The following is a 111,287-nucleotide window of genomic DNA, read 5'->3' as shown; positions in this document are numbered from 1 at the left end:
GCAAGAGAAGAAGCGTCAGAAGAGCGCCCGATCAGGACAATGCGAACTCGATCGCTGCCTCGGCATGGATGCGCGTGGTGTCGAACACCGGCATGTCGAAATCGCCCTGGCCGATCAGCATGGTGATCTCGGTGCAGCCCATGATGAGGCCGTCGATCTTTTCGTCGCGCCGCAGACGGCCGACTTCCTCGACATAAGCGGACTTCGAGTCGGCTTTGACGATACCCTGGCAGAGCTCATCATAGATAATCCGGTGCACCATGTCGCGGCCGGCCTGGCGGGGCACGACCGGCTGCAGGCCGTATTTGTCGGCGAGCCGTCCTTTGTAGAAATCCTGCTCCATGGTGAAGCGTGTCGCTAGCAGCGCCGGCCGCTTCACGCCTGCGGCGACAACAGCGTGTCCAGTTGCGTCGGCGATATGGATGAGCGGAATCGAGATGGCCGCCTGCACCGTGTCGGCGAGTTTGTGCATGGTGTTGGTGCAGATCACCAGGCCCTCGGCGCCGCCGGCCTCCAGCTTTCGCGCGGCTTTCACCAGAAGGACGCCGGCGCCGTCCCAGTCGCCGGCATGCTGGCGTTCGGCGATCTCGGCGAAGTCGAACGACCACAGGAGCAGCTTCGCCGAATGCAGCCCGCACAGCCGCTCGCGCACGATCTCGTTGAGCAGTCGGTAGTAGATCGCCGTCGATTCCCAGCTCATGCCGCCGATAAGGCCGAGGGTTTTCATAAAGCGAGCACTCCGTTGGGGCAGTCTTTCTCGCTTATAGGAAGCTCTGCGGGTCGATGTCGACCTGCACCCTGACGGAGCCGCGCAGCTTCGGCCCCTCCGCCAGCATGGCTCGAATAAACCCTTGCATGTCCGCGCGCCGCCCGCCCTGGACAAGCAAGCGGAAGCGGTGGCGGCCGCCGATCAGCGACAGCGGCGCCTCGGCCGGTCCGAGCACGAAGAGATCGGAGGCTGTAGGTGCCGCGCGCCGCAAGCCCCGCGCATGGGTTTCGGCCTCGGCGCGTGTCGCGGCACTGACGATGATGCCGGCGAGCCGGCCGAACGGTGGCAGCGCGGCGCGCTCCCGCTCCGCGATTTCGCGCTCGTAAAAGGCTTCCGAATCGCCGGAGACGATCGCCCGCATCACCGGATGGTCGGGCTGGTAGGTCTGCAGCAGGCCGAGGCTCTTCTTGCCGGTGCGGCCCGCGCGCCCGGTCACCTGGCTGAGCAGCTGGAAGGTGCGCTCGGCGGCGCGCGGATCGCCATTGGCGAGGCCGAGATCGGCGTCGACCACGCCGACCAGCGTCATGCCGGGGAAGTTGTGACCCTTGGCGACGAGCTGCGTGCCGATGACGATATCGGCCTCGCCATTGGCGACGGCCTCGAGCTCGAGCCGCAGCCGGCGCACGCCGCCCAAGAGATCGGACGACAATACGATCGTGCGGGCTTCCGGGAAATGCGCCACCACTTCCTCGGCGATGCGCTCGACGCCCGGCCCGCAGGCGACCAGATGATCGAGCGTGCCGCATTCCGGGCAGGCTTCCGGCCGCCGCTCATTGTGGCCGCAATGATGGCAGACGAGCTGGCCGCGAAAGCGATGCTCGACCAGCCAGGCCGAGCAGACCGGGCAGCCGAAGCGATGGCCGCAGACGCGGCAGAGCGTCAGCGGCGCATAGCCGCGCCGGTTGAGAAAGAGCAGCGACTGCTCTTGTCTCTCCAGCGTGCGCTCCATCTGCTCCAGAAGGAGAGGCGACAGGAAACCGCCGCGCGCCGGTGGCGCGCGCCGCATGTCGATCGATTTCAGGTCGGGGAGCGCCGCCTCGGCAAAACGCGCCGACAGCACCGCGCGCTGGTAGCGGCCCTGGCTGGCGTTGACGCGGCTCTCGACCGACGGCGTCGCCGAGGCGAGCACGACCGGGAAAGCGCCGATATGGCCGCGCACCACCGCCATGTCGCGCGCATTATAGAAGACGCGGTCTTCCTGTTTGTAGGCCGGGTCATGCTCCTCGTCGACGACGATCAGGCCTAGCTCCTTGAACGGCAAGAACAGCGCCGAGCGCGCCCCGGCGACGACGCGCACGCCACCCTCCGCCACCTGCCGCCAGACGCGTTCGCGCATCCGGGGCGGCAGGTCCGAATGCCACTCCGCCGGTTTGGCTCCGAAGCGGTCCTGGAAGCGCTCGAGGAAAGCGTGCGTCAGCGCGATCTCCGGCAGTAGGATCAGCACCTGCTTGCCCTTGTCGAGCGCCGCCGCCACCGCCTCGAAATAGACTTCCGTCTTGCCCGATCCGGTGACGCCGTCGAGCAGGGTGACGTTGAAGGCGCCGGCGGCGATCGCCGCGCGCAGCTTCTCGGCCGCCGCCTTCTGGTCCGGCATCAATTCCGGCACGGCATGGCCGGGATCGGGTGCGGCGACCACCGGCCTTGGCGGGATCATCACCGTCTCGAACACGCCTTGTGCCCTCAAGCCATCGATGACGGTCGAGGAGACACCCGCCGCATGGGCGAGACCGGAGCGCGTCCAGGCAAGCCCGCCTTCGGCCGTTTCCAAAACGCGGCGTCGCGCGTCGGTCAATCGGTCGGGCTCGGCAAGCGTGCGCTGCAGGCCTTCGATCCACGGCTCCGGGTCGAAAGCTTCCGGCGCCCTCAACAACATCCGCGCCACCATGCCGGGCGCCGACAGCGTGTATTGGGCGATCCAGTCGACGAAACGGCGCATGGCCTTGTCGATCGGCGGGCAGTCGAAGACCTCCTCGATCGGCCGCAGCTTTTTCGGATCGACGGATTCGACGACGGCGTCCCAGACGATGCCGGCGACCTGCCGCGGCCCTAGCGGCACGCGCACGATCGAGCCCGGCACCACGCGCATGCCTGGCGGCACGGCATAAGTGTAGGGCCGTTCGGCCGGCATCGGCACCAGCACCGGCGCGGCCGCGACAAAGGGCGAATCTTCGATCATCGGGCGTGACCTTGCCCCGACTTTGCTCTAGATCAAAGGGGACCCCCGCATCTGCCTGGCCGGCGTCAGGCAATCCCCAAGGAGACAGCCATGAAGTTTTTTGTCGATACCGCTGACATCAAGGAAATTAAGGAGCTGCACGATCTGGGGCTGCTCGATGGCGTCACCACCAACCCGTCGCTGATCCTGAAATCGGGCGGCAAGATCGCCGAGGTCACCAGGCAGATCTGCGACATTGTCGAAGGCCCGGTCTCGGCCGAGGTCGTGGCGACCGAGTACAAGGACATGATGGCCGAGGCCGAGGTGCTGGCCAAGATCGCGCCGAACGTGGCCATCAAGGTGCCGCTGACGCTGGATGGTCTGAAGGCCTGCAAGACGATCCGCACCGAGATGAACCGCATGGTCAACGTCACGCTCTGCTTCTCGGCCAACCAGGCGCTGCTTGCCGCCAAGGCCGGCGCCTCCTTCATCTCGCCCTTCGTCGGCCGCATCGACGACACCGGCTCGGACGGCATGGAGCTGATCTCGGAAATCCGCACCATCTACGACAATTACGATTTCAAGACCGAGATCCTGACCGCTTCCGTGCGTACGGTGAACCACGTCAAGCAGGCGGCTTTGATCGGCGCCGATATCGTGACCGCGCCGCCGGCGACGTTGAAGGCGCTGGTCAACCATCCGCTCACCGACAAGGGCCTCGCCGCCTTCCTCGCCGACTGGGCCAAGACCGGCCAGAAGATTGGCTGAGGCCCGAGATCAGACAACAAAAAGGCCGGGATAACCTGGCCTTTTTGTTGCATCGAATAGGGGAATAGCGCGGCGGCGCTCAGAGACCAGCTCAGGCCTTCTTGCCATTCTTGGCCAGGTCCTGGGCGATCGCCAGCCTGAGCAGATCGGCGAGCTCGCGGGCGGCGCGGTTCTCGGCGTCGATCTGCGCCCGGTAGGCCGCAAACTCCTGGCGCGGCCGGTCGAAGGAGGAAGGAATCGAGCGCTTGCCGAGCGCGACCACAGTGCCGGTCGCGGCGTCTCTGAGCACATAATTGGCGGTGAGGGTCACGGTGCCCGCCGTCGGCTCGTCCTCTTCGGTTTGCACCTGAACGATGGCCGCCGACTCGACAAGCTCGGTGACGCCGAGGTCGAGCGTATAGGCAGGCGATGCCGGCTCGCCCGAGCCCTGGCCGAAAGCGAAGATCAGGTTGTTGCGCACCTGCTGTGCAGGGCGGGTGCTGACCGGCTTGATCGAGATCGAGGCCAACTCGGCGGCGGCCCCGACCTGCGAGCCGGCGGTGAGCGGCGCGCTGGAATAGAGCGGCCGCACCGTGCAGGCGGATACCAGTGCCAGCGAGGCGACCAGGCCGCTGAGAGCAGCGCGGCGCAGAAGACGCGCCGCCTGTGACTTTTCCGGATCAGGCAACGACATTGACGATCCTCTGCGGGACGATGATCACCTTGCGCGGGGCTTTACCATCGAGCGCTTTCTGCACGAAGTCGAGAGCCAGCACCGCTTTTTCGACGGCACCTTGATCCGCGTCGCGGGCAATTGTCAAATCCCCGCGCTTCTTGCCGTTGACCTGCACCGGCAGCATGATCTCGTTGTCGACGACCAGGGCCGGATCGTAGGCAGGCCACGGCCGTTCGGCGACCATCTCGGTGCCGCCCAACGCCTCCCAGCATTCCTCGGCCAGATGCGGCATCACCGGCGCGATCACATGCACCAGGATCTCGACGGCCTCGCGGCAGGCGCCCTTCAGCGCCGCGTCAGCCTTGCCTTCGGCGACGTCGTTGAGCGGCACGGCCAGCGCATTGGCAAGCTCGTAGATGCGGGCGATAGCCCGGTTGAAGCCGAGCTTCTCGATGTCCTCGCCGATCGCCTTCAGGATCTTGTGCGCGGCCTTGGAAACGGCACCTGCCTCGCCTTCGCTCGCCGCGGCCGGCTTCACGTCGGCAAGCTGTTCGGCCGCGATCTGCACCAGGCGCCAGACGCGCTGCACGAAGCGATGCGCGCCGGCGGCACCTTCGTCGGTCCATTCGACGTCGCGCTCCGGCGGCGAGTCCGACAGCATGAACCAGCGCGCGGTATCGGCCCCGTAGCCGTCGGTGATCTCCTCCGGACTCACCGTGTTCTTCTTCGATTTCGACATCTTCTCGAGCGCGCCGATCGTCGCTTCCTCGCCGGTCGCGATCTCGATGGCGCGGCGCTTGCTGCCGGCATCCTCGATCCTGACCTCGCTCGGCGACAGCCAGCGCCCATTTGTCGACGGACCGCCGACGCGGTAGGTCTCGTGCACCACCATGCCTTGCGTGAACAGGCCCTTGAACGGCTCGGCGAGGTTCAAATGGCCGGTCTCGCGCATGGCACGCGTGAAGAAGCGCGAATAGAGCAGATGCAGGATCGCGTGCTCGATGCCGCCGATATACTGGTCCACCGCCAGCCACTCGTCCGCCGCCTTCGGCTCGGTCGGCTCGTTTGCCCAGGGGGCGGTGAAGCGCGCGAAATACCACGACGAATCGACGAACGTATCCATCGTGTCGGTCTCGCGCCGCGCGTCGCGCCCGCATTGCGGGCATTTCACGTGACGCCATGTCGGATGCCGATCGAGCGGATTGCCCGGACGGTCGAACTCGATGTCGTCAGGCAGTTTCACCGGCAGATCGGCCTTCGGCACCGGCACCACGCCGCAGGCCTCGCAGTGGATCATCGGGATCGGGCAGCCCCAGTAGCGCTGGCGCGAGATGCCCCAATCGCGCAGGCGGAAATTCACCTTGCGCTCTGCCATCGGCCGGCCGCCGATCGTCCTCTGTTCGAGCAGCTTCGCCACCTCGTCGAACGCGCGCTGCGGCTTCATGCCGTCGAGGAAGCGCGAATTGATCATCACGCCGTCGTCGACATAGGCCTCCTCGATGATCTGGAAGGTCTTGGCGTCGCCGTCTTCCGGCATCACTACCGGGACTACGGGCAGGCCGTATTTGTTGGCGAAGTCGAGGTCGCGCTGATCGCCCGACGGGCAGCCGAAGATGGCGCCCGTGCCATACTCCATCAGCACGAAATTCGCGACATAGACAGGCAGCGTCCAGCTGTCGTCGAAAGGATGGACGACGCGGATGCCGGTATCGAAACCCTTCTTTTCGGCCGTCTCAAGCGCCGCCACCGAGGTGCCCATATGGCGGACCTCGTCGATGAACTTGGCCAGCGCCGGATTGTTCTCGGCGGCTTGTTTGGCCAGCGGGTGATCCGCCGCGACCGCCATGAAGGAGGCGCCGAAGATGGTGTCCGGCCTGGTTGTGTAGACTTCCAGCTCGTGCATGTCGCCGCCGATCTTGGCAGAGCTTGCAGCCGCCAGCGGCCAGCGGATCAGCAGCCCTTCCGAGCGGCCGATCCAGTTATGCTGCATCAGCTTGACCTTTTCAGGCCATTCCTCCAGCAGGTTGAGCGACTCCAAGAGGTCCTGCGCGAAATCGGTGATCTTGAAGAACCACTGCGTCAACTCGCGCTGCTCGACCAGCGCGCCCGAGCGCCAGCCGCGGCCGTCGATGACCTGCTCGTTGGCGAGCACCGTCATGTCTGCCGGGTCCCAATTGACCTTGGAGGATTTGCGCGTCACCAGCCCCTTCTCGACGAAGTCGAGGAACAGCATCTGCTGGCGGTGGTAGTAGTCGACGTCGCAGGTCGCGAATTCGCGCGCCCAGTCGAGCGACAGGCCCATCATCTTGAGCTGCTCGCGCATGACGGCGATGTTTTCGTAGGTCCAGTCCTTGGGATGGACCTTGTTCTGCATCGCTGCGTTCTCGGCCGGCATGCCGAAGGCGTCCCAACCCATCGGGTGCAGCACGTTGAAGCCCCTGGCCCGCTTGTAGCGCGCGACGACGTCGCCCATCGTATAGTTGCGGGTGTGGCCGATATGGATCTTCCCCGAGGGATAAGGGAACATCTCGAGCACGTAGTATTTCGGCTTCGGGTCCTCGTTCCTGGCCTCGAACAGCTTCTTTTCGGCCCAGGCCTTCTGCCATTTGGGCTCTGACGTGCGCGGATTGTATCGTTCGGTTGCCATCGGATGTTTTTCACTTAAAAGCGGGTGCGCGGCGCTGGGCAAGCCGGCAGCCGAGACAATGTCGTCGCGGTGTTCACCATGGATTGCCAGACCCGTCAACTGTGGCGATCCGGCGTTGATGCTAAAACTATGGGCAGGATATGGACATGACGAGCCCCGTCGAACAGCTTCGCGCGGTCAAGGCGAAGATCGCAAGCGCCGAACGCGAGGCAAAGCGTGAGCCCGGCGCCGTCATGCTCGTCGCGGTCTCGAAGACCTTCGCGGCCGAAGATATCCGCCCGGTCATCGAGGCGGGCCAGCGTGTTTTCGGCGAGAACCGCGTGCAGGAAGCTCAAGGTAAATGGCCGGCGCTGAAAGCGGCGTTTCCCGACATCGAGCTGCACCTGATCGGGCCGCTGCAATCCAACAAGACGAAGGAAGCGGTGGCGCTTTTCGATGTCATCGAGACCGTCGATCGCGAGAAGATCGCCGCCGAGCTTGCCAAGGAGACCGCCAGGCAAGGCCTGGCGCCGAAACTCTATGTCCAGGTCAACACCGGCTCCGAGCCGCAGAAGGCCGGCATCGAGCCGCGCGACGCGGTCGCCTTCGTCAAACGCTGCCGCGACGTGCACGGCCTCGCCATTGAGGGCCTGATGTGCATTCCGCCGGCGGACGAGAATCCGGGCCCGCATTTCGCGCTTTTGGAAAAGATCGCCCGCGAGGCCGGCGTCGCGAAGCTCTCGATGGGCATGTCCGGCGATTACGAGACCGGGATCGCCTTTGGCGCAACCGGCGTCAGGCTGGGCTCGGCGATCTTCGGCAGTCGCTAAGCGCCTCGACACCTCCGTAACGATCTTGTTACCCCCCGACAATGATAACGCTTTCGCCGGCGCTTGAAATGAAGCGGGCCGTTCCTATTCCCCCGTCGTCATTCAGCTTGGCGGAACACAATGCTCGGGGCCACGTCATTACGGCCGTCCCTATCAGGGCAAGCGTGAACGTTTGCGATTAGCTGCAGCTCCTTGCTCCGCCCGGGGATAACGAGTAATGGGCGTTTCCGCCAAACGTTCGACGTCCAGAGAACCTCTGCGCCGCTCAGTGCAGCACGAACTCCCCGTCCACTTTCCGCCACTCGTTCGGCGCGATCAGCTTCTGGTGCGTATAGGTCACCGAATGCAGCGGGCCGTCGAGCTTGGTCTTCCAGAATTCGATGAAGCGGATCAGCACCGGAAACTCCGGCGCGATGTCGTAATCCTGCCAGATATAGCTTTGCAGCAGATGGGGATGGTCTGGGAAGTGATAAAGGATCTTGGCCGTGGTCAGCCCATAGCCGCTGAGCATCAAGTCCATTTCGAGATGATGGCGCATTGCCGTCCTCAGTTGATTCTCTTTCCTCCCAACGCGAAACTCTGCGCCTCGTTGCTTAACCGTCTATTGATTTTCGCACATCAGACCCAAGTTTTCCATCGGAAAAACAGACGGTTAGCAGCCCTAAGGCGAGAGTGCTGACAGGCGTTTGCACTTGCCCCTGCGTCATCCCGCCGCGCGAATCCAACGTCTAATATTGCCGTCACGGCGGAACTGTTAATAATGCCGCGAATTCACGGCTGCTTCGCCGTGATGCCGTCGGCACATCAAGCCGGCGGAACGGTTTCGGAGGAAAGCTAGAAAATGTCCGATGTCCATGTCCACCGCGTCCAGCCGGCGTGGAAGAAAAACGCGCTGATCGACAACGACACCTATCTCAAATGGTATGCCGACAGCGTGAAGAACCCGGACAAGTTTTGGGGCAAGCACGGCAAGCGCATCGACTGGTTCAAGCCCTTCACCAAGGTCAAGAACATTTCCTTCGACGGCAAGGTCTCGATCAAATGGTTCGAGGACGGCCAGACCAACGTCTCCTACAACTGCATCGACCGGCATCTGAAGAAGCGCGGCAACCAGACCGCCATCATCTGGGAAGGCGACAACCCTTACGATGACAGGAAGATCACCTACAACGAGCTCTATGCGCATGTCTGCCGCTTCGCCAATGTGCTGAAGAAGCACGGCGTCAAGAAGGGCGACCGCGTCACCATCTACATGCCGATGATCCCGGAAACGGCTTACGCGATGCTTGCCTGCACGCGTATCGGCGCCATCCATTCGGTCGTCTTCGGCGGCTTCTCGCCCGATGCGCTGGCCGGCCGCATCGACGACTGCAAGTCGACCATCGTCATCACCGCCGACGAGGGCCTGCGCGGCGGCAAGCCGATTGCGCTGAAGGACAACACCGACAAGGCCATCGACATCGCCGCCAAGGCCGGCACCAAGGTGGAAAAAGTGGTGGTGGTGCGACGCACCGGCGGCAAGACCGGCTGGGTGCCGGGCCGCGACGTCTGGTACCATGACGAGGCCGCGACCGTTAAAGCCGACTGCAAACCCGAGAAGATGAAGGCGGAGGACCCGTTGTTTATCCTCTATACCTCGGGCTCGACCGGCAAGCCGAAAGGCGTGCTGCACACCACCGCCGGCTATCTCGTCTATGTTTCGATGACGCACCAGTATGTCTTCGATTACCATGACGGCGACATCTACTGGTGCACCGCCGATGTCGGCTGGGTCACCGGCCACAGCTACATCGTCTATGGCCCTTTGGCCAACGGCGCCACGACGCTGATGTTCGAGGGCGTGCCGAACTACCCGTCGCAGTCGCGCTTCTGGGAAGTCGTCGACAAACACCAGGTCAACATCTTCTACACCGCGCCGACGGCGCTGCGCGCCCTGATGGGCGCCGGCGATTCCCATGTGAAGAAGACCTCGCGCAAGTCGCTGCGCGTGCTGGGCACGGTCGGCGAGCCGATCAATCCGGAAGCCTGGGAGTGGTATTTCGACGTCGTCGGCAACGCCAAGGTGCCGATCGTCGACACATGGTGGCAGACCGAGACCGGCGGCATCCTGATCACGCCGCTGCCGGGCGCCACCGACCTTAAGGCCGGCTCGGCGACACGGCCCTTCTTCGGCGTCAAGCCGCAGCTGGTCGATGGCGAAGGCAAGGTGCTGGAAGGCGCGGCCGACGGCAATCTCTGCATCACCGATTCCTGGCCCGGCCAGATGCGCACCGTCTATGGCGATCACGACCGTTTCGTGCAGACCTATTTCTCGACCTACAAGGGCAAATACTTCACCGGCGACGGCTGCCGCCGTGACGCCGACGGCTACTACTGGATCACCGGCCGCGTCGACGACGTCATCAACGTTTCAGGCCACCGCATGGGCACGGCGGAAGTTGAATCGGCGCTGGTCAGCCACGACAAGGTCTCGGAAGCCGCCGTCGTCGGCTATCCGCACGACATCAAGGGTCAGGGAATCTACTGCTACGTCACGCTGATGTCCGGCACGACATCGAGCGAGGATCTGCGCAAGGAGCTTGTCGCCCATGTTCGCAAGGAGATCGGCGCCATCGCAACGCCCGACAAGATCCAGTTCGCGCCGGGCCTGCCCAAGACCCGTTCGGGCAAGATCATGCGGCGCATCCTGCGCAAGATCGCCGAGGACGATTACGGCGCGCTCGGCGACACCTCGACGCTCGCCGATCCGGCCGTGGTCGACGATCTCGTTGCCAACCGACAGAATAAAAGGGCCTGATGAACGCGCAGGCCGCACTCGGCACCATCAGCCAGCTCTGGCGCTATCCGGCGAGCTCGCTCGCCGGCGAGCGGCTGGACGCCATCTCCGTCGGCACGTCGACTGTCGACGGCGACCGGCTGTTCGGCCTGGTCGATGCGTCGGATGGCGAGATCGCCAGGCCGGACCGCGGACCGAAATGGCACAAGGTGCCGCTGATCCGCACCCGGCTGACCGAAGACCGCCGGCTCGAAGTGGCCTTGCCCGGCGGCGACTGGCTGCCGGCGCCCGACCCGGAAAGCGACCGGGTTCTTTCCGGATTTCTTGGCTTCGACGCCTCGATCCGGCCTTACTTCCGCGAGCACGCGCCGGGCTATGCCGGCCCGCTGACGGCCGAGCGATACAGCAGGACGCCGATCCATCTGCTCACCACCGCCTCGCTGGCGCGACTGAAGGCGCTGCATCCGCAAGGCGTGCCAGATTCGCGCCGCTTCCGCCCCAACATCGTCGTCGACATGGAGCCGGTGGAAGGCTCCTTCCCGGAGACGGAATGGCTCGGCCGCAAGCTCGCGATCGGCGATCTGCTGCTCACGATCTCCGAGCCCTGCCGCCGCTGCGGCTTCACCATCATCGCCCAGGACGGCTTCGACAACGACCCCGGCATCCTGCGCAACCTGGTCCGCTACAACGCCCACAATATCGGCGTTTATTGCACCGTCGACCGGCCGGCACGCGTCGAGATCGGCGCGGAAGTGCGGTTCGCCTGACCTGCCTGTCCCTACCGGTACAAATCCTCACGCGTCGGCGGCAGGCCGCTTGGTCCGCGCGCGCGCTTGGTGGCGACCGTCTGGAAAATCTGCGCCGAGGCGCGTTCGAAGGCGATCGAGCAGCCGGTGAGATAGAGCAGCCATAGCCGAGCTTTCGCCTCGCCGACCTCGGCGATCGCCTCGTCGAAGCGCGCATGGAGACGCTCGGCCCACAGCCGGCAGGTGCGCTGATAATGCTCGCGAAGGTTCTCGACATCATGGACGAGGAAGCCACGCGCCTCGAGATTGCCGAGCGTCATGCCGATCGTGTCGAGCTCTCCGCCTGGGAAGATGTATTTGATCAGCGCCTTGTATTCCGGGCCCTTGCGCAACGTCTTGCGGATGTCGCCCTTGCTGCGCCTGGTGATGGCGTGGTGCAGATAGATTCCGCCGGGCTTGAGCAGACGATGGACGGCCGAAAAGTAGGCGTCGTGATTGGCGATACCCAGATGCTCGAACATGCCGACGGACGATATCTTGTCGAACGCGCCGGAGAGCTCGGCGTAGGATTTGATCTCGATGGTGATGCGGTCCTCGAGACCCTCGGCGCGGATGCGCTCGCGGGCAAGCTGCGTCTGGGCCCGCGACAACGAGACGCCATGGCCGACGACGCCGTAATGCTTCGCTGCATGGATCAGCATCGCGCCCCAGCCGCAGCCGATATCGAGCAGCCTTTCGCCGGGCTTCAGCCTGAGCTTGCGGCAGATATGGTCGAGCTTGTCGACTTGCGCCTGGTCGATGCCGTTGGCGAAATCCTTGAAATACCCACAGCTATAGACCATGCGCTCGTCAAGGAAGAGCCGGTAGAAGGCATTCGAGATGTCGTAGTGATGCTGGATCGCTTCCTTGTTCGACCCGCTGACATAGGGGTTGCGGCCGGAGAGGTCGCTGCGCGCCGTCATCTGTTTTCGCGAGAACAGCACCACCGGCAGGTCGCGCAGGATCTCCAGCTTGGGCAATGATCTGAGCTTCGTCTTGAGCCTGCCCTGCGAGGGCACGGCGTAGAAGTCGAACAGCGTGCCCTCTTCGATGTCGACGGTCTTGGAAATCCACATCTCGACAAGCGTCGAGAAGGCAGGACGCCGCACCAGTTGCCAGACGATGTCCTGATCGTTGATGGCAAGCACCGGACCGCCGGCGGGCCCGATCCGCTCGCCGGTCCAAAGCCTGACCGCAAAACCCGGCTTCAAGGTCTCGACGACCCTGCGTACGATCCGCGCGGCTCTGTCGGCGGCGTCCATTCCCACCTCCCGATAGGCGAAACACCGCCCTCGAGCGCCACTGTCGTCCACCGGCCTGTCGACCGCAATCCCGATCTGTTGCGCAAAAGCATCGCGCGAGGATGATCCTCGCCCGATGCACGGCCATTCCGTTGCCTCATCTTGTGTTTTGCCGCGACGCACCCCATCATTCGGCTGTGTTCAACAAACCGAAAGGAGGTGATCCGATGTCGAGTGATTTCGTTTTCCATAACGTGAGCTCAGCGGATTGCACTTCCGGGAAGCAGTCTTCCCGTTAAGGCGCGAGACGCGCGGCAGGTGACCCGAAGGGGTCGCCGCCAGGAGCCGCGTCATGGACGGAAACACGGAAGGCCGCCTGCTTCGTCAAGAAGCGGCGGCCTTTTCCTTTTCTCGCGGCCTGCCCTGTGGGTCAGCGATTGATGGTGAGCTTCTCGATATTGCGGGTGATCTGATCGAAGGCATCTGACAGTTCGGCGCCTGTGGCGGCCTCGTAAAAATGCTTCAGCGACGACGTGTCGTCGGTCGCACAGTCCTTCAATACGGATCTCGCTTGATCCCTCTCGGTCGTCGTCATCGACGGATCGTTGAGATCGAAGCCGATGGTGAAAACCTCTATGCCGTCTTGCTTCATATTCTCGCAAATGGCTTCGGCATTGGCGCGCGACCTCCGGCCCTCGTCGTCGGACGCGGACGTGCCGCGCCCGCGGGCAAAGGCGGTGTTGAACTGGCCATCCGTCATCAGGATGGCGATCTTTGCCACTTTCTTCGGATCGAAATTCGCCGGACCGGCGCCCAGGCGGGCATCGGCGATGGCCGAACGCCAGGACGGCGAAAGCATGTAGTAGCCCCATTGCGCGGCAATCCCACCTGCCGTCACGCCCGCAGCTTGGAAATGACCGATGGCCGTGAGCAGCTTGTTCTGATCGGCCGTCAGCGGAACCAGCGCCGCGGATGGACACACTTTCATGCGGTAGTCGCGGTTGACCTTGGCCTCATAGGTCCTGCCATTTTTGTCCTGCCGCAGCGTATACGGGCCGTCGGACGAATAATCGGCATAGCCGTCCTTGTCCTTGCGCTCGGTGGCGCATTTGTCAGGCGCGGTCGTCACGGAAACGGCAAGCGGAGCATCGATCGGCTGCGGCAGCTTCGGTCCGGTCGACGTCTCGACGAAGACGGTGTCGGCGAGGCCGCCAGTGTTGACGGCCTCGGCATAGGGGACGATCGCCACCCGGACCCGGGGCTCGCTGGGATCCCGGTTCTGTCCCAGGAGATCCTTGACCGTCTGCGACGCGGCCGCCTGCAGGTCGCCGATCTTATTGGTCTTGGCGCGCTTGTTGGCCGCCATGGAACCGGTGATGTCGAGCATCAGCGCCACCTCGATCTTCTTGTCCGAATAGAGCGCGGTGGTCGAGGCGGCGACACGCTGCATATCGCCAACGCTGAACAGCGGAAAATAGAGGCCGACATCGGCATGCGCATTCACCTGCACGGTCTTCGATGTCCTGTCGATGGTGAGCTTGTCGAGCACGATCTGGTCGGCCTGCAAGATGCCGGCCGCGCTGTTGGCGTCGAGAAATGCCTGTACCGATGCGTTGGCATCGGCTTCCTTGATGATGCCTAGGGTGAGATCGCGTGCCGTCGAAGTCACAGCGGCATCGACGACGCTCTGCAGACTCGATCTCGCATTGTAGACCTGCGCGATATTGACTGCGAATCCCACCCCCAGCGCCAGCACCGATGCGGCAGCCCCAAACAGAACCGCGAAATTGCCTCCGCGATCCCGCGCAAAGCCGTCCACCCCACGAGCGAGACCTTTCAACTGCCGCATCCTCACCCCCGCCTGCTGCGGCTTCGGTGCCGCTCAACGGAAGCGCTGCAGGATTTCGGCCAGACACGGCCACCCTTCTGTTCGAAGGCGCGGAGCGACAGTTAACTCATTGTTTTTGCTGGAACACGGCAGACAGGAAGGTGAATGGCGGGTAAATGGAAACGCAATTAGGGAAATGCCGTTAATAAAGCGCTTACCATGAGTGGCGGAGCGATTGCGGCCCTTCCCGCTTCGGCACAGCGCGCCCTGTGCCAAAGCGGGTCAGCGCTGGTGCTGGCGCCGCAGTGAAACAGCCGCCTGGCTTAGGCGAGCATCTGGGCGCTCGCGGTCCTGTCGATGCCGTGATGCGGTGGCCTGAACAGGTTGCCTTCCTGCTCATAGGTCCACACCTTGAACAGGGTAAGCCGATGCGGGCCGAAGCTGTGCAGCAGCGGCACGTCGGTGGCGTCGCGGCCGCGCGCGATCACGACGCGGCCGATCCTTGGACGATTGTGGCGCGGATCGAACGCGTACCATTTCCCGTCGAGGAACACTTCCATCCAAGCTGAGAAATCCATCGGCGCCGGATCGGCCGGCACGCCGATATCGCCGAGATAGCCGTTCACATAGCGCGCTGGAATGTTTATCGCGCGGCAGAGCGCGATCGCGAGATGCGCGAAGTCGCGGCAAACGCCGACGCGCTCCTCATGCGCCTGCGCCGCCGTGCGGGTGGCGCGGGCATAGCCGTAGCCGAACGAAAGCCGGCTATGGACATAGTCGACGATCGCCTGCGCGCGCGCCCAGCCGGGCGGCAGGTGGCCGAACAGCTCCCAGGCGAGGTTGCTGAGGTGATCGGTTTCGCAATAGCGGCTGCCGAGCAGGTAGACGAGCACCTCGTCCGGCAGCTCCGCCACCGGCATTTCGCGCGCCAGCGTGTTGATCTCGTCGGCCTCGCCGCTGTCCTCGATCACCCCATCAAAGAGGATGCGAAAACCGCCGGCCGGCGCCGTGAAGCGGCGGCAGATATTGCCATGGCTGTCGCGATAGGTGGTCGTCGGCACCGAAGGCGAGGTGAGAAAGCGTGTCTGCCGCTTGATGTCGGCATGGCGATCCGGGTGGATGTCGAGAAGCGCGATGATCGGCGTCGCGGCATCGCATTCGATGGCGATTTCGTAGCCGAGCCTGATCAGCATCACTTCCCCTTGTTGGTGGTCTTGCCCTTGTTGGTGGTCTTGCCCTTGTTGGTGGTCTTGCAAGACTGGTTGGAGAACGCCGCAATGAGGAGCGTTGTTCCGGCGGCGAGTCGAAATGCCGGCATGCGCCTTTGCAGGCTCCGCTTCGGAGGTTAGGATAGCGGTGCGTTTCGCGCTCCCCGAAAACGATTCCCCCAGATATCCGATGTTCCCAGGCAGAAAGTTCGCCGCTTTCCTTTTCGACATGGACGGCACGGTCCTCAATTCGATCGCCGCGGCGGAACGCGTGTGGACCAAGTGGGCTCGCGGTCACGGCCTCGACGTCGCGAGCTTCCTGCCGACTATCCACGGCAAGCGCGCGATCGAGACCATCGCCGCGCTGAAGCTTCCCGGCGTCGATCCCGTCGTGGAAGCCGATGCGCTGCTCGAGGCCGAGGCGGCCGACCTCGAGGGCATCGTTCCGATTCCGGGTGCCGTGGCGTTTCTCAAGTCGCTGCCGCCGGAGCGCTGGGCGGTCGTCACCTCGGCGCCGCGGGAACTCGCGCTGCTGCGTATGGCGGCGGCCGGCATTCCGGTGCCGGCCATCATGGTCTCGGCCGAGGACGTCACCCGCGGCAAGCCGGCGCCCGACTGTTTTCTTTTGGCGGCAAAGCGTCTCGGCGTCGAGGCGCGCGATTGCCTCGTCTTCGAGGATGCCCCGGCCGGCATCGCCGCGGGCGAAGCCTCCGGCGCCTCGGTGATGGTGATCAGCGCCACGCATGTCCATCCGGTCGTGACGCAGCACGCCAGCATCGCCACCTACGATGCCCTCGGCGTCGCCACGGACGACAATGGCTGGATGATTATCGAGCCGCAGCGCGACGCGGCCTGACGTATGTCGCGGTGTGCAGCGGTTTTGCGAAGACGGCAGCACAAACAAGCACTTAAAGCGCGTCGCCTGAATCCGCTTCAGCGCGACGCGCATCGAGTGTCATTAGAAATCGGTGGCCAGGCCCTTCACCTCCCAGTCGCCGTAGCGCCCGGGTTCCTTGCCGCCGCGGCCGCCGAGCTCTTTCGGCAGGCGGGCTTCCGCCTCGCGGTATGCCTTCCGCCGGGCTTCGGCTTCCGCCAATGCGCGCTGCGCCTCAAGCGTCAGCGTCCTTTGCGGCTTGTCGCCTTCGGCGGCTTCGGTTTTGTTGGGTTGTTCGGTCATGCGATGCTTCCTGCCGATTGAAACGGGGACCGGCCTTTCCCATGATATAGCTATGACAATGGCAGGATCGACCCCTATTCGCCACCACGCCAGACGGAAGAGACCATGAATACGCTTCGCACCGCCATGCTCCTTGCCGCGATGACCGCGCTGTTCATGGGCGTCGGCTTTCTGATCGGCGGCACCGGCGGCATGGTGATCGCCTTGCTGTTGGCCGCCGGCATGAACCTGTTCAGCTACTGGAATGCCGACAAGATGGTGCTGTCGATGAACCGCGCCGTCGAGGTCGACGAGAGGAACGCTCCCGAATATTATGCGATCGTTGAGGCGCTGGCCAAGCAGGCGGGCCTGCCGATGCCGAAGACCTATCTGATCGACAGTCCGCAGCCGAACGCCTTCGCCACTGGCCGCAATCCCGAAAACGCCGCTGTGGCCGCATCGACCGGCCTGCTGGAGCGGCTCAGCCACGAAGAGGTAGCGGCGGTGATGGCGCATGAACTCGCCCATGTGCAGCATCGCGACACGCTCACCATGACGATTGTCGCCACGCTTGCCGGCGCGATCTCGATGCTCGGCAATTTCGCCTTCTTCTTCGGCGGCAGCCGCGAAAACAACAATCCGCTGGGCTTCGTCGGCGTGCTTGTCGCCATGCTCGTTGCGCCCTTTGCCGCCATGATCGTGCAAATGGCGGTGAGCCGCACCCGCGAATACGAGGCCGACCGGCGCGGCGCCGAAATTTGCGGAAATCCGTTGTGGCTCGCCTCGGCGCTCGACAAGATCGCGCGCGGCGCCGAGCGCATTCCCAATCCGGATGCCGAGCGCAATCCGGCGATGGCACATCTGTTCATCATCAATCCGTTGCACGGTGAGCGCATGGACAATCTGTTCTCGACCCACCCGAGCACAGAGAACCGCATCGCCGCCCTGCAGCAGATGGCGCGCGAGATGAGCGGTGCCGCCCAAGCCGCGCGGCGCGAAGCCCCTGCGCCAGGCCAGCCGGACGAGCCGCAGGCAGGGCCATGGAGCCAGCCGGCCGAGCCGGAGCGGCCGAAGCCCAATCCCTGGGGTCGCAACCCGACCGGCCCCCGCGGCGCAGGATCCAAAGGTCCGTGGTCGTGAGCGGAGCGAAGCGCCGACCGCAAACCCAAGGCAGAGGTGACGCAAGTGCGAGCGAAACGGTCGCCGGCCTCGCGGCGCGCAAGGCGGCCGCCCGCCTGCTTGCCGCCGTCATCGATGCCCATACCCCGCTCGACGGCCTGACCGACAACGAGCACGGCCACCCGCAATACAAGGCGCTCGACCAACGCGACCGCGCATTGGTGCGCGCCATTCTGGTCACGGCGCTGCGCCACCGCATGACCATTGCCGGACTGCTTGCAAGGCGTCTGGAAAGGCCGTTGCCGGCAAACGCCACCGTGCTCTCGCACATCCTGCACGTGGCCGCCGCGCAGATCCTGTTTCTCGACATCCCCGACAGCGCCGCCGTCGACCTCGCCGTCACCCACGCCAAGTCCGACCCACGCACGCTGCGTTTCTCCGGTCTCGTCAACGGCGTGCTGCGCTCGCTGGCGCGTGCCAAGGGCGCCGAGCTGGCGCCGACGCTCGCCGCGACGACCGAGGCGCCCCAGTGGTTCGCAGACCGACTGGCCACAGCCTATGGCGCCGCCAGGGCGGAGGCCATTCTTGCCGCACATCGCCATGAGGCTCCGGTCGATTTCACCGTTAAAACCGACCCTTCGCTCTGGGCGGAGAAGCTGGGCGGCATTGTGCTGCCGACCGGCACGGTGCGCGTCGAGAAGCTGCAGACCGGCGTCACCGATCTGCCCGGCTTCGCCGAGGGCGCCTGGTGGGTGCAGGATGCGGCGGCAGCCCTGCCCGCGCGCCTTTTCGGCGCCATCGAGGGACAACGCATCGCCGATCTTTGCGCCGCGCCCGGCGGCAAGACGGCCCAGCTGATCCTCGCCGGCGCGAACGTCACCGCCGTCGACAGTTCAAAGAACCGGCTGGCCAGGCTGGGTGAGAACCTAAAACGCCTCGGCCTTTCGGCCGAACTGGCGCACACCGACCTGCTCGACTACCGGCCGGCGGAGCCGTTCGACGCCGTGCTGCTCGACGCGCCCTGCTCCTCGACCGGCACCGTGCGCCGGCATCCCGACGTGCCGTGGACCAAAACCATGGCCGATGTCGAGAAGCTCGCCACGCTGCAGCGGCGCCTGCTCGCTCACGCCGTCACTCTCGTCAAACCGGGCGGACGGCTCGTCTTTTCCAATTGCTCGCTCGACCCGATCGAGGGCGATGAGCTCTATCGCGTCTTCCTTGCCGGAACTCGCGGCGTGATCGCCGATCCGATCCAAGCGGGTGAATTCGCCGGCCTCGATCCCTTCCTCACGCCCGATGGCACGCTGCGCACCACCCCCGCCGATTTGGTGCTGAATTCACCGGGGGTTTCGGGGCTCGACGGCTTCTTTGCCGCCCGCATGAGAAGGACGATTTGGGACGTTATTGCATAAATCTTGCCGACTTTTTTAGCGACGCCCAGGCCATGGCCGCGTGAAGGGGTTCACTTCGGCGAAATCCGCCTTCGCATAAGTTCTTGAATCATATAAGCTTGTGCTTAGGGGCTGACGACTATCAGGAGGGGTTTTGGCACTTGCTGCCGGCAGCACGACGCGTCTTTGGACGCTTGTCGCGAGGGAGTTCTGGCGCAAAACGCGCCGGCGCCTTCGTGCCGGTCCTATCTATCGCTGGCGTTATTCCGGCCGCACGCCCGAGCGCGTCCTCATCGCGCCGCCGGATCTGAGGCTCGCCGACCCGCAGATCGCGCTCGAAATCTACTATGGCCGCTATCCGCTGTCCGGCCACATGGTCGAGACCGGCGGCAAATCGCCTTTCCAGATCAATGTGCCCAACCGCGGCTGGCAAAAGTCGCTGCACGGCTTCCGCTGGCTGCGCCATATGCGCGCCGCAGGCACCGAGCTCGCCGCCGCCAACGCTCGCGCCCTGGTCTCGGACTGGATCGTCATGCACGGCAACCAGATATCGGGCGTCGCCTGGGAGCCTGGCACGACAGCCAAGCGGGTGATTGCCTGGCTCCAGCATTCCTCGGTCGTGCTGCAAGGCGCTGAATTCCCGTTCTACCGCGCCTTCCTCAAATCGCTCGCCATGCAGATCCGCTATCTCAGATCGATGGCGCGCGAGATGCCGGACGGCAAGGACAGGCTGCGCGCTCGCATCGCGCTCGCCTTCTCCACCCTGTCGCTACCCGCGCCGGCCTCGGCGCTGCGCGCCGCCACGCGCAACCTGGCCGAGGAGCTCGACCACCAGATCCTGCCGGACGGCGGTCACATCTCGCGCAACCCGATGACGGTGCTGGAATTGCTGGCCGACCTTCTGCCGTTGCGCCAGACCTATGCCAACCAGGCCGAGGCGCCGCCGCCGGCGCTGATCAACGCCATCGACCGCATGCTGCCGGCGCTGCGCTTCTTCCGCCACCAGGACGGCAGCCTTGCCCGCTTCAACGGCATGGGCGCCACCATCCACGATCGCATCGCCACCATCCTGCGTCATGACGACACGGTCGGCGCGCCGCTGCTGCACGCGCCCCATTCCGGCTATGAGCGCCTGTCGATGGGCGGCGTCACGGTGATTGCCGACACCGGCCTGCCGCCGCCTGTCGACATCTCCAACGCGGCGCATGCCGGCTGCCTCGCCTTCGAGCTTTCCTCCGGGCGCCAGCATTTCATCGTCAACGCAGGCATCGACACCTATGGCGCCGCCGAATTCCGGCCGCTCGCCCGCGCCACCGCCGCGCATTCGACAGCCACCGTCAACGACACGTCCTCGGCGCGCTTCAGTCACTCGTTGCGGGTCAGCGACCTGCTCGGCTCGCCGCTGATCGGCGGCCCCCAGCACGTGCCCTGCAAGCGCATCGACCAGAAGGGTGTGCAGGGCTTTGTCGCGCGCCACGACGGCTATGCCGCGCGCTTCGGCTTGCTGCACGAGCGGGAGCTGAAGCTGGCGGAGAACGGCAATGTGCTGACCGGCCGCGACCGCTTCCTTCGCCCCGGAGGTGCGGCGATCCGCAACAATGGCCGCGACTTCGTCACCGTGCGCTTCCATATCCATCCCGACATCGGCCTGCTGCACGACGAGCAGGGCCGCCTGACCCTGGCGGCCTCCCAGGGCGACACCTGGGTGTTCACTTGTGCCGAAGTGGCGCCGGAAATCGAGGAATCGATCTATTTCGCCGGGCTCGGCGGACCGCGCCGCAGCCGGCAGATCTTGCTTGCCTTCAAGGCCTCGGAGATCGCCGAGGTGCACTGGCAGCTGACGCGCGCCGCCGTCGCCGGCTATCCCGAGAACAACTGATTCGCGGCCAAGGAACCCGAGTTGCGCGCTTGATTTCCGAGCCTCATATGCTACGGCCCGCGAACGTTCCCAACCAGCCTTGAAAGGCCGCCAGCCATGGCCGTCCCCGCCAAGAACATTCCGGCGCCCGACCTCGTTCCGATTCGCCGCGCGCTGCTTTCCGTTTTCGACAAGACCGGTTTGATCGACTTTGCCAAAGCCCTTGCCGCCGCCGGCGTCGAGCTGGTCTCCACCGGCGGCACCGCGAAGGAGATCGCCGGGGCCGGCCTGGCCGTACGCGATGTTTCGGAGCTGACCGGCTTTCCCGAGATCATGGACGGTCGCGTCAAGACCTTGCATCCCTCGGTGCATGGCGCCCTGCTCGGCGTGCGCGACGACCCCGAGCACGCGAAAGCGATGCACGACCACCACATCCAGCCGATCGACCTCGTCGTGTCCAACCTCTACCCGTTCGAGGAGGTCCGCCGCTCCGGCGCCGGCTACGCCTCGATCGTGGAAAACATCGACATCGGCGGCCCGGCGATGATCCGCGCCTCGGCCAAGAACCACGCCTATGTCGCCATCGTCACCGACCCTGCCGACTATGCATCGGTGCTCAACGCGCTCGAGATGAATCTCGGCTCGCTGTCGCTCGATTTCCGCAAGAAGCTGGCGGCGAAGGCCTTTGCCCGCACCGCGACCTACGATGCGGCGATCTCCGGCTGGTTTGCCGACACGCTCGAAATCGAGCATCCGACCTGGCGCGCCTTCGGCGGCCGTCTCGACCAGGTGATGCGCTATGGCGAGAACCCGCATCAGGGCGCCGGCTTCTATCTCTCCGGCGACAAGCGCCCGGGCGTCGCGACCGCCAGGCAGCTGCAGGGCAAGCAGCTTTCCTACAACAACATCAACGATACCGACGCCGCCTTCGAACTGGTCGGTGAATTCGATCCGACCCGGTCAGCGGCGATAGCCATCATCAAGCACGCCAACCCGTGTGGTGTGGCCGAGGGCGCGACGCTGAAGGCGGCTTACGCAAAGGCGCTGGCCTGCGATCCGGTCTCGGCCTTTGGCGGCATCGTCGCCATGAACCGCATGCTCGACGCAGAGGCAGCGGAAGAGATCGTGAAGACCTTCACCGAGGTCATCATCGCGCCCGATGCCACCGACGAGGCCGCGGCGATCATAGCGGCGAAGAAGAACTTGCGCCTTCTGGTCACCGGCGGCCTGCCCGACCCGCGCGCCGCCGGCACGGTTGCCAAATCGGTCGCCGGCGGGCTGCTGGTGCAAAGCCGCGACGATGCGGTGGTCGACGACCTCGAGCTCAAGGTGGTGACGAAACGCGCGCCGACTCCGGCCGAGATGGCCGACCTTAAATTTGCCTTCCGCGTCGCCAAGCACGTCAAGTCGAATGCCATCGTCTACGTCAAGGACGGCTCGACCGTCGGCATCGGCGCCGGCCAGATGAGCCGCGTCGATTCCTCGCGCATCGCCGCCCGCAAGGCGCTCGACGCTGCCGAGGCGGCTGGCCTGGCCGAGCCGCTGACCAGGGGTTCGGTCGTCGCTTCCGACGCCTTCTTCCCCTTCGCCGACGGCCTGCTGTCGGCCATCGAGGCCGGCGCCACGGCCGTGATCCAGCCCGGCGGCTCGATGCGCGACGAGGACGTGATCGCCGCCGCCGACGAGCACGGCATCGCCATGGTGTTCACCGGCGTGCGGCACTTCAGGCATTGAGAGCCACTACCCTCCCCTCGATGGGGAGGGTCGGTGCGCTCGCCTGCGAGCGCACCGGGGCGGGGTGATGGCGCCGACCCCACCCCGCTCCGCTTCGCGGATCGACCCTCCCCACAAGGGGGAGGGTAAATCACTCCACCGGCTTGTCCGCCGGATATGGCGTCCTGACCAGGATTGCCATGCCGAGGCCGAGGAACAGCGCGATCACCGCCATGCCGAGCCGTGCCGAGCCGCTGGCCAGCGTGATCGTCGACACCAGGAACGGCGCCAGGAAGCTCGTTGCCCTGCCGGCCAGCGCGTAGATGCCGAAATAGCGGCCGGACTCGGCGGCCGTGACGCTGCGCGCCATGTAGGAGCGCGAGGAGGCCTGCACCGGCCCGAAGGCGAGCCCGATCAGCAGGCCGTAGAGGATGTAGGCCTTTTCGGCCGCGGTGCCGAAGAGGCCGCCGGAATCGGTGGTGGGCAGTTGTATTAGGCCGAGCAGCGTGAAGCCTGGCCCGGTCGACACGACGCCGATCGTAGCCAGCAAAAGCAGCATCAGCGCAAACATCACCACGGCCTTCGAACCGAGCGCGGTGTCGAGGCGCGCGGCGATCCAGCAGCCGAAGATCGCGACGACGTTGAGGATGATGCCGAACATGCCGATCTCGGTGATCGACCAGTTGAACATGCCGGCGGCAAAGGTGCCGCCGAGCGCCAGGAGCGCGTTGACGCCGTCCTGATAGATCATGCGGGCGACGAGGAAGCGGAAGATGCCGACGCGCTTGCGCACCTCGAAGAGCGTGGACTTCAATTCCGACAGGCCCTCCCGCACCGCCGGGCCCATTGAAAGCCCCTTGATGGCGTCCGGCGTGAAGATGAACATCGGCAGGATGAACAGGAAGTACCATCCGGCCGACATCGGCCCGGTGAAGCGCGCGTCCTCGCCGAGCTTAGGATCGAGCCCGAACAGCGGGTCGAGGCCGATGATCGTCTTGCCGGTTTCCAGATTGCCGGCCAGGAACAGCACCACGAAGATCAAGGCCACCATGCCGCCGAGATAGCCGAGTCCCCAGGCGATGTTGGAGATCTTGCCGATGTCCTCCTTGGGTACCAGGCGCGGCATCATGGAATCGTTGAAGACGGTGGAGAATTCCGCGGCCACAGAGGCGAGCGAGAAGAGCAGCACGATCAGGAACAGGCTGGAGCCGGGCGCGGCGAACCAAAGCAGCGTAAGGCTGATGATCTTGACCGCCGCGAAGGAGGCGATCCATGGCTTGCGCGGCCCGGTCTGGTCGGCAATCGAGCCGAGCACCGGCGAAAGCACCGCGATGACGAGACCCGCGGCAGCGATGCCGTAACCCCAGGCCGCCTGCCCGGTTGTGGGGTCGCTCGCCATGCGCGAGACGAAGTATGGCCCGAAGATGAAGGTGGTGACGACGGTGAAGAAGGGTTGCGCCGCCCAGTCGAAGAACATCCAGCCCCAAATGCCGCGCCCCGTTGCCCGCTGCACTGCTACTTCGGCCATGTCCCCTCCGGCATCGTCCGCTCCGCCCGCGACCCGCGCATGTCTGCATGTTTTCGGGCGGCGATGCAAATGAACAAGCACGGCGCCGCCGCTCATTGGCTTGCGCGTTTCCACTCCGCGTCAGCGGGAAAAAGAGCGCCGGCCGCGACCTCTTCCTTCTGGGGAAGTCGCACCTCAGGTCCGCATGGGGGGTCGGCGCTGCCTCCCGCCCCGCTGCTTCGCAGCGACCCTCCCCGCAAGGGGGAGGGTAAACCTACATGCCCGTCAGGTCGCTCATCAGGCCGGACGCCACCGACAGCCGAGACACGGTGATGTCGCCGCCTTCGGTCAGCGCCTGCAGCCGCTCGCGGATGCGCCCGACCTGCTCGCCGCCGGCTTCCAGCCAGGCCGCCACCGGATCCGCCGCCTTGCCGTGGCCGGTAAGCGCCGCCACCGCGATGCCGCGCCTTGCGGCGCCGATCGTGTCGGTCGCGCGCGACAGCGCCAGCTGGTCGTAATAGTCCGGCGGCATGATCGAGCGCGCGGCCTCCTCGACGCGTGGAATGCGAAAAGCGTCGCTGACGGCGAAGAAGGCCCTGGCGGCGCTGACGATATCGGCATTGGCCGTGCGTGCGGTGAGCGCGATGTCCGGGATCAGGTCGCTCACCTCGGCCAGCGCCAGCTTTTCGGCAAGTTTGTCGGGCGCGCCGCCCTCAGTCAGGTCGTGCCGCCGCGCCTCGATCCGCTCGCGCGAGAAGGCCGGCAGCAGCGAGATGAGCTTTGGCTCCAAAGCCTTGCGCGCTTCCTGCAAGTCGGCGATGCGCTGGCCGAGCGGCGCCGAGGAGAGGTCGTTCTTCAGGTACCAGCCGCTGGTCATGAAGATGAGCCGGCTGACTGCCTGGTAGAGATCGAGCTGCGTCTGGCCGTCGATCTGGTTGTCGAGGGCATCGATCTCCTTGTAGAGCCAAGGCAGCGCGAAACCGTCGCGCACCAGGGCGAAAGTGCGCACGACGGCGCCCGCGGTGCGGCCCGTCGCTTCCTGCAGCCGGTTGACGAAGGACGGCCCACCGCGGTTGACGAGATCGTTGGCGACGACGCGCGCGATGATCTCGCGCCGCAGCCGGTGGGCACGGATCTCGCCGGCGAATTTCTTCGCCATCCGCTCCGGGAAATAGCCCATCAGATCGCGGTCGAAATGCGGATCGTCCGGCACGTCGCTGGCGACGATGTCGGAGAAGAGCACGATCTTGGCATAGGCAAGCAGCACGCCGAGCTCGGCCCTGGTCAACGGCTCGCCGCGAGCCTCGCGCTCGGCAAGCGCCGCCGGCGAAGGCAGCGTCTCGACGGCGCGGTCGAGCAGGCCGCGCGCTTCGAGCGCCGTCATGAAGCGCGCCTGGTGCGCGATGTCGGCCAGCCCGCGCTTGCGCGCCAGCGACAGCGCCAGCGTCTGCTGGTAGTTGTTGGAAAGCACCAGCGTGCTCACCTCGTCGGTCATCTCGGCAAGCAGCTTGTTGCGCGCCGGCCGCGCCAGCGAGCCTTTGCGCATGGCCGACGCCAGCGCGATCTTGATGTTGACCTCGACGTCCGAGCAGTTGACGCCGCCCGAATTGTCGATGGCGTCGGAATTGCAGCGGCCGCCCTTCATGCCGAACTCGATGCGCGCCCGCTGCGTGACGCCGAGATTGGCGCCCTCGCCGATGACCTTGGCGCGCACGTCGAGCGCGGTGACGCGGATGGCGTCGTTGGCGCGGTCGCCGACATCGGCATTGGTCTCGCCGGAGCCCCGGACATAGGTGCCGATGCCGCCGAACCACAAAAGATCCACGGGCGCCTTGAGGATGGCGTTCATGATCTCGACCGGCGTTGCCGTGGTCTTGGCGAGGCCGATCGCGGCGGCCGCCGCTGGCGGCAGCGTTATCGACTTCAGGCTGCGCGAGACGATGACGCCGCCTTCCGACAGCTTTGACTTGTCATAGTCCTGCCACGACGAGCGCGGCAGCGCGAATATGCGCTGGCGCTCGGCCAGCGAGGCCGCCATGTCCGGGTCGGGATCGATGAAGATGTCGCGGTGGTCGAAGGCGGCGATCAGCTTGGTCGCCGATGACAGGAGCATGCCGTTGCCAAACACGTCGCCCGACATATCGCCGACACCGACGACCGTGAAGGGCTCGGTCTGGATGTCGCGGTTCATTTCGCGGAAATGCCGCTTCACCGCTTCCCAGGCGCCCTTGGCGGTGATGCCCATCTTCTTGTGGTCGTAGCCGGCCGAGCCGCCGCTGGCGAAGGCGTCGTCCAGCCAGAAATTGTGCGTCTCGGAAATGGCGTTGGCCGTATCGGAGAAGGTCGCCGTGCCCTTGTCGGCGGCAACGACGAAATAAGGATCGTCCTGGTCGCGCCGCACCACGCCGGCCGGCGGAATGATGCCGTCGACACCGATATTGTCGGTGATCGAAAGCAGGCTGGAGACGAAATTCTTGTAGGCCGAAGTGCCGGCCTCGAAGATCGCGTCGCGGCCGGCGCTCATCGGCAGTTTCTTCGGATAGAAGCCGCCCTTCGCGCCGACCGGCACGATGACCGCGTTCTTGACCTGCTGCGCCTTGACCAGACCCAGCACCTCGGTGCGGTAGTCCTGGGCGCGGTCAGACCAGCGCAGGCCGCCGCGCGCCACCGGGCCGAAGCGCAGGTGCACGCCCTCGACCTCCGAGCCGTAGACGAAGATCTCGCGCCAGGGCCGCGGCGCCGGCAGCCCGTCGACCGCCTGCGAATCCAGCTTGATCGCCAGCGACTGTCCTTTGTCTTTCGTATCGGTAACGAAATGATTTGTGCGCAGCGAGGCTTCGATCAGGTTGAGGTAACGACGGATGATGGTGTCGTCATCGATGTTGGGCACCTCTTCCAGCGCGTCCTTGATCTTGGCCTTGAGGTGCTTGGCGGCGACCACGCCCTCGCTCTCGGCCGTCGGGCCAAGGCGGGAAACGAACAGCTGATGCAGGCCGCGCGCGATCTCCGGATACCGGTTGAGCGCGGCGGCAATGAAATCCTGGTTCTGCGGGATACCGGCCTGCTGCAAATAGCGGCCGTAGGCGCGCAGGATCGCGATTTCGCCCGACCAGAGACCCGCAGTCTGTGCAAGGCCGTTATAGCCGTCATTTTCGACGTCGCCGCGCCAGACCGACAGGAAGGCATCCTCGAACAGCGCGCCGTCGCCGAGGTCGATCGGCTTGCCGTAGCTGTTCTCCAGCTCCATGTCGTGGATGAACACCATGCCGGAGGCTTCGTCGCCAACCTCGAAGGTGCGCTCGCTGATGACGCGGAAGCCGATATTCTCCAGCACCGGCACGCGCCGCGACAGCGCCACCGGACTGCCGTGGTGATAGATCTTCAGCGCCGCCTGGTGCGGCTTCTGGTCGGCATGGCGGTAATAGTCGATGGCGATTGGATTGGCCGCATCGATCCTGGCGATGCGTCCTGCATCGGCCAGCGCCACGGCCGGCGAGAACGAATCGCGATAGCTTTCCGAAAAGCGCGAGGCAATTGCCGTAAGCGTTGCATCCGCGCCGGATTCCGACACTGCTTCGCGCAGCGCATCGTCCCAGGTGCGCACGATGTCGCGGATCGCTGCCTCGATCGTTGCCGGCTCGACCTTCGGCGTCTTGCCGCCGGAGCGGCCGATGATGAAATGCACACGCGCCAGCCCGCCTTCCGGGAAGGCCGGATAATATGCCGACAGCCGGCCCTGAAATACTGTCTTCAGGTAGGTGCCGATCTTCTCGCGCACGACGCTGTCGTAGCGGTCGCGCGGCACGAAGACGAGAATCGAGACGAACCGGTCGAACTGGTCGACCCGCACCAGCGCCCTGACGCGCGGCCGTTCGATCAGTCCGAGGATGGCTTCGGCGTGCTTCCTGAGGATCGGCACCGGAACCTGGAACAGCTCGTCGCGCGGATAGCTCTCCAGCACATTGATCAGCGCCTTGCCGGAATGGTCATGTGGATTGAAGCCGGACTTGGCGATGACCGTCTCGGCCTTCGAGCGCAGATAGGGGATCTTCATCACCGAACGCGTGTAGGCGGTCGAGGTGAACAGGCCGACGATGCGCAGCTCGCCTGAAAGCACGCCCTTGGCGGTGTAGGCCTTGACGCCGATATAATCGAGATAGATGCGCCGGTGCACCAGGGACTTGGCATTGGCCTTGGTGACGATCAGCGGTTCCGGCCCATGCAGGAAGGCGCGGATTTCCGGCGTTGTCGACACCGCCTCGGTGCCGCGCCTGAGAACCAGGACGTCGGGATCGGCGAGGATGCCGAGGCCAGGTTTGTCGGCGCGCTCCAGCATGCCGCTCTTCTCGCCGCCGGTGTAGTTGAACTCGCGCATGCCGAGGAAGGTGAAATTGTCGTCGCGCAGCCATTCGAGGAAGGCGATCGCCTCGGTGACATGCCCCTTGTCGAGCGGCACCGGCGCGTAGCGGAATTCCGAGATGGCCTGATCGAGCCGGGCAAGCATCGGCTTCCAGTCGGCGACGGCGGCGCGCACCTGGTCCAGAAGCTTCTTCAGGCGGCCGGCAAGGGCTTCGGCCTGATCGGCCGAAAGGCGGCCGATATGGACATGGACGACGCTTAGCCGGTCATGGCTGGTTTCGCCTTTGACAGAGCCGCCGTCACCGAGGATCTCCTCGATGCCGCTCTTGCCGTGCCGGACGACGATGACCGGATGGGTGACCAAAAGCGGCTCGCCGGCGCTCTCGGTAATCTCGCCGAGGATCGAATCGAACAGGAACGGCATGTTGTCGTTGACGACGGTGATGACCGTCATCGGCCGGCCCTGGCGCGTCACGCCGGAATCCACGTCTATGGCGATGATGCAATCGCCCTTTCTGTGCCTGGCGACCGCCCGGCCGGCGAGATCGGCGGCGCGTTCGAGGTCGGCGACGTCATAGGCGGCGATGTCTTCGGCCGGCGTGCGGGCGAGGAGATAGTCGGCGAGCCTGCCGGGCTTTTCGCCTGCCCTTGCCGCGCCTCCTTTTGCCGTGCTGGTCTTTTTCGGCTGGCTTGCGGTTTTCAGGCTGGCCATGATGTGAAGTCCCTCCCGTCACATGCTTTTGGGTCTATGGTAGCAGATGAGGGCTATTTGGCGACAAAGGTTTGACGACGCTTTAAGAAAATCGAACCGACGCTCACCCTGCGAGGAGACGGACATGACCGACAGGATTACGGCGCTCGACCTGGCCCGGGCGGAGCTGAGCGAAGCGACGAAGGCTTATTTCGCTAAATGCGAGGAAAAGCTCGGCCTCGTGCCCAACGTGCTTCTGGCCTACGCCTTCGACGAGAAGAAGCTGCGCGCCTTCACCGACATGTACAACGACCTGATGCTGGGCGAGTCCGGCCTGTCGAAGCTGGAGCGCGAGATGATCGCAGTCGCCGTTTCCTCGATCAACCAGTGCTACTACTGCCTGACCGCGCATGGCGCGGCGGTGCGCCAGCTTTCCGGTGAGCCCGCTCTTGGCGAGATGATGGTGATGAATTTCCGCGCCGCCGGCCTGCCCGAGAGGGAGACGGCGATGCTGGAATTCGCGGTCAAGCTGACGGAGGAGCCGGCCAAGATCGTCGAGGCCGACCGCGCCGCGTTGCGACAGGTGGGCTTCAGTGATCGCGACATCTGGGACATCGCCTCGACTGCCGCCTTCTTCAACATGTCGAATCGGGTGGCCGCCGCGGTCGACATGCGACCGAACCCCGAATACCACGCCATGGCAAGGTGAGGCTCACCGGCAACACATTAGCAACGTCGAATTTTTCGTTGCCCGCCCCGCCGTTTGGGTCGATGATCAACGATTGCGGTTAGCCGCATATCGATGATTGCGGCTAGCTCGCATATCAACGATTGCGGCGTAGCCGCATATCGGATTGCGGCGTAGCCGCATACCGCCAGGCGGCGCTGCCGCATCCCGGCTCGACGCTGCCGAAAAGGGAGGAGAACATGGCGAAATTTCTCTATGTCTATCACGGCTCCGGCAAGATGCCGACCGAGGAGGCCGAGCGCAAAGCTGCGATGGATGCCTGGACCGGCTGGTACGACAAGCTGGGTTCGGCCGTGATCGACGGCGGCAATCCTGTCGGCATGTCGAGAACGGTGCTGCCCGGCGGCGTGGTCGAGAACAATGGCGGCAGCAATCCAACCGCCGGCTACACGATCGTCGAAGCGAAGGATATCGACGATGCCGTCGCCAAGGCCAGGGATTGTCCGATCCTGATGAACCCGGCCTTCAGCGTCGAGGTCGCGCCGATCATCGAGATGATGTAGCGCCAAAGCGCCCGAAGGTCGTCACATTGAAACACGGCGGGCGGCATACTCTTGCCCGCCCGCCGTCGCACGGCTAGAAGAGCCGATCCTTTTCCGATTTCGAGTTTCACTTTGCCTCAGTAACCGCCGGTCTCGTCTACTCCCGAAAGCACCGCAGGCGCGCTTTGGCGGCACCTGCATTCATTTCATGTGTTCTTCAGGCGGCGGCGCGAGACCGGTTTGGCATTGCTGAGCCGCCGTCGCGCAATCGCGCGGGGCCTGATTTTCATCCGCTACAGCCTTTCGCCACACCGTGCCCGCATGGGCATCTCGGACATTGCCGCGCTGACGGACTTCCCGACGGGAAGGGCCTATCGGCATGTCTCGAACTTTGCGCATTCGCTGGGTGATCGCGCCCGCGGTCGCGCCTCGACCTCTCATCAACTGCAATCGCTGCGGCGGCGTCAAACCTTATCAATGCAGCGGAAAGTTCCGCGTCAACGCCAACGGCAAGCGCATCGATGCCTGGCTGATCTATCGCTGCACCGACTGCAACAATTCCTGGAACCGCACCATTTTTGAGCGATGCAACCGTCGCGACATCGCACCGGCGCTGTTGGCTGCACTGGAGCGCAACGATCCGACGCTGGTCCGCCACTATGGCTTCGATGCCGTGGCGCTCAGAAATCGGCTCGGGCGGATCGAAGAATCTCCCGAAGTCACGGTGCGAAAGGAGCTGCTGGATGGCAGGCCGGAAGGCGCGACGGCGCTTTGGCTTGAGCTTCGGCTCGACGCCGCAACGCCCTTGCGGCTTGACCGCTTGCTCGCCGGCGAGCTCGGCATCTCCCGGTCGAGGCTGCAGGCCTGGGAAGCGCGGCGGTTGCTCGCCATCGAACCGTGCGGCGCCAAAGCCCTGCGCAGGCCGGTGCGCGACGGCATGGTGGTACGCGTCGACCTCTCCGGCGAGACCGGCCGTGACGCTGTCGTTTCGGCCGCATGTGCATGAAGTGAAAAGAGAGGGAGCGCTGCCCCCTCCCTTGAGTAACTGCCTGGGCTAAAACCCTACGCCGCGCCCATCACCTTGGCCGACTTCTCGAAGCGCTTGCGCTCGTTCGGGTCGAGATAGAGCTTCCTGAGCCGAATGGTCTTCGGCGTCACCTCGACCAGCTCGTCGTCCTGGATCCAGGCCAGCGCGCGTTCCAGCGTCATGCGGACCGGCGGCGTCAGCTTCACCGCCTCGTCCTTGCCGGCGGCGCGGATGTTGGTGAGCTTCTTGCCCTTCAGCACGTTCACTTCCAGGTCATTGTCGCGGGAATGGATGCCGATGATCATGCCCTGGTAGACCTTGACGCCCGGATCGATGATCATCGGGCCGCGGTCCTCCAGGTTCCACATCGCATAGGCGACCGACTCACCCTGTTCGTTGGAGATCAGCACGCCATTGGTGCGGCCGGGCAGCTCGCCCTTGTACGGCTCATAGGCATGAAACAGCCGGTTCATCACGGCGGTGCCGCGCGTGTCGGTCAACAGCTCCGACTGATAGCCGATCAGGCCGCGGGTCGGCGCGTGGAAGACAAGGCGCTGGCGGTTGCCGCCGGAGGGGCGCAGCTCGACCATCTCGGCCTTTCGTTCCGACATCTTCTGCACGACCACGCCGGCGTGCTCCTCGTCGACGTCGATGACGACTTCCTCGACCGGCTCCAGCAACTGGCCGTCATCGCCCTTCTGCATGACGACCCGCGGGCGCGACACGGCGATCTCGAAGCCTTCGCGGCGCATCGTCTCGATCAGCACGGCAAGCTGCAACTCGCCGCGACCGGAGACGAAGAAGGAATCCTTCTCCGGCGATTCCTCGATCTTGAGCGCCACATTCCCTTCGGCCTCGCGCAGCAGCCGGTCGCGGATGACGCGGCTGGTCACCTTGTCGCCCTCGGTGCCGGCAAGCGGACTGTCGTTGACGAGGAAGGACATGGTCACCGTCGGCGGGTCGATCGGCTGCGCATGCAGCGGCTCGCTCACGCTCGGATCGCAGAAGGTGTCGGCGACGGTGCCCTTCGACAGGCCGGCGATGGCGACGATGTCCCCCGCCTGGGCTTCCTCGATCGGCTGGCGCTCGAGCCCGCGGAAGGCGAGGATTTTCGAGATCCGTCCGGTCTCGATCTGCGTGCCGTCATGGTGCAGCACCTTGACCGCCTGGTTTGGCTTCAGCGAGCCCGACTCGATGCGGCCGGTGATGATGCGGCCGAGGAACGGATTGGCCTCGAGGATGGTGCCGATCATGCGGAACGGACCGGGATGCACCGTCGGCGCCGGCACATGCTTGACGACGAGATCGAACAGTGGCGCAAGGCCCTGGTCCTTCGGGCCTTCCGGATTTTCCGACACCCAGCCGTCGCGGCCCGAGCCGTAGAGGATCGGGAAGTCGAGCTGCTCGTCGGTCGCATCGAGCGCTGCGAACAGGTCGAACACCTCGTTCACCACCTCGATGTGACGAGCGTCCGGGCGGTCGATCTTGTTGATGACGACGATCGGCCGCAGACCTACCTTCAGCGCCTTGCCGACGACGAACTTGGTCTGCGGCATCGGCCCTTCGGCGGCGTCGACGAGCACGATCGCCGAATCCACCATCGACAGGATGCGCTCGACCTCGCCGCCGAAGTCGGCGTGTCCGGGCGTGTCGACGATGTTGATGCGGGTGCCCTTCCAGTCGACCGAGGTCGCTTTGGCCAGGATGGTGATGCCGCGTTCTTTTTCGAGGTCGTTGGAGTCCATGGCGCGCTCGGCGACGCGCTGGTTTTCGCGGAAAGCGCCGGACTGTTTCAGGAGTTGGTCGACGAGCGTGGTTTTCCCATGGTCGACATGCGCGATGATCGCGATATTGCGGAGGTTCATTGTCTGGTCTCGGGAGCGTTGCAGGCAGCAGGCCCAAAGCGCCGCCTTTTTCGGTTGGGCGGCTCATACAAGGTTTTTCGCAATTGCGAAAGGGGAGGCCCCGCCCCAAATAAATGGTCACTGATTCTTAAACGTCTTGGTGTGAAATGATTCTGTTAACCAACGCGGAACCTTTGAGGGGCCGGGCAATTTCATGTTCATGACCGATCAGATGTCCAGATTGCGTCCGGTTTTCGCGTGGGCAGCGCTTGGCGTGCTTGTCGCGGCTGGCGCCGCGCAGTCGGCGGCTGCCCTGAGAGAAGCCGAGCCCTCGCCCCCTGATGCCAAAACCGCGCAGCAGATGTTTGCCGACGCCCCGGACGGGGTCGACCCGATCGTCACCGGCCCGGTCAGCGCCGCCTTCAAGCAGCGCCAGAAGGCAGCCAACTGCGACACCGCCGTCTGGCCGAACATTCCCGCGACCTGCTATCCGGACTAATTGCGGACGGCTTTCTGACAACGGTAGCACTCCGGCACATGCCCCCGTGCCCTGCCGGACAGTCCGGCAGGAAATAGGGGGGTGCCTCGTCCCGACCCTAAGCCGACCGCACCGGATCGAGCGTGACCTTGTAGAGCTCGTTGTCGTCGCGATCCATCAGCCGCACCGTTAGTTGCTCGGTGGCGCCGGAAATGTCGACCAGGCCGAAGAACTGCAGGCCCGCTGATGGCGGCAGGTTCTGGCCCTGCTCGGCGCTCGGCGCCTTGATGAACTTCAGCTCGGGCCCGAAGGTCATGTCGAGATCGTTGGGACCGAAGGTGCCGGCGTGGATCGGGCCGGAGACGAATTCCCAGAACGGGTTGAAATCCTGGAACTGCGCCTTGTCCGGATTGTAGTAATGCGCCGCCGTATAGTGGACGTCGGCGGTCAGCCACACCGTGTTGGTGATGCCGGCGTTCTTGATGTAGCGCAGCAGGTCGGCGAACTCGAGCTCGCGGCCTTTTGGCGTGCCATTGTCGCCGTTGCTGACCGCCTCGGCGCCGGCCTTTTTGGCCGCGTCGTTCCAGACGACGAGGCCGAGCGGCATGTCGGCGGCGATGATCTTCCAGGTCGCCTTGGAATTCGCCAGCTCGCGCTTCAGCCACTGCGTCTGCTGCTCGCCGAGCATGCGCGACTTCGGCGTCAGCGTGTCCTCCATGTCGGGGCCGTTCGGGCCGCGATAGGAGCGCATGTCGAGGAAGAACACGTCGAGCAGCGGCCCGTGGGCGATCTTGCGATAGACGCGTCCCGGTTCCGAAGGCTCGTAGCGGATGGTCGTCATTTCATGGAAGGCGCGCGCCGCTCGGGCCGCCAGCACATGGATGGATTTTTCAGTGTAGCGGTTGTCGGCCGTCAGGTCCTTCGAATCCGACCAGTTGTTCACCACCTCGTGGTCGTCCCACTGGTAGAAGGTCGGGCAGATGGCGCTAAGCTCGAGCACGTGCTTGTCCATCATGTTGTACTTCCACTGGTCGCGATATTCGTCCAGCGTTTCGGCGACCTTGCGCTTGCCGTCGATCATGACGACGTTCTTCCACTTGCCGCCGCCGGGCAGGTCGACCTCGTCCTTCATGGCGCCGTCGGCATAGATCGTGTCGCCGGAATGGAGGAAGAAGTCAGGCGTATGCTTGGCGATGGTGGAGTAGGTCTTCATGCCGGTCTCGTCGATGCCCCAGCCCTGGCCGGCGGTGTCGCCCGACCACGCGAAGCGCACGTCGCGCTTCGACGCCGGCGCGGTGCGGAAACGGCCGACGATCGGCTCGGAGACGGCGTTGATGTCGGAAAGATCGGCGGCCGTCATCCGGTAGAAAATGTCCTGGTCGGCGGCGAGGTCGGTGAGCAGCCGCTTCACCGTATAGTCGCTGGCGGGCGAGGTATCGAGCGGCGCCAGCCTGACGGCGTCGGCGAAGCTTTCGGTGGTCGACACTTCGTACATCACGCGCGCCGGCCGGTCGGTGCGGGTCCAGATCACGCCGGAGGTGGCGTCGATATCGCCGGACTGGACGCCGTGGGTGAAGGCCGGGCGCTGATTGGCGCGCGAATAGTAAGGCAACGCGAGACCGGAGGCGCCGACTAGGCCAAAGGCGCTGGCCGAGGTGACGAAAGCGCGGCGGGTTAACGAGAGCTTGTTCATGGCTGTCTCCGGATGGCGTTGAACGGGACCGCAAACCTCCGGCCTCAATGTTTCAGGCGCATATCGGAACCATGAAATTTTGATAACAGTTCACAGCTCTCCCTTCTCCCCTTGCGGGAGAAGGGGAAGTCGCGCTTTAGGCCGCCTGCGGTTCCGGCTCAAAAGCCGGCTTGCTCGTGTTGATCAAGAGCGAAATACAGGCCGCGGCTATGCCGGTCATGCCGGCGATCAGGAAGGCAAGCTCGTAATTGCCCTGCAATTCGCGCATCGTGCCGCCGAAGGCCGCCGCCGCCGCGGCGCCCACCTGGTGGCCGGCGACGATCCAGCCGAACACGATCGGGCCGCTGCGGTCGCCGAAAGCTTCGTTGGCGAGCCTGAGCGTCGGCGGCACTGTGGCGATCCAGTCTAGTCCATAGAGCACGGCGAAGATGATCAGGCTGACGGCCGAGAAGCCGGAATAGGGCAGATAGATCAGCGACAAGCCGCGCACGGCGTAATAGACGCCAAGCAGCTTGCGCGGATCGAAACGATCGGTGAGCCAGCCGGACAGCGTCGTGCCGATCAGGTCGAAGATGCCCATCATCGACAATAGCCCGGCTGCCTGCACCTCGCCGATGCCCATGTCGCCGCAAAAGGCGATGAGGTGCGTGCCGACGAGGCCGTTTGTGGTGAAACCGCAGACAAAGAATGTGGCGAACAGGTACCAGAACACCCTGGTTCCCGCGGCACGGCGCAACGTGTTCAGCGTATGCGCCAGGAAATTGCCTTGCGCGGCCGGCGACACCGGCGGCACGTCGTCGGCATCGGCGCCATAACGCACCTGGCCGATGGAAGCCGGGCGCTCCGGCACCAGCAGAAAGACCAGCGGCACGAGAGCCGCCGTGGCAATGGCGATGGCAACGGCGACCGGCTTCCAACCTCCCGACTGAGCCAGCGAGGCGAGCAGCGGCAGGAACACCAGCAGGCCGGTCGCGCTGGAGGCGGACATCAGCCCCATCACCAGGCCGCGATTGGTCTTGAACCAGCGATTGACGATGGTGGCGCCGAGCACGGTCGCGACCGCGCCCGAGCCGATGCCCGAAAATACCCCCCATGTGATCAGCAGATGCCACGGCTTGGTCATCAGCAGGCTGAGCGCTGTGGAGCCCGACATGATCAGCAGCGCGGCAAGCAGTGTGCGGCGTAGCCCGATCCGCTCCATCAACGCCGCGGCAAATGGCCCGGTGAGGCCATAGAGGAAGATGCCGACCGCGGCGGCAAGCGAGACGACATCGCGCCGCCAGCCGAAGCTCTCTTCCAGCGGCAGCATCATGACCGCCGGCGCGGAACGGAGACCGGCGGCGATCAGCAGGCAGAAGAAGATGACTGCGACGACGACGAAGGCGTAGCGCTGGCCAAAGGGGCGGGAATGAGTTATCATGTTACTGACCGGTACGTTGCAATGGAGCGGCGCCATTCATACGTACCGGTCAGTAACATTGTCAAGCGAGTTTGTTGAATGCCATCGGACAAAAAAATTGAAGCGTCGATCAGCGGAGCCGGCACGGCGCCGGCGCCGAAGGCTGCCGACAAGATCCTCGACGTGGCGCGCGACCTGTTCTATCGCGAAGGCATCCGGGCGATCGGCGTCGATGAGATCGTCAGGCGCGCCGGCGTCACCAAGCCCAGCCTGTACCGGACCTTCCCGTCCAAGGACGAACTCGCCGCTTCCTATCTGCGCAAGTACGACCTCGAATTCTGGCAGCGGTTCGACGAGGCGGTGGACGCGCATCCTGGCAATCCGCGCGCGCAGATCATCGCTTTCCTCACCCGCGTCGGCAAACGCACGCAGAGGCCGGACTATCGCGGCTGCGGCATGACCAATGCGGCGGTCGAATATCCCGAGCACGGCCATCCCGCGCGGGTGGTGAGCGAGAACAACAAGCAGGAATTGCGCCGGCGCCTGCGCGCCATGGCGGCCGCGATGGGTGCGAGTGATTCCGACACGCTCGGCGATGGGCTGCTGCTGCTGATCGAGGGCGCCTATATCAGCGGCCAATTGTTCGGCCTCGACGGACCGGCGGCATCGGTCGCCCGTAACGCCGATCTGCTGATTGAAGCCAGCTTGAAGAAATAGTGGTCCGCACCGTCCGACTGCCCAGTTCCGGGCGTCGATGGCCTAGACAATTGACCCTTCGCGCCAACCCAGCTTCCTAGGCTCACGCGGGTTTTAACGCTACGCTGAAGCGCCAAACGGAGGTCTTCGGATGCGCGCCTGGCTTGCTCTTACTGCCTTTGCTATCCTTGGTAGCTCGGCCCATGCCGGCGACATTTCCAGCTCCTATACCGACCTCGACTGGAAGAAGGACTGCGTGACCTACGCGCAATCGGAAGAAGGCGACGGCGACTGGGCGAACCTCGCCTGCGCGGGCTATCGCGGCTATCCGGTGCTGATCGGCTATGACGACGCGCGCGAGTCCGTCTACTACGGTTTTCCCTCCGACGACATGACCGCCAGCTGGGAAAGTTTCTCCGGGTTCAACACCGCTGGGGCGAAGGTCGAGTGGCGCATCGAAACCAATGGCGACAAGGCGGTGCCCTTCGCCGTCATTCATCGGCGCGAGATCAGCAATCCCGAAAACGAAAACAAGCCGACCGAGGTGCTGGTCGTCGCCAAGGTCGCGCAGCCGGAGGAGCATGAGGGCTGCACAATCGGCCTCGTGCTCGCCACCGGCAATCCTCAGGCCAACGATCAGGCGCGCAAGCTCGCCGATCAAAGGGCGAAGGGTTTTGCTTGCGGCAAGGACAAGCGCGAGGTGATCGGCAACGTGCCGGACTTTGGGCGAGTAGATAACTAGAAATTAGAGGGTGTTCGACGAGTGCGAGACGGCGAAGGTTGCGCATTCGTCATCCTTGGGCGGAGCAAGGAGCGAAGCGACGCGGCGCAGACCCAAGGATCCATGCCGTTACATCAAGGCGTTGCCACGGTGCAGTAATTCCGTTCCGTAACGATCTTTCGCGCGACCTCACGGCATGGATCCCAGGGTCTCCGCCGCGTCGCTTCGCTCCTGCTTCGCCCTGGGATGACGACGTTGAGGGCTTCGCCCAAGCCCCATCGCCCAGGCGTTGGCTGCCGCTTACCTACTTGACCGCCTTCGCCCGTTCGATCGCCTCGACGATCATCTTCTTGGCATAGTTGGAATCGTGCCAGCCCTCGATCTTGACCCATTTGCCGGGCTCGAGATCCTTGTAGTGCTCGAAGAAGTGCTGCACCTGCTGGCGGGTGATTTCCGGCAGGTGCGTGTATTCGGTGACATTCTCGTAGCGCAGCGTCAGCTTCGGCGAGGGAACCGCGATCACCTTCTCGTCCTGACCGGCATTGTCTTCCATGATCAAGACGCCGATCGGCCGCACATTGATGACGCAGCCCGGCACCAGCGCGCGCGTGTTGCAGACGAGCACGTCGATCGGGTCGCCGTCGCCGGAGAGAGTGTGCGGCACGAAGCCGTAATTGCCGGGATAGCGCATCGAGGTGTGCAGGAAGCGGTCGACGAACAGCGTGCCGGCCTCCTTGTCCATCTCGTACTTGATCGGCTCGCCGCCGATCGGCACCTCGATGATGACGTTGATGTCCTCTGGCGGATTCTTCCCCGTTGGTACGGCTTCGATGCGCATGCTCAAATCCCTCTCTCGATTTGTGAGATCGATAGCGGGCGGCGCTTCATGGTGCAATGCGGCGAATAGCACTGGACGCTAATGGAAGCGCACAGATTGTGATGGATTGTAACCCAATGCATGTCGCCCAAGACTGCGCAGCGGTTTTGGGCGAACGATATGTATCAAACGAAGACTTGAAGCACGTCACCGCAAACGCGTTTTAAGTGGCGGCCATCATTCCCAGACGAAGGCAACCTTCTTCAGCGCCTTCTGCTCGAAGACTTCGACGCCTTCGGCGACGTCGCGGCCGCCATTGCCGGCATAAAAGGCCAGCGCATTGTAATTGTCTTCCAGCGCCCACACCACCAGGCCTCTGAGGCCGTGGTCGGCAAGGCGCGTCCGCGCCGCCTTGAACAGCCTGCTGCCGAGGCCGATGCCCTGATATTCCGGACGCAGGTAAAGCTCGTAGATCTCGCCTTGCTGCCTGAGCTCGCGGGCGCGGTTCCTGCCGATCGTGGCATAGCCGGCGATCGTGCCCCCGATCTCGACCACCAGCACGGTAGCTGCCTTGCGAATTGCGTTCGCCCACCAATCGGGGCCGCGGCGATTGATCATGGCCGTCAGCGTGCGATGCGGGATGATGCCGGAATAGGCGCCGCGCCATGCCTCCTGGTGCACGTCCGCGATAGCTGTTGCATCGCGAGGGTCGGCTTTCCGGATGTCGATCGTCAGCGTGTTCATGATTTGTTAATCATAAACCCGCTTGGCCCGACTGCAAAGAGTCCCGCGCTGTCGCGCCCGCGCTTTCTCACAAATGAGCTTGGCGGCATCGGAGGCACCGAAAACCAACCCTCACCCGGCCCCGGCAGAGCAGATTTTCAGCAAGTTCCGTCAGATCTCGACGAGATGGTCATCCAATTCATTGGTGTCGCCGGCGGTAACCGGGAAATGCTCGGCCAGCACCGCGCCGACCGATTCGATCGCCTTGGCGAAGCCGTCGGGGAGTCGGTCGTCGCCCGCGTGCTTCGTCAGGTTCCGCACCACGCCATCCCAGACATGCTGGCCGACCTTGGCATCGATGCCGCTGTCGGCCACCACCTCGGCATAGCGCTCGGCGATGGAGACGAAGATCAGCACGCCCGTCCTCGCCTGGGTGCGGTGGACGTTGCGGGCGAGAAATTGCTTCATCGCATTGGCATGCGCCGCCTGGTAGCGCAGCCGTTTCGGCACGAGGTGAATGCGCAAGCCGGGCAGCGCCCAGAGGAGCGCGAGCATGCAGCCAAACGCCAGAAGCTGAGCAAGCACGAAATGCGGCAAACGGATGGTCAGCCACAAGGCTTCCAGCCCGTAGGCCACTGCGAGGCTGACGACAATCGTGGCGAGCGCCGCCGCGAACGCAGCCGGGAAGAAATAGCCGTCGCTGGAACCCGCGACGACGCAGTATATCTCGCCGTCGGTCCTTGCTTCCGCGGCATGGATGGCCTCGGCGATGCGGTCATGGTCCTCGGGACTGATCGGTCGCGTTGCCATGGTTTCTCACCAGCTTCCAGAGGAGCCGCCGCCGCCCGACGAACCGCCGCCGCCGGAAAACCCGCCACCGCCGCCACCGGAGGACCAGCCTCCACCGCCCGACGACCAGCCGCCGCCACCGGACGACCATCCGCCGGATGATCGCCGGCTGGGCTCGAAGGTCATGCCGAGCCAGCGGTAGCGGCCGGGCCCGATCTTCTGGCCGAAGATCGGCGGCAGCACCGTCAGCGCGATGCCGCCGAAGAAGATCAGCGCCCATATGGTGATGAAGATGGCGAAGAACAGGTCGTCGGAGTTGAACGGCGCCTGCTCGTTGCGCTTGCCGCGCGCCTCCAGCTCCTCCGGATTACCCTCCAGCACCATGATGATGTCGTCGACGGCCTTGCTGATGCCGCCGGAGAAGTCTCCGGCGCGGAAGGCCGGCACCATGTCGTTTTCGATGATCAGCTTGGTGTGCAGGTCGGTCAGCGTGCCTTCCAGCCCGTAGCCGACCTCGATGCGCATCTTGCGATCGTTCGGCGCAACCAGGAGAAGAACACCATTGTTCTCTTTGGCCTGGCCGAGCTTCCAGAAGCGGAACAGCCGGTTGGCGTAGGGCTCGATCTCCTCGCCGCCGAGGGTGGGGATGGTCGCGACGACGATCTGGTCGGAGCCTTTCTTCTCGAAATAGGCGAGTTTCTGGGTCAGCGCTGCGCGCGTGCCGGCATCGATAATGCCGGCATTGTCGACCACACGGCCGGTGAGCGGGGGCAGGTCGGCGGCAAGGGCGGCGATGGGGAAGAGGAGGCAGAAAAGAACGCCAAGGAAGCTGAGGTAAGCGTTCCTTCGCGCCCCCCTCTGTCCTGCCGGACATCTCCCCCACTTGGGGGGAGATTGGATATCGCGTCCACCCTCGCCACTCTCCAACGTTGGAAGCGGAGATACAGCGGTCGAGCTGCCAATCTCCCCCCTTGCGGGGGAGATGTCCGGCAGGACAGAGGGGGGCGCGAAGGAACGCAAGGCCTGCAAGCTCGATTAAATTTCAGTCGCGCCGCTCACCCGCCCTGCTTGGTGCTCGTGCCGAAATCCACTTTCGGCACCTGCATCTTGTCTTCCTCGACGGTGAAGTTCGCAAACGGCTCATTGCCGCGGAACCAGAATGTCGCCCACAGCACCGACGGGAAGGTCCTCAGCGTCAGATTGTACTCCCTGACCGCCTGGATGTAGTCGCGACGCGCCACCGCGATGCGGTTCTCGGTGCCCTCGAGCTGCGCCTGCAGCGCGAGGAAATTCTGGTTGGCCTTGAGGTCGGGATAGTTTTCCGAGACCGCGATCAACCGCGACAGCGCGCCCGTCAGCCCGGCCTGGGCATCCTGGAATCTTTTGAGGGCTTCCGGATCCTTCAGCGTCTCCGGCGTCACCGTGATCTGCGTCGCCTTGGCGCGCGCCTGGACCACCGCGTCGAGCGTGTCCTTCTCGTGCGAGGCGTAGCCCTTCACCGTCTCGACCAAGTTGGGGATCAGGTCGGCGCGGCGCTGATACTGATTGAGCACCTCGCTCCAGGCCGCCCTGGCATTCTCCTCCGCCGTCGGGATGGTGTTATAGCCGCAGCCGGCAAGCAGCGGCAGCACGAAGGCCATCATCAGCAAGGCCGGCAAATTGCGGAAAGCGGAGGGTAGAAGAAGGCGCTCGGCGAACATGATTGGTCCCCTCGACAGAAGTTGTGATGCGAAGCATTACCACAATCCGTGCGCAAGAAAATGACCCGGTCGTGGCAGCGCTCTGATCTTGGCCGCTCGCCCCTGTGAATACGCGACCGAACAGGCTAAGCTCCGGGCCGGAAAGGACATTTGCCATGGCCGAGCGCCGGGACGATGAGAATGAATCGCGCCGCATCCTTGAGCGCGTGGCGCGCGAAACGACGCCGGACGGCGCATCCTTCGTCGCCCGCACCGCGAAGGACGCACGCGACCACGTGACCGCGGCCGATGCCGACCGCTCTGATCCGATCGAAGTTTGGGGCACCCGCATTGGCCGAACGCTCGGCCTCATCATCGCCATTGGGCTGTTGGTCTGGCTAGTGTATGCCGCCACGCAGGGTGGCTAGGAACCGAATTTCATGAATGCTGAAAAAACCGACGCGCCGCGCGCGGTCATCGTCATCTCCAGCCATGTCGCCCGCGGCTCGGTCGGCAACCGCGCCGCGGTGTTCGCGCTGGAGACGCTGGGGTTTCCGGTCTGGGCGGTGCCGACCGTGATCCTACCCTGGCACCCAGGCCACAGCCGCGCCACCCGCATCGTGCCGCCGCTCGATCAGTTCAAGGCGCTGATGGCCGATCTCGAGCGCGCGCCGTGGTTGGGCGAGGTGAGCGCGGTGCTCTCGGGCTATCTCGGTGAGGCCGGCCAGGCGGAGGCCGTCGCTTCGCTGGTTGCGGCCGTCAAGGCGAGGACGCCGGATGCCCTTTATGTCTGCGACCCGGTGATGGGCGATTCGGGTGGCCTTTATGTGCCGGAGCCGACGGCCGTCGCGCTGCGCGACAGGCTGATGCCGATCGCCGACATCGCCACGCCCAACCGCTACGAGCTCGAATGGATGGCCGGCGCGCCGCTGCCCGACATCAAATCGGTGACGGCGGCCGCCCTGCACGCCGGTCCCTCCACCATGCTGGTCACCTCGGCACCCTCGATGATGGCGGGCGGCACCGGTAACTTCCTCCTCGACGACCGACAGGCGCTGCTTGCCGAGCACCGCCTGATCGAGAAGCCGCCGAACGGGTTGGGCGACCTGACGGCCGCCGTCTATCTCGCCCGCATCCTTTCCGGCCAGCCGCCGGCGAAGGCGCTGCAGTCGACCACGGCCGCCGTCTACGAGATCCTGGCGCGCACGGCGAAACGCGGCGGCGACGAGCTGCAGCTCGAGACGGACGCGCAGAGCCTGTCGCATCCGATGGCGATGGTGCAGCTTCGCCATCTCCTTCACCCCGGGCGGGACAAGCGGGCGTGACGCCAGGCGGCGGCGTGCTGGCCGGGGTCGACGGCTGCAAGGCCGGGTGGATCGCCGTCCATCGCGAGCCTGGCGCGCCGCCATCGGCGTCGGTCTTCGCGACTTTCGAGGCTCTGCTACACGCCCTGCCCGACGCCACGATCGCCGTCGACATGCCGATCGGCCTGCCTGATTTTTCCAGCCGCGGCGGTCGCGGGCCGGAGGCGCTGGTGCGGCCGCTGCTCGGAGCACGGCAGTCGAGCGTCTTTGCCATACCATCGCGCGCAGCGCTCTACGCCGATACCGGCAGCTTCACCACGGTCGAAGCCTGGTATGCCGCGCACCGGCGGGCGAGCGAGGTGGCGATGACGACTTCCAATCCGCCGCGCGGCGTTTCCATCCAGGCCTTCGGTATTTTTTCGAAGATTCGCGAGATCGACCAGCTGTTGATCGCGCAACCGGATTTGCGCGGCCGCATCTTCGAATCGCACCCGGAAGTCGCCTTCTGCCGGCTGAACGGCGGCACCGCGATGATCCTGCCCAAGAAGATCAAGGGCACTATCAACCCGGCCGGCATGAAGGAGCGCAAGGCGCTGCTTTGCCGGCAAGGCTACGACAAGACCTTCCTCGACCAGGCGCCGCCGAAGGGTGCCGCCAGCGACGACTTCCTCGACGCGGCCGCCATGATGTTGATCGCCGGCCGCATCGCCAGCGGCGAGGCGCGGCCCTCGCCCGATCCGCCGCTGACCGACCGCTTCGGCATTCAGGTCGCCATCTGGGCATGACCGGTCGGAGCGGCCGGCATGCGTTTGCGACGCCGCCATCCGCAATTCGGCATTGCCCGCGACCGGCTTTTGCCGCTAGAGGCTTTTTCGATCGCAACGAGCTGCCGCCCCAAACCCGGAAAGGCGCCCATGCCCCATCTCCCCGAACATCTGCTGACCGGCTATCGCAACTTCATGAGCGGCCGCTATCCCGCCGAAAGCGACCGCTACCGCTCGCTGGCGCGCGAGGGCCAGGCGCCCGAGACCATGATCGTCGCCTGCTGCGATTCCCGCTCGGCCCCCGAAGCGATCTTCGATGCCGGGCCGGGCGAGCTCTTCGTGCTGCGCAATGTCGGCAATCTCGTGCCGCCCTATGAGCCGGACGGCGAGTTCCACTCGACCTCTGCTGCGCTCGAGTTCGCCGTGCAGAGCCTGAAGGTGAAGAACATCGTGGTGATGGGCCATGGCCGCTGCGGCGGCATCCGCGCCGCACTCGATACCAATTTTGCGCCGCTGTCGCCTGGCGATTTCATCGGCAAATGGATGAGCCTGATCGCGCCGGCTGCCGAGACCGTCTCGTCCAGCACCTTCATGACGGCGACCGAGCGGCAGACGGCGCTGGAGCGCATCTCGATCCGCTATTCGATCGCCAATCTCAGGACATTCCCCTGCGTTTCGATCCTCGAGGGCAAGGGCAAGCTTACCCTGCACGGCGCCTGGTTCGACATCTCGACCGGCGAGCTCTGGGTGATGAACAAGGAGACCGGCGATTTCGAGCGGCCGGAGCTTTGATGGAGGGTTGATGGAGCGGATCTGGTGTAGGTTTCTCCTTGCGGCAGCGCTGCTGCTGTCCGCGACGATCAGCGCCGGCGCCGATGACAGCGCCGTCATCGATCGTTGGTATTCGGCACTCCTGGTCGCCGACCGCACCGAACTGTCCGAATTGCTTTCCGAAGAGGTGCACATGAAGCTCGACGATGTCGGCGTCGTCCAGGACAAGCAGGAATTCCTCGCGTCGATCGACGAATGGCAAGGCGCGGTTGCCGGCGCCGCCATCCGCCATCGCATCGAGAAGAGCGAAAAGGGCGAGACCACGGTGCTCGCCTGCTACGATTTCCCCGAGAACGACACGCTGATGCGCGAGACCTTCACCGTCGTCGGCGGCCGCATCACCGCCAGCACTCAGACGGCGGTCGCGCAGGACTGCAGCGCCTACTGATCCTATTGTTGCGCGGTGCCGAGCACCGCCCTACATCGGGATAACCCGCCTGCATTCAGCCCCACCAAAAGCGCCTATGGATTTGCCCATGTCAAAGACCGTCGACCTCGCCGCCCATCCGCTGACGCTTTGGCAAGGCCCGCTCGGCCTGCCCGATTTCACCCGCATCGGCGACAATGATTTCGGGCCGGTATTCGACGCGGCGCTGGCAGCGCACCAGGCTGAGATCGACGCGATCGCCGGCAACAGCGAGGCGGCAACGATCGAAAACACGCTGGCTGCACTTGAGCTCGCCGGCGAGCCGCTCGACCATGTCTCGTCGATCTTCTGGTGTCGGGCCGGCGCCCACACCAACGACACCATCCAGCAGCTGGAGCGCGAGATTTCGCCCAAGATGTCGCGGCACTTTTCCGCGATCTCGATGAACGAGAAGCTGTTTGCCCGCATCGACGACCTCTACCAGCGCCGCGACAGGCTGAGCCTCGATCCCGAGACGTTGCGTGTGCTGGAAAAGACCTGGAAAGGCTTCGTCCGCTCCGGTGCGAAGCTCGATGCGGAAGGCAAGAAGCGGCTGGCGGCAATCAACGAGGAACTCTCCTCGCTCGGCACCAAATTCGGCCAGAATGTGCTGGCCGACGAACGCGACTGGGCGCTGTTCCTCGACGAGGCTGACCTCGTCGGCCTGCCGGATTTCTTGAAGAGCTCGATGGCCGAGGCGGCCGAGATGCGTGGCCAGAAGGGTCGCTATGCGGTGACGCTGTCGCGCTCGATCTACGAGCCGTTCTCGACCTTTTCTGAGCGCCGCGACCTGCGCGAGATCGCCTTCCGCGCCTTCATCATGCGCGGCCAGAATGGCGGCGCAAGCGACAATACCGATGTGGTGCGCGACATGCTGAAGCTGCGCGCCGAGAAGGCGAGGCTGCTTGGCTATGAGTCTTTCGCGGCGCTTAAGCTCGACGACACGATGGCGAAGACGCCGAAGGCGGTGCACAACCTGCTCGATCCGGTCTGGGAAAGGGCGCTGGAAAAAGCGGCCGCCGATCAGAAGCAGCTGGAACGGCTGGCCACCGAAGCCGGCAGCAACGACAAATTCGCGGCATGGGACTGGCGCTTCTACCAGGAGAAGCTGCGCACGGAGAAATTCGCTTTCGACGAAGCCGAGCTGAAGCCCTACCTGCAGCTCGAGCGCGTCATCGACGCCTGCTTCGATGTCGCGACCAAGCTGTTCGGCGTCAGCTTCGAGGAGAAGAAGGGCATTGCCGCCTGGCATCCCGATGCGCGCGTCTTCGTGGTCAAGAACGCGGACGGCAGCGAGCGCGGCCTGTTTCTGGCGGATTACTTCGCGCGGCCCTCGAAACGCTCCGGCGCCTGGATGAGCGCGCTGAAATCCGGCTACAAGCTTGGGGAAGGCGCGAAGCCGGTCATCTACAACATCATGAACTTCGCCAAGCCGCCCGCCGGCGAGCAGGCCCTTCTCTCCGTCGACGAAGCAAAGACCCTGTTTCACGAATTCGGCCATGCGCTGCATGGCATGCTGACCGACGTCACGTGGCCGTCGGTCTCCGGCACCTCGGTGAGCCGCGATTTCGTCGAACTGCCCTCGCAGCTCTATGAGCATTGGCTGACGGTGCCAGCGGTGCTGGAAAAGCATGCGCTGCACGTCAAGACCGGCAAGCCGATGCCGAAGGACCTGCTCGACAAGATGCTCGCCGCCCGCACCTTCGGCGCCGGCTTCGCCACGGTCGAGTTCACCGCCTCGGCGCTGATCGACATGGCTTATCACGCAAGGCCGGACGCGCCGGCCGAGCCGCTTCCGTTCGAGGCTGAAACGCTGGAAAAGCTGCATATGCCCGACACCATCGCCATGCGTCATCGCACCCCGCATTTCGGTCATATCTTCGCCGGCGAGGGCTATTCAGCCGGCTACTATTCCTACATGTGGTCGGAGGTGCTGGACGCCGACGCCTTTTCCGCCTTCGAGGAAACAGGCGATCCCTTCAACCCGGAACTGGCCGAGCGGCTGAGGAAGAACATCTACGCCGCCGGCGGAGCGAAGGATCCGGAAGAGCTTTACACGGCCTTCCGTGGGAAAATGCCTTCGCCCGAGGCGATGATGGTGAAAAGAGGGTTGGCGTAGCGCCAGCAAATCTCCCCCCTTGAGGGGGAGATGTCGCCGAAGGCGACAGAGGGGGTCACCTCGACCGCCGCGACGCCTTCAAAAGGTCGGCGCTTCACGCGCGGCAACCCCCTCTGGCCGCTTAGCGGCCATCTCGGGGAGAGATCATCGGCGCCACGGATCCTTCACCCTCGGCCATATCGGTCTCCTCAGCTTCCTGTAATCCGTCACCGCCGGATTGCTGGGATAAGAACTCGGCGCCGCGACATAGATGACCTCGGCGGCGATCGGCGCGAAGCCGGCGTAGAAATGGTTGGTCGACTTGATCAGCAGGATGTCCTTCGACATCGGATCGACGCCGATATTGGAAAAAATGTCCGGCTCGAAGGTCTGCGTGCGGTTGGTGTTGAGGATGACGTCGACCTCGGTGCCCTCGATGCGAACCACCGCAGCCGGCCCGAGCGTCACCCGGCTCGGCCCGAAGCTTTGCCAGCCCTCGCTGACGGCCTTGAGCACCGTGACGCGCGCGTCGATCGGCTCGCCGGCCTGCGGTCCGGCCTTGCCGCCGAAGCGCAGGTCGATGACGGCGCCATCGCCGGCCGCCTGGCAGAAGGTCACCGCGATCGGATCCCAGATCGTGGCGACGCCGACACTGTCAATCCCGCGCGCCAGCAATTCGGAAAGCACGATGGTGCCGTCGCCCGGCACGCCTCCGCCCGGATTGTCCCAGATATCGGCGATCACCACCGGCTTGTCCTTCTGTGCCGCACGCACGGCAAGCGCCCGCTCGATGCCGGCGGAGGCGGAGAGCATCGTCATCGCCGTCTTTTCGCGCAGCGCATAGAGCTCGCGTCCCAGCGTTTCGGCGAGTTGGTCGCCTTTTTCCTTGTCGTTGTCGGTGACGACCAGGATGCGCGTTCCCATCTCCGGCACGTCGGCGGCCATGAAGCCGTGGATGACCGAGACCGACAGCACGCCGTCCTTGCCGTGCAGCGCTTTGATCTTGTCGACGAAAGAGCGCATCGGCTCGCGGCTGGTCGGCAGCACCTGGATCATGCGGCAGTCGAAGGTCGAGATCACCGGCTTGATTTCGCCCCGCGCCGCGGCAAGGCCGAGCTCGATCACATGCTCGCCGCGCTCGTAGAAATCGGTGTGCGGGAATTCGAGGAAATAGGCCATGATGTCGGAGGCCGCGACGCGCTTGGGCGTCAGATGGCTGTGCGGATCGAATTCCGAGGCGATCACCACCTTCGGCCCGACGATTGCGCGCACACGCTCCAGCAGGTCGCCCTCGCAGTCGTCATAACCCTGCGCCACCATCGCGCCGTGCAGGCCGAGGATCACCGCATCGACCGGCAGGGCGGCATTGAGCTGGTCGAGGATCTCGTCGCGCAGCGCCTCAAAAGTCTGCCGCTGCACCAGCCCGCCGGGCTCCGCCCAGGTGGCGGTGCCTTCGATGACGGTCAGGCCTTCGCTGGCCGCACGCCGGCGCAGCGCCACGATCGGCGAGGAGCACAGCGTCGGCGTCTCCGGATGTTTTCCCGGGCCGGCATAGAAGGCCATCTCGAACGAGGCCCGGTCGGTCGGCACCGGCGAGAAGGTGTTGGTTTCCGTCGCCAGGGAGGCGGTGAAGATGCGCATCAAAACTCCGTGGACTATTTGTTTTTGGCAATTCCGGACGGAAAACCGCTGCACGGTTTTCCTGGAATTGCGGAGATTGCTATTTGACCGCTCCTAATGCCAGCCCGCGGACCAGGTAGCGCTGCAGCCAGATGAAGAGGATCGCCACCGGCAGCGTTGCCAGCAGCGTGGCCGCCATGACATGGTGCCATTCGATCGTGTAGCGGCCGGCGACCAGCGAGAAAACCTGGATCGGCAGCGTGTAGCTTTCCTGGCTGCGCAGCATGGTGAGCGCCACGACGAACTCGTTCCAGGCGTTGATGAAGGTGAAGATCGCCGTCACAGCGATTGCCGGCAGGCAAAGCGGCAGGAACACTTTGCGCAGCGTCAGCCAGCGGCCGGCGCCTTCCATCCAGGCGGCCTCCTCGAGGTCGCGCGGAATGGTGTCGAAATAGCTCTGCAGCATCCAGACGGTGAAGGCGACGTTGAAGGCCATGTAGATGAAGCCGAGTGCCGTCGTGCTCTCGACCAGCCCCCAGGCGGCCATCAGCCTGAACAGGCCAAGCACCAGCACGATCGGCGAGATCATCTGCGAGATCAGCAGGAACTGGCGGAAGGCGCCATAACCGGCAAAGCGGAAGCGCGACATGGCATATGCCGCCGGCACCGAGATCAGGATGGCGCCGATCGTCGCCAGCGCCGAGACATAGAGCGAGTTGAGAAGCGCCTGGCCGAAGCCGGTCGCCACCCACATGTCGGCGAAATTCGACCAGCGGAATTCGCTCGGCCACCATGTTGGCGTCAGCACTTCGGTCCGCGGCTTGACCGCGGTGAGGAACATCACCGCGAAGGGGAAGATCGTCACCACGATCAATGGCGCAAGCAGCAGCCAGGCGATGATCGAGCGTTTCAGCTTGCCGTTTCTCATGCGCGTTGCTCCCGCATGGCGAGCCGCACATAGATCATGGTGAAGATGAGCAGGATGACGAACATCACCAGCGACACCGCCGAAGCCTCGCCCAGCTTGCCGATGCGGAAGGCGAGCTTGTAGAGATGGGTGACCAATATGTCGGTGGAGTTCGCCGGTCCCCCTTGAGTCATCACCCAGATGATCGGGAAGGAGTTGAAGACGTAGATCGTGTTGAGCACGATCGCGATGTTGACGAACGGTTTTAGGAGCGGAAAGGTGATCTCGCGGAACTGCTGTAAGGGGGTCGCGCCCTCCAGCGCCGCGGCTTCGTAGAGATCGTCGGGGATCGACGACAGGCCGCCGAGGAAGATCGTGGTAGTGAACGGCACCGTCACCAGTATGCCGATCAGCACCTGCATCGGGAAGGCGGTCTCGGCGCTCGCCAGCCACTGGATGTTCTGGCTGATCAGGCCGAGCTTCATCAGCCCCGAGTTCAGCATGCCGCTTTCGCCGTTGAGCGCCCAGCGCCATACCACCGCCGTCATGGTGAGCGACACCGCCCAGGGCAGCATGATGATGACGCGGGCCAGTCCACGGCCGTAGAAGTCGGTATTGAGGATGATCCCCACCGGGATCGACAAGAGCAGGGCCCCGCCGACCACCAGCACGGTCCATAGGCCGGTGCGCCACAGGGCGGCGACAAAATCGGGATCGGCAGCAAGCGCCCGGAAATTGGCCAGGCCGCTGAAGTCGCGCAGCTGGCCAAAGCGATTCACGTCATGCGTCGAGATCTGCACGAGATCCCAGACGGGCCAGAAGATCACCACCGCCGCCAGCAAAAGGCTGGGAAGCGTCAGCAGATAGGGCACGATACGGCTTTGCATCGGCTGGCTTGCACCGCGTTGCGGGTAGATGGCAGTGGCATTGGTGCTCAAGGCACGTCCCCGCATTCGAATTTCGCTGGCCTGCCGGCTTGGCTGTCGTTCTTCCTGGGCAATTGCATCAGGATTTGCATTCCTCGCCGGCGTTTGCGCCGACATCGATGATTGTCCTTGTCTGAACCGATTGCCCGGTCGTTCTTAAACCGCGCCCGTTCTCCTGGGATTGCCACACCGGACAGATGTGGCGCGCCCCGACGGGTGGGGCGCGCCACGGGCGCAGGGAGATACGCCCTATTTCTTCAGCACGCCGTTGGCCTTGTCTGCCGCCTCCTTCAAGGCAGCCTCCGGCTCGGCACTGCCGAGATAGATCTTCTGCATGGCGTCGGAAGTGATCTGGGCGATTTCTTCCCAGCCCGGGATGACCGGCGCGAAGCGAGCGTCGGGCAACAGCGCGGTGAAGGCGGCGAGGTCGGCGTTGTTGACGTAATACTCCATCTTCGCCTCTTCCTTGTTCACTGGCAGGAAGCCTTCGCCTTGCGTGAACTTGGCGCGCTGCTCCTTGGTGAACAGGAAGTCGAGCAGCTTCCAGGCCTCGTCCTTGTTCTTGGAGTTCTTGAACATGATGATGGAATCGGTGACGCCATAGGTGCCGCGCGCGCCGGTCGGCCCGGCCGGAATGGCGGCGACGCCGTATTTCAGGCTCGGTGCCTCTTCCTTGATCTGGTTGGAGAGGAATGGCGCGGTGATCATCATGCCGACCTTGCCCTGCTTGAACAGGTTCTGCACGTCCTCGCGGTTGTTGGAGGTCACGCCGGGCTCGGTCAGGCCCTCGTCGATCATCGACTTGTAAAGCTTGGCCGCTTCAAGCGCGCCCGGCGTGCTCAAGCCCGACGTGCCGTCCTTGTTGAGGATCTCGGTGCCGAATGACCACATCGCGTAGTAGTAATAGACGTCCGTCTCGATCTCCTTGCCTTGCAGGCCGTAGCCGAAGGCGCCGACCGCCTTGATCTTGCGCGCGTCCTCCTGCAACTCGGTCCAGGTTGCCGGCGGCTTGGCGATGCCGGCCTTCTCGAACAGCTCCTTGTTGTAATACATGGCACGCGCTGAGGCGGCGATCGGCAGGCCATAGGTATGGCCGTTAATGATCGAGGGCTGCAGGAAGGTGTCTATGAAGCGGTCCTTGAACTCGGGCTTGATGTAGCTGTCGAGCGGCTCGGCGACGTCTTGCTGCACGAAGTCGATCAGCCAGCGCGTGCCGATGATCGACAGATCGGCATTGGTGCCGGCAGTGATGTCGGTGGTCAGCTTCTGCAGGAGCACGTCCCACGGCACCACTTCATATTTGATGGTGATGCCGGGATTGGCCGCCTCGAACTCCTTCTTCACCTCTTCGAAATAGGGGCCGGTCTTGGCGCTGTATTCGGCGACGGTGACGCGCACCTCGTCCGCATCGGCCGGCGCGGCAAGCGCCAGCATGCTCATTCCGGCCAACAGGCCGATAGTCCATTTCGCAAGGCTCATCTGATCTCCTCCCATGATGCGCATTCGCGCCTGGCCCGGTGGGCACAGGATTTATGTTACTTTCCTACATTATCGATGGTTTTCGGGGAAGCAAGCAGTTTATCATGTTGCTTAATTACATTTCGTTGAGTAGCGTTCTCTCCCTGTCGGACGTGGCGAGGAGCACTGATCGTGGTGTCCCAGGGCGATTTCGAGGGCAAGACAATTGTCGTCACCGGCGCCGGTGGCGGTCTTGGCTCGGCGATCGTGGCGCTGATGGCCGAGCGCGGCGGCCGCATCGTCGGCTGCGACCAGTCGGCCGAGGCGCTGACCAGCCCGTACATCGCCTCGTGCCACGTTTTCAACCTGCTCGACCGCACCTCGATCGAAGCGGCGATCTCAAGCCTGCTCGACAAGGACGGCGTGCCGGATATCCTTGTCAACAATGCCGGCTGGACGCGCGCCGAGACGCTGAAAGCGTTGACGCCGGACAGAATAGAACAGGAGCTCGACCTCAACCTCGCCGGCGTGATGAGTTTCGCCGATCCGCTGGTCAAGGCGATGGCCGCGCGCGGCTCGGGCAGCGTCGTCTTCATCTCCTCGGTCAACGCCATCGCGCATTTCGGCAATCCGGCCTATGCCGCCGCCAAGGCCGGCATCAACGCTTACGCCAAGTCGATCGCCGTCGAGCTTGGCCGCAGCGGCGTGCGCGCCAACGTCGTCTGCCCTGGCTCGATCCGCACTGCCGCCTGGGATCATCGCCTGGCTAAGGATACCGAGATCCTCGGCCGGCTGAAGCGGCTCTATCCGCTCGGCCGCATCGTGAATGCGTCGGAAGTGGCCGAGGCCGTGGCTTTCCTTGCCTCCGACCGCGCATCCGGCATAACGGGCGCCGTGGTGCCGGTGGACGCCGGACTGACAGCCGGCTACCTGCCTTTCATCGACGACATTTTGGGAGCGTGACCATGACCGATGTCCAGTTTCGCAACCTGTCGAAATCCTTCGGCCAGCATAAAATTCTCGAGGACATCAACCTCGAGATCAAAAGCGGCGAGTTCGTCGTGCTGGTTGGTCCGTCCGGCTGCGGCAAGTCCACGCTCCTGCGCATGCTGGCCGGGCTGGAGACGATCTCCTCCGGTGATCTCGTGATCGGCGGCACCCGTGCCAACGACCTGCCGCCGCAGAAGCGCAACATCGCCATGGTCTTCCAGTCCTATGCCCTGTTCCCGCATCTGAGGGCCGCCGACAATATCGGCTTCGGCCCGAAGATCCGCGGCGAGACGCGTGCCGCGATCGACGACAAGGTGAAGAAAGCGTCCGGCGTGCTCAACCTCTTCTCCTATCTCGACCGCTATCCCAGGCAGTTGTCGGGCGGCCAGCGTCAGCGCGTCGCCATGGGCCGCGCCATCGTGCGTGAGCCCTCCGTCTTTCTGTTCGATGAGCCGCTCTCCAATCTCGACGCGCAGCTGCGCGTGCAGATGCGCACCGAGATCAAGGCGCTGCACCAGCGGCTGAAATCGACCATCGTCTACGTCACCCACGACCAGATCGAGGCCATGACCATGGCCGACCGCATCGTCGTGATGGATCGTGGCCGCATCCAACAGGTCGGACAGCCGCTCGAACTCTACGACCGGCCGGCCAACAAGTTCGTCGCCGGCTTCATCGGCTCGCCGTCGATGAGTTTTGTTTCCGGCGCGCTGAAGACCGCCGACGCCAAGTCCTGGTTCGAGACCAAAGGCGGCGGCCGGCTGGCGCTTGCCGGCAAGACAGCGTCCGGCGGCGACACGGTCGAGGCGGGCATCCGCCCCGAGCATTTCATCATCGGCGCGCGTGACGATGCCATCGCCATCGACGTCGACGTGGTCGAGCCGACCGGCTCAGAGACCCATGTCTATGGCTCGATCGGCGACGACACGGTGCGCGCCGTGTTCCGCGACCGGCTGCAGGTGAAGCCGGGTGACCGGCTGCCAGTGAGCGTCGACCCGCGCAACATCCATCTCTTCGACAAGGCGACGGGCCTGCCGCTGTGAGATGAAAGGATGAAGACCCCGGCCGACATTATCACCCGCCTGCAACTGATGTCGCAGGACGGCACCAAATCGGACCGCCGGCTGGCCGGCTTGGTGCTTTCCGATCTCGATTTCGCCTCCAAGGCAGCGATTTCGGAGATTGCCGCGCGTGTCGGCGTCAGCGAGCCGACCGTCACCCGCTTCTGCCGCAATCTCGGCTGCGAGGGCCTGCGCGATTTCAAATTCTATTTGGCGCAGGCGATCGCCATCGGCGGTCAGTACCTGTCGCCGGAACCGCTCAGCCGCGACGCGCGCGAGCAGCGCATCGCTTCCGCCATTACCAAGGCAGCGGTCGCCGCCATCCAGCGCGCCAGCGAAAATCTCGACATGACGACGCTGATGGCTGTCGGCGCCCGCATCGCCGGTTCCGGCAATGTGCTGTGCATCGGCTCCGGCGGCATCTCCTCGATGATGGCGACGGAGATGCAAAATCGGCTGTTCCGGCTGGGCCTCTCGGCGCTCGCCCAGGTCGACGGCCAGTTACAGCGCATGTATGCGGCGGTCGCGACACCGGAGACGACGCTGATCGCCTTCTCGGTCTCGGGCTATGCCCGCTCGGTCATCGAGGCGGTCGAGGTCGCGCAGCAATATGGCGCAGCCACCGTCGCCATCACCGCGCCCGATTCGGCTTTGGCCAAGGTCGCCGACACGGTCATCCAGCTGCAGTCTTTCGAGGACGGCAATATCTACAAGCCGACCTCGTCGCGCTACGCGCTGCTTGCCATTCTCGACATGATCGCCACCACTGTGGCGGAATCGCGCGGGCCGAAGGTGCTGGAGAACCTGCGCCGCATCAAGCAGAGCGTGAACACGCTGAAGGTCGACGATCCGAAGCTGCCGCTGGGAGATTGAAGCGCCGGCGCTGAACTGCCGATCGCCACGAGTGGGAACCCAAGCGGAGGAAATGTCCGGCAGGACAAAGGCGGGCGCCGGCCCGCCTACCTCTCAAGTTTGGATTACCCGGAAAGCGCCTCGACGCTCTTCGCCAGTTCGGCCGCATCACCCCCTATCCGCAGCGTCTTCAGCCGGGACGTGCCCCCAGCCACCACCGAAACCGCCGATCCCGGCACGCCAAGCGCCTTCGCCACCATCCGCTCCAGCGCCGTATTGGCGGCGCCGTTCTCCGGCACCGCGCGCACACGCGCCTTGAGATGGCTGCGCCCGTCGGCGGCCATCTCAATGCCTTCGATCCGATCCACTGCCGCCTTCGGAGTCAGCCGCACGAAAAGGTCGATGCCGTCGTCGCGCGGACGGAACGGCGAGGCCATGGATCGGCCTTAAGCGACCCAGGAGAAGACGGTGGTGATCAAAAACTGGCGGATGAAGAAGATGATCAAAAGAAGAATGATCGGCGAGATGTCGATGCCGCCAAGATCGGGCATGTAGCGGCGGATCGGCCGCAGCGCCGGCTCGGTCAGACGGTAAAGCATATTGCCGACGGTGCCGACAAACTGGTTGCGCGAGTTGACGACGTTGAAGGCATAGAGCCAGGAAAAGATCGCCGAGGCGATGATGATCCACCAGTAGATATCAAGCGCCATGACGATGGTTTGAATAAGGGCGATCATGCCGGTCTCCAAATTGTCGCCGACATGTAGCCATTGCGCGCGGAACCGGCAAGGCCCGGCCGTTTCGGGCGCTCGATGCCGGGCAGCCGTTTCGCCTTGACATCAAACCGCCGCGACCGATACAAGCCGATCCGCTGGAACGGGGCTGTAGCTCAGCTGGGAGAGCGCATCGTTCGCAATGATGAGGTCAGGGGTTCGATCCCCCTCAGCTCCACCAGCCGAAAGCAGGGGCGGGCTCTGGGCCCGCCAGTCGCTCAGTCATCCCAATCGTCCCAATTGTCTTCATCCTGCCGCGGATAGCCGGGGATGACGCGGACAATCGGCCGCTGGCGCTCGTAGCGCCAGTAATACTCGTCCGACGGCTGCGGCTCGTAGGTGCGATAGACCGGCCGGTAGTGCCGCTCGCGCCTCCAATGCTTGTGCTTCTTGTGCGGGCGCACGCAATAGCCGTCTTCCGTCAGGTACGCGCATGTCACATGCGCCTGCTGCACGAGGCCGTCTCCAGCCGGGATACCGATCATCGGCGCCGCCTGAACCGCGGGCGCCAGCGCCAGCATGGTGCCGGCAAGAGTAAGGACGGACAATTTCATCGACCTCTCCATCGTCTCGAATTGGGCGGCCGAAAGACCTTCGGATTCGGGACGATTTGCGGCGACCAGGATCACTTTTCTTTCCCGCCGCACATATGGGCGTCAGATCATGTTTCCACTTGCATCCTGCGTCCTGCGCGCCGGCCTGCTCTGTTCCAGGTCACGAATTGGCAACGAGAAGCCATCTTCCGCGTCATTGACACGAAACAGACGGGGCGCATTGGGTTGGGCGTCCCGCCGCCGACGTATCCGCCATCCCAACGGAGGAAGTATCAATGTCAGTGGTGGGAATCCTGCTCCATCTCGGCCGTGCCATCATCCATGCGCACAACAACGCCAAGGTCAGGAACCTGATGGACGCCCCGCCGCCCGAAACCCGCAGAGACATGGGCCGGCAAGTTTCACCCGGCGCCTCCGAAAAAGAGCACGGCGCCATTCATCCCGGCGGACGCTAAGGCACTTCCAGGACAAGTGCGAACTGGAGGCTCCGCGTGGCCGGTATTGCCCGATCACCTGCAGACCGCCGTCGCTTTGCGATTGCGCTGTCGCGCATAGGCCACGCAGGCGTCCACCGTGCTGACGCAGAGCGCATCGATGCTGTTGGGCAAATTGTTGTCGCCGGCATAGGTCACTTCCGCGACACGGCCGCCGAGCATGCGAATCTGCGTGTTGCAATAGCCGCCGGGCGCGACGTTGACGGACCCTCCAACTGCGGGGATAGCGCCCAGGGCCATGGTCGGCACCGCGATGTTGAGATTGCCGCGCTGCACGCTGCGCTGATAGGTCCAGATCTGGCCGGAAGGTCCCACATCGGCGGTCGCGGTCGGAAAGCCGGCGCACATGCGGACATCGGCCTCGCTGAGGCCGACCATTTCCCTGCGGGCGGCGGCCGTGGTGGCATCCTCTTTCGCGACCCGCGACGTATCGTCGGGGATGACGCAGGACGACAGGATGGAGATGCCTGCCGCAACAACAAGGGCAAGTTTTCGAATGCGCAAAGATGTCATGCCGTCGGTCGGAGTTGCGTGCCGCCCCAGCGCCTCTTGCCTACCTAGGCAAGCGGGCAAGGGCGTCAACCCGTCGAGGTCCGCGAATTCCGGTCGAAGGCGAGGGCGCCTACCGCTCTACGTGCTCACGCCACCCGCAAATAGCTCGTCATGCCCGTCTTCTGGTGCTCGATGATGTGGCAGTGGAGCAGCCAGTCGCCGGGGTTGTCGGCGACAAAGCCCAGCTGCACCTTCTCGTCGGGCTGGATCAGATAGGTGTCGGAGATAAGCGGCTGGACCGCGCGCGTCGAGGACGACAGCACCTTGAAGCTCATGCCGTGCAGGTGGATCGGGTGCGCGTGCGGCGTCAGGTTTTCCATGTCGATGATGTAGCTTTGGCCGAGTTTCAGCTCGGCCAGCGGCGCGGTCGGGTCCGGCGTGTCGCCCGGCCACGGCACTTTGTTGATCGCCCAGAAACTATAGCCGAGCGACCCACAGATGCTGTCGGCCGCGACATTTTCGGCCGTGGCGCTCAGCGCCAGCGGAATGCGCCTCGCGGCGGCTACGTCCACCTCCGCCACCGGATTGGGCTCGAGCGGGCCGAGATCGCGAAGATCGCGCTTGAGCGATTGGCCGACCGCACGCAGTGTCGCCAGAACCTTTGGCTTCGTGCCCCTAACATCCCGCAGGCTGACGATCGCGCCTTCGTCGTCGGGCATGCGGATGGCAAGCTCCAGCCGCTGTCCGGGCCCGAGCTGCAGGGCGTCGGGCGCAAAGCGCTGCGGCACCGGATTGCCGTCGAGCGCGATGACGGCGGCCTCGGCGCCGTCGACGCGGAAGCCATAGATGCGCGTGACATCGGTGATGGCGGCCCGCAGCCGCACCAGCCCGCCGGCCGGCGCGTCATATTGCGGCTGGTCGAGCCAGTTGGCCGTGCGCACCGTGCCATAGGTGCCGCTGCGCGCCGCATCGCGCGGCCGGAACTGCGCGATGAACTGGCCGTCATCGCCGAGGCGCCAGTCGCGCAGATTGAGCGCCACTTCGGCATCGAAGGCAGGATCGTTCGGGTTTTCCACCACGATGACGCCGGTCAGCCCATGGCCCATCTGTTCCAGCGTGTTGCAATGCGGGTGATACCAGAAGGTGCCGGCGTCTGGCGGCGCGAAGGCGTAGTCGAAATGATCGCCCCGATACACATAGGGCTGGATCATGAACGGCACGCCGTCCATCTTGTTGGGAACGCGGATGCCATGCCAATGGATGGTCGTCGGGTCGTCGATGCCGTTGACGAGGCGCGCAGCGAATGGCTTGCCTTTCTTCATCCTGATGACCGGCGGCGGGCCGGCCTCGCCATAGGTCAGGACATTCTTCGTTGGCGCGCCGGCCATCAACTGCGCTGCAATGCCTGCAGTCTTCAAGATCAGCGGTTCGGGTTTCGCCGCCGCCCAACCGGCGAACTTGCCGGCGGTCGAGAGGCCGATGCCGGCCGCGCCGGCCGCCGCGGCGCCCTGCAGGAGTTTGCGGCGTGTGAGGACCGACATTGAGAATCCGAAATGGGTGAGTGGCGGCTTCAGGCTCTACCATCATTCGCGCCCATCCCGAAACGGACAGATCGCCGCTCCCGAAAAAGCCAATCGAATGCCAGGCTGAATGCGGCAGGCCGTGATCCTGATCAATCTCCGACGGCGGCGAAATGTCCGCCGCCGAAATCCTTGAGCACCAGTTTCGGCACGCTCTCGCCGATCCGCCGCGTCGCGCTTGGAATTTCGCGGTCGAGACGGGCAAAGCGTGTCCGGCGCAATGACGGATCGGGAACAGGCACGGCCTCGATCAGCCGCCGCGTATAGGGATGGCGCGGATTGGAGAACACCTGGTCGCGACTGCCGATCTCGACGATCTGGCCGAGATACATGACGGCGACACGATCCGAGACGTTTTCGACCACCGCCATGTCGTGCGAGATGAACAGATAGGCGACGCCGAATTCGCGCTGCAGCTCCTTCAAGAGATCGAGCACGCGCGCCTGCACCGAAACGTCGAGCGCCGAAACGCTCTCGTCGGCGATGATCAGCTTCGGCCTCAGCGCCAGCGCCCGCGCGATGCAGATGCGTTGGCGTTGGCCGCCCGAGAATTCATGCGGATAAAGCTCCATCTGCTCAGACGAGAGACCGACCCGCTCGAACAGCGCTGCCACGCGTTGGCGCCGTTCTTCCTTCGAGCCGATGCCGTGGATCAGCAGCGGCTCCGCCACCAGCTCGCCGACGCGCATGCGCGGATCGAGCGAGGCATAAGGGTCCTGGAAGACCATCTGCACGTCGCGTCGCACCGCCTTGCGCTCGTCGCGCCCGAGGCGGGACAATTCGCGTCCGCCGATCGTCACGCCGCCGCTATAAGGAACGAGGCCGGCCAGCGCCTTGGCGGTGGTCGACTTGCCGCAGCCGGACTCGCCGACCAGCGCCAGCGTCTCGTTCGGCGCGATCGAGAAGCTGATGCCTTCGACGGCATGCACCCTTCGGTTGACGCGGCCGAAGAAGCCGCCACGCAGGTCGAAGCGGACATGCAGGTCTTTCACGACCGCCACCTTGTCTTGCATTGCCGCCACGTCGGACTCGCCGGAAGCCCGGCGTCGCGCGCCCGAGCCGATGCGCGGAACGGCGGCAAGAAGCTCGCGCGTATACGCAGCTTGCGGCCTGGCAAAAATAGCCGATGTCGTCCCCTCTTCGACCATGCGGCCGTTGCGCATGACGATCACCCGATCGGCCATTTCGGCGACGACGCCCATGTCGTGGGTGATCAGGATCACGCTGGTGCCGTGCTGGCGCTGCAGGTCGCGCAGCAGTTCCAGCACCTCGCCCTGCACGGTCACGTCGAGCGCCGTCGTCGGCTCGTCGGCGATCAGCACGGCGGGTTCGAGCGCCAGCGCCATCGCGATCATCACCCGCTGGCGCATGCCGCCGGACAGCTCGTGCGGAAATTGTTCCAGCCGGCTTTCGGCCTCGGAGATGCGCACCGCCTTTAGCGCCGCGACCGCGCGCAGCTTGGCCTCCGTGTGGGATACACCGGTATGCGCCTCGATCGACTCGGTGAGCTGCCGGCCGATCGACAGCACCGGATTGAGCGAGGTCATCGGCTCCTGGAAGATCATGGCGATGCGGTCGCCGCGAATGTCGCGCATGCGCCGTTCGTCGAGCACCGTCAGCTCGACGGCACTGCCATCCTTATCGCGAAGCCGGATCGTGCCGGCGGCGATGCGGCCGGCCGGCTGCGGCAGCAATTGCATGATTGCCAGCGCGGTCATCGACTTGCCGGAGCCGGACTCGCCGGCGATGCACAGCGTCTCGCCGCGTTTGAGAGACAGCGACAGGCCGGATACCACCTCGCGCTCGCCATCCTCGCCGCGCACGCTGACGCTGAGGCCGGCGATTTCCAGCACCGCCTCGCCGGCCAGCGCTGATGGAACTTCGCGAACGCTTTGAGTCATTGCTCTCCCCGAGCAAGTCGGAGCGCCGGTCCCCACCCGGACCTTTGGTCCGACCTCCCGACGCCGGGGAGGTAGGGCGCTGGCGTTTTACCCTCCCTCTTGTGGGGAGGGTCGCTGCGAAGCAGCGGGGCGGGGGTGGGGCGCCGACCTCTCATTCAAACACGCAGCGCGGGAAGTAGAACGACACCACCCAGTTCGGCATGTCGACGATCTCGCTGATCCTGAGATCGCCGCAGACCGAGACCAGCATATAGGCGTCGACCGGGTCGAGCTTGTATCGGCCGGCAAGCAGGTCGACCATCTGACTGACCGCCTGCTTGGCGCCGGTCATCAGGTCGGGCCCGATCCCGGTCGTCACCTCATAACCTTTGGCGTCGAGATGCCGCGTCACCGGGCCCGGCGTGGTGAAGCGCGGCGTCTTCAGCCGCGCGTCCTTCACCAGGTCGAGCTTGAGCACGACGTCCATCGGACTCTCGATCGCAGTGCCGCACACTTCGCCATCGCCCTGCGCGGCATGCGTGTCGCCGACGGAAAACAGCGCGCCTGCCACTTCCACCGGCAGATAGAGAATGGTGCCGGCGGCAAGGTCCCTTATGTCGAGGTTGCCGCCGACGCGCCGCGGCGGCACCACCGAATGGTAGCCCATCTCGCCCGGCGCGTTGCCGATCGTGCCGGCAAACGGCTTCAGCGGCACGCGGCCGTGTCTGCCGAACAGCGCCGGCTCGAGCGAGCCGGCGTCGTATTTCCAGATGTTGAGTGCCGGCTCCTTGAAGTTGTCGGCAAGCAGACCGAAGCCTGGAATGTTCGCCGTCCAGCCGAAGCCGGACGGCTTGAACATTTCGATCGTCACCTTCAGCGCGTCGCCTGGCTCGGTGCCCTCGACGAAGATCGGCCCGGTCACCGGGTTGATCATGCCGAAATCGAGGCTGGCGATATCGCCGACGGTGCTGTCGGCCTTGAGCTGCCCGCCGGAGGAATCCAGGCACTGGAACTCGATCGTCGAGCCAGGTGCCACGCGCTCGGCCGGGGCAAAGGAATTGTCCCAGCCGAAGTGGTGATGGCGCCCGTGGATGGTGTAGTCGCAGTTACTGCACATCTTTCACATACACATTGTCGTAGTTGATCGGGATATGGACCGGGTCGACATAGAGATTGTCGGCGCCGCCCATGCGGGCCGACTTCAGCGTGAAGCGCTGCTCATTGAAGACCGGCGCCCAGGGTGCGTCCTCCATGATCTTGTCGTAGATCGCGCTCCACATCTTCTCGCGATCCGCGGACTTTGCCGGATCGACGACCGAATCGGCTTCGGCAGCCTTGGCATCGAGATCCTTGTTGCAGTACCACGCCCAATTCCAGCCGCCCGGCACCGCGCCGGCGCAGCCGAGGATCGGTCCGTAGAAGTTGGACGGATCCGGGAAATCGGCGATCCAGGCCATGCCGCCCGACCAGATCATCGGCGCGCCGGACTTGTCGCCGCCGGCGGCAATCACGTTGGCCTGGGCGAGCGACTGGATGCTGGCCTTGATGCCGATGGCCGCCAGATCCTGCTGGATCGCCTGCGCGATACGCGGATTGGGGTCGGTGTTCATGGCGAACAACTGCGTTTCGAAGCCATCGGGGTGGCCGGCCTCGGCAAGCAGGGCCTTGGCCTTGGCGACGTCATAGGGATAGCCCTTGAATGCCTTGTCGTAACCGGGCATCGAAGGCGGCAGCGGCTGGTTGGCCGGCACCGCGCGGTTGTTGATCATCTGAACGATGCGGTCCTTGTTGATCGCCATGTTGACCGCCTGGCGCACCTTCACATTGTCGAAGGGCGGCATGGTGGTGTTCATGGTGATGTAGCCGGTGTGCAATTGCCCGCCCACCACGACGCGGGCCTTCTGCTCCGGATCGTTCATCACCTCCTGGAATTTGGCCGGCGGAATGCCGTCGCCGGGCACGTCGATCTCGCCCTTCTGCAGGCGCAGCAGCGCCACGATCGGCTCCTGGCCGATCTCGAAGGTGATCTTGTCGAGATGCGGCAGGCCCTTATGCCAATAGTCGGGATTGCGCTCGAAGACGATGCGCTGGCCGAGCGTCCATTCGGCGAGCTTGAAGGCGCCGGTGCCGACCGGATGCTTGCCGAAGTCGGCGCCGTATTTCTCGACCTCCTCTTTCGGCACCACATGCGAGAAGTTGATCGCCATGACATGCAGGAAGGTGGCGTCCGGACGGGTCAGCTCGAACTTGATCGTATAGGGATCGACCGCGGTGACGCCGGAGAGGCTGTTCGCTTTGCCGGCGGCGACCTCGTCATAGCCTCTGATCGAGCCGAAGAAGCCGGCGCCCGGGCTCTGCGTCTTCGGATTGGTGACGCGGTCGAGCGAGTATTTGACGTCGTCGGCCGTCATCTCCCGGCCATTGTGAAACTTCACGCCGTGACGCAGCTTGAAGGTGAACGTCTTGCCGTCCGGCGAGATCTCGTAGCTTTCGGCAAGGTCGGGCTTCAGCTTGGTGGTGCCGGGCTCGTAATCCATGAGCCCGTCGAACAAGCTCTTGATCATCGACCAGTTCTGCCAGTCGTAGCCGATCGCCGGATCGAGCGTCGCGACATCGTCCTTGTAGGTGATGGTGATGGCGCCGCCCTGCTTGGCGTTAGGGTCGACCGCATCGTCGGCCATCGCGCTTGCCATGCCGAGCATCAGCGCAAGCGCCGAGGCCGCCACGGTGGATGCCAGAAATCGTCTCATGTCACTGTTCCCTTTCTCTGGTTGTTGTCTTGTTCATCTGAGTTTAATTCGGGGGTCGATGAAGGGCGCGATGACGTCGGCCAGCAGGTTGCCGAGCACGATGGCGAAGGCCGAGACCAGGGTGACGCCCATGATGATCGGGATGTCGACGCGCTGGATGGCCTGCCAGGCGAGCTGGCCGATGCCGGGCCAGCCGAAGACGCTTTCGACCACCACGATGCCGCCCATGAAGACGCCGATGTCGATGCCGATCATGGCGACCACCGGCAGGATGGCGTTGGGCAGCGCATGGCGGAACAGGATGGCGCCGCGCGCCAGGCCCTTGGCGCGGGCGGTGCGCATATAGTCCTGGCGCAGAACGTCGATCATCGACGAGCGCATCATGCGCGCATACCAGCCGGCGCCGAGTATGCCCATGGTCAGCGAGGGCAGCACAAGATGCCGCCAACTGCCGTAGCCGCCGATCGGGAACCAGCCGAGCCGGACGGCGAAGACATAGAGCAGGAGCAGGCCGACGACGAATTGCGGCGCCGAGACGCCGACAAAGGAGGCGACCATCAAGGTCTGATCGGTGGAGGTGCCGCGCTTGACGGCGGCGATCAGGCCCATGGTAAGGCCGATCGCGAGCTCGCACAGGATGGCGCCGACCATCAGAAGCAGGCTCGCCGGCAGCCGCGAGACGATGAGCTCGGTGACTTCCGAGCGCTGGATGTAGGAGCGGCCGAGATCGCCGCTGAGCAGCCTTGTGAGATAGTGCCAGTACTGGACGATGAAGGGCTGGTCGAGGCCGAGCTGCCTGCGGATGTTTTCAACCGTGTCGGGCGTCGCGCTGCGGCCGGCGATCTGGCGCACTGGGTCCGCCGGCAGCAGATAGAGCAGCGCGAAGGTGATCAGCGAGACGCCGAGCAGGATGAGCAGCGACTGGATGAGACGTCGGCCGAGATAGGCGATCATGCCCGCCCCCTCTGCGTCGGGTCGAGGATGTCGCGCAGCGCGTCGCCGATCAGGTTGAAGGCAAGCGCAAGCGCCAGGATCGCGGCGCCGGGGAAGAACACCAGCCAGGGCGCCGCCTGGAAATAGGTCTGGTTCTCGAAGATGATGTTGCCCCAGGAGGCCGTCGGCGGCTGCACGCCGATGCCGAGATAGCTGAGCGTGGCTTCGAGCAGCACCGTGGTCGAGATGCCGAGCGTGCCCCAGACGATGATGGTCGGCAGCAGATGCGGCAGGATATGGCGCAACAGGATGCGCGGCGCGCTCGCCCCTATCGTGCGCTCGGCATCGATGAACTCGCGCTCGGACAGCGACGAGGTTTCGGTGTAGATGACGCGGGCGGTCTGCACCCAGTTGACCAGCGCGATCACCATGGCAACGATCCAAAGGCTCGGCTCGAACACCGCCGCCAGGCAGATGGCGAGAAGCAGTGCCGGGAAGGCCATCATCAGGTCGGTGAAGCGCATCAGCGCGCTGCCGATCCAGCCGCGGAAATAACCGGCCGTGACGCCGACCAGCGTACCGATCAGAAGCGCCACGCCGTTGGCGACGATGCCGATGATCAGCGAGGTGCGGGCGCCGAACAGGATGCGGGTCAACAGGTCGCGGCCGAGCAGGTCGGTGCCCAGCCAGAACTTGGCGTTCGGCGGCAAGGGCGAACCTTCCAGCGTCAGTCCGTCGAACATCTGCTCGTTGGGATCGTAGCCGGTCAGCCACGGCGCCAGGATGGCGCCAGCAAGCACGATGGCGACGATGAAGAGTCCGAGCAGCGCCAGCGGCCGCTTGAGCAGCCGGCGCCAGACGCCGGCGCGCGGCTTGACCGGCATTTGGCCCGGCGCCGGGAGATCAGGCGCGATGGGATTGGTCACCGCCATCCTCGTCTTCCGTCATCGCCACGATCCGCCGGGCCGCTTCCTCGACGCTGATCTGCCAGCTCATCGCCAGCGACCGCAACTGCGCATAGGCGCGATCGTCGTCGCTGCCTTTCGACAGCGCCGCGACCGCGCGCACGATGGTCTGGCGCTCGCCGACGCGCTGGCGCAGCGACGTGATCTCGTCGGCCAGCCGTTTCCCCGCCTCGAAGCTTTGCCGGGCGATCAGCAGCGCGCTGTACACGCCGGCATTGCCGACCGGTTTCAGCAATTGCGCGTCGGCTTTTTGCGACAGCGCCCATTCGATGCGGCCCGGCGCTTCCGAACCGATCAGCGCCACCAGGGGCATCGGCGCCTCGCCCGGCTGCCACGGGAACTGCTCGTCGAAGCCGAGATCGGCGTCGAAGAAGACGAAATCCGCGGCAAGCGCCTCTGCCGGCAATTGCGGCCAGCACTCGACCGCCTCAAGGCCGATCGCCGACAGCTGCCTGGTGATCGCCTGCACCGTCGCGTGCGGGCGATGCAGCACGAAAGCCCGCGCGCCGCCGAGATTGGGGATGCGTGCGGACCGGCTCACGACACCACCCTGAGCCGCGGACGGCCGAAGGTCTTCGCCGGGTCGTAACGCGACAGATAGGGATCGGGCGCCACCTCTTCCTCGCGGCTGACGACCTCGAAAAATCCATCGGCGATGCGCCCGATGATCACCGGCAGGGTTGCATGCTGCGTGTGCGGATCGATTGCGATAGGCCCCAGGCGCGTCGTGAAGCGGCGCCCGGCGAAGGCTTTTGAGAACGCCGCCGGGCCGGCGTCGGGATCGCCGGAGAGCACGTCCGCCATCACTTGCACCGATGCATAGGCGGACGCCTCGAAGGACGAGGCGAAGGCAGCCGGGCGCGGCGCGAAATAGGGTCCGGCCGACAAATGGCCCCTGCCCGTTTCGCCGATCGCCGGCAACTCGCCCTCGGTGAGATTGCAGGATATGACCGGGCAGGCATCGGCCTTGAAGGCCGCATTCTCGCGTCCCAAGTCGCGATATGCCGCCAGGAAGGCATAGGACGAGGTGCCGATGAGGTTGTTGAGGATGAAATTCGGCCGCGTGGCGCGGATTTCATCGATCAGGCGCGAAACGTCGGTTTCGCCGATGCGCAGGTAGCGCTCGCCGAGCACCTTGCCCGCAGCGTCGGCGATCAGGTCGCGCGCGACGCGGTTCATCTCCCAGCCCCAGATATAGTTCGAGCCGAGCAGGAAGCCGTTGGCGCCGAAACGCGGCGCTACATGAGCCATCAGCGGAACCAGATGCTGGTTCGGGCAGGCATGCATGTAGACGACATGCTCGTTGGCCTCGAACCCCTCATAGGGGCAGGCATACCAGAGCATGCCGCCCGCCTTCTCCAGCACAGGGATCGTCTCCTTGCGGCTCCAGGAGGTAATGCAGCCGATCACGTGGCGGGCGCTGCTGGTCCGGAAGATATCCTCGCAAAGTGAGGCGTAGCGGTCGGCATTGCTTTGCGGATCGCGTTCGACCGGCACCAGCTCGATCCCGCAGCTTCGGTCGGCATTGATGTCGGCGATCGCCCGCATCGCGCCCGTACGGCACGCGTCCGAGACGAGCTGGTAGCTGCCGGATCGCGAATAGAGGACGCCGATCTCGATACGCCGTTTCAAGCAATGCCCCAAAAATGAAAAAGCCCCGCAGCCGCCGCCGACAGGCGAGGCATACGAGGCATTCTTGCCGTCCGGCGACCGAGGCCGATATGTTCGCAGCTACCCTATTCCCTACCGCCCGCCAGTCAAGCCTCAAAGTTGCATGGCGCGGCGGGGCATCTAATCGCGCAGGCTGAAGACGAAAGGCGCGGTGCGGGTGACGTGGGCGCCGAGTTCGGCCGGCGGCGCCGGCACCGACGCGCCCTGCAACACGCCGAGCGCGGCGCGATCGAGATCCGCATCGCCCGAGGATCGCGCCAGCCGGGCAGAGACCACCCTGCCGGAGACGTCTACCGTGAAGGTTACAGCAGGCGTGCCCTCGACGCGCCTGGAGCGCGCCGCGCTTGGATAGCGGGTATTCCGCCTGATCCATGCCGCCAAGCTGGAATTCCAGCGCGACGGGCTGACGCTCGATCGCGACACCGACTCGGAGGATTGCGGCGCGGCGGCCTTCGCGCCTGCGTTGGCATCGATGCCGGCCATCGTCACAGCCTTTGGCGGCGCGGCCTTTGCCCTTTTCCTCTGGTTCGGCTTTTCGACCGGCTTCTTTTCCGCTTTTTTCCTCGCTTCGACGGGCTGGCTTGCCTTCGGCTGCGCCTCGAGAGGCTTTGGCTGCGGCAGTGGAACGACGACGTCGGGAGTAACTGCCTCGACAGGGTCGGGCACGACCTCGTCCAGCGGCGGCCGCTCGCTGAGCGCAGCTACTGTCTCCGCCGGTTCGGCCTCCGCCGCCTTGTCGGAAACGACCGGCGGCTCGGCGACCGGCTCGACCCTTTTCATGACCGGCGCCGGATCGGTCACCGGTTTCACTTCGCTGACCGCCGGCGCCTCCTCGATTGCATCGGGCGGCTCCGGCGTGACCGTGTCCAGCATGGCCGCCTCTTCCGGCACGGCAGGCGTCGTCGGCAGCGGCGCCATTTCGACAGCCAGCGCCGGCGGCGGGCCGCCGTCCGGCACCTCGGTAAAGCTCAGATTCTGCACCGCATAAGCGACCGCGACATGTGCGGCGAAAATAACCGTGGCCGCGCTTGCCCACAGACCGGCTTCGCGGAAGCCGAAGCGTGGCTGGGTGGACAAGGCGGCGATCGCTTGCGTCATTGCGCCTCGCTTCCGCTTGTCGCCGGCGCGGAGGTGGCGCCCGCGGCCGCAGCCCCGGTGCCGGACGCCGTCTCCAGCCCGACCAGCGCGATCTTGAGGTAGCCTGCAGCGCGCAGCAGGTTCATTACCTCCATCAGCTCGCCATAGCCCACCGTCTTGTCGGCGCGCAGGAAGATGCGCGTCTGCTTGTCGCCCTTGGTGCGGCTGTGGAGCACGGTGGCGAAGCTCGGTCGCGGCACAGCCTCATTGCCGATCGCCAGAGAAAGATCGCTTTTCAGCGTCAGGAACAGCGGTGTCTCCGGCCGTGGCGCCGGCGTCGCCGTCGACCCGGGCAGGTCGACATTGACGTCGACGGTCGCAAGCGGAGCCGCGACCATGAAGATGATCAAAAGCACCAGGATGACGTCGATGAACGGGGTGACGTTGATCTCGTGGTTTTCCTCGAGATCGTCGCCGGCCGTCTCGCGAATCCGCGCCGCCATTGGCCGCTCACTCCGCTGCCAACGCGGTTGCCGGCGGCACCGTGCGAAAATCGAGGTCGCGGCTGACCAGCCGCTCGACGCCTGCCGAGGCGTCGGCGAGGATCTGCCTGTAGCCGGCTATCGATCGCGCGAAGACGTTGTAGATCACCACCGCCGGGATCGCAGCCACCAGACCCATTGCCGTGGCGAGCAGGGCTTCGGCGATGCCCGGCGCCACCACCGCAAGATTGGTGGTCTGCGCCTGCGAGATGCCGATGAAGGCGTTCATGATGCCCCAGACGGTGCCGAACAGGCCGACGAAGGGCGCCGTGGAGCCGATGGTGGCGAGCAGGCCGGTGCCGCGCGACATGCGCCGGGACGCTGCCGCCTCGATGCGCGACAGCCGCGAGGTGACGCGCTCCTTCAGGCCATCACCTGATGCATGGTCCAGCGCGCCCGCCGAAAGGGCGCGCTCTTCCTCCGCCGCCCGCACCAGCAGCGCGCCCGGGCCACCGCTGTGGCCGAGCGCGCGGCCGGCCTGCATCAGCGTCGCGGCATTGCCGATCGCGTTCGCCGCGCGCCGCGCCTTGAGCTTGCCGCCGACGATCTCCAGCGACTTGGCGAGCCAGATCGTCCAGGTGACCAGAGAAGCGAAAGCAAGTCCGACCATCACCGCCTTCACCACGATGTCGGCGTTCATGAACATGCCCCAGGGCGACAGGTCATGCGGCAGCGTCAGAGCAATGGCGGAAGGCTCTTCGCCCCCAGCAGTGCTCGGCGCCGGCTGAACGCGCGGTTCGGTCGGTTCGGCAGCGGTTGGTGCCTCCGTCGCCGGGGCCTGCGCCCCGGCCGGGGCCTGAGCTGGCTGCACGGCCGCCGGAGCTGTCATGGGCTGCTGAACAGGCGCTTGTGCAACCGGTACCGCGGGTGCAGCCTGCTTCTGTGCCGCCGCGATGTCGGGAAGGATCGAGCCGGCCGCAAGAATGGCGAACGCGGCCAGCACCACAAAAAAAACGTTCCGGGACAAGGCTAGTCCTCGCGTCATCATTGCACGCCAATGCCGTCTGACTAGAAAACATGAGTCAGAGAGTCAACTATTAAGATCTTCCATCATCAACAAATATCCGGGTCGGCGCATAGGGACTCCGTGAGGCCTGGACTGCGACGCCGTCGCTGGGCCACCATGCCAGCCGCAACCGAGGCAGCAGGCGATGATCAAGGCGACCCCGTTCGACTTCCCCTATGACGGCAGGCTGGTGCCGCAAAACGCCGCCCTGCTCGTGATCGACCTGCAGGAGGATTTCCTGTCGCCGACAGGCTATTTCGCCAGGAAAGGTTACGACCCTTCGCCGCTGCGGGCCATTCTGCCGACGGTGAACCGGCTGATTGCGGCGGCGCGCGCCGCCGGCCTTGCCATCGTCCACACGAGACAGGGCTACCGCGCCGACATGGCCGACATGACGGCCTACGAGAAATGGCGCCGCAAGCGGGCGGGACTGGACGGTACCGACATCCTGCTGCGCTCCAGCCCAGGCTTCCAGATCGTCGCCGACATAGAAGTCGGGCCGGAGGACATCATCGTCGACAAGACCTGCAACGGCGCCTTCACCTATACGGATCTGGAACTGGTGCTGAGGGCGCGCGGCATCACCCATCTGATGTTCACCGGCTGCACGACCGATGTCTGCGTTCACACCACGCTGCGCGAGGCCTGCGACCGCAATTTCCAATGCCTGACGATTGCGGACGCCTGCGCCAGCGGCGACGGCCGGGCGCACGAAGCCGCGCTCGATATGGTGACGGTCGAGGACGGCGTCTTCGGCGCGCTGGCGAGCTCGGAGGCGGTGATCGCCGCGCTGTCGCGGATCGCAGAAGAACGGAATTGATATCGGTCGAAGGCCGCCCCGCCATTCTGGTCACCAGCCCGGATCGTCCGGACGGGCCGCCGCGCTTTTTCATCCTCATCGATTGGGAGAACGGCCGGATTGCCGGCATCCGCGATTTCCTCTTCGCCGACTATGTCATGGATGGCGTCGATTATGTCCCGTCCTGATGAAACCGGCATCCGCAGCGGCCGGTCTCACCGCCATCCGCGATTTCACCGAAGGTGTGCCCCGGTGAACGAGCGCGACGCGAACGTTCCTGGCGCCAGGGTGTCGGCGTCGCACCGAGCCAGCGAATTCGCGATCGGCGTGACCGTTTCGCGGCCGATCCGCGCGATCTCGCTGGAACGGTCGATACCGCCGATCATGAATTCCTCGATGCCTAGCGCGGCATAGGGCAACAGCGAGAGCGCAAGCCGCGCCGGCGGCCCCGCGACCTCGACCGCCTTGTGGTCGGAGGCGCCGGACCAGCCTTCGGGGCGAATGCGGACGGGAAGCGCGAAGCGCAATCTGCCGGCGCGGCCGTGCTCGGCTGCAGCGCCGCGCACACGCTGCATCAGCTGCGCGACTTCGTCCGGCGAGCCGGCCGCCAGCTCGAATATATCGGCATGCCGGCCGGCGACCTTCAGCGCGGTGCCGGACTGGCCGCCGAGCCGGATGGTGAGGTCGCCGCCATGCGGGCCCTTGCGCGGCACGTAACCGCCTTTGACGCTGTAGAAGGCGCCTTCATGGTCGAAGGGCTCGTCGTTCGACCACAGCCGCTTCAGCAGCACAAGATATTCGTCGATGCGCTGCCAAACCACGCTGTGGCCGACCGGCCGCGCCTCGGCATCACTGTCCTGGAGCGGCTCGCTCAGCATCCTGAGCGACAGGCGGCCGCCGCCTCTCAAGTCGAGCGCCGCGAGCTGCCTTGCCGCCACGGTCGGCTCGACCACACCGGCCCAGTGCGTCAGCACCACTTCCAGCGCCGGGGTGCGGTCGAGCGTCTGCGCGGCGATGTCCATGTTGGCGAGCAGGCCGGCCGGATCGTCGATCACCAGCTTGCGGAACCCCGCATCCTCGATCAGCGACAGCTTGGTCGCCGTCTCGGCGAAATCGTAGAAGAAGCTGCCATTCGCAGGCTTACCGGGAACATGCGTGAACTCGATCGGCATTGCCATCTCCTCCGTCACGTTGGCTTGCCCCGCTCCACCTCGAACAATCCAATGCGCGCAGGCGCGCCGATGCGCCTGGCGCTCGGCCAGTTATCTTCTCCGGTTACTCCAACTCAGATTTTTGGACGGGGGGCCGTAGGCCCCGGCTCTGTCAGGGGATGATCCCAAGCACCACCGCGCCGGTGAACACGAATGCCAGCGCGAAAACGAGATAGGCGAAGGTTCCGCCATAGGCGGGCCTCCAGCTCTGGTCGGCGGTCAGCCTCTGGCCCTTGCGCTGAGCATTCTGCATGTAGGTCATGGTCGAACCTCCGTCTCGGCCATTAATCTATAAAGATAGTAGACTTTGTCGAGTGCTATTTTTCGCCTGTTTTTGGAAGGACGTCCTCGGAAGCGGCAACTTGAGGGGCGTTTATTCTCAGCCGAGATCGAAAAACGTGCGGGGATGCGCCACCGGAGGATCCGACAATGCCTGTAGCTCCGGCAAACGGCCTCGTTCAAGCGCTTGGCTATTCGGTACGCGAGGGAATAGCATCAAAATAGTCTCACAGGACTCAGGGAGAGCAATATGGGTGGAAGGCTGGCGGGCAAGGTCGCCATCATCTCGGGCGGCGCGACGGGCATGGGTGGAGCGGCTTCCGAGCTGTTTGCCGCCGAAGGCGCCAAGGTTGCGATCATCGACCGCAATGGCGAGGCCGCCGGCAAGATCGCCGCGGCGATCCGCGCGCGCGGCCATGTCGCGGAGCATTTCGTAGCCGACGTTTCCGACGAGGCGCAGGTCGAGGCGGCGGCGAAGGCGGCCGCGGAAAAATTCGGGCCGGTGACCGTGCTGTTCAACCACGCCGGCACCATTGTGATTAAACCCTTCTTGGAGACGACCCTGCAGGAATGGGACTGGCTGCACGCCGTCAATGTGCGCTCGATGTTCCTGATGACGCGGGCCGTGCTGCCCGGCATGATCGCCGCTGGCGGCGGCTCGATCGTCTGCACCTCGTCGATCTCGGCGGTGGCAGCGACGCCGAACGAAGTGCTCTATGACACGACAAAAGGCGCCTGCCACATGTTCGCGCGCGCCATCGCGGTGGAGTTCCGCGACCGCAACATCCGCTGCAATGCCGTCTGCCCCGGCTTCATCCGCACGCCGCACGGAATGCGCGAGGTCGCCGACCTCGGCAAACTCGGCGTCGATGTTTCCGATGCCGCCATGGCCGCGCAACAGGGCCGCATCGGCGAGCCGGAGGAGGTGGCGAAGGCGGCGCTGTTCCTGGCGAGCGACGAATCGAGCTTCGTCAACGGCGCGCATCTGTTCGTCGACAACGCCTTCACGGCGATCTGAGGCGTCCCAAGCTGGGCGCCCTTCCTCTACCCCGTCGATCGGGGGAGAGGTGTCGAGCGCAGCTCGACGGAGGGGGGGTCGACCCTTGGCGGTGCAGGAAGGTTCTTGCACCTTGATCCGTTGGGGGAACCACCTTGCAACCGTCGAGGAAAGTATCCTACCTACCGTTCCTCGCGTCGAAACGGCTTCAGCAGCGCCGAAGGCGCGACCGCGTTGCGCGAAATGAAGGCCATGGCGACGATGGTGAAGATGAAGGGCAGCATCAGGAAGGCTTCGTAAGGGATGTGCCCGAGGCCGCTGGCCTGCATCCTGAGCTGCAGCGCGTCGACGAAGGCAAAGAGCAATGTCGCGCCCGCCGAACGCCACGGGTCCCAGCGGCCGAACACCACCAGCGCGATCGCCACCCAGCCGCGGCCCGACACCACGCCGAAGGTGAAGGCGTTGAACTGCGCCATGGTGAGGAAGGCGCCGGCGAGCCCCATCAGCGCGCCGCCGAGGATCACCGCCTGGAAGCGCGTGGCGATCACGCTGACGCCGGCGGAATCCGCCGCGCGCGGGTTCTCGCCGACCATGCGCACCGACAGCCCCCAGGGCGTGCGGTAGAGCACGAAGGCGGCAAACGGAACGGCGATGATCGCGAGATAAACCAGCGTGAACTGGTTGAACACCGCCGGCCCCAGGATCGGAATGTCCGACAGCAGGGGGATCGGCGCCGGCTGAAAGCCCTTGATGCTGGGCGGCACCGATTGCTGGCCGAAGATCAGCCGGTAGAGGAAATAGGCGAGCCCAGAGCAGAACAGCGTCACGCCAATGCCGCAGACATGCTGGCTGAGGCCCAAGACCACCGTGAACAGCCCATGCAGCGCGCCCATCGCCGCCCCGACAAGCACGGCCACCAGCACGCCCAGCCACAGGCTGCCGCTCAGGCTCGCGGCGGTGAAGCCGGCCATGGCCGCCAACAGCATGATGCCTTCAATGCCGAGATTGAGCACGCCCGCCCGCTCGGAAAACATCTCGCCTAGCGTGGCGAAGGCGAGCGGTGTGGCGATACGGATGATGGCGGCGAGAAAGCCGACCTGAAAAATCTGCTCGAATACCGCGCTCATACGGGCGCCCCCACGCGGCGGATGCGGTAGGCGGTGAAGAGCAGCGCCACCAGCATCGCAAGCAGCGCCGTGCCCTGGATGACCTCACTGAGGAAGGCCGGCACGCCAGTCGCGCGCGACATCGCCTCGGCGCCGGTCATGACCGCGGCAAGGAAAATCGCGGCCGGCACGACGCCGAGCGGATTGAGCCGGGCGAGCATGGCGACGACGATGCCGGAATAGCCGTAGCCCGGCGAGATGTCGCTCATCACCTGGAAGTGGACGCCACCAACCTCGCCGACGCCGGCCAATCCGGCCAGCGCGCCGGAAAGCAGCGCGGTGGAGAGCAGCACGCGCTGGGTATTGATGCCGCCATAGCGCGCCGCCTCCGCATTCTCGCCGGTTACGCGGATTCGGAAGCCGAGCGTGGTGCGCGCGATCAGGAACCAGCAGACGGGCGCTGCGATCAGCGCCACGACGACGCCGATATGCAGCCTTGTGCCTTCGATCAGCACCGGGAAATTGGCGGAATCCTCGATCGGCGGCGAGATCGGATAGCCGGAAAAGGTGTCTTTCCACGGCCCCTCGATCAGCGCCATCAGCGCGTAATAGATGACCGAGTTGAGCAGCAGCGAGCTGACCACGTCGTCGACCTTGAATTGGACGCGCAACGTCGCCGGCACAAGCGCGACGAGGGCGCCGGCCACCGCGCCGGCCAGCACCATCAGCAGCATGGCGAGCGGTCCCGGCATCGGGATGGCGCCTACGGCACAACTCGCAACCGCGCCGGCGAGCAGCTGGCCCTCGGCGCCGATGTTCCAGAATTTGGCGCGGAAGGCGATCGCCACCGCCAGGCCGGTGAAGATCATCGGCGCGGCGCGAACCAGCGTCTCGGTGATGGCGTAGCTGTCGCCGAGCGAGGCCGAGAGCATAACGCCATAGGCCTCGACGACGCCAGCGCCCGCGACAGCGATGAGACCGCTGCACAAAACCAGCGTGACGGCGATGGCGAGCAGCGGCAGTACGAGATTGAGCCAGGCCGGCGTCGAGCTGCGGGCTTCGAGACGGAACATCAGGCGTGGCCCTCTGCTAGGCGGATGTCGGCGCCGCCCCTCATCCGCCTGCCGGCACCTTCTCCCCGTATAGTGACGGGGAGAAGGGGGCTGGGCGCGCCGCTGGCGCTTCTCTTGCACCGCTGACGATTGGCGAAACCACCGATGAGAGCGCCCCTCTCCCCGTCACTATACGGGGAGAGGATGCCGGCAGGCAGGTGAGGGGCGGCGCCAAAGTCCGGCGCCCGAGGCAATTCCATAGCTCTACGCCCTCCCCTCCGCGCCGGTCATCAGCAGCCCAAGCCCCGCGACGGTGGCCTCCGGGCCGGAAAGCGTGCCGGCGATGCGACCCTCATACATCACCGTGATGCGGTCGCAGAGCATCAGCAATTCCTCGAGATCCTCGCCAATCACGATGATCCCGCAACCCTTCGCCCGCATGGCCAGGAATTTTTCGTGGATGAACCGTGCAGCGCCGATGTCGAGGCCGCGCGTCGGCTGCGAAACGATCAGCACCTTCGGGTCGAAGGCGAGCTCGCGCGCCAAAAGCGCCTTCTGCAGATTGCCGCCGGAAAGCGCGCCGGCGCGCGTCATGGGGCCGGGACAGCGTATGTCATAGGCCTTGATCTGCGCCTCCGCGAAGGCGCGGATCGCGGCCGGATCGAGCAGTCCCTTGCGGCTGAAGGCCTCGGTGCCGATGCGGGGCAGCACCATGGAGTCGGCTAGAGGCAGGTTGGTGACCAGCCCGGTCGTCATCCGGTCCTCCGGAATGCGGCCAAGGCCGAGCGCCTGCAGCTCGCGCGGCGAAAATTGCGCAACTGCTTTGCCGGCTATCGTCATCGAACCGGCACTCGGCGACAGCATGCCGGAGATCACATCAGCCAGCGCCCGCTGGCCATTGCCGGAGACGCCGGCAACGCCGAGGATCTCGCCGGCGCGGACGAAGAGCGAGACCTCGCGCAGCGGCGTGCCGCCATGACCTGAGGTGGAGACGCCGTCGAGCGTCAGCACGGGCGCGCCAGGCGTCGAGACCTCCTTGATCGGCGGCATGATTTCGTGGCCGCACATCAGCTTGGCCATCTCGGCCGAGGTGGTTCCTGCCGGATGATCGACGCGGCCGGCGACCTTGCCATGCCGAAGCACGACGCAACGATGGGTGAGCGCCCTGACTTCGTTGAGCTTGTGCGAGATGAAGATGATGCCGAGCCCTTGCGCCGCCATCGAGCGCAGCGCGGCGAAGAGGCCATCGACCTCGCTGGGCGCCAGCACCGCCGTCGGCTCGTCGAGGATCAGGAGCCTGGCGCCGCGAAAGAGCGCCTTGATGATTTCCAGCCGCTGCTGCTCGCCGATCGAGAGCGCCGAGACCGGCAGGCCGGGATCGAGATGTAAGCCATGCTGGCGGCCGATCTCCTTCAGCCGCGCCAGCCCGCCCGTGCGGTCGATGCGACCGGACTTGCCGGCAATGCCGATCAAGAGGTTTTCCAGCACCGTCAGCCGTGGCGCCAGATGGAAATGCTGATGCACCATGCCGATGCCGGCCGCCAGTGCATCCGCCGAATCGTGGATGGCGACCGGCCTGCCCTCGACCAGGATCTCGCCGGCATCCGGCGCATAAGCGCCGAACAGCACGTTCATGAGCGTCGTCTTGCCGGCCCCGTTCTCGCCGAGCAGGCCAAGGATCTCGCCGGAGGCGACGCTGAGATCCACGCCCTCGTTCGCCTTGACGGCGCCGAAGCTCTTGGTGATGCCGCGCATTTCGATCAGAGGGACGGGCAAGGATGCTCCTAATATCCCTCCCCCTCGAGGGGAGGGTGGCCCGCAGGGCCGGGTGGGGTCGCCCGCGACGCGCTCCATCTTCAGTCGTCAAGGTCGAGCGGTTGAGAGGACCCCTCCCGCCTCGCTTCGCTCGGCACCCCTCCCCTCGAGGGGGAGGGTAAACTGCGCTCAATCCGACACCGGCGTGTTCTCGTCGACGTCGACGCGGAAATTGCCTTCCAGGATCTCGGCTCTCTTCTTGGCGACCAGGTCCTTGACCTCGGCCGGCAGCGTCTTGTCGAACTTGTGATAGGGCGCGAGATCGGAGCCGCCCTTGGCCATGCGCGAGAAGTCGCCATAGTCCTGCGCGGTGAAGACGCCCGCCTTGACCAGCTTGATCGCCTGCTCGACCGTCGGATACATGTTCCATACCGGGCCGGTGATCACCGTGTCGGGTCCGAGGCTCGACTGATCGGACATGTTGGAGATGGCGTAGATCTTCTTTTCGACCGCCGCCTCGATGACGCCGAAACGCTCGGCATAGATGACGTCGACGCCGGCATCGATCTGCGCGATCGCGGCCTCCTTGGCCTTCGGCGGATCGAAGAAGGAGCCGATGAAGGCGACCTTCCGCTTGATGTTTGGATTGACCTCCTTGGCGCCGGCGAAGAAGGCGTTGACCAGCCGGTTCACTTCCGGAATGCCCATTGCCGCGACAGCGCCGATCGTGCCCGACTTCGACATCTTGCCGGCGATCAGCCCGGAGAGATAGGCCGGCTCGTGTATCCAGTTGTCGAAGACGCCGAAATTGGGTTCCGCAGGCCCGGCGCCGGAGCCGAACAGCCAGGCCGTCTTCGGAAACTGTTTTGCCGTGCGCCGCGATTCGCGCTCGGCGGCGAAGGCGTCGCCCAGCACCAACTCGTAGCCGCCTTGCGCATATTCGCGCATCACGCGGCTGAAGTCGGCGGTCTGCACCTTCTCCGACCATTTGTATTCGATGCCCAGCTCCTTCTCGGCCTTCTGCAGGGCGACATGGATCTGGTTGTCCCAGGGCTCCTCGATCGGCGTCGCGAAGATCGCCGCCACCTTCAGCTTCTTGTCCTTGGCGAAGGCCACGCCGGGCAGCGCCACCGCGGTCAGCCCGAGGGCGCCGAGTTCCAGCACATTGCGCCGCGACAGGCCGGCGCGTTGCGTTTTGCGATGATCGTTTTCCATTGAAATCCCCTCTGCTCGACAGCCGTGTCGAGCCGGCCGTTCAAAACATGTCAGACGGGAGGACTATGGAACGACGCCCGACCTTTGTCCACATGGTCAAATTTGGCTGCGGCGACCCCGCAGAGCGACCCCCTCCTCGCGACTTGTCACCGCACAGCCTTCTCGCCACCCGCCGCCGTGATCACCCCGACGATGATCAGCCCGGTCAGCACCAGCCGCACGCCGGCGCTGACGCCGAAGGTGTTGAGCATGGTGAGCAAAAGCACCAGGAACAGGCCGGCGCCCCAGACGCCGGGCACGTTGGCCTTGCCGCCGGCGACCGAGGTGCCGCCGATGACGACGACCGCGATGGAGGCGAGCAGATATTCATTGCCGATATCGACATTGGCGCCGCGGAAATAGCCGGCAAGCAGCGCGCCGTCGATGCCACCGAGCGCGCCGCAAAGCGTGTAGGTGAGGAAGCGGATGCGGCCGACATTGACGCCGGCCAGCCAGGCGGCGCGGATGTTCTGCCCGATCGCCAGCACCGAGCGGCCATAGATCATGCGCTGCAGCGCCAGCGCCGCGGCGACGGTGAAAACCACCGTCAGTATCGCCAGCACCGGGATCCCCAGCACCTGCCAGTTGGTGAAATCGGCAAAGCCCGGCGGCGGCTTGATCTGCAGGCCGCGCCCGTAGCTGATGTCGACCGACTGGATGATGAAGCTCGCCGACAGCGTCGCGATGATCGGCGGAATCCTGAGCGCCCAGATCAGCAGATAGTTGATGGCGCCGATCGCCGCGCCGCAGGCGAGCGCCGCCAACAGCCCGACGACGATCATCGAATCGCTGCCGCCCATAACCTTCATCGCCACCGCGCTCGCCAGTCCGATATTGGCGGGCAGCGACAGGTCGACATTACCGGGGCCGAGCGTGATGACGAACATCTGGCCGACGCCGACGATGACGGTGAAGACGGCAAGCGAAAGTGCCGCCGTGATCATGCCGCCGGCGCCATAGCCGCCGGTGAAGGCGACGGTCGCCACCCACACGAGAACGGCGCCGACGAAGGACCAGAGCCAGGGTTTTTCAAGCAGCATCCGTACAGAGGTCATCGTTCACCTCTCCCTGCGGCTGATCAGCACCCGGGCCGCCAGCACGATGATCAGGATCGCGCCATTGGCAGCCACCTGCCAATCGGGCGGGATGTGCATGAAGGTCAACAGCGGCGAGGCGGCCAAAGCCAGCGTGAGCGCGCCGATGACCGCGCCGATCGGCGACACCCGGCCGCCGACGAACTCGCCGCCGCCAAGGATGACGCCGGCAATCGAAAGCAGCGTGTAGCCGTTGCCGATATTGGCGTCGGCCGAAGTGGTGATGCCGATCAGCGCCATGCCGGAAAGCACGCCGAACAGGCCGGTCAACGCGAAGAGCACGATCTTTGTCTTGAGCAGCGACCAGCCGGCGCGCCTGAGCGCCGCGGCATTGCCGCCGGAACCGCGCAGTATGACGCCATATGAAGTGCGCATCAGGCCAAAATGCACGATCGCCGCGATGAGCAATGCCGCCAGGATAGGGAACGGGATATAGGGCGGCTTGAAAGACATGATCGCCAGCAGCCAGTCCGGAGCCTTGCCGCCCGGCTTCGGCAGGATGAGGATAGCCAGCCCCTGCCAGACGAAGCTCATGCCGAGCGTCACCACGATCGAGGGCAGGTTGCGCAGATGGATCAGCGCGCCGAGCAGCGCGTAGACGCCGATTGAACCGAGCAGCACAGCGACACCGATGAGCGGCGCATCCCTGAGCCAGGTGGCGGTGACGCAGCCGACAAAGCCGACGAAAGTGCCGATCGACAGATCGAGCTCATTGCCGGCGATGACGAACATCTGCGCGATCGTCGCCAGCGCGATCGGGATCGCCAGGTTCAGCATCAGGTTGAAGCCGAAATAGCTGATGGCACGCGGATTGAGCCAGGCGATGGCCATCAACACCAGCGCCAGCGACAGCGCCGGCAGCAGGCTGCGCAGCATGCGTGCGCGGGCCGCGCTGCCGCGGGAAGATTTGGGGACCGTGCCGGGAGCGATCGCCGTCATCTCAGGCCGTGTCGCCGAACGAGGACTGGATGATCTTCTCCTCCGTCAGTTCGTCGCGCCCGAGATTGGCGACGATGCGGCCGTTCTTGAAGACATGGACATGGTCGCAATTGTCGAGCTCTTCGGTTTCGGTCGTGTACCAGAGGAAGGTGCGGCCCTTTCCGGCCTCCTCGCGCACGAGGTCGTAGACTTCGAGCTTGGTGCCGATGTCGACGCCGCGCATCGGATCGTCCATCAGCACGATCTCGGCATCAGAGCCGAGCGCGCGCGCAAACAGCGCCTTCTGCTGATTTCCGCCCGACAGCGAATAGATGTTGTTGTTCATGTCCGGCGTGCGGATGCCGATCTTCTTCTTCCAGAATTCGGCCAGCTCCGCCTCGCGCTGCGGCGAGATCAGCAGGCCGTCGCGCAGGCGCTGAAGCGAGCGGATGCCGATGTTCTGGGCGATCGACCATTGGGCGAAGATGCCGTCCGCCTGGCGGTCGCCGGCGACCAGCGCCACCGGCGCCGTCACTTCGATGCCGGCCCTGGCGCGCGAGGCGGCCGAGAAGATCGCGAGCAGCAGGTCCGTCTGGCCATGCCCCGCGAGTCCGGCAAGGCCGATGATCTCGCCCGCCCGGGCGACAAGCTCCTTGCCATCCTGCTGCCGCGCCGGGCGCGCCCGCACCCTGAGCGCCCCGACCGCGACCTTGCGGGTCTCGGCGGCGGCCTTCTGATGTTCCCCGGCGCCGCCCATCGCGGCGACCAGCTTGTCCCGGTCGAACGCGCTTGCGGCGTCGGCGGCGACCACCTTGCCGTCGCGCATCACCACGATGCGGTCGGCATTCTGCAGCACCTCGCCCAGCACATGGGAGATCAGGATGCAGCTGCCGCCCGCGGCGACGAAGCGGCGCACGAATGAAAGCAGCTGGCCGGCCGTGTGCGCATCGAGCGACGAGGTCGGCTCGTCGAGGATGACCAGATGCAGCGGCTCGCGGGTCAGCGTGAAGGCGCGCGCCACCTCGACCATCTGCCGGCGTCCGATCGAAAGATCGCCGGCAATGTCGTCCGCCGCGATGCCGTGGTCGGGAAAGATCTCGTCGAGCTTGGCCTGGATGAGATCGGCGGCCTTACGCCGCCAGCCGAGCCCGCTGAGCGAGGGGTGGTTGATGCGCGTGTTCTCGGCGACGCTGAGGTTGGGGCAGAGCGACAGCTCCTGGAACACGCAGCGTATGCCGAGCTCGAGCGCGCGCGCTACGGAATAGCTCGCTTCCTGATTGCCGCGCACCGCGATCTGGCCGCCATCGGGCCGCAGCGTGCCCGCAACCATATGCATCAGCGTCGACTTGCCGGCGCCATTGTGCCCGACCAGCCCGACGCATTCGCCGGCGCCGACATGGAAGTCGACGCCGTTGAGCGCGCGGACGGCGCCGAAGTGCTTTTCGGCGCCGTCCAGCCTGACGATGTCTGCAATAGCCTGGAGCATCCTCAACGATATCCGGTCGGCGATGCGGCTGGCAACGTCGCGCCGCTATTGCTTGATGTTGGCCTTGATGGCCGCGATCGCGTCTTCCTGGGTGTATTCGTGGGTAGCGACGCCACCTTCCTTGATCTTCGGCAGCGCGGCCTCGAAATTGTCCTGGGTGAAGGCGAGATACGGCACCAGCAGATCGTGCGGCACGTCCTTGCGGCCGTCGAGCACCTGCTGCGCCACCCAGAAGGCGAGCGTCGACACGCCGGGCGCGATCGAGGCCGACCAGGTCTGGTAGCCGTCCTTGTCCTTCTGCTCCTTCCACCACTTCAGCTCGTCCTGACGGTTGCCCATGATGATGGTCGGACGCGGCTTGCCGGCGGCGGCGAACGCTTGCGCGGCTCCATAGCCGTCGCCGCCCTGGTCGACGACGCCGACGATCTCCGGCAGCGACGGCAGGATGGTCGCCACCGCCTTCTGCGCCGTGGTCTGGTCCCAGTCGCCGGTCACCGAGCCGACGATCTTGAACTCGGGATGGGCGGCGACGCCTTCGAGGATACCGGCGTGGATGGCATCGTCGATCGAGGTGCCTGCCAGCCCGCGGATTTCCAGCAAATTGCCGCCCTTCGGCTGGAACTTGGCCATCTGCTCGACTTCCTGCCTGCCCATGTCCTTGAAGTCGACGACGACGCGGTAGGCGCAAGGCTCGGTCACGATGCCGTCGAAGGAAACGACCACGATGCCGGCGTCGCAGGCCTGCTTGATGGCGCCGTTCAGCGCATCCGGCGAGGCGGCGTTGATGACGATGGCGTCATAGCCCTGCAGGATCAGGTTCTGCACCTGCGCGGCTTGCGTCGGCACTTCCTTGTCGGCGGTGGTGAAGACATCCGCCGCCGCCACCACCTTGTCCTCGACCGCTTTCTTGGTGACGATGGCGTAGCTGTCGAGCATCGCCTGGCGCCACGAATTGCCGGCGTAGTTGTTGGAGAAGGCGATCTTCTTGCCGCTCGTGTCGGCAAGCGCGGTGCCCGAGGCGAGCATGGCTGCAAAGGCGCTCAAGACCAGTAGTTTCTTCATGTCATTATCCTCCCAGATGTGTTGACTGCTGCACTTCCCACCGGCCCCTGCGGGCCGGCTTCACTTCCATCGGATCTGAGCGCGAACGGTCCCGCTCAAAACAGCCTCAATCCCGGCACCCGTACCCTTAGCCGGTAGAGCGACGTCGACGCGGCGATGTAGAGGCTCCGCAGGTCCTCGTCGCCGAAGGTGAAATTGGCACAATCTTCCGGCGTCGCGATGACGCCGAGCAGATCGCCCGACGCATCAAAGACATGGATGCCGCCCGGTCCGGTGCAATAGAGGTTGCCGCGGCTGTCGATCTTCATTCCATCCGGCGCGCCTGGCGCATCGCCCTCGGTCACAGCCCATACGGCGCCGCCATTGAGGTCACCATTGGATTCGACGCCGAACACACGGATGTGACCACGCGTGGTATCGTTGACGAAGAGCCGCGATTCATCGAGCGAGAAGCAGAGCCCGTTGGGCTGCTCGAAATCGTCGGCAAGCAACGTCAGCCCGGCGCCGTCGCCGTCGATCCGGTAGACGCCCTGGTAGGACAGTTCCTGCGGCCTCGGCACGCCGTAGAATTCCGCTCGACCGTAGGTCGGATCGGTGAAATAGATCGAGCCTCCAGTGGCGACGACAATGTCGTTCGGGCTGTTGAGCTGCTTGCCCTGGTAATGGCTGGCGAGAACGGTCGTGGTGCCGCCCGGCTCGGCGCGGGTGACGCGGCTGCTGGCGTGCTCGCAGGTCACCAGCCGCCCCTGCCGGTCGAGCGTGTTGCCGTTGGCCATGTGGCTCGGGTCGCGGAACGAAGCGATTTCGCCGGAAGCGCTGCGCCGGTACATGCGGCTTTGCGGAATGTCGGAAAAGACCAGCCATTTCTCATAGGGATGCCACACCGGACCTTCGATGAAGCCGTAGCCGGTGGCGAGCCGCTCCATCGCCGCATTGCCGACGACGTCATCAAAGCCGGAATGACGGGCGCGCGCCGGGATCGACATCACGGGCTCTTGGGTTCCCGCACCGGCTTGCCGGCGACGAACCAGTCGCTGCCCGGCACGTCCTCGATCACCACCCAGATCGCTTCCATGGGCAGTTCGGCGACCTCGCTGATCGCCTCGGCGACCCGGCGCGAGATCTCGTTCTTGCGCTTTTGCGAATGACCCTCGAGTATCCGTATGCTGACGAACGGCATGAGCGCTTCCCCGGGATTCTTGTTTTTGTAGGGCAAAAGCTAGTCGGGACGCGGACCGGGCGATAGCGGTCTAAGCGCAGCACCGACTGTGGTTTTGCACAGTCGGCGCCGGCATCCGCGGCTGCAGACAGGAGAACCATGGATGGCAGAGAGATGCGGCAGGCCGCTCGTGCGGATTGCGGAACTGGAGATCGATGCCTTCCAGCTCGACAGCTTCAGGGCCTTGCTCGCCGAAGAGATCGAGGCCTCGGTGCAGAACGAGCCCGGCGTGTTGTTCCTGCACGCGGTCTCGATAAAAGGTTCGCCCGAAACGGTGCGCGTCATCGAATGCTACGTCGATCATTCCGCCTACCACGCCCACCTGACCGCGCCGCACTTTCTCAAATACAAGGCGCGGACGGCTGATATGGTCAGGTCGCTTCGATTGATCGAGACCGAGCCGATCGTTCTGAGGGCCAAGAGCAATCAGCATTCAAGCTGAGCCTGTTTACCCATCGCGGGGCTTACTGCTCCTGCAACGGCGTTGCCTGCGCGAGCCAGGCGTCGAGCTGCTCCTGCTCGCGCCGCAGCGCATCGATGTTGATCAGGCCGCGCGCCATGGCCAGATAGATCGCGCGGGTGCGCGAATTGAACACCGACGCCTCGCCAAAGCCTTCCTCCGGCGGCACTATTCCGAGCTTCTCATAGACATGCTTGATGCGGCTCTGCGCGCCGCGGATCGATAGGCCGCGCCGCGCCGCGATCGCTCGGTCGGTGAGGCCGAGCGCGATGTCGATCAGGCTTTCATACTCGCCGTCGGTGATGCCCTCGAACCGGTCCTGGACGCGGTGCTGGATGCCGCGGATCTCGCGGTCGATGATGCAATGCCCCTCGCGGAACACGCCGCGCAGCGCCGAGCGCATGCCTTCTTCCGTCGCCGATTTCAGCACATAGCCATAGACCGACCCCGGCGGCACGATGCGGGCCACGCCGCGCACATAGGCCTCGTCGGCGAAGTTCGACCAGAACAGGATATGCGTGCCGGCGCGTCGGCTCCAGATGGCGCGCGCCACCTCGATCCCGGTCGCCTTGGGCAGCTGCAGGTCGAGCACGACATGCGGCGGCTGCCGCTCCGCCGCAAGATTGATGGCGTCCTCGCCGTCGCCGGCTTCGATCACCTCGACATCGCCGGGCCACAATTGCTCGACGGTCCGCCGCGCGAAGGTGCGATGCAGCCCGTCATTTTCGGCGATCATGACCAGCATCAGACTGCCTCCGCCACCGGCTGAACTTCGGTTATCGCGGTGCTGCACGCCGCCGCCTCGGCCTCGGCGGACTCGCGATCGATCTCGATCACGACCCTGGTGCCGCCCTTGCGGTCGGCCGGCTCGAAACGCAGCCGCGCCCCGACAAGGGCCGCTCGCGTGTGCATGTGGCCGATGCCGCCTTGAGCGGCGGGATCGATCGCGCCGCAGCCATGCCCGTCGTCGGTGACGGTCACGTTGAATGTGGTTGCCGTCGACGCCAGCTGCACCTCGATGCGGCTTGGCGCGGCATGACGGACCGCATTGTTGATGGCTTCCTGCACGATGCGATAGAGCGCGGTGCGAAGCGTTTCCGACAGGCCGTCGGCGCTGCCGTCGCTGGTGTCGGCGATGCGCACCGCGATCGGCGGCTTGGCCCTGGCAACGCTGCGGTTGAGATGTGCCTCGACCGCGTCGCGCAGGCCGAACAGTTCCAGGACGCTCGGCCGCATGTCGTCGACGATGTGGCGCAGCTCCGCCAGGCAGCCCGCCACCTCCTGCTCGAGATCGGCAAGCTGGGCCGTCCGCGCCACGCCCCGGCTGCGGAAAGCTGAAACCTGACGTGCGATCCGGGCCAGGTCGGCGAGCGTCTGGTCGTGCAGGTCCATGGCCATGCGGCGCCGCTCGCGCTCCATGCCCTCGGTCAGTTGCGAGGCGCCGACTCTCAGCAGTTCCGCCCGGTTGCGCGCCTCGCTTTCGGCGAGCATGGCGCGGCGCGCTTCCTCCGTCTGGATCAGCGCGAACATATAGGGCCCGATGAGGTCGGCGCATTGCTGAGCGACCTCGACGTCCTCTTGCGAGTAGCAGCCAGCCTTGTGCCGGCTGATGTTGAGCGCGCCGATCACGCTGCCGCGTGCCCGCAGCGGCACGATGATGCGGCTCCGCAGCTTGGCGGCGAAGATCGGTCCGTCGAACGCTCCCTCGAAGTGGAATCGGTCGTCAAGAAGTGCGTTGTCGGTCAGAAGATAAGGCGTGTCGCCCCACAGCACGCGCCGGATCGGGCTGCCCTCGACCGGATGCTGCGCCAGATCGCTCCAGCTGGTATGGAAGCCGGCCTCGTAGCAGGCATGCATGCGCCCATCGAGCGACAACACCGCCAGATCGATATGGTCGTGCGGGATGAGCGTGCCGATTTCGATCGCTGTCGCCCGGAACGCTGAGCCCGGATCGATATGGCCGGCGAGCGCCCGCGAGATCGCGAGCAGCCGATCGATCAGCTGGGGAGATACCTCCGACATGTCTCCTCCCTGTCCCCCTGATGAATGCCGTGGAACGACAGCCAAGCCGCGCCGCGCGGCCTCGATCCTGTTTTCCGCAGTTCCTCCCTGCCCGAGAAATAGTGAGCGCTTGACGGCGGCGCTGTCAACGATGGGTCAAGCGACCCGAGCCCGATCAACTTCGGGTGCGGCGATTGAAAAGCCGCCGGCTCCTGGTCTAGGAACGGCCGCAGGAGGCCAATTGATGGCAGTGACGCCGACCGTTGCTCAGGGCGCCCCGGGAATTCCCGCGCGCTGGACGTCAAGCGCCAAGAGCGGCGTCGGCACCGGGCTTTCAGCGAACAGCCCGCTTTGGTTCACCATCAGTCACGGCATATTGAACGAGGTCTATTATCCCCGCCTCGACAGCGCCTGCACGCGCGACCTGGGGCTGATCATAACCGGTCCCGATGGTTATTTCTCGGAAGAGAAACGCGATGCCGCCCACCTTATCGAGCCATTCGAAGCCGGCGTGCCCGGCTATCGCTTGGTCAACACGGCGGTCAACGGCTCGTATCGGATTGAAAAGCGCATTGTTACGGATTCGAAACGGCCCGTTCTGCTGCAGGAAATCACATTCGCGGCGCTCAAAGGCTCGGCCTCGGACCACCAGGTTTACGCGCTGCTCGCGCCGCATCTCGTCAATCGCGGCATGGGCAACACCGCCTGGGTCGGCCAGCACAAGGGGCAGCGTGTCCTCTTTGCGTCAGGCCGCGGCGTCTCGCTCGCGCTTGCCGCCTCGCCGCCCTGGGGCGCATGCTCGGCCGGCTATGTCGGTTTCTCCGACGGCTGGCAGCAGCTGCGGAATGGCGGCGCGCTCGATCCTGCCGCTGAGCGCGCGGAGGATGGCAATGTGGCGCTGACCGGCGAGATCGGCTTCTCGACAGGCAAGGGCACCGCATTGCTGGCGCTCGGCTTCGGCGCCTCGCCGGAAGAGGCGGCGGAGGTCGCGCTGGCCAGCCTGAAGGACGGTTTCGATGCGGCCGCCGAAACGTATGCCGCCAACTGGCGGAGTTTCCAGTCCGGCCTGGAGACGCTCGACAGGCAAGCCGCCTCCGGCTTGAACACCTGCCGCGTCAGTACCGCGGTGCTTGCCTCGCATCTGTCGATCGCCAGGCCTGGAGCCGCAGTCGCCAGTCTTTCGATCCCCTGGGGCTTCAGCAAAGGCGACGACGATCTCGGCGGCTACCATCTGGTCTGGCCGCGCGACCTGGTCGAAACGGCGGGGGGCTTCCTTGCAGCCGGCGACGCCAGGCAGGCGCTCGATGTCCTCACCTATCTCCGCTCGATCCAACAGGCGGACGGTCATTGGCCGCAGAACTGCTGGGCGAGCGGCACGCCCTACTGGCCTGGCATCCAGATGGACGAATGCGCCTTTCCGCTGCTGCTTGCCGACGCGCTCCGCCGCGCGGGTCATCTGCCGCGCGCGAAGCTCGACGACTTCCTAGCCATGATCGAAAGCGCGGCTTCCTATGTGGTGCGCAACGGCCCGGTCACCGGCGAGGACCGCTGGGAAGAGGACGCCGGCTACAGCCCGTTCACGCTGGCCGTCGAGATCGCGGCGCTGCTTGCGGCGGCTGACATGCTGGATGCTTGCGGCAAGAATGAACCGGCAAACTATCTGCGCGAGACGGCCGACTGCTGGAACGACCAGATCGAGCGCTGGACCTATGTCACCGGCACCGAACTCTGCGCCAGGGAGGGCATCGACGGCTACCATGTCCGCATCGCACCGCCCGACGGTGCTGGCGCCGCTTCGCCGAAGGACGGTTTCGTGCCGATCAAGAACCGCCCGCCCGGCGATAGCCATCGGCCGGCCGAGGCCATCATAAGTCCCGACGCGCTGGCGCTGGTCCGCTTCGGACTGAGAGCCGCCGACGATCCGCGCATCGTCAACACCGTCAAAGCCATCGACGCGCTTCTGCGCTGCGAGTTGCCGCAAGGCCCGCTCTGGTATCGCTATAGCGGTGACGGCTATGGCGAGCATGAGGACGGCTCGCCCTTCGACGGCACCGGCCGGGGCCGGCCCTGGCCGCTACTCGCCGGCGAGCGCGCGCATTACGAGCTGGCCGCCGGGCGACCCGGCAAAGCGGCCGAACTGCTCGAAACCTTCGAGCGCTCTGCCGGTGCAGGCGGTCTGCTGCCGGAGCAGGTTTGGGACAGACCCGACCTGCCGGAGCGCGAATTGCGGCTCGGCGCGCCATCGGGCAGCGCCATGCCGCTGGTCTGGGCGCATGCCGAGCATATCAAGCTGCTGCGCTCGCTGCGCGACGGCAAGGTCTTCGACATGCCGCCGCAGGGCGTCGAGCGCTACATCGAGCGCAAGACCGTTTCGCCGTTCAGGACATGGCGCTTCAACAACAAGATCCGCTCTCTTCCCGCCGGCAAGCTCCTGCGCGTGGAACTTGCGGCGCGCGGCGTGGTTCACTGGAGTAGCGACAAGTGGCTGACGGTGCGCGAGGACAACACGGTGGAGAACGCCTTCGGCGTCCACCTGGTTGACCTGGATGTCGCCGGCCTGCAGCCGGGATCGACGGTCGTCTTCACATTTTTCTGGCCCGAAGCGAGCCGTTGGGAGAATGTCGACTTCACCGTCGGCATCGATCCTTCGGATAGCCAGTAAGGTTCTTTCCTCAAGCTATTAGGATAACACCATGCAGATCGGAATGATGGGACTGGGCAGGATGGGCGCCAACATGGTGCGCCGCCTGATGCGCGACGGCCACGAATGCGTCGTCTACGACATCAATTCGGCAAGCGTCGCCGGCATGGTCAAGGACGGCGCCATCGGCGCCGCCTCGCTGGAGGAGTTCGTCGCCAAGCTCGCCAAGCCGCGCTGTGCCTGGCTGATGCTGCCGGCGGCGATCACCGGCAGGATCGTCGACCAGGTTGCGGCGCTGATGGAGCCGGGCGATATCATCATCGACGGCGGCAATTCCTATTATCACGACGCCGTCGACCAGGCGGCGAAGCTGGCGACCAAGGGCATCAATTTCGTCGATGTCGGCACCAGCGGCGGCGTCTGGGGGCTGGAGCGCGGCTACTGCCTGATGATCGGCGGCCCCGACGAAGCCGTGAAACACCTGGATTCGGTGTTCGCCACGCTGGCGCCGGGCGCCGACCCGGGCTCCAATCCGCCGAAAGACGCCGGAACCGCGCCTTACGGCTATCTGCATTGCGGGCCGAGCGGCGCCGGCCATTTCGTCAAGATGGTTCATAACGGCATCGAATACGGCGTCATGGCGGCCTACGCCGAGGGCATCAACATCCTGAAATCGGCCAATGCCGGCAAGCGCGCCCGCACGGCGGACGCCGAAACCAGCCCGCTCGAAAGCCCGCAATACTATCAGTTCGACATCGACCTGCCCGCCGTGGCCGAAGTCTGGCGCCATGGCAGCGTCATCGGCTCCTGGCTGCTCGATCTCACCGCCGGCGCGCTGAAGAACGATCCGTCGCTCGCCCAGTTCGGCGGCCGCGTCTCCGATTCCGGCGAAGGCCGCTGGACGCTCAAGGCCGCGATCGATACCGGCGTTCCGGCGCCGGTGCTCTCCTCGGCGCTGTTCGACCGCTTCTCCTCGCAAGGCGAATCCGCCTTCGCCGACAAGCTCTTGTCCGCCATGCGTTACGCTTTCGGCGGCCATGTCGAAAAGCCGAAGGCGTGAGGGTGGGAGTGACGGGATGAGCCAGGAGAGATCCGACACGCTGGTGCTTTTCGGGGCGACCGGCGACCTTGCGCATAAGAAAATATTTCCGGCGCTCTATCAGATGGTCGCCAAGGGAACGCTGAGCGAGCCGGTGATCGGCGTCGCTTTCGATCCTTGGGACCTTGGCAAGTTGGTGGACCGTGCCCGCGACGGCATCGTCAATGCGCTGGGCGCCGTCGACGACAAGGTGTTCGCCAGGCTCGCCTCGCTGCTGCGCTATGTCAGCGGCGACTATCGCGATCCGGTGACATTCGAGAGATTGAAGACGGCGCTCGGATCGGCGCAGCGGCCGCTGCATTACATGGCAGTGCCGCCCACCATGTTCGAAACCGTCGTCCAGGGCCTCGAACAATCCGGCACCGCGCGGGGCGCCAGATTGATGGTCGAAAAGCCTTTCGGCCACGATTTGCAGTCGGCCCGCTGGCTGAACCGCGTGTTGCACCTGGTGTTCGACGAACAGTCCATCTTCCGCATCGACCACTATCTCGGCAAGGAAGCGATCCAGAACCTGCTCTATTTCCGTTTCGCCAACGCTTTCCTCGAGCCGATCTGGAACCGCAACTTCGTCGAGAGCGTGCAGATAACCATGGCCGAGGATTTCGGCATCGAAGGCCGCGGCAAGTTCTATGACGACGTCGGCTGCATCCGCGACGTCATCGAGAACCACCTGCTCAACATCCTGCTGTTGCTCGCCATGGAGCCGCCGGTCGGCCGCTCTGCCGACGATTTGATCGACGAGAAGGTGCAGGTGCTGCGCGCCATCCGCACCTTGACCAAGGACGATGTCGTGCGCGGCCAGTTCGACGGCTATCTGGCCGAACCGGGCGTGCGGCCGAACTCGCCGGTCGAGACCTTCGCCGCCGTACGCTTCTTCGTCGACACCTGGCGCTGGCAGGACGTGCCGTTCTTCATCCGCGCCGGCAAGAACATGCCGGTGCATGCGACCGAAGTGATCGTGCGGTTGAAGCGCCCGCCACTCGACGTCTTCGATCCGATCAAGCCGGGCGACGCCAACTATGTCCGTTTCCGTATCGATCCGCAGGTGGCGATCTCGATCGGCGCCCAGCGCAAGGTAGCCGGCGACGACATGATCGGCGAGCAGGTGGAACTGACCGCGCTCGACGACAGCAAGGGCGATATGCCGCCCTATGAGCGGCTGATCGGCGACGCCATGAACGGCAACGGCCAGCTCTTCACGCGCCAGGACGCGGCCGAGCTTGCATGGCGGATCGTCGGACCGGTGCTTGGCGACACCACGCCGCCTCCGATTTACGCGCCGAAGACCTGGGGGCCGGCCGACGCCATGAAAGGCTTCGGCCCCCCCAATGGCTGGATCAATCCGACGAAATAGCTTCTCGGGGGACGGGATGGCGAAAGCAACAAAACGGGCTTCGACGAAGGACGGGCAGGTCGTCCTCACCATCGACGTCGGCGGATCGCGTGTGAAAATTCTCACTAGCGCCGGCGGCGAGATGCGCCGCACCGAGTCCGGGCCGGGCCTGACACCTGAGCAGATGGTGGCTTCGGTGAAGAAGCTGGCCGAGGGTCTGGATTACGACGTCATTTCGATGGGCTACCCTGGCCCGGTCAGGGACAACAAGCCGTCGCTCGACCCCTTCAATCTCGGCAAGGGCTGGAACGGCTATGATTTCGCCGCCGCCTTCGGCAAGCCGGTCAAAGTCGTCAACGACGCGCTCCTGCAGGCGATCGGCAGCTATGACGGCGGCCGTATGCTGTTCCTCGGCCTCGGCACCGGCCTGGGCGCCGCCATGATCCTCGACAATGTCGGGCAGCCGATGGAGCTTGCTCATCTTCCTTACAAGAAGGGCGGCAGCTTCGAGGACTATGTCGGCGAGCGCGGCCTGGAAAAGCACGGCAAGAAAAAATGGCGCAGATACGTTTTCGATGTCGTAAACAGGCTTCGCGCCGCCTTGCAGCCGGACTATGTGGTCATCGGCGGCGGCAATGTCGACAAGCTCGATGAATTGCCTGAAAAATCCAGGCGCGGCGACAACACACGTGCTTTCGAAGGCGGATTTCGACTGTGGCGAGATAAGGCGCTGATCGTCTGATATTTTTACTTTTCAGTATAGTCGTTCAAAATAACGTGTAGTCGCACGACCTGTCGTTGCGCCGCGCAGATTTGCCGACTAGGAATCCGCCGGCCTGCCGCACATGCGCCCGTCTCGGCGCGCCAAGCGCGCGGCAGCGCGCTGGATTTTTACATCCCGATTTGCGGCCGTGCGGCATAGAGGAGGACTGACGTGGACGAGGAAACCAATACAGCCAAGGAAGATGTCGACCTGCTCGAGCTCACCGCCCACATCGTGTCGGCCTATGTCGCCAAGAACCGGCTGCCTGCTTCGGGCCTGGGCGAGCTCATCGCCAGTGTCGCCTCCTCGATCGGCGCCCTGAACCAGCCGCCGACTCCGCCGGCACCGCCGCCCGTTCCTGCCGTCAATCCCCGGCGCTCGGTGACGCCGGACTACATCATCTGCCTCGAGGACGGCAAGAAGTTCAAATCGCTGAAGCGTCATATCGGCGTGCATTTCGGGCTGAGCCCGGAAGCCTACCGGACCAAATGGGGCCTGCCGGCAGACTACCCGATGGTCGCGCCTAATTACGCGGCATCGCGCTCCGAGCTCGCCAAGTCGATCGGCCTCGGCCGCAAGGCGGAAGCCGAGCCGGAGAAGCCGGCAAAGGCCAGGAAGGTAAAGGCCCCCGCCTGAACGATCTTGGCCCTGTGCCAACGTTTTGAAGAAGCCTGCCAAGGAATCCGCCTTGGCAGGCTTCCTGCTTTTGGCTTGGATAAGACAAGCGAAGGCTGTTCGGGTGAGCCATGAATTATGCGAGGATGGTGATCGAGAAGGAAGCGCCGGAGGAATACGGCTACGACCGCATTCGCTTCAATCTCTCCGAAAGCTCGATCGCCGACCAGAAGCTTGCCGATATCGGCCTCTCGCTGCCCGACCTCACCTTGTTCTACGGCGAGCATCGCGGCGACAAGCAATTGCGTGCGCTGATCGCCGGGCAGGACAAAGGGCTCTCCCCAGCCGACGTGCTGGTTACCGCCGGCGCTGCGGGCGCGCTGTTCATCATTGCTACCTCGCTGCTTTCGGCCGATGACCATCTCGTCGTCGTGCGGCCGAACTATGCCACCAATATCGAGACGCCCAAGGCGATCGGCTGCGCCATCAGCTATGTCGATCTCGACTTCGACGAGGGCTTCGCCGTGGATGTCGCGCGGGTCGCGGCGGCGGTGCGGCCGAACACCAGGCTGATCAGCGTCACCTGCCCGCACAACCCGACCGGCACGATGATGACCGGCGCCGATCTCGACGCGCTGGTCGCGCTTGCCGAAAGCCGCCGCTGCCGGCTTCTGGTCGACGAAACCTATCGCGATCTGTCCTATGGCGAGCGCCTGCCCTCCGCGGCATCGCTCAGTCCAAGCGCGATCAGCGTCTGTTCCCTTTCGAAAGCTTTCGGCATTCCGGGCATCCGCATCGGCTGGCTGGTCAGCAAGGACCACGCTCTGCAAGAGACGTTCCTCGCCGCCAAGGAGCAGATCGGCATCTGCGGCAGTGTCATCGACGAGGCGATCGCACGCTCCATGCTCGAGCGGCGCGATGCCTTCCTTGCATCGTTGCTGCCGGAGATGGCCAAGCGCCGCGATATCGTCCAGGCCTGGATCGACGGCGAGCCGCTGGTCGACTGGATGCGTCCGCAAGGCGGTGTGGTCGGCTTCCCGCGGCTGAATGTCGATGCGGGCTTCGACCTCGACCGGTTCTACGCTCGGCTCCTGGAAGAACACGGCACTTATGTCGGTCCCGGCCACTGGTTCGAGATGCCGAAGCGCTTCTTCCGCGTCGGCTTCGGCTGGCCGAAAGAGGCGGAATTGCGCGGCGGGTTGCAAGCGATTTCCGCCGCGCTGAGAGACTGAGCCTCCTTGACCGTGAACGATAATTCCGAAGTTCCTTCATCCCGCGCCGATTTTTTGCGCGCGCGACGAGGCGAACTGGGCTAAGGGTCTCCGGCCGGAACAGCGCCCACCGTGGAAGTGCCCCGCCGGCCGATGTCACAACGGGGCCCTCGAATCATGACCGCCGAAGCAACTTCACCTGAACAGCGCTACGCCGCCTTCCGGCACCGGCCGTATCTCAGCTACTGGACGGCGCGCTTCCTCACCACTTTCGCCACCCAGATCGTCTCAGTCGCCGTCGGCTGGCAGATCTACGACCTGACGCGCAATCCCTTCGACCTCGGCATCGTCGGCATCGTCCAGTTCCTGCCGTCGCTGCTCCTGGTGCTTGTCACCGGCGTCGTCGCCGACCGCTTCGGCCGCCGCCTGATCATGACATTGGCGTCGTTCGTCGAGGCCGGCTGTGCGCTCACTCTGTTGTTGCTGACGCTGCGCGGCCTTGGCGGCCCGCTGCCGATCTTCGTCGTGCTCGCCATGTTCGGCATCGCCCGCGCCTTCTACGGGCCGGCCTCGTCCTCGCTGGTCGCCAATCTGGTGCCGCCACAGGATTTCGCCAACGCCATTGCCTGGAATTCGTCCGCCTGGCAGACGGCAACCATCGTCGGCCCGGTCGCCGGCGGCCTGCTCTACGGCCTTTCGGCGGAGATCGCCTACGCTACTGCGGCGATCCTGATGCTTATCGCCGCGCTGCTCGTCTTCACCATCCCCAAGCCCGCGCAGCAGACGGCTACCGACAAGCCGACGATGCAGACCCTGTTTGCCGGCTTTCGTTACATCTGGGGCGAGAAGATCGTGCTCGGCGCGATCTCGCTCGACCTGTTCGCGGTGCTGCTCTCCGGCGCCTCGGCGCTGCTGCCGGTCTATGCCCGCGATATTCTGGAGCTTGGGCCCTGGGGCCTCGGCCTGCTGCGCTCGGCGCCTGGCATCGGCGCCATCGCCGTGGCCGTCTGGCTCGCCGGCCATCCGATCCGCGACCATGCCGGCAAGATCATGCTCGGTTTCGTCGCCTTGTTCGGCGCCTTCACCGTCCTGTTCGGCGTCTCGACCATCACCTGGCTGTCGATCGTGGCGCTCGCCATGCTCGGAGCCACCGACATGTTCAGCGTCTATATCCGCGAGACGCTGATCCAGCTCTGGACGCCCGACGAGGTGCGCGGGCGCGTCAACGCCGTCAACCAGGTCTTCGTCGGCGCTTCCAATGAGGTTGGCGAGTTCCGCGCCGGCACCATGGCGGCGCTGATCGGCACCGTGCCGGCGGTGGTGATCGGCGGCGTCGGCGCCATCGCGGTTGCCGGGATCTGGGCTTGGTTGTTCCCTGCGCTGCGGCAGGTGCGGCATTTGAATAGCAGGAACTAATTGCCGGCGCAGCAACTTTGACGGCCGGACTAGAAGAGTGCAGCGGCTTCCCTCTGCAATTGCGGCAAAATCTATCCGACGGCCGGCTTGCCGAAGATCAGGCTCAAAAATTCGCCGAGCCAGCGCTTGAGGTGCATGTCCCAGATCAGCCGGCCGCCGAGATGATCGCGGCCGGGCTGCGCGCCCGGCAGCTCGAAGCGATGCGCGCCACGCACCACCCAGCGCTGCATCATCACCCTGGTCAGCTCGCCATGGAACTGGATGCCCCAGGCATTCTCGCCATACCGGAAAGCCTGGTTGGGATAGGTTTCAGCCGTGGCGAGCAGCGTCGCGTCCTTCGGCAGGGAAAAGCCCTCGCGGTGGAACTGGTAGACCATCTCCGGCCAGTGCAGCAGTTTCTTGCCGGCGTCGGTCGCCTTCAGCGGATACCAGCCGATCTCGACCAGTCCTTCGCCATGGCCCTCGACCCTGCCGCCAAGATGCCTGGCGAGCATTTGCGCGCCGAGGCAGATCCCAAGAAAAGGCCGGTTTTCCTTGAGCGGGATTTCGAGCCACTCGGTCTCACGCCGGACGAACTCGTCCTGGTCGTTGGCGCTCATCGGCCCGCCGAAGATCACCGCCCCGGCGTGGCCGTCCAAAGTGCAGGGAAGCTCTTCGCCAAGCGGCGGCCGGCGAATGTCGAGATCGAAACCTTCTTCCAGAAGCATATGGCCGACGCGGCCGGGGCTCGAAGTCTCCTGATGCAGCACGATCAGGATTTTTGGTCTCGGCCTGGGTCTGGGTGGCATGGAAGAAGAAAGGTCCAGCTATTCGTCGCTCGATGTGCCCCGAGCGCCCGGGGCTTCGGCCGCCGCCTTGCGGCGCGCCTCGATGCGGTCGTGGCGCTCGACACCGATCAGTTCGGCGACGCGCCAGACGGTGTTGTCCTCGAGCTCGTGCAGCTCGCCGTCGGCGTAGACGATCTCCCACATCAGGCCGATGAAGGCCTTGCGCGCCTCGGCATCCAGATGGCGCTTGAGCACGCTGGTGAAGGCATAGAGGTCGATCGCCTCGTTATCGGCACGCTCGCCGGCGGCGGCCAGCGCGTCGAGCTCGTCGCCGCTGATCGAATAGGTCTCGGCCAGGATCTCCTTGAAGCGCTCCCACTCGATATCCTGGCGCACGCCGTCGGCGTTCATCACGTGATAGAGCAGCGCCGAGGCCGCGACGCGCGGATCGTCCGCGCTTGGCTTGCTCGCGCCCGCAGCAGGCAAGTCCCTCAGGAAGGACAATACGCGTTCGAACATCGATGCTTTTTCCCTGTCCGCCAAGCCGAGCCTCAAAACAAACGAAACCGGCGCGGCGATTTTTCCGCCTCGTCTTCCGGCGTGACGCCGGGATCATCCGGCAAGCGCGGCAACTCCGGCGCCTGCTCGACCACCGTGTCATCGGCGGCTGCGACCGCGGTTTCCCTCTCCACCCCGTTCGGCGCCTCGGCGGCCGCCTTCTCGGCCGAACTATCGGGCTCAAGGTCGATAGCTCTCTCGTCAGCCGGTAAAGCGGGCGCCGATGCAGCGATCGCGGGAACCGCCTCCTCAACCTCGCTGTCGATCAATTGCCCGAGCCGCTCCATCGGCGCGCGCCAGGTGAACGCGTCGAGCTTGCCGGTGATCGGCGATACCGGCGCCCAGCGCTCCGAGACGACACCGTCCGCCACCCAGGCCGGATCGCGCGGCGCGCGCACAGCCTTGGACAGCAGCTGCCGCACCTTGCCCTGGTCGCCGCTTTCGGCCTCCTCGATGTCGGCCAGCAACAGATAGGCGCCTTCGCGGCGATCCATGCGGATGGCGGATTCCGCCTCGCGCCTGGCGATGGCGAAATCCTGCGCGTCGAGCGCGGCGCGCGCCACCGCCATCGACGATTCGGCATGGTTCTTCTTCAATTCCTGCAGCTTTTTCGCCCGGTTGAGGCGATCGAGCACGGCATCGCCCGGCCTCGCATGGATGTAGAGCTCGGCAATATCCGGATGCGGTTCGGCCCGCCAAGCGGTCTCCAGGATCTTGGAACCCTTGCGCACATCGTTGTGCTTAATCAGCAGGTTGGCCGCGATCACCGCGGCCGGCGCGAAATCGGGCGCCAGCTTGTTGGCTTCGAGCGCCGCGGTCCGGGCAGCGTTCGGATCGCTGTCGACCAGCGCCTGCGCCTTGGCAGTGAGCAGCACGGCGCGGCGGCGGTTGGCGGCATCGCGTTCGATTTGCCTTGTCGATTTCTGCGCCTCGACCAGCTTCAACGCGCCGTCCCAGTCGCCGCGCTCGGTCAGCTCTTCAAGCGTCGATTCCGCCGCCCAGGCAAGCTGCGGTGCCACAGCTGCGGCACGACCGGCATAGTGGCGCGCGGCGTTGCGGTCGCCCAGTCGCTCAGCTTCGAGATAGAGCCCGCGCAGGCCGAGCAGTCGCATCTCCGGATCATCGAGCATGCGCTCGAACTTTTCCCGCGCGCCGTCATGGTCGCCTTCGAGCAGCGAGGCCTGCGCATCGAGCAGGTTGATCAGCGGCTCCTGGTCGGAACTGATCAACTTGGCGGCCTCCTTGGTCTTCTTGCGCGCCAGCGCGCCGTCGCCGGCGCCGGCCGCGATCATCCCCGTCGACAGCGCCTGGTAGCCGCGGTCGCGGCGGCGCACCCGGAAATAGCGCGAGATCGCATAAGGGCTGTTCCACAGCGACTTGATCAGCCACCAGACGATCATCACCGCTGCGACCACGGCAACGATCGCCACCGCCGCCACCATCAGCGTGACCTGGTACTGGTAGCCGTTGAAGGTGACGATCATCTCGCCCGGCCGGTCGGCCAGCCAGGCAAAGCCGAGCCCCAGCGCGAAGACGACGGCGAGGAAGGCGAGGATGCGGATCATTTGACGGTCCTCATGCCTTGGTCGCGCCGCCAATCAGCGCTTCGATCTGCTTTTCGACCTCGAGCCGCGCCTTCAGTTTGCCGGCGAAGTCGGCGCCGGCCGCCTTCGACGCATCGGGCAGGGTATCGTATTCGGCGAGAGCCTTGGCATAGTCGCCCTGGCTGACTGCCACTTCAATGCGCGCGACGGTTTCCGGCACGCCCTTGCCTTCGACGGCGCCGACCGGCCGCACCTGCACCAGCGATTTCGCGCTCGACACCAGGCTTTGGAAGAAGCCGGCATTCTGGTCGACCGGCGTTGCCGCTTCGATCATGGCGTTGGCGGCGGCTTCGGCCTCGGAAGCGATGGTGGCTCGCGTGGGCACGCCTTTTTCCGCATAGCCGCGCAGAACGCCAAGCTCCGGCGCGTTGGGCGCAATCGCGGCGAACGTGTCGAGCTCGGTCGCGAACGGCGCGCCGCGATCGAGCGCCGCCTTCAGCGCCGAAGCGGCGATCGCCAACGCGATCTTCGGCTGCGAGGCCTGCGCCTCGACCTTGCCGGAGAGCTGCTGCACCGACTGTTCCAGCGCAGCGATCCGGCTGTCCGCCGCCTTCGCCGCGTCGCCCGCCGATTTCACAAGCGCGTCGAGCCCGGCGAGCTTCTCGTTGAGCGGGGCGAGATCGACCGGTGCAGCATTTCCGGCCTTCTGCAGGTCGGCGACCGACGTCTCGATCTGGCCGACCTTGTCGGTGAGCGCCTTGAGCGCGGCGCCGTCGCCGCCCTGTCCGGCCGAGGATTTCAGCGCCGCGACGTCCGACTTCACCTGGTCGAGCGCCGAGGACAGGCCGTCGACCTTGGCCGAAGCGCCGGTATCGGCCGTTTCCTTGAGTGCCGCGATTTGGCTTCTCAGCGAGGCGATCTCGCCGGTGACGCCGTCGGGCGAGGGCCCGCCGACCGAAGTCGGAGAGCCGAGCAGCCCTACCGCTTGCAGAAGGCCGGCGCCGGCAAGCGCGACAACGCCGCCGATCACGCCGGCGGCAATCATGTTGACGCCTGAGCGCCTGGCGGCCGGGAAGTCGCGATCGTCGCTTCGGGTTTCGCTCGGCTTCGCCGTCGAGGCGGCAAAACTGGTCTTGGCTGCCGACGCATCCTCGAAACTGTAGCCGAAGCTTTTTGGTTCGCTCTTCGGAGCCTCATCAGTGCCCGGATAGGATGCTTCCGCCCCATCCTTGTTGGTTCCAGCCTGGTCAGCTCCGCCCTGCGCCGCGTCGGTGTGTTCCCACGGCTCGATGTCGGCCTGTTCGGCATGGATCGGCTCTTCGGGAGCTTCGGGCTGCGAAGCAGCAGCCCCTTCCTCTGCCTTCGCCTCGTCGGTTCGTTCCGTGTTGGTATCGGTATTGGCGGCATCCTCGTCGGTGATTCGCGAGACGGCGCCGGGTTCGAGTTCGATGGTCACCGGCTCGCGGCGGCTCTTCGAATGTCGCACCTTAGGCGTCTTGACCATGCTTGGGCTCCGCAAATTGGCTTGAGGATGGTTCAAAGGGTCTAGAGCTCAAGGATGCTCTACCACATCACCAAGCGGTGAAAAGGGGCGGTGTGATGACGCGGCTCAGCCCGGTAGCGACAAAAGCTGGAACAGCGCGTCCTCGTCGGGTTGAGAGGCAATGCGAACCTTTTGCCCGCCAACCCCGTCCAATGCGTTGGCGATTCTTACGGACAGAGCCAAAAACTCCGCCCGTTCAAAGAGATGCCGCAGTGTTGGGCGCATGGCCAGGCCAATCATCACGGGCGCCGCCTTGGCCGAATAGAGCAGCACTGCCTCGACTGGCGTGCCCGACAAGCGGGCAACGACGTCATCGTCGCCATAGTCCAATTCGATCGTGTCGTAGGTCTCGACAGGCCGGACACGCACCCGGGCTGCCGCCAGCCGTTCTTCGAACACCGGAAAACGCACCCGGCCACAAAGATAAACCATCTCCTTGCCCGTAAGTTCGGCGGTTATCTGGCCGGCCAGTGCTTCGGCATCGCCTGCGCCTTCAAAGACGGACGTAAATCCAGCCGCACGGCAGGCTTCCGCCGTCCTTGTCCCGACCGCATGGCAAGGCAGGGCGGCAAGCGCGGCGACCAGTTCCTTGGGCGCATAGCGGACAGCATTGGCGCTGGTAACGGCAACCGCGGCAGCAGCGGGAAAGACGCTTGCCTCGACCGGTAACGCCACTGTTTCCGTCAGTGGCAGCAGGACGGGCTGGAACCCCTGGGCCTGAAGCCGCCGGGCCGTGCGGGAGGCGCTCGGTTCCGGCCTCGTCACCAGGACGCGGACCATGTCAGGCCCAGCCGTCGAAGAATTTTGCGCCGGCCTTGGCGCGAACGGCCCGCGCGGCTTCCGCGCCGATATTCGCCGCGTCCCGGGCCGGGCCGTTCAATCTGACCTCATGCGACTCGGTGCCGTTGGGCGAGATGATCAACCCGGCGAAAGACAGGTTTTCGTCCGAAACGATCGCATGGCCGGCGATCGGCGTCCGGCAGGAGCCGTCGAGCGCAGCAAGAAAAGCCCGCTCGCAGGCCAGCGCCTGGCCGGTCGGCATGTCGTGAATAGCCGCCAGCATTTTTTCGACCGCGCTGTCGCCGATGCGGCTTTCGATGCCGATCGCCCCCTGCCCCGGCGCCGGCGGAAAGACATCCAGCGGCATCAGATCGGTAATCACGCTCTCGAGCCCGAGCCGCTTCAGCCCGGCATAGGCGAGGATGGTGCCTTCGGCCACGCCCTCATCCAGCTTCCGCAGCCTGGTCTGCACATTGCCGCGGAACATCACCACATTGAGGTCCGGCCGCATCCGGCGGAGCAGCGCCTGGCGCCGGAGCGACGACGAGCCGAGCGTCGCGCCATGCGGCAGATCGGCGATCCGCTTCGCGGTCTTGCCGATGAAGGCGTCGCGCGCGTCCTCGCGCGGCAGGAAGACGGAAAGCTTCAGCCCGTTGGGCAGCACCGTCGGCATGTCCTTCGAGGAATGCACGGCGATATCGATGCGGCGGTCGAGCAGCGCTTCCTCGATCTCCTTGGTGAACAGGCCCTTGCCGCCCGCTCCCGACAACGGCCGGTCCTGAATGCGGTCGCCGCTGGTTGAGATCGGCACAATTTCGAAGGCCTGCTCGGGCAGGCCATGCGCCTGCATGAGCCGCGCCCGCGTCTCATGCGCCTGGGCGAGCGCCAGCGGGCTGCCGCGTGTTCCGATTTTCAAGGTTGTTTGCATGGCGCGCGGTCCGTGATAACCCCCCAAGCGATTTCGAGGTCTGCCGAGATTCAGGTCAGGCCGAGCCGAAAATGGCGGATTTCGAGAACCGGCGCGTACTTTTGGGTACGCGAGCGCCGGAAGCGCAGAAAACCGCCATTTGCAGGCCGGCATCACCTGACTATCGACAGACCTCCTATATAGGAAAGGTCGGAGACACAATCTTCGAGGACAGCGACGAATTGATCCGCGTTCTGGGCATTGAGACAAGCTGCGATGAGACGGCGGCCAGCGTGGTGGCGCTGGACGGCGACTCCGCGCCCGAAATCCTCTCCAATGTCGTCTTGAGCCAGATCGAGGAGCATGCCGCCTTCGGCGGCGTCGTCCCCGAGATTGCCGCGCGCGCCCATGTCGAGGCGCTGGATGGGATCGTCGAGGCAGCGCTGACCGATTCGGCCGTATCGCTCGATGAGGTCGACGCCGTCGCCGCGACTGCCGGGCCGGGGCTGGTCGGCGGGCTGATCGTTGGTCTGATGACCGCCAAGGCGATCGCCGCCGCCGCGAACAAGCCGCTGATCGCCATCAACCACCTCGAAGGTCACGCGCTGACCGCCCGGCTGACCGACGGGCTCGACTTTCCCTATCTGCTCTTGCTGGTCTCCGGCGGCCACACCCAGATCGTCGCGGTGCGCGGCGTCGGCGACTACCAGCGCTGGGCAACGACCATCGACGATGCGCTGGGCGAAGCCTTCGACAAGACGGCCAAGATGCTTGGCCTGCCTTATCCGGGCGGGCCGAATGTCGAAAAGGCCGCGGCCGGCGGCGATGCGAGCCGCTTTGCCTTCCCGCGTCCGATGAAAGGCTCGGCGCAGCCGGATTTCTCCTTCTCCGGCCTGAAGACCGCTGTGCGCCAGGCGGCAACGGCGATCGCGCCGCTCAGCGACCAGGACGTCGCCGACATATGCGCCTCCTTCCAGGCGGCGGTAGCCGATGCGCTGGGCGACCGTGTCGCGCGGGCGCTCGCCCGTTTCCGCAAGGAATTTCCCGAGACGGCAAAGCCTGCGCTGGTCGTCGCCGGCGGCGTCGCCGCCAACCGCACGATCAAGGCAACGTTGGAGGCGCGCTGTTCCAAGGCCGGCTTTGCATTCGTCGCGCCGCCGCAAAAGCTTTGCACCGACAATGCCGCGATGATCGCCTGGGCCGGCATCGAGCGGCTGCGCGCCGGGATGGCCGACGCGAGCGCCGCCGACTTCGTGCCGCGCTCGCGCTGGCCGCTGGACAGTGTTTCCGCCCCCTTGGTCGGCTCGGGCCGTCGCGGGGCAAAGGCATGACTGACGCGGTCACGAACGGCGCACAAACCAAGGCGCCCAGCGGCTGGCGTGTAGCAGTGCTTGGCGGCGGCGCCTGGGGCACGGCGTTGGCGCTTGCCATGCTGCGCGCCGGCCATTTTGTCCGCCTCTATGCCCGCGATCCCGACACCGTCGACGCGATCGACCGTGGCGAAAACCCGCACTATCTGCCCGGCATCGCGATCGAGCCCGGCATCGTCGCCACCAGCGATATCGCTGCTGCGCTCGACGGTGCGAATTGCGTGCTGGCGGTAACGCCCGCGCAATCGCTGCGCGCGGTGCTGACCGCCGCCGCCGGCCATGTGCCATCCGGCGTGCCGCTGGTCCTTTGCGCCAAGGGGATCGAGCGCGACACCGGCGCGCTGCTGTCCTCGATCGTCGAGGAAAACCTGCCCGACAATCCGGTCGCAGCACTTTCCGGCCCGAGCTTCGCCAGCGATGTCGCGCGCGGCTTGCCGACGGCCGTGGTGGTGGCCGGCCGCGACGGAGAACTGGCGGCCGATCTCGCTGCCCGCTTCTCGGCCGAGAACCTGCGCTGCTATTCCAGCGACGATCTCATCGGCGTCGAGATCGGCGGCGCGCTGAAGAACGTCTTCGCCATTGCTGCCGGCGCCGTCACCGGAGCCAAGCTTGGTGCCAGCGCCCAGGCCGCCATGGTGACGCGAGGCTTCGTCGAGCTGCGCCGCATCGGCGCCGCGTTCGGCGCCAGGCCGGAAACGCTGATGGGGCTCTCCGGCCTCGGCGACCTGCTGCTCACCTGTTCCTCGGCGCAGTCGCGCAACTTCGCCTACGGCCTGACGCTCGGCCAAGGCAAGGAGCTCACCGGCCTGCCGCTCGCCGAAGGCGTGCCGACGGCCGCCATTGCCGCCCGCATAGCCGCCGAGCGCGGCATCGAGGCGCCGATCATTGCAGCTGTCGCCGCCATCCTCGATGGCAAGGTGACCATCGGCCAGGCGGTGACGGCGCTGATGACGCGGCCGCTCAAAACCGAAACCGACATTTGAAGCCTCGGAGTTGAAAACATGCTGTTTGCATTGATTTGCAAGGACAAGCCCGGCAGCTTGCAGCTGCGCGCCGACACAAGGCCGGCGCATGCGGCGTTCCTGGAAGGGCTGATCAGCGAAGGAAGACTTGCCTTCGCAGGTCCCTTCCTCGACGCTGCCGGCAAGCCTGACGGAAGCCTGGTGATGATTGAGGCGCCCGACATGGCCGGCGCGCAAGCCCTGGCGGCCGCCGACCCTTATGCCAAGGCTGGCCTGTTCGAAAGCGTCGAAATCCGTCCATGGAATTGGGTCTTCCAGAAGCCCGCCGCCGCGTGACCGGTCGCTGGCGCTCCCGCTCCCCGCGAGAACGGGGAAAGGATAAGGAAGAGCGCCAACGCTTCAATCGTGGCGAACCGACAATCAAGGGGACAACTGAGATGAACTACTGGCTGTTCAAGTCCGAACCTTCGGTCTTTTCCTTCGAGGCGCTGAAGGCGAAGGGCAAGGCCGGCACGCAGTGGGACGGCGTGCGCAACTACGCCGCGCGCAACAACATGAAGGCCATGCAGATCGGCGATCTCGGTTTTTTCTACCATTCCAATGAAGGCCTCGACATCGTCGGCATCGCCGAGGTCTGCGCGCTCGCCCACCCCGACTCCACCACGGACGATCCACGCTGGGAATGCGTCGACATCCGCGCCCGCAAAGACGTGCCGAAGCCGGTGACGCTGGAACAGGTCAAGGCCAATCCGAAGCTGGCCGACATGGCGCTGGTGCGGCTTGGCCGGCTTTCCGTGCAGCCGGTGACGCCGGCAGAGTGGAAAGAAGTCTGCCGCATGGCCGGCCTCGACCCGGCGCCGTGACCAGACTCACTCCCAAAAACGCAAGGACATTCATCCTCGACAATACGGCGCTGATGGCGCCGCCGCACGTGCCGGAAGTGCTGCTGCACCTGGCTGACGAGGCGCACGACCTCTGGCTGCGCACCGAGGAGGAGCTGGCCGAGATCGGCCTGCCGCCGCCCTTCTGGGCTTTCGCCTGGGCCGGCGGCCAGGGCCTTGCCCGCTATGTGCTCGACCATCCGGCGACGGTGCAGGGGAAACGCGTGCTCGACTTCGCTTCCGGCTCCGGCATGGTCGCCATCGCTGCCTTGAAAGCCGGCGCGGCTGAAGTGACCGCGGCCGATATCGATCCCTTTTGCGCGACGGTCATCACCCTCAACCTCGAAGCCAATGGTGTGAAGGCCGATTTCGTGGATGCGGACTCCACCGGCACGGATGACGGCTGGGACGTCGTCTTGGCCGGCGATGTCTTCTACGACAAGCCTTTGGCGGAGAGGCTGACGCCGTGGTTCACGAGCCTCAAGGCGCGCGGCGCCGACATCCTCGTCGGCGATCCCGGGCGCGCCTATCTGCCGAAGACCGGACTGCAATCGCTCGCCGTCTACCAGGTGCCGGTGACGCGCGTGCTGGAGGATGCCGAGGTCAAGCGCACGACCGTGTGGCGATGGGTTTCCGCCGCTTCGGCTTGACGCAGCCGGCGAACAGGGATTCCATCGCTCATCTTTCGGGAGGGGATTCTATGGATTTCTCAACGGTGAACTGGCTGGCAGTGATCGCCGCAGCCGTCGTGGCGTGGCTGTTCGGTGCCGCCTGGTACATGGGCCTGAGCAGGCCCTGGCTGAAGGCGGCAAAGCTCGATCCGGCGACGATGAAGCGCACGGCCGTTCCGTTCATCGTCAGCTTCGTCGCCGAGCTCGTCATGGCGCTGGTCATGACCCTGGTGGTCGGCGCGATGACCGGCGGCGAGCCCAACCCGCTCGCCGGCGTGATCTTCGGCTTTGTGCTCTGGTTTGGCTTCGTCGCCACCACGTTGTCGGTCAACCACCGCTATCAGGGCTTCGGCTGGGAGCTCACGCTGATCGATGCCGGCCATTGGCTCGGCGTGCTGCTCATCATCGGCGCCGTGATCGGTTGGTTCGGCGCGCCGGCCGCGCCGGCAGGCTAGAGCATTTCCAGGAAAAGTGTGAAACGGTTTCCGTCGGAATTGCGCCCAATAAACAGAGAGAGCGGTCCGGAGCGCCGCTACCCCGCGTCTGCGTCTTTCGTGACTTCGTCGAGAAGCCATTCGCGGAAGGCGACGATGCGCGCGTCGTCCTTCATCGCTTCCGGATAAACCAGGAAATAGGCGAACTCCGGCGCGACCTTGATGCCGAGTTCGAAGGGCCGGATCAGCCGCCCTTGCGAAAGGTCGTTGGCCACCATGGCGAAGTCGGCAAGCGCCACCGCATTGCCGTCGAGCGCCGCCTGCGCGGCATCGGTCGAGGACCCGAAGACAAGGGTGCGGCTGTCGTCGAAATCTTCGACCCCTGCCGCGTGCATCCACATGCTCCAGTTCGGCCAAGTGACGCCCTGCCGGGACCATTCGATATGCGCCAGCGTATGGTGGAAGAGATCGCGCGGCTCCTTCAGCGGCGGGCCTGAGGCGAGCAGCGCCGGGCTGCAGACGGGGATGATGATGTTCTCGAACAGCCGGTGAGCGCAGAGCCCGGGATATTTGCCGGTACCGAAACGAATGCCGATATCGACATCGTCCCGCTCGAAATCCCTGACTTCATAGGTAATGTCGAAGCGCAACTCGACGCCCGGCTTTTGCCGGCGGAAACCGTCGACGCGCCGCATCAGCCACTTGGTTGCGAACTGCGCGTCGAGCGTCACTTTCAGCAGCGCCGTGCCTCTCGCCATCTTGCGCGCGCGGGTAACGGCGCGGCCAAGCAGGTCGAGCGCATCGACCGAGGCTTCGAACAGAACGTTTCCCGCTTCGGTCAGCCGCATGGTGCGGCTGGTGCGCGTGAACAGCACGAGGTCGAGCTGATCCTCTATTTCCTTGATCTGGTGGCTGACGGCCGCCGGCGTCAGGCCAAGCTCGTCCGCGGCACGGGTGAAATTGAGGTGCCTCGCCGCTGCCTCGAACGTCCTCAACGCACGGGTTCCGGGCAGCAAGCGGGCCATCCCCATCTCCAAAAAAACCTTGATAATCGGACAAGAACTACTCGTTTCCCGTTTGTTTTTCAATCCGGCAAGATGGCCGCATCGATAAACCATCAAACCGGATTTGATATCCGGAGAACACGGGATAGAGCCATGACCGAGATCGTCCTGAAGTCCCACGCCGCTCCGAAATCCAACTCCGGCATCACGCTTTGGCTGCGTTCGGCATTCGAGTGGCTGCGCCAGGCCCGGGTCGCCGCTCGGTTTCCCGACGAATCCGTCGAGGATCTCTCCGACCGCCAGCTGCGCGACATCGGCGTCGAGCGCAGGGACGTCGCAAAGGCGATGAACCGGGACCTTGGCCGGATCGGATTGCTGGATACCGGCTGGCAGCAGCCTAAGCGGCACTAGGGGAACAGGGAATAAGGGAGTAGGGGAGTAGACAGGGAATCTTGGTTCGGTGGACGTGCGTCCGCCGTGACATACCCTTACTCCCTTACTCCCTTACTCCCTTACTCCCTTACTCCCTTACCTCACCACCTTCACCACCGTCCGGTCCGACAGCAGCGGCAGCAGCCTCGCCATGGTGCGCGCCGTTACCGCGACGCAGCCTTGCGTCGGCGTGAAGCCGGGACGCGCCAGATGGAAGAAGATCGCGCTGCCGCGCCCGCGCCGGCGCGGCGCGATGTTCCAGTCCAGCACCAGGCACACATCGTAGAGCCGGTCGGCGCGCCGCATCCGTTCATGGCTGGCGCCGTAAGGGATCTTCACCGGCCGGTTGTAGTTGCGGTCGTCCGGCACCTCGCACCAGCCGAGATCCGGGCCGATCGGCGCCATCGCCAGCCCCGTCCGGCGGCCGCCGGGAAACTGGTCGTTGCGGAAATAGCCTGACAATATCCGCATCGCAGCCAGCGGCGTCGCGCCGTCGCCCTCGCGCTTGCTGGCGGAAATGCCGCCGCGCCCGAGGGCGCAGGGAAACACCGTTTGGCCGGCTTGCAGCAAGCCCTGCGCAGGGTTGCCGGGCCTTGCACGCACAACCAGGGCATGCAGGCCTTTGGGCAAAAATTCGCCTGCCGCATTGCGCGCGCGTTTTTTCTTGTATGATTGTCTCACGGAACAAATCACTGTGAACGACTGTTGCGCCGGTGAGCTTCCGCATAAATGGGGGGAGGTCAACTGAATATTCTTTTTAAAACAACGGATTGATCATGACATCACGCACCATTCTAATCGTTGACGACGACGACGACCTGCGAGCCACCCTCGTCGAGCAGCTGGCGCTTTACGAGGAATTCGACGTCCAGCAGGAAGCCACCGCCGCAAAAGGCGTCGCCACGGCGCGCGGCGGCCTTGTCGATCTGCTCATCATGGACGTCGGCCTGCCAGACATGGACGGTCGCGAGGCGGTGAAGATCCTGCGCAAGGGCGGCTATAAGGCCCCGATCATCATGCTGACCGGCCACGACACCGATTCCGACACCATTCTGGGGCTCGAGGCCGGCGCCAACGATTACGTCACCAAGCCTTTCCGCTTCGCGGTGCTGTTGGCGCGCATCCGTGCACAGTTGCGCCAACACGAGCAGAGCGAGGACGCCACCTTCTCGGTCGGCCCCTACACCTTCAAGCCCAGCCAGAAGCTTTTGATCGATCCGCGCGGCGCCAAGGTGCGGCTGACCGAAAAGGAAGCCTCGATCATCAAATATCTCTATCGCGCCGACCAGAAGGTGGTAACGCGCGACGTGCTCTTGGAAGAAGTGTGGGGTTACAATTCCGGCGTCACCACCCACACGCTGGAAACCCATGTCTACCGGCTGCGCCAGAAGATTGAGCGCGATCCTTCCAATGCCGAAATTCTTGTGACAGAAAGCGGCGGCTACAAGCTGGTTCCTTAAACATTTCATGATTTAGAGCAATTCCAGGAAAAGTGTGAAAGCGGTTTTCCGATCGGAATTGCGTCGAACCAAACAGATAGGCGGTCGGGCGGGACTGCCTCGGGTACGATCCTGATGCTGGAGGGTGATGGATCGGCTCGCTGCACGCATCGCACGACGCGTGATTGAAAGTTGGAGTGCGCGCTCCCGCAAGGAGGCGGCGCTCCAAAGGAGGGACTGGACTGACCGCTCGGGGACACAGCTAGCATGGCGCTGGATGACGACATCCGCATCCTGTCCGCCGTGAAGCTTTTTCAGGGCTTCACGCAGGAACAGTTGCGCCTGCTGGCCTTCGGCGCCGAGACCACTTTTCTGCAGGCCGACCACAAGCTCTACCGCGAGGATGACGTGGCCGACTCGGCCTATATCGTCGTCAGCGGGCGGATAGTCCTCTATCGCGAGCAGGGCAGCGGCGAACGCGTCCCGATCGGCACGGCAGGCCCCGGCGCCATGCTCAGCGAACTGGCCCTTATCGCCGACACCAACCGGCTGACCAGCGCCTCGGCCGCGATCGATTCGGAAGTGATCCGCTTGAGCCGCAAGATGTTCCGCCGCATCTTGGAGGAGTATCCGGAGCTGGCGGTGCAGCTGCACGAGCGCATCCTGGAGGAATTCCAAGAGATGATCGCCCGCATCGAGGAGCTCGCGCCACGGTTTACGGAATAGACGCGCCGCAGCGCCTCTGCCGATTGATAGCGCTCAATCCAATTCAAACTTCGCGATGACCGGCACATGGTCCGACGGCTTCTCCCAGCCGCGCGCCGCCTTGACAATCTCGTAACCGGCAAAGCTCGGCACCAGATTGGCGGACGACCAGATATGGTCGAGCCGCCGGCCGCGGTCCGATGCTTGCCAGTCCTTCGCGCGGTAGCTCCACCAGGTGTAGAGCTTTTGCTCGGCCGGCACGTTGAGCCGCATCAGGTCAACCCAGCCGCCGGCCCGCCGCATCGCCTCGAAGTTTTCGGTCTCGACCGGCGTGTGGCTGACGACGTTGAGCAATTGCTTGTGCGACCACACGTCATGCTCCTGCGGCGCGATGTTGAGGTCGCCCACCAGGATCGAGGCATCGTGCTCGCTCGCCGGCACGCTGTTCATCTCATGGACGAAATCGAGCTTGTGGCGGAATTTCCGGTTGATCTCCGGGTCCGGCTCATCGCCGCCGGCCGGAACGTAGAAATTGTGCAGCAGAATCGACCTGCCGCCGGCCCGGACCCTGACCGAGAGATGCCGGCTGTCGTCGATCTCGCAGAAACGCCGCTTCTCGACCAGCGCGATCGGCCGGCGCGCCACCGTCGCCACGCCGTGATAGCCTTTCTGGCCGTGGAACAGGATGTGCTCGTATCCCGCCTTGCGGAAAGCCTTTTCCGGAAACAGCTCGTCCGGAACCTTGGTTTCCTGCAGACAGAGCACGTCCGGCGCGTGCTCCTTGAGCAGCCGCTCGACGATCGGCATGCGCAGGCGCACCGAGTTGATGTTCCAGGTGGCGATGGAAAAGGGCATGCGGCGGGTCCGGCAAGAGGTCGCCGAACTACTGCCAGCCGCCAGCCATAAAAACAAGCCGGCGACAATCGCCGAGGCTGGCGCCACCCCTCATTGCCTGCCGGGCATTTCTCCCCGTAAACGGCAGGGGAATCGCATATGGTTTTTTGGGACTTGAAGTTGGCCTGAGAAGGGATTCTTTGGACAGGCAGTCTAACGA

107 protein-coding genes and 1 tRNA gene are annotated in these 111,287 nt (G+C 64.9%); 46 read left to right on the top strand and 62 right to left on the bottom strand.

Features of this window, described 5'->3' with window-relative positions; all coding sequences use genetic code 11:
* Positions 1 to 31: 31 nt before the first annotated feature.
* Together CK215_RS10810 and CK215_RS10805 are read right to left on the bottom strand one after the other, a co-directional pair.
* Positions 32 to 727, bottom strand: a complete 696-nt coding sequence (locus CK215_RS10810; protein WP_095830935.1) for an aspartate/glutamate racemase family protein — start codon at positions 725 to 727, stop codon at positions 32 to 34.
* 34 nt (positions 728 to 761) lie between these two features.
* A complete protein-coding gene (locus tag CK215_RS10805; protein WP_095830934.1) occupies positions 762 to 2,945 on the bottom strand; it encodes a primosomal protein N' in 2,184 nt (727 codons plus the stop codon).
* Positions 2,946 to 3,035: 90 nt separating this feature from the next.
* Here CK215_RS10805 and fsa point away from each other — a divergent pair, with 90 nt between their 5' ends.
* The gene (gene fsa / locus CK215_RS10800; RefSeq protein WP_095782630.1) at positions 3,036 to 3,692 is read left to right on the top strand and encodes a fructose-6-phosphate aldolase; all 657 of its coding nucleotides are present in this window, start codon (positions 3,036 to 3,038) and stop codon (positions 3,690 to 3,692) included.
* Positions 3,693 to 3,783: 91 nt separating this feature from the next.
* Here the strand turns inward: fsa and lptE are convergent, their stop codons facing one another.
* Both lptE and leuS read right to left on the bottom strand, forming a co-directional pair.
* On the bottom strand, positions 3,784 to 4,365 hold the full coding sequence (gene lptE / locus CK215_RS10795; RefSeq protein ID WP_067001511.1) for an LPS assembly lipoprotein LptE: 582 nt from the start codon (positions 4,363 to 4,365) through the stop codon (positions 3,784 to 3,786).
* The gene (gene leuS, locus CK215_RS10790) at positions 4,352 to 6,994 is read right to left on the bottom strand and encodes a leucine--tRNA ligase (RefSeq protein ID WP_095830933.1); all 2,643 of its coding nucleotides are present in this window, start codon (positions 6,992 to 6,994) and stop codon (positions 4,352 to 4,354) included. The genes lptE and leuS overlap by 14 nt, the downstream gene beginning before the upstream one ends.
* A gap of 146 nt (positions 6,995 to 7,140) precedes the next feature.
* Between leuS and CK215_RS10785 the strand changes: the two genes are divergently transcribed.
* Complete coding sequence (locus tag CK215_RS10785) at positions 7,141 to 7,803, top strand: YggS family pyridoxal phosphate-dependent enzyme (RefSeq protein ID WP_067002175.1); 663 nt, start codon at positions 7,141 to 7,143, stop codon at positions 7,801 to 7,803.
* 265 nt (positions 7,804 to 8,068) lie between these two features.
* Here CK215_RS10785 and CK215_RS10780 read toward each other — a convergent pair whose 3' ends face one another.
* Positions 8,069 to 8,341 carry an aspartate-semialdehyde dehydrogenase gene (locus CK215_RS10780; protein ID WP_067001506.1) on the bottom strand — a complete coding sequence of 91 codons (273 nt, stop codon included), beginning with the start codon at positions 8,339 to 8,341 and terminating at the stop codon, positions 8,069 to 8,071.
* A gap of 303 nt (positions 8,342 to 8,644) precedes the next feature.
* Between CK215_RS10780 and acs the strand changes: the two genes are divergently transcribed.
* Positions 8,645 to 10,600, top strand: coding sequence for an acetate--CoA ligase (gene acs / locus CK215_RS10775; RefSeq protein ID WP_095830932.1), 1,956 nt, complete (start codon positions 8,645 to 8,647; stop codon positions 10,598 to 10,600).
* Positions 10,600 to 11,346 carry an MOSC N-terminal beta barrel domain-containing protein gene (locus tag CK215_RS10770; RefSeq protein ID WP_095830931.1) on the top strand — a complete coding sequence of 249 codons (747 nt, stop codon included), beginning with the start codon at positions 10,600 to 10,602 and terminating at the stop codon, positions 11,344 to 11,346. Before acs ends, CK215_RS10770 begins: the two co-directional genes overlap by 1 nt.
* Before the next feature lie 11 nt (positions 11,347 to 11,357).
* Here CK215_RS10770 and CK215_RS10765 read toward each other — a convergent pair whose 3' ends face one another.
* The 4 genes from CK215_RS10765 to CK215_RS32255 all read right to left on the bottom strand — a co-directional run bounded on the left by CK215_RS10765 (position 11,358) and on the right by CK215_RS32255 (position 15,751).
* A complete protein-coding gene (locus CK215_RS10765; protein ID WP_095830930.1) occupies positions 11,358 to 12,626 on the bottom strand; it encodes a cyclopropane-fatty-acyl-phospholipid synthase family protein in 1,269 nt (422 codons plus the stop codon).
* 409 nt (positions 12,627 to 13,035) lie between these two features.
* A complete protein-coding gene (locus CK215_RS10760; RefSeq protein ID WP_095830929.1) occupies positions 13,036 to 14,454 on the bottom strand; it encodes a pilus assembly protein in 1,419 nt (472 codons plus the stop codon).
* 302 nt (positions 14,455 to 14,756) lie between these two features.
* A complete protein-coding gene (locus tag CK215_RS10755; protein WP_095782635.1) occupies positions 14,757 to 15,626 on the bottom strand; it encodes a transglutaminase family protein in 870 nt (289 codons plus the stop codon).
* Positions 15,626 to 15,751, bottom strand: coding sequence for a hypothetical protein (locus tag CK215_RS32255; protein WP_278057108.1), 126 nt, complete (start codon positions 15,749 to 15,751; stop codon positions 15,626 to 15,628). The genes CK215_RS10755 and CK215_RS32255 overlap by 1 nt, the downstream gene beginning before the upstream one ends.
* Positions 15,752 to 15,831: 80 nt before the next feature.
* On the opposite strand from CK215_RS32255, the gene CK215_RS10750 reads away from it, so the two are divergent.
* Positions 15,832 to 16,497, top strand: coding sequence for an HAD-IA family hydrolase (locus tag CK215_RS10750; protein WP_095830928.1), 666 nt, complete (start codon positions 15,832 to 15,834; stop codon positions 16,495 to 16,497).
* Between the two features lie 102 nt (positions 16,498 to 16,599).
* Here the strand turns inward: CK215_RS10750 and CK215_RS10745 are convergent, their stop codons facing one another.
* A complete protein-coding gene (locus tag CK215_RS10745) occupies positions 16,600 to 16,818 on the bottom strand; it encodes a DUF1674 domain-containing protein (RefSeq protein WP_067001484.1) in 219 nt (72 codons plus the stop codon).
* A 105-nt stretch (positions 16,819 to 16,923) separates the two neighbouring features.
* Here CK215_RS10745 and htpX point away from each other — a divergent pair, with 105 nt between their 5' ends.
* From htpX to purH, 4 genes are all read left to right on the top strand, one after another.
* Positions 16,924 to 17,937, top strand: a complete 1,014-nt coding sequence (gene htpX / locus CK215_RS10740) for a zinc metalloprotease HtpX (RefSeq protein WP_095830927.1) — start codon at positions 16,924 to 16,926, stop codon at positions 17,935 to 17,937.
* The gene (locus tag CK215_RS10735) at positions 17,928 to 19,328 is read left to right on the top strand and encodes an RsmB/NOP family class I SAM-dependent RNA methyltransferase (RefSeq protein WP_245418660.1); all 1,401 of its coding nucleotides are present in this window, start codon (positions 17,928 to 17,930) and stop codon (positions 19,326 to 19,328) included. Before htpX ends, CK215_RS10735 begins: the two co-directional genes overlap by 10 nt.
* A gap of 133 nt (positions 19,329 to 19,461) precedes the next feature.
* Positions 19,462 to 21,186 carry a heparinase II/III family protein gene (locus CK215_RS10730; protein WP_095830925.1) on the top strand — a complete coding sequence of 575 codons (1,725 nt, stop codon included), beginning with the start codon at positions 19,462 to 19,464 and terminating at the stop codon, positions 21,184 to 21,186.
* 96 nt (positions 21,187 to 21,282) lie between these two features.
* Positions 21,283 to 22,899 carry a bifunctional phosphoribosylaminoimidazolecarboxamide formyltransferase/IMP cyclohydrolase gene (gene purH, locus CK215_RS10725; RefSeq protein ID WP_095778035.1) on the top strand — a complete coding sequence of 539 codons (1,617 nt, stop codon included), beginning with the start codon at positions 21,283 to 21,285 and terminating at the stop codon, positions 22,897 to 22,899.
* A 130-nt stretch (positions 22,900 to 23,029) separates the two neighbouring features.
* On the opposite strand, the gene CK215_RS10720 is transcribed toward purH, so the two are convergent.
* Positions 23,030 to 24,406, bottom strand: coding sequence for an MFS transporter (locus CK215_RS10720; RefSeq protein ID WP_095779848.1), 1,377 nt, complete (start codon positions 24,404 to 24,406; stop codon positions 23,030 to 23,032).
* A gap of 253 nt (positions 24,407 to 24,659) precedes the next feature.
* Entirely contained in the window at positions 24,660 to 29,456 is a 4,797-nt protein-coding gene (locus CK215_RS10715; RefSeq protein WP_095830924.1) for an NAD-glutamate dehydrogenase, read from the bottom strand.
* Positions 29,457 to 29,580: 124 nt separating this feature from the next.
* On the opposite strand from CK215_RS10715, the gene CK215_RS10710 reads away from it, so the two are divergent.
* The 3 genes from CK215_RS10710 to CK215_RS10700 all read left to right on the top strand — a co-directional run bounded on the left by CK215_RS10710 (position 29,581) and on the right by CK215_RS10700 (position 31,671).
* Positions 29,581 to 30,144 (top strand): peroxidase-related enzyme, encoded by a 564-nt coding sequence (locus CK215_RS10710; protein WP_095830923.1) that lies wholly within the window; start codon positions 29,581 to 29,583, stop codon positions 30,142 to 30,144.
* Between the two features lie 218 nt (positions 30,145 to 30,362).
* Complete coding sequence (locus CK215_RS10705; RefSeq protein WP_067002171.1) at positions 30,363 to 30,686, top strand: hypothetical protein; 324 nt, start codon at positions 30,363 to 30,365, stop codon at positions 30,684 to 30,686.
* A 358-nt stretch (positions 30,687 to 31,044) separates the two neighbouring features.
* The gene (locus CK215_RS10700; protein WP_067001466.1) at positions 31,045 to 31,671 is read left to right on the top strand and encodes a DUF1062 domain-containing protein; all 627 of its coding nucleotides are present in this window, start codon (positions 31,045 to 31,047) and stop codon (positions 31,669 to 31,671) included.
* A gap of 56 nt (positions 31,672 to 31,727) precedes the next feature.
* Here CK215_RS10700 and typA read toward each other — a convergent pair whose 3' ends face one another.
* On the bottom strand, positions 31,728 to 33,557 hold the full coding sequence (gene typA / locus CK215_RS10695) for a translational GTPase TypA (RefSeq protein ID WP_067001463.1): 1,830 nt from the start codon (positions 33,555 to 33,557) through the stop codon (positions 31,728 to 31,730).
* A 193-nt stretch (positions 33,558 to 33,750) separates the two neighbouring features.
* Between typA and CK215_RS10690 the strand changes: the two genes are divergently transcribed.
* Complete coding sequence (locus tag CK215_RS10690) at positions 33,751 to 34,035, top strand: hypothetical protein (RefSeq protein ID WP_245418659.1); 285 nt, start codon at positions 33,751 to 33,753, stop codon at positions 34,033 to 34,035.
* A gap of 97 nt (positions 34,036 to 34,132) precedes the next feature.
* On the opposite strand, the gene CK215_RS10685 is transcribed toward CK215_RS10690, so the two are convergent.
* Together CK215_RS10685 and CK215_RS10680 are read right to left on the bottom strand one after the other, a co-directional pair.
* Positions 34,133 to 35,707, bottom strand: coding sequence for an alkaline phosphatase (locus tag CK215_RS10685; RefSeq protein WP_095830922.1), 1,575 nt, complete (start codon positions 35,705 to 35,707; stop codon positions 34,133 to 34,135).
* Between the two features lie 136 nt (positions 35,708 to 35,843).
* Positions 35,844 to 37,127: an MFS transporter gene (locus CK215_RS10680; RefSeq protein WP_067001457.1), complete on the bottom strand. Its 1,284-nt coding sequence runs from the start codon at positions 37,125 to 37,127 to the stop codon at positions 35,844 to 35,846.
* 78 nt (positions 37,128 to 37,205) lie between these two features.
* On the opposite strand from CK215_RS10680, the gene CK215_RS10675 reads away from it, so the two are divergent.
* Both CK215_RS10675 and CK215_RS10670 read left to right on the top strand, forming a co-directional pair.
* Positions 37,206 to 37,823 carry a TetR/AcrR family transcriptional regulator gene (locus tag CK215_RS10675; RefSeq protein WP_095830921.1) on the top strand — a complete coding sequence of 206 codons (618 nt, stop codon included), beginning with the start codon at positions 37,206 to 37,208 and terminating at the stop codon, positions 37,821 to 37,823.
* A 130-nt stretch (positions 37,824 to 37,953) separates the two neighbouring features.
* The gene (locus CK215_RS10670; protein WP_095830920.1) at positions 37,954 to 38,544 is read left to right on the top strand and encodes a hypothetical protein; all 591 of its coding nucleotides are present in this window, start codon (positions 37,954 to 37,956) and stop codon (positions 38,542 to 38,544) included.
* Between the two features lie 283 nt (positions 38,545 to 38,827).
* Here CK215_RS10670 and ppa read toward each other — a convergent pair whose 3' ends face one another.
* The 5 genes from ppa to CK215_RS10640 all read right to left on the bottom strand — a co-directional run bounded on the left by ppa (position 38,828) and on the right by CK215_RS10640 (position 42,552).
* Positions 38,828 to 39,361, bottom strand: a complete 534-nt coding sequence (gene ppa / locus CK215_RS10665) for an inorganic diphosphatase (protein ID WP_067001447.1) — start codon at positions 39,359 to 39,361, stop codon at positions 38,828 to 38,830.
* Positions 39,362 to 39,577: 216 nt separating this feature from the next.
* Positions 39,578 to 40,084, bottom strand: a complete 507-nt coding sequence (locus CK215_RS10660; protein WP_067001444.1) for a GNAT family N-acetyltransferase — start codon at positions 40,082 to 40,084, stop codon at positions 39,578 to 39,580.
* A 150-nt stretch (positions 40,085 to 40,234) separates the two neighbouring features.
* Positions 40,235 to 40,873 (bottom strand): TPM domain-containing protein, encoded by a 639-nt coding sequence (locus CK215_RS10655; RefSeq protein WP_095830919.1) that lies wholly within the window; start codon positions 40,871 to 40,873, stop codon positions 40,235 to 40,237.
* Positions 40,874 to 40,879: 6 nt separating this feature from the next.
* Complete coding sequence (locus tag CK215_RS10650) at positions 40,880 to 41,752, bottom strand: YgcG family protein (protein WP_095831112.1); 873 nt, start codon at positions 41,750 to 41,752, stop codon at positions 40,880 to 40,882.
* A gap of 155 nt (positions 41,753 to 41,907) precedes the next feature.
* The gene (locus CK215_RS10640; protein WP_095779831.1) at positions 41,908 to 42,552 is read right to left on the bottom strand and encodes a LemA family protein; all 645 of its coding nucleotides are present in this window, start codon (positions 42,550 to 42,552) and stop codon (positions 41,908 to 41,910) included.
* A gap of 155 nt (positions 42,553 to 42,707) precedes the next feature.
* Between CK215_RS10640 and CK215_RS10635 the strand changes: the two genes are divergently transcribed.
* The 6 genes from CK215_RS10635 to CK215_RS10610 all read left to right on the top strand — a co-directional run bounded on the left by CK215_RS10635 (position 42,708) and on the right by CK215_RS10610 (position 47,955).
* Positions 42,708 to 42,959: a hypothetical protein gene (locus CK215_RS10635; RefSeq protein WP_095830918.1), complete on the top strand. Its 252-nt coding sequence runs from the start codon at positions 42,708 to 42,710 to the stop codon at positions 42,957 to 42,959.
* Between the two features lie 12 nt (positions 42,960 to 42,971).
* Positions 42,972 to 43,856, top strand: a complete 885-nt coding sequence (pdxY, locus tag CK215_RS10630) for a pyridoxal kinase PdxY (protein WP_095830917.1) — start codon at positions 42,972 to 42,974, stop codon at positions 43,854 to 43,856.
* The gene (locus CK215_RS10625) at positions 43,853 to 44,620 is read left to right on the top strand and encodes a DUF429 domain-containing protein (protein ID WP_095830916.1); all 768 of its coding nucleotides are present in this window, start codon (positions 43,853 to 43,855) and stop codon (positions 44,618 to 44,620) included. Before pdxY ends, CK215_RS10625 begins: the two co-directional genes overlap by 4 nt.
* Positions 44,621 to 44,749: 129 nt before the next feature.
* Positions 44,750 to 45,391, top strand: a complete 642-nt coding sequence (locus tag CK215_RS10620) for a carbonic anhydrase (protein WP_067001427.1) — start codon at positions 44,750 to 44,752, stop codon at positions 45,389 to 45,391.
* A 10-nt stretch (positions 45,392 to 45,401) separates the two neighbouring features.
* The gene (locus CK215_RS10615; protein ID WP_095830915.1) at positions 45,402 to 45,818 is read left to right on the top strand and encodes a hypothetical protein; all 417 of its coding nucleotides are present in this window, start codon (positions 45,402 to 45,404) and stop codon (positions 45,816 to 45,818) included.
* A gap of 82 nt (positions 45,819 to 45,900) precedes the next feature.
* Positions 45,901 to 47,955 carry a M3 family metallopeptidase gene (locus tag CK215_RS10610; RefSeq protein ID WP_095831111.1) on the top strand — a complete coding sequence of 685 codons (2,055 nt, stop codon included), beginning with the start codon at positions 45,901 to 45,903 and terminating at the stop codon, positions 47,953 to 47,955.
* A gap of 144 nt (positions 47,956 to 48,099) precedes the next feature.
* On the opposite strand, the gene CK215_RS10605 is transcribed toward CK215_RS10610, so the two are convergent.
* From CK215_RS10605 to CK215_RS10590, 4 genes are all read right to left on the bottom strand, one after another.
* On the bottom strand, positions 48,100 to 49,575 hold the full coding sequence (locus CK215_RS10605) for a M81 family metallopeptidase (protein ID WP_095830914.1): 1,476 nt from the start codon (positions 49,573 to 49,575) through the stop codon (positions 48,100 to 48,102).
* 79 nt (positions 49,576 to 49,654) lie between these two features.
* Positions 49,655 to 50,482: a carbohydrate ABC transporter permease gene (locus CK215_RS10600; protein WP_067001418.1), complete on the bottom strand. Its 828-nt coding sequence runs from the start codon at positions 50,480 to 50,482 to the stop codon at positions 49,655 to 49,657.
* Positions 50,479 to 51,348 (bottom strand): sugar ABC transporter permease, encoded by an 870-nt coding sequence (locus CK215_RS10595; RefSeq protein ID WP_095831110.1) that lies wholly within the window; start codon positions 51,346 to 51,348, stop codon positions 50,479 to 50,481. The genes CK215_RS10600 and CK215_RS10595 overlap by 4 nt, the downstream gene beginning before the upstream one ends.
* Before the next feature lie 288 nt (positions 51,349 to 51,636).
* Positions 51,637 to 52,866, bottom strand: coding sequence for a sugar ABC transporter substrate-binding protein (locus CK215_RS10590; RefSeq protein ID WP_095831109.1), 1,230 nt, complete (start codon positions 52,864 to 52,866; stop codon positions 51,637 to 51,639).
* 171 nt (positions 52,867 to 53,037) lie between these two features.
* Between CK215_RS10590 and CK215_RS10585 the strand changes: the two genes are divergently transcribed.
* From CK215_RS10585 to CK215_RS10575, 3 genes are read left to right on the top strand one after another with little or no spacing between them, the layout of a single operon-like run.
* The gene (locus CK215_RS10585; RefSeq protein WP_095782650.1) at positions 53,038 to 53,808 is read left to right on the top strand and encodes an SDR family oxidoreductase; all 771 of its coding nucleotides are present in this window, start codon (positions 53,038 to 53,040) and stop codon (positions 53,806 to 53,808) included.
* Positions 53,809 to 53,810: 2 nt separating this feature from the next.
* A complete protein-coding gene (gene ugpC, locus CK215_RS10580) occupies positions 53,811 to 54,878 on the top strand; it encodes a sn-glycerol-3-phosphate ABC transporter ATP-binding protein UgpC (protein WP_095782651.1) in 1,068 nt (355 codons plus the stop codon).
* A gap of 9 nt (positions 54,879 to 54,887) precedes the next feature.
* The gene (locus tag CK215_RS10575) at positions 54,888 to 55,769 is read left to right on the top strand and encodes a MurR/RpiR family transcriptional regulator (RefSeq protein WP_095830913.1); all 882 of its coding nucleotides are present in this window, start codon (positions 54,888 to 54,890) and stop codon (positions 55,767 to 55,769) included.
* A gap of 104 nt (positions 55,770 to 55,873) precedes the next feature.
* Here CK215_RS10575 and CK215_RS10570 read toward each other — a convergent pair whose 3' ends face one another.
* Both CK215_RS10570 and CK215_RS10565 read right to left on the bottom strand, forming a co-directional pair.
* The gene (locus tag CK215_RS10570; protein WP_067001410.1) at positions 55,874 to 56,185 is read right to left on the bottom strand and encodes a DUF167 family protein; all 312 of its coding nucleotides are present in this window, start codon (positions 56,183 to 56,185) and stop codon (positions 55,874 to 55,876) included.
* Positions 56,186 to 56,194: 9 nt separating this feature from the next.
* The gene (locus CK215_RS10565; protein ID WP_067002157.1) at positions 56,195 to 56,485 is read right to left on the bottom strand and encodes a YggT family protein; all 291 of its coding nucleotides are present in this window, start codon (positions 56,483 to 56,485) and stop codon (positions 56,195 to 56,197) included.
* Positions 56,486 to 56,626: 141 nt separating this feature from the next.
* Between CK215_RS10565 and CK215_RS10560 the strand changes: the two genes are divergently transcribed.
* Positions 56,627 to 56,702, top strand: a tRNA-Ala gene (locus tag CK215_RS10560).
* Positions 56,703 to 56,739: 37 nt separating this feature from the next.
* On the opposite strand, the gene CK215_RS10555 is transcribed toward CK215_RS10560, so the two are convergent.
* Positions 56,740 to 57,075 (bottom strand): hypothetical protein, encoded by a 336-nt coding sequence (locus CK215_RS10555; protein ID WP_141245467.1) that lies wholly within the window; start codon positions 57,073 to 57,075, stop codon positions 56,740 to 56,742.
* A 275-nt stretch (positions 57,076 to 57,350) separates the two neighbouring features.
* On the opposite strand from CK215_RS10555, the gene CK215_RS10550 reads away from it, so the two are divergent.
* Positions 57,351 to 57,530, top strand: coding sequence for a hypothetical protein (locus tag CK215_RS10550; RefSeq protein WP_095830911.1), 180 nt, complete (start codon positions 57,351 to 57,353; stop codon positions 57,528 to 57,530).
* Between the two features lie 54 nt (positions 57,531 to 57,584).
* On the opposite strand, the gene CK215_RS10545 is transcribed toward CK215_RS10550, so the two are convergent.
* The 12 genes from CK215_RS10545 to exbB form a co-directional block, all read right to left on the bottom strand.
* The gene (locus CK215_RS10545) at positions 57,585 to 58,082 is read right to left on the bottom strand and encodes a hypothetical protein (protein ID WP_095830910.1); all 498 of its coding nucleotides are present in this window, start codon (positions 58,080 to 58,082) and stop codon (positions 57,585 to 57,587) included.
* Between the two features lie 125 nt (positions 58,083 to 58,207).
* Positions 58,208 to 59,602, bottom strand: a complete 1,395-nt coding sequence (locus tag CK215_RS10540) for a multicopper oxidase family protein (RefSeq protein ID WP_095830909.1) — start codon at positions 59,600 to 59,602, stop codon at positions 58,208 to 58,210.
* A gap of 131 nt (positions 59,603 to 59,733) precedes the next feature.
* Positions 59,734 to 61,542, bottom strand: a complete 1,809-nt coding sequence (locus CK215_RS10535) for an ABC transporter ATP-binding protein (RefSeq protein WP_095830908.1) — start codon at positions 61,540 to 61,542, stop codon at positions 59,734 to 59,736.
* 151 nt (positions 61,543 to 61,693) lie between these two features.
* The gene (locus CK215_RS10530) at positions 61,694 to 62,638 is read right to left on the bottom strand and encodes an acetamidase/formamidase family protein (protein ID WP_095830907.1); all 945 of its coding nucleotides are present in this window, start codon (positions 62,636 to 62,638) and stop codon (positions 61,694 to 61,696) included.
* Positions 62,628 to 64,271, bottom strand: a complete 1,644-nt coding sequence (locus tag CK215_RS10525; RefSeq protein WP_095830906.1) for an ABC transporter substrate-binding protein — start codon at positions 64,269 to 64,271, stop codon at positions 62,628 to 62,630. The genes CK215_RS10530 and CK215_RS10525 overlap by 11 nt, the downstream gene beginning before the upstream one ends.
* A 33-nt stretch (positions 64,272 to 64,304) precedes the next feature.
* Positions 64,305 to 65,225, bottom strand: coding sequence for an ABC transporter permease (locus tag CK215_RS10520; protein ID WP_067323079.1), 921 nt, complete (start codon positions 65,223 to 65,225; stop codon positions 64,305 to 64,307).
* Complete coding sequence (locus CK215_RS10515) at positions 65,222 to 66,088, bottom strand: ABC transporter permease (protein WP_176478976.1); 867 nt, start codon at positions 66,086 to 66,088, stop codon at positions 65,222 to 65,224. The genes CK215_RS10520 and CK215_RS10515 overlap by 4 nt, the downstream gene beginning before the upstream one ends.
* 19 nt (positions 66,089 to 66,107) lie before the next feature.
* Entirely contained in the window at positions 66,108 to 66,710 is a 603-nt protein-coding gene (locus CK215_RS10510; RefSeq protein WP_095830905.1) for an ANTAR domain-containing protein, read from the bottom strand.
* The gene (locus CK215_RS10505; RefSeq protein ID WP_095826242.1) at positions 66,707 to 67,801 is read right to left on the bottom strand and encodes a transporter substrate-binding protein; all 1,095 of its coding nucleotides are present in this window, start codon (positions 67,799 to 67,801) and stop codon (positions 66,707 to 66,709) included. The genes CK215_RS10510 and CK215_RS10505 overlap by 4 nt, the downstream gene beginning before the upstream one ends.
* 159 nt (positions 67,802 to 67,960) lie before the next feature.
* Positions 67,961 to 68,938, bottom strand: a complete 978-nt coding sequence (locus CK215_RS10500) for an energy transducer TonB (RefSeq protein WP_095830904.1) — start codon at positions 68,936 to 68,938, stop codon at positions 67,961 to 67,963.
* Complete coding sequence (gene exbD, locus CK215_RS10495) at positions 68,935 to 69,420, bottom strand: TonB system transport protein ExbD (RefSeq protein WP_095830903.1); 486 nt, start codon at positions 69,418 to 69,420, stop codon at positions 68,935 to 68,937. Before exbD ends, CK215_RS10500 begins: the two co-directional genes overlap by 4 nt.
* A 7-nt stretch (positions 69,421 to 69,427) precedes the next feature.
* On the bottom strand, positions 69,428 to 70,444 hold the full coding sequence (gene exbB / locus CK215_RS10490) for a tonB-system energizer ExbB (protein ID WP_095831108.1): 1,017 nt from the start codon (positions 70,442 to 70,444) through the stop codon (positions 69,428 to 69,430).
* A gap of 166 nt (positions 70,445 to 70,610) precedes the next feature.
* Between exbB and CK215_RS10485 the strand changes: the two genes are divergently transcribed.
* Positions 70,611 to 71,285 (top strand): isochorismatase family cysteine hydrolase, encoded by a 675-nt coding sequence (locus tag CK215_RS10485; RefSeq protein ID WP_095830902.1) that lies wholly within the window; start codon positions 70,611 to 70,613, stop codon positions 71,283 to 71,285.
* Complete coding sequence (locus CK215_RS31285) at positions 71,282 to 71,452, top strand: hypothetical protein (RefSeq protein ID WP_170950272.1); 171 nt, start codon at positions 71,282 to 71,284, stop codon at positions 71,450 to 71,452. Before CK215_RS10485 ends, CK215_RS31285 begins: the two co-directional genes overlap by 4 nt.
* Before the next feature lie 45 nt (positions 71,453 to 71,497).
* Here CK215_RS31285 and CK215_RS10480 read toward each other — a convergent pair whose 3' ends face one another.
* Positions 71,498 to 72,436 carry an LLM class flavin-dependent oxidoreductase gene (locus CK215_RS10480; RefSeq protein WP_095779842.1) on the bottom strand — a complete coding sequence of 313 codons (939 nt, stop codon included), beginning with the start codon at positions 72,434 to 72,436 and terminating at the stop codon, positions 71,498 to 71,500.
* A 151-nt stretch (positions 72,437 to 72,587) separates the two neighbouring features.
* On the bottom strand, positions 72,588 to 72,737 hold the full coding sequence (locus CK215_RS10475) for a hypothetical protein (RefSeq protein ID WP_082953811.1): 150 nt from the start codon (positions 72,735 to 72,737) through the stop codon (positions 72,588 to 72,590).
* Between the two features lie 267 nt (positions 72,738 to 73,004).
* On the opposite strand from CK215_RS10475, the gene CK215_RS10470 reads away from it, so the two are divergent.
* On the top strand, positions 73,005 to 73,772 hold the full coding sequence (locus tag CK215_RS10470) for an SDR family oxidoreductase (RefSeq protein ID WP_095830901.1): 768 nt from the start codon (positions 73,005 to 73,007) through the stop codon (positions 73,770 to 73,772).
* Between the two features lie 161 nt (positions 73,773 to 73,933).
* Here the strand turns inward: CK215_RS10470 and CK215_RS10465 are convergent, their stop codons facing one another.
* The 10 genes from CK215_RS10465 to CK215_RS10415 form a co-directional block, all read right to left on the bottom strand.
* The gene (locus CK215_RS10465) at positions 73,934 to 74,878 is read right to left on the bottom strand and encodes an ABC transporter permease (RefSeq protein WP_095830900.1); all 945 of its coding nucleotides are present in this window, start codon (positions 74,876 to 74,878) and stop codon (positions 73,934 to 73,936) included.
* The gene (locus tag CK215_RS10460) at positions 74,875 to 75,930 is read right to left on the bottom strand and encodes an ABC transporter permease (protein ID WP_095830899.1); all 1,056 of its coding nucleotides are present in this window, start codon (positions 75,928 to 75,930) and stop codon (positions 74,875 to 74,877) included. Before CK215_RS10460 ends, CK215_RS10465 begins: the two co-directional genes overlap by 4 nt.
* A gap of 243 nt (positions 75,931 to 76,173) precedes the next feature.
* Positions 76,174 to 77,685: an ABC transporter ATP-binding protein gene (locus tag CK215_RS10450; RefSeq protein ID WP_095830897.1), complete on the bottom strand. Its 1,512-nt coding sequence runs from the start codon at positions 77,683 to 77,685 to the stop codon at positions 76,174 to 76,176.
* A 168-nt stretch (positions 77,686 to 77,853) separates the two neighbouring features.
* Complete coding sequence (locus CK215_RS10445; RefSeq protein WP_095830896.1) at positions 77,854 to 78,879, bottom strand: BMP family protein; 1,026 nt, start codon at positions 78,877 to 78,879, stop codon at positions 77,854 to 77,856.
* 146 nt (positions 78,880 to 79,025) lie between these two features.
* On the bottom strand, positions 79,026 to 79,973 hold the full coding sequence (locus CK215_RS10440; RefSeq protein WP_095782670.1) for an ABC transporter permease: 948 nt from the start codon (positions 79,971 to 79,973) through the stop codon (positions 79,026 to 79,028).
* A 3-nt stretch (positions 79,974 to 79,976) separates the two neighbouring features.
* Entirely contained in the window at positions 79,977 to 80,951 is a 975-nt protein-coding gene (locus CK215_RS10435) for an ABC transporter permease (protein ID WP_095782671.1), read from the bottom strand.
* Between the two features lies 1 nt (position 80,952).
* Positions 80,953 to 82,416 carry a sugar ABC transporter ATP-binding protein gene (locus tag CK215_RS10430; RefSeq protein WP_095830895.1) on the bottom strand — a complete coding sequence of 488 codons (1,464 nt, stop codon included), beginning with the start codon at positions 82,414 to 82,416 and terminating at the stop codon, positions 80,953 to 80,955.
* Positions 82,417 to 82,461: 45 nt separating this feature from the next.
* Positions 82,462 to 83,478, bottom strand: a complete 1,017-nt coding sequence (locus tag CK215_RS10425) for an ABC transporter substrate-binding protein (protein WP_066998252.1) — start codon at positions 83,476 to 83,478, stop codon at positions 82,462 to 82,464.
* Positions 83,479 to 83,573: 95 nt separating this feature from the next.
* Positions 83,574 to 84,464, bottom strand: a complete 891-nt coding sequence (locus CK215_RS10420) for an SMP-30/gluconolactonase/LRE family protein (RefSeq protein ID WP_095830894.1) — start codon at positions 84,462 to 84,464, stop codon at positions 83,574 to 83,576.
* Complete coding sequence (locus tag CK215_RS10415; protein ID WP_066998377.1) at positions 84,464 to 84,658, bottom strand: 4-oxalocrotonate tautomerase family protein; 195 nt, start codon at positions 84,656 to 84,658, stop codon at positions 84,464 to 84,466. Before CK215_RS10415 ends, CK215_RS10420 begins: the two co-directional genes overlap by 1 nt.
* 142 nt (positions 84,659 to 84,800) lie before the next feature.
* On the opposite strand from CK215_RS10415, the gene CK215_RS10410 reads away from it, so the two are divergent.
* Positions 84,801 to 85,139 carry a putative quinol monooxygenase gene (locus CK215_RS10410; RefSeq protein WP_095830893.1) on the top strand — a complete coding sequence of 113 codons (339 nt, stop codon included), beginning with the start codon at positions 84,801 to 84,803 and terminating at the stop codon, positions 85,137 to 85,139.
* A gap of 22 nt (positions 85,140 to 85,161) precedes the next feature.
* Here CK215_RS10410 and CK215_RS10405 read toward each other — a convergent pair whose 3' ends face one another.
* Both CK215_RS10405 and CK215_RS10400 read right to left on the bottom strand, forming a co-directional pair.
* A complete protein-coding gene (locus tag CK215_RS10405) occupies positions 85,162 to 85,902 on the bottom strand; it encodes a response regulator transcription factor (RefSeq protein ID WP_095830892.1) in 741 nt (246 codons plus the stop codon).
* The gene (locus CK215_RS10400) at positions 85,902 to 87,179 is read right to left on the bottom strand and encodes a histidine kinase (protein WP_095779806.1); all 1,278 of its coding nucleotides are present in this window, start codon (positions 87,177 to 87,179) and stop codon (positions 85,902 to 85,904) included. Before CK215_RS10400 ends, CK215_RS10405 begins: the two co-directional genes overlap by 1 nt.
* A gap of 223 nt (positions 87,180 to 87,402) precedes the next feature.
* Between CK215_RS10400 and CK215_RS10395 the strand changes: the two genes are divergently transcribed.
* The 7 genes from CK215_RS10395 to CK215_RS10365 all read left to right on the top strand — a co-directional run bounded on the left by CK215_RS10395 (position 87,403) and on the right by CK215_RS10365 (position 96,236).
* Positions 87,403 to 89,820 (top strand): glucan 1,4-alpha-glucosidase, encoded by a 2,418-nt coding sequence (locus CK215_RS10395; protein WP_095830891.1) that lies wholly within the window; start codon positions 87,403 to 87,405, stop codon positions 89,818 to 89,820.
* A 31-nt stretch (positions 89,821 to 89,851) separates the two neighbouring features.
* Positions 89,852 to 90,859 (top strand): phosphogluconate dehydrogenase (NAD(+)-dependent, decarboxylating), encoded by a 1,008-nt coding sequence (gene gnd, locus CK215_RS10390; protein WP_095782676.1) that lies wholly within the window; start codon positions 89,852 to 89,854, stop codon positions 90,857 to 90,859.
* Positions 90,860 to 90,875: 16 nt separating this feature from the next.
* Positions 90,876 to 92,252, top strand: coding sequence for a glucose-6-phosphate dehydrogenase (zwf, locus tag CK215_RS10385; RefSeq protein ID WP_095830890.1), 1,377 nt, complete (start codon positions 90,876 to 90,878; stop codon positions 92,250 to 92,252).
* A gap of 16 nt (positions 92,253 to 92,268) precedes the next feature.
* Positions 92,269 to 92,973 carry an ROK family protein gene (locus CK215_RS10380; protein WP_095830889.1) on the top strand — a complete coding sequence of 235 codons (705 nt, stop codon included), beginning with the start codon at positions 92,269 to 92,271 and terminating at the stop codon, positions 92,971 to 92,973.
* A gap of 192 nt (positions 92,974 to 93,165) precedes the next feature.
* Positions 93,166 to 93,630, top strand: coding sequence for a MucR family transcriptional regulator (locus tag CK215_RS10375; RefSeq protein ID WP_066998275.1), 465 nt, complete (start codon positions 93,166 to 93,168; stop codon positions 93,628 to 93,630).
* A gap of 110 nt (positions 93,631 to 93,740) precedes the next feature.
* The gene (locus CK215_RS10370; RefSeq protein WP_095830888.1) at positions 93,741 to 94,841 is read left to right on the top strand and encodes a pyridoxal phosphate-dependent aminotransferase; all 1,101 of its coding nucleotides are present in this window, start codon (positions 93,741 to 93,743) and stop codon (positions 94,839 to 94,841) included.
* 156 nt (positions 94,842 to 94,997) lie between these two features.
* Positions 94,998 to 96,236, top strand: a complete 1,239-nt coding sequence (locus tag CK215_RS10365) for an MFS transporter (protein ID WP_095830887.1) — start codon at positions 94,998 to 95,000, stop codon at positions 96,234 to 96,236.
* 71 nt (positions 96,237 to 96,307) lie between these two features.
* Here CK215_RS10365 and CK215_RS10360 read toward each other — a convergent pair whose 3' ends face one another.
* The 6 genes from CK215_RS10360 to hemC form a co-directional block, all read right to left on the bottom strand.
* Positions 96,308 to 97,024, bottom strand: coding sequence for a glutamine amidotransferase (locus tag CK215_RS10360; protein ID WP_066998285.1), 717 nt, complete (start codon positions 97,022 to 97,024; stop codon positions 96,308 to 96,310).
* Positions 97,025 to 97,042: 18 nt separating this feature from the next.
* Positions 97,043 to 97,522: a TerB family tellurite resistance protein gene (locus CK215_RS10355; RefSeq protein ID WP_066998287.1), complete on the bottom strand. Its 480-nt coding sequence runs from the start codon at positions 97,520 to 97,522 to the stop codon at positions 97,043 to 97,045.
* A 32-nt stretch (positions 97,523 to 97,554) separates the two neighbouring features.
* Positions 97,555 to 99,126 carry a heme biosynthesis protein HemY gene (locus CK215_RS10350; protein WP_095830886.1) on the bottom strand — a complete coding sequence of 524 codons (1,572 nt, stop codon included), beginning with the start codon at positions 99,124 to 99,126 and terminating at the stop codon, positions 97,555 to 97,557.
* A 10-nt stretch (positions 99,127 to 99,136) separates the two neighbouring features.
* Positions 99,137 to 100,609 carry a mitofilin family membrane protein gene (locus tag CK215_RS10345; protein WP_095830885.1) on the bottom strand — a complete coding sequence of 491 codons (1,473 nt, stop codon included), beginning with the start codon at positions 100,607 to 100,609 and terminating at the stop codon, positions 99,137 to 99,139.
* A gap of 105 nt (positions 100,610 to 100,714) precedes the next feature.
* Positions 100,715 to 101,428 carry a uroporphyrinogen-III synthase gene (locus tag CK215_RS10340; protein ID WP_095830884.1) on the bottom strand — a complete coding sequence of 238 codons (714 nt, stop codon included), beginning with the start codon at positions 101,426 to 101,428 and terminating at the stop codon, positions 100,715 to 100,717.
* A 1-nt stretch (position 101,429) separates the two neighbouring features.
* Complete coding sequence (hemC, locus tag CK215_RS10335; RefSeq protein WP_095830883.1) at positions 101,430 to 102,356, bottom strand: hydroxymethylbilane synthase; 927 nt, start codon at positions 102,354 to 102,356, stop codon at positions 101,430 to 101,432.
* Positions 102,357 to 102,580: 224 nt separating this feature from the next.
* On the opposite strand from hemC, the gene tsaD reads away from it, so the two are divergent.
* The 6 genes from tsaD (at position 102,581) to CK215_RS10305 (ending at position 106,674) form a co-directional block, all read left to right on the top strand.
* Entirely contained in the window at positions 102,581 to 103,666 is a 1,086-nt protein-coding gene (gene tsaD / locus CK215_RS10330; protein ID WP_170950287.1) for a tRNA (adenosine(37)-N6)-threonylcarbamoyltransferase complex transferase subunit TsaD, read from the top strand.
* Entirely contained in the window at positions 103,663 to 104,688 is a 1,026-nt protein-coding gene (locus tag CK215_RS10325; protein ID WP_095830882.1) for an NAD(P)H-dependent glycerol-3-phosphate dehydrogenase, read from the top strand. Before tsaD ends, CK215_RS10325 begins: the two co-directional genes overlap by 4 nt.
* A gap of 18 nt (positions 104,689 to 104,706) precedes the next feature.
* Entirely contained in the window at positions 104,707 to 105,003 is a 297-nt protein-coding gene (locus CK215_RS10320; protein WP_066998315.1) for a YciI-like protein, read from the top strand.
* 101 nt (positions 105,004 to 105,104) lie between these two features.
* Positions 105,105 to 105,530, top strand: coding sequence for an EVE domain-containing protein (locus tag CK215_RS10315; protein WP_066998318.1), 426 nt, complete (start codon positions 105,105 to 105,107; stop codon positions 105,528 to 105,530).
* On the top strand, positions 105,527 to 106,198 hold the full coding sequence (locus CK215_RS10310; protein WP_095782689.1) for a methyltransferase: 672 nt from the start codon (positions 105,527 to 105,529) through the stop codon (positions 106,196 to 106,198). Before CK215_RS10315 ends, CK215_RS10310 begins: the two co-directional genes overlap by 4 nt.
* Before the next feature lie 50 nt (positions 106,199 to 106,248).
* Positions 106,249 to 106,674 carry a DUF1761 domain-containing protein gene (locus CK215_RS10305; RefSeq protein ID WP_095830881.1) on the top strand — a complete coding sequence of 142 codons (426 nt, stop codon included), beginning with the start codon at positions 106,249 to 106,251 and terminating at the stop codon, positions 106,672 to 106,674.
* Between the two features lie 77 nt (positions 106,675 to 106,751).
* Here the strand turns inward: CK215_RS10305 and gcvA are convergent, their stop codons facing one another.
* On the bottom strand, positions 106,752 to 107,678 hold the full coding sequence (gene gcvA, locus CK215_RS10300; RefSeq protein WP_095782690.1) for a transcriptional regulator GcvA: 927 nt from the start codon (positions 107,676 to 107,678) through the stop codon (positions 106,752 to 106,754).
* A gap of 132 nt (positions 107,679 to 107,810) precedes the next feature.
* Here gcvA and CK215_RS10295 point away from each other — a divergent pair, with 132 nt between their 5' ends.
* On the top strand, positions 107,811 to 108,068 hold the full coding sequence (locus CK215_RS10295; RefSeq protein WP_095830880.1) for a DUF1127 domain-containing protein: 258 nt from the start codon (positions 107,811 to 107,813) through the stop codon (positions 108,066 to 108,068).
* 117 nt (positions 108,069 to 108,185) lie between these two features.
* Here CK215_RS10295 and CK215_RS10290 read toward each other — a convergent pair whose 3' ends face one another.
* Positions 108,186 to 108,719: a L,D-transpeptidase gene (locus CK215_RS10290; RefSeq protein WP_245418658.1), complete on the bottom strand. Its 534-nt coding sequence runs from the start codon at positions 108,717 to 108,719 to the stop codon at positions 108,186 to 108,188.
* A gap of 146 nt (positions 108,720 to 108,865) precedes the next feature.
* On the opposite strand from CK215_RS10290, the gene CK215_RS10285 reads away from it, so the two are divergent.
* Both CK215_RS10285 and CK215_RS10280 read left to right on the top strand, forming a co-directional pair.
* Positions 108,866 to 109,549 (top strand): response regulator transcription factor, encoded by a 684-nt coding sequence (locus CK215_RS10285; protein ID WP_066998380.1) that lies wholly within the window; start codon positions 108,866 to 108,868, stop codon positions 109,547 to 109,549.
* 246 nt (positions 109,550 to 109,795) lie between these two features.
* Positions 109,796 to 110,254 carry a cyclic nucleotide-binding domain-containing protein gene (locus CK215_RS10280; RefSeq protein ID WP_095782692.1) on the top strand — a complete coding sequence of 153 codons (459 nt, stop codon included), beginning with the start codon at positions 109,796 to 109,798 and terminating at the stop codon, positions 110,252 to 110,254.
* Between the two features lie 33 nt (positions 110,255 to 110,287).
* Here CK215_RS10280 and xth read toward each other — a convergent pair whose 3' ends face one another.
* A complete protein-coding gene (xth, locus tag CK215_RS10275) occupies positions 110,288 to 111,088 on the bottom strand; it encodes an exodeoxyribonuclease III (RefSeq protein ID WP_095830878.1) in 801 nt (266 codons plus the stop codon).
* Positions 111,089 to 111,287: the final 199 nt, after the last annotated feature.

Source organism: Mesorhizobium sp. WSM3864, assembly GCF_002294955.1.
Classification (GTDB): Bacteria; Pseudomonadota; Alphaproteobacteria; order Rhizobiales; family Rhizobiaceae; genus Mesorhizobium.
The sequence above is the reverse complement of the archived record's forward strand: the minus strand, read 5'-3'. Positions and strand labels throughout refer to the sequence as shown.

What these genes read in the sequence shown, in the direction of transcription:
- CK215_RS10810 (WP_095830935.1), bottom strand. Translation starts at nt 727, where the DNA reads ATGAAAACCCTCGGCCTTATCGGCGGCATGAGCTGGGAATCGACGGCG.
- CK215_RS10805 (WP_095830934.1), bottom strand. Translation starts at nt 2,945, where the DNA reads ATGATCGAAGATTCGCCCTTTGTCGCGGCCGCGCCGGTGCTGGTGCCG.
- fsa (WP_095782630.1), top strand. Translation starts at nt 3,036, where the DNA reads ATGAAGTTTTTTGTCGATACCGCTGACATCAAGGAAATTAAGGAGCTG.
- lptE (WP_067001511.1), bottom strand. Translation starts at nt 4,365, where the DNA reads ATGTCGTTGCCTGATCCGGAAAAGTCACAGGCGGCGCGTCTTCTGCGC.
- leuS (WP_095830933.1), bottom strand. Translation starts at nt 6,994, where the DNA reads ATGGCAACCGAACGATACAATCCGCGCACGTCAGAGCCCAAATGGCAG.
- CK215_RS10785 (WP_067002175.1), top strand. Translation starts at nt 7,141, where the DNA reads ATGACGAGCCCCGTCGAACAGCTTCGCGCGGTCAAGGCGAAGATCGCA.
- CK215_RS10780 (WP_067001506.1), bottom strand. Translation starts at nt 8,341, where the DNA reads ATGCGCCATCATCTCGAAATGGACTTGATGCTCAGCGGCTATGGGCTG.
- acs (WP_095830932.1), top strand. Translation starts at nt 8,645, where the DNA reads ATGTCCGATGTCCATGTCCACCGCGTCCAGCCGGCGTGGAAGAAAAAC.
- CK215_RS10770 (WP_095830931.1), top strand. Translation starts at nt 10,600, where the DNA reads ATGAACGCGCAGGCCGCACTCGGCACCATCAGCCAGCTCTGGCGCTAT.
- CK215_RS10765 (WP_095830930.1), bottom strand. Translation starts at nt 12,626, where the DNA reads ATGGACGCCGCCGACAGAGCCGCGCGGATCGTACGCAGGGTCGTCGAG.
- CK215_RS10760 (WP_095830929.1), bottom strand. Translation starts at nt 14,454, where the DNA reads ATGCGGCAGTTGAAAGGTCTCGCTCGTGGGGTGGACGGCTTTGCGCGG.
- CK215_RS10755 (WP_095782635.1), bottom strand. Translation starts at nt 15,626, where the DNA reads ATGCTGATCAGGCTCGGCTACGAAATCGCCATCGAATGCGATGCCGCG.
- CK215_RS32255 (WP_278057108.1), bottom strand. Translation starts at nt 15,751, where the DNA reads ATGCCGGCATTTCGACTCGCCGCCGGAACAACGCTCCTCATTGCGGCG.
- CK215_RS10750 (WP_095830928.1), top strand. Translation starts at nt 15,832, where the DNA reads ATGTTCCCAGGCAGAAAGTTCGCCGCTTTCCTTTTCGACATGGACGGC.
- CK215_RS10745 (WP_067001484.1), bottom strand. Translation starts at nt 16,818, where the DNA reads ATGACCGAACAACCCAACAAAACCGAAGCCGCCGAAGGCGACAAGCCG.
- htpX (WP_095830927.1), top strand. Translation starts at nt 16,924, where the DNA reads ATGAATACGCTTCGCACCGCCATGCTCCTTGCCGCGATGACCGCGCTG.
- purH (WP_095778035.1), top strand. Translation starts at nt 21,283, where the DNA reads ATGGCCGTCCCCGCCAAGAACATTCCGGCGCCCGACCTCGTTCCGATT.
- CK215_RS10720 (WP_095779848.1), bottom strand. Translation starts at nt 24,406, where the DNA reads ATGGCCGAAGTAGCAGTGCAGCGGGCAACGGGGCGCGGCATTTGGGGC.
- CK215_RS10715 (WP_095830924.1), bottom strand. Translation starts at nt 29,456, where the DNA reads ATGGCCAGCCTGAAAACCGCAAGCCAGCCGAAAAAGACCAGCACGGCA.
- CK215_RS10710 (WP_095830923.1), top strand. Translation starts at nt 29,581, where the DNA reads ATGACCGACAGGATTACGGCGCTCGACCTGGCCCGGGCGGAGCTGAGC.
- CK215_RS10705 (WP_067002171.1), top strand. Translation starts at nt 30,363, where the DNA reads ATGGCGAAATTTCTCTATGTCTATCACGGCTCCGGCAAGATGCCGACC.
- CK215_RS10700 (WP_067001466.1), top strand. Translation starts at nt 31,045, where the DNA reads ATGTCTCGAACTTTGCGCATTCGCTGGGTGATCGCGCCCGCGGTCGCG.
- typA (WP_067001463.1), bottom strand. Translation starts at nt 33,557, where the DNA reads ATGAACCTCCGCAATATCGCGATCATCGCGCATGTCGACCATGGGAAA.
- CK215_RS10690 (WP_245418659.1), top strand. Translation starts at nt 33,751, where the DNA reads ATGTTCATGACCGATCAGATGTCCAGATTGCGTCCGGTTTTCGCGTGG.
- CK215_RS10685 (WP_095830922.1), bottom strand. Translation starts at nt 35,707, where the DNA reads ATGAACAAGCTCTCGTTAACCCGCCGCGCTTTCGTCACCTCGGCCAGC.
- CK215_RS10680 (WP_067001457.1), bottom strand. Translation starts at nt 37,127, where the DNA reads ATGATAACTCATTCCCGCCCCTTTGGCCAGCGCTACGCCTTCGTCGTC.
- CK215_RS10675 (WP_095830921.1), top strand. Translation starts at nt 37,206, where the DNA reads ATGCCATCGGACAAAAAAATTGAAGCGTCGATCAGCGGAGCCGGCACG.
- CK215_RS10670 (WP_095830920.1), top strand. Translation starts at nt 37,954, where the DNA reads ATGCGCGCCTGGCTTGCTCTTACTGCCTTTGCTATCCTTGGTAGCTCG.
- ppa (WP_067001447.1), bottom strand. Translation starts at nt 39,361, where the DNA reads ATGCGCATCGAAGCCGTACCAACGGGGAAGAATCCGCCAGAGGACATC.
- CK215_RS10660 (WP_067001444.1), bottom strand. Translation starts at nt 40,084, where the DNA reads ATGAACACGCTGACGATCGACATCCGGAAAGCCGACCCTCGCGATGCA.
- CK215_RS10655 (WP_095830919.1), bottom strand. Translation starts at nt 40,873, where the DNA reads ATGGCAACGCGACCGATCAGTCCCGAGGACCATGACCGCATCGCCGAG.
- CK215_RS10640 (WP_095779831.1), bottom strand. Translation starts at nt 42,552, where the DNA reads ATGTTCGCCGAGCGCCTTCTTCTACCCTCCGCTTTCCGCAATTTGCCG.
- CK215_RS10635 (WP_095830918.1), top strand. Translation starts at nt 42,708, where the DNA reads ATGGCCGAGCGCCGGGACGATGAGAATGAATCGCGCCGCATCCTTGAG.
- pdxY (WP_095830917.1), top strand. Translation starts at nt 42,972, where the DNA reads ATGAATGCTGAAAAAACCGACGCGCCGCGCGCGGTCATCGTCATCTCC.
- CK215_RS10620 (WP_067001427.1), top strand. Translation starts at nt 44,750, where the DNA reads ATGCCCCATCTCCCCGAACATCTGCTGACCGGCTATCGCAACTTCATG.
- CK215_RS10615 (WP_095830915.1), top strand. Translation starts at nt 45,402, where the DNA reads ATGGAGCGGATCTGGTGTAGGTTTCTCCTTGCGGCAGCGCTGCTGCTG.
- CK215_RS10605 (WP_095830914.1), bottom strand. Translation starts at nt 49,575, where the DNA reads ATGCGCATCTTCACCGCCTCCCTGGCGACGGAAACCAACACCTTCTCG.
- CK215_RS10600 (WP_067001418.1), bottom strand. Translation starts at nt 50,482, where the DNA reads ATGAGAAACGGCAAGCTGAAACGCTCGATCATCGCCTGGCTGCTGCTT.
- CK215_RS10595 (WP_095831110.1), bottom strand. Translation starts at nt 51,348, where the DNA reads ATGCAAAGCCGTATCGTGCCCTATCTGCTGACGCTTCCCAGCCTTTTG.
- CK215_RS10590 (WP_095831109.1), bottom strand. Translation starts at nt 52,866, where the DNA reads ATGAGCCTTGCGAAATGGACTATCGGCCTGTTGGCCGGAATGAGCATG.
- ugpC (WP_095782651.1), top strand. Translation starts at nt 53,811, where the DNA reads ATGACCGATGTCCAGTTTCGCAACCTGTCGAAATCCTTCGGCCAGCAT.
- CK215_RS10575 (WP_095830913.1), top strand. Translation starts at nt 54,888, where the DNA reads ATGAAGACCCCGGCCGACATTATCACCCGCCTGCAACTGATGTCGCAG.
- CK215_RS10570 (WP_067001410.1), bottom strand. Translation starts at nt 56,185, where the DNA reads ATGGCCTCGCCGTTCCGTCCGCGCGACGACGGCATCGACCTTTTCGTG.
- CK215_RS10565 (WP_067002157.1), bottom strand. Translation starts at nt 56,485, where the DNA reads ATGATCGCCCTTATTCAAACCATCGTCATGGCGCTTGATATCTACTGG.
- CK215_RS10555 (WP_141245467.1), bottom strand. Translation starts at nt 57,075, where the DNA reads ATGAAATTGTCCGTCCTTACTCTTGCCGGCACCATGCTGGCGCTGGCG.
- CK215_RS10550 (WP_095830911.1), top strand. Translation starts at nt 57,351, where the DNA reads ATGTCAGTGGTGGGAATCCTGCTCCATCTCGGCCGTGCCATCATCCAT.
- CK215_RS10545 (WP_095830910.1), bottom strand. Translation starts at nt 58,082, where the DNA reads ATGACATCTTTGCGCATTCGAAAACTTGCCCTTGTTGTTGCGGCAGGC.
- CK215_RS10540 (WP_095830909.1), bottom strand. Translation starts at nt 59,602, where the DNA reads ATGTCGGTCCTCACACGCCGCAAACTCCTGCAGGGCGCCGCGGCGGCC.
- CK215_RS10535 (WP_095830908.1), bottom strand. Translation starts at nt 61,542, where the DNA reads ATGACTCAAAGCGTTCGCGAAGTTCCATCAGCGCTGGCCGGCGAGGCG.
- CK215_RS10530 (WP_095830907.1), bottom strand. Translation starts at nt 62,638, where the DNA reads ATGTGCAGTAACTGCGACTACACCATCCACGGGCGCCATCACCACTTC.
- CK215_RS10525 (WP_095830906.1), bottom strand. Translation starts at nt 64,271, where the DNA reads ATGAGACGATTTCTGGCATCCACCGTGGCGGCCTCGGCGCTTGCGCTG.
- CK215_RS10520 (WP_067323079.1), bottom strand. Translation starts at nt 65,225, where the DNA reads ATGATCGCCTATCTCGGCCGACGTCTCATCCAGTCGCTGCTCATCCTG.
- CK215_RS10515 (WP_176478976.1), bottom strand. Translation starts at nt 66,088, where the DNA reads ATGCCGGTCAAGCCGCGCGCCGGCGTCTGGCGCCGGCTGCTCAAGCGG.
- CK215_RS10500 (WP_095830904.1), bottom strand. Translation starts at nt 68,938, where the DNA reads ATGACGCAAGCGATCGCCGCCTTGTCCACCCAGCCACGCTTCGGCTTC.
- exbD (WP_095830903.1), bottom strand. Translation starts at nt 69,420, where the DNA reads ATGGCGGCGCGGATTCGCGAGACGGCCGGCGACGATCTCGAGGAAAAC.
- exbB (WP_095831108.1), bottom strand. Translation starts at nt 70,444, where the DNA reads ATGACGCGAGGACTAGCCTTGTCCCGGAACGTTTTTTTTGTGGTGCTG.
- CK215_RS10485 (WP_095830902.1), top strand. Translation starts at nt 70,611, where the DNA reads ATGATCAAGGCGACCCCGTTCGACTTCCCCTATGACGGCAGGCTGGTG.
- CK215_RS10480 (WP_095779842.1), bottom strand. Translation starts at nt 72,436, where the DNA reads ATGCCGATCGAGTTCACGCATGTTCCCGGTAAGCCTGCGAATGGCAGC.
- CK215_RS10475 (WP_082953811.1), bottom strand. Translation starts at nt 72,737, where the DNA reads ATGACCTACATGCAGAATGCTCAGCGCAAGGGCCAGAGGCTGACCGCC.
- CK215_RS10470 (WP_095830901.1), top strand. Translation starts at nt 73,005, where the DNA reads ATGGGTGGAAGGCTGGCGGGCAAGGTCGCCATCATCTCGGGCGGCGCG.
- CK215_RS10465 (WP_095830900.1), bottom strand. Translation starts at nt 74,878, where the DNA reads ATGAGCGCGGTATTCGAGCAGATTTTTCAGGTCGGCTTTCTCGCCGCC.
- CK215_RS10460 (WP_095830899.1), bottom strand. Translation starts at nt 75,930, where the DNA reads ATGTTCCGTCTCGAAGCCCGCAGCTCGACGCCGGCCTGGCTCAATCTC.
- CK215_RS10445 (WP_095830896.1), bottom strand. Translation starts at nt 78,879, where the DNA reads ATGGAAAACGATCATCGCAAAACGCAACGCGCCGGCCTGTCGCGGCGC.
- CK215_RS10440 (WP_095782670.1), bottom strand. Translation starts at nt 79,973, where the DNA reads ATGACCTCTGTACGGATGCTGCTTGAAAAACCCTGGCTCTGGTCCTTC.
- CK215_RS10435 (WP_095782671.1), bottom strand. Translation starts at nt 80,951, where the DNA reads ATGACGGCGATCGCTCCCGGCACGGTCCCCAAATCTTCCCGCGGCAGC.
- CK215_RS10430 (WP_095830895.1), bottom strand. Translation starts at nt 82,416, where the DNA reads ATGCTCCAGGCTATTGCAGACATCGTCAGGCTGGACGGCGCCGAAAAG.
- CK215_RS10425 (WP_066998252.1), bottom strand. Translation starts at nt 83,478, where the DNA reads ATGAAGAAACTACTGGTCTTGAGCGCCTTTGCAGCCATGCTCGCCTCG.
- CK215_RS10420 (WP_095830894.1), bottom strand. Translation starts at nt 84,464, where the DNA reads ATGTCGATCCCGGCGCGCGCCCGTCATTCCGGCTTTGATGACGTCGTC.
- CK215_RS10415 (WP_066998377.1), bottom strand. Translation starts at nt 84,658, where the DNA reads ATGCCGTTCGTCAGCATACGGATACTCGAGGGTCATTCGCAAAAGCGC.
- CK215_RS10410 (WP_095830893.1), top strand. Translation starts at nt 84,801, where the DNA reads ATGGCAGAGAGATGCGGCAGGCCGCTCGTGCGGATTGCGGAACTGGAG.
- CK215_RS10405 (WP_095830892.1), bottom strand. Translation starts at nt 85,902, where the DNA reads ATGCTGGTCATGATCGCCGAAAATGACGGGCTGCATCGCACCTTCGCG.
- CK215_RS10400 (WP_095779806.1), bottom strand. Translation starts at nt 87,179, where the DNA reads ATGTCGGAGGTATCTCCCCAGCTGATCGATCGGCTGCTCGCGATCTCG.
- CK215_RS10395 (WP_095830891.1), top strand. Translation starts at nt 87,403, where the DNA reads ATGGCAGTGACGCCGACCGTTGCTCAGGGCGCCCCGGGAATTCCCGCG.
- gnd (WP_095782676.1), top strand. Translation starts at nt 89,852, where the DNA reads ATGCAGATCGGAATGATGGGACTGGGCAGGATGGGCGCCAACATGGTG.
- zwf (WP_095830890.1), top strand. Translation starts at nt 90,876, where the DNA reads ATGAGCCAGGAGAGATCCGACACGCTGGTGCTTTTCGGGGCGACCGGC.
- CK215_RS10380 (WP_095830889.1), top strand. Translation starts at nt 92,269, where the DNA reads ATGGCGAAAGCAACAAAACGGGCTTCGACGAAGGACGGGCAGGTCGTC.
- CK215_RS10370 (WP_095830888.1), top strand. Translation starts at nt 93,741, where the DNA reads ATGAATTATGCGAGGATGGTGATCGAGAAGGAAGCGCCGGAGGAATAC.
- CK215_RS10365 (WP_095830887.1), top strand. Translation starts at nt 94,998, where the DNA reads ATGACCGCCGAAGCAACTTCACCTGAACAGCGCTACGCCGCCTTCCGG.
- CK215_RS10360 (WP_066998285.1), bottom strand. Translation starts at nt 97,024, where the DNA reads ATGCCACCCAGACCCAGGCCGAGACCAAAAATCCTGATCGTGCTGCAT.
- CK215_RS10355 (WP_066998287.1), bottom strand. Translation starts at nt 97,522, where the DNA reads ATGTTCGAACGCGTATTGTCCTTCCTGAGGGACTTGCCTGCTGCGGGC.
- CK215_RS10350 (WP_095830886.1), bottom strand. Translation starts at nt 99,126, where the DNA reads ATGATCCGCATCCTCGCCTTCCTCGCCGTCGTCTTCGCGCTGGGGCTC.
- CK215_RS10345 (WP_095830885.1), bottom strand. Translation starts at nt 100,609, where the DNA reads ATGGTCAAGACGCCTAAGGTGCGACATTCGAAGAGCCGCCGCGAGCCG.
- CK215_RS10340 (WP_095830884.1), bottom strand. Translation starts at nt 101,428, where the DNA reads ATGGTCCGCGTCCTGGTGACGAGGCCGGAACCGAGCGCCTCCCGCACG.
- hemC (WP_095830883.1), bottom strand. Translation starts at nt 102,356, where the DNA reads ATGCAAACAACCTTGAAAATCGGAACACGCGGCAGCCCGCTGGCGCTC.
- CK215_RS10325 (WP_095830882.1), top strand. Translation starts at nt 103,663, where the DNA reads ATGACTGACGCGGTCACGAACGGCGCACAAACCAAGGCGCCCAGCGGC.
- CK215_RS10320 (WP_066998315.1), top strand. Translation starts at nt 104,707, where the DNA reads ATGCTGTTTGCATTGATTTGCAAGGACAAGCCCGGCAGCTTGCAGCTG.
- CK215_RS10315 (WP_066998318.1), top strand. Translation starts at nt 105,105, where the DNA reads ATGAACTACTGGCTGTTCAAGTCCGAACCTTCGGTCTTTTCCTTCGAG.
- CK215_RS10305 (WP_095830881.1), top strand. Translation starts at nt 106,249, where the DNA reads ATGGATTTCTCAACGGTGAACTGGCTGGCAGTGATCGCCGCAGCCGTC.
- gcvA (WP_095782690.1), bottom strand. Translation starts at nt 107,678, where the DNA reads ATGGCCCGCTTGCTGCCCGGAACCCGTGCGTTGAGGACGTTCGAGGCA.
- CK215_RS10295 (WP_095830880.1), top strand. Translation starts at nt 107,811, where the DNA reads ATGACCGAGATCGTCCTGAAGTCCCACGCCGCTCCGAAATCCAACTCC.
- CK215_RS10285 (WP_066998380.1), top strand. Translation starts at nt 108,866, where the DNA reads ATGACATCACGCACCATTCTAATCGTTGACGACGACGACGACCTGCGA.
- CK215_RS10280 (WP_095782692.1), top strand. Translation starts at nt 109,796, where the DNA reads ATGGCGCTGGATGACGACATCCGCATCCTGTCCGCCGTGAAGCTTTTT.
- xth (WP_095830878.1), bottom strand. Translation starts at nt 111,088, where the DNA reads ATGCCCTTTTCCATCGCCACCTGGAACATCAACTCGGTGCGCCTGCGC.